Genomic DNA, 111,984 nt, shown 5'->3' with positions numbered 1-111,984 from the left:
GTCCACCTTCGGCACGTCGAAGGTCTGGCCGTAGAGGATCTCGTTTTCGAGGAAGATCACCGGGTTGGGATCGCGGATCGCGGCCTTGAGCAGGCCCTTCGCGTCGGTTGCCGAATACGGCATGATCACGCGGTGGCCGGGGACGTGGGCGTACCAGGACGCATAATCCTGGCTGTGCTGGGCGGCAACGCGGGCAGCGGCACCGTTGGGGCCACGGAACACGATCTGGCACTTGATGAAGCCGCCGGACATGTAGTGCGTCTTGGCAGCCGAGTTGATGATCTGGTCGATCGCCTGCATGGCGAAGTTGAAGGTCATGAACTCGACGATGGGCTTGAGGCCCGCGAAGGCCGCGCCGACGCCAAGGCCGGTAAAGCCGTGCTCGGTGATGGGCGTGTCGACCACGCGGCGCGCGCCGAACTCGTCCAGCAGACCCTGGCTGACCTTGTAGGCGCCCTGGTACTCGGCGACTTCTTCGCCCATCAGGAAGACGTCCTCGTCGCGGTGCATTTCTTCCAGCATCGCGTCGCGGAGCGCCTCGCGCACCGTGATCTGCGTCATCTCGGTGCCTTCGGGGAAGTCGGGCTCATCGGGCTGGTCGTCCGGCAGCCTGATGCCGGCAGGCGCGGCCGGCGGACGCGGCGCATCGGCCGACAGGCTGCCCTGCGGTCCGGGCCCGTCCTTCACGAGGCTGGTGCCGGAGACTCCGCCGGGCGCATCGGCCTTGGCGCCGGTGTCCTCAGCATCGGTCGCGGCACCCTTGGCGGGGCCACTGCTTTCGCCGATGTCGCTTTCGCTCTCGCCTTCGGCGAGCAGCACCGCGATGGGAGTGTTGACAGGGACGCCCTCGGTGCCTTCCTCGATGAGGATCTTGCCGAGCTTGCCTTCGTCGACCGCCTCGACCTCCATGGTCGCCTTGTCGGTCTCGATTTCGGCGATGATGTCGCCGGCTGCCACGTCGTCGCCCACGGCTTTAAGCCATTTTGCGAGTTTGCCCTCCTCCATGGTCGGAGAGAGCGCGGGCATCAGAATTTCGGTGGGCATATTGTTGTCTTCTTCAGTGTCCGCAGAGCGCGTCGTCGAGGATGGCGGCGTGGCCTTTGCGGACCATCACCGTACGATATCCGTCCAGAGCTCCGACGGATCGGGCTCGGGCTCGCTCTGTGCGAATTCGGCAGCGGTGTTCACTTCCTCGCGCACACGCTTGTCGATAGCCTTGATCTCGTCCTCCGCCACCTTGTGCTTGGAGAGGAGGATTTCGCGCACATGCTCGATGGGGTCGCGCTTCTGACGGAACTCGTTCACCTCGTCGCGGGTGCGGTACTTTGCCGGGTCGGACATGGAGTGACCGCGGTAGCGGTAGGTGAGCAGCTCCAGAATGTAGGGGCCCTTGCCAGTGCGGGCATGCTCAAGCGCCTTGCCCACTTCCTCGCGCACGACCTCGACGGACATGCCGTCCACCTGCGCGCCCGGAATGCCGAAGCTGGCGCCGCGCTGCGACAGGTCGGTGTTGGCGGAGGCGCGCTCGACCGAGGTGCCCATGCCGTACTTGTTGTTCTCGATCATGTAGACGACCGGGATCGACCAGAGCTTGGCCATGTTGAAGCTCTCGTAGACCTGGCCCTGGTTGGAGGCCCCGTCCCCGAAATAGGTCAGCGCCACGGCGCCATTCTCGCGGTAGCGGTTGGCAAAGCCGATGCCCGTGCCGAGAGAGACCTGCGCGCCGACGATGCCGTGTCCGCCGAAGAAATTCTTCTCGACGGAGAACATGTGCATCGAGCCGCCCTTGCCCTTGGAGTAGCCGGACGACCGCCCCGTCAGCTCGGCCATGACACCCTTGGGGTCCATGCCGGTGGCCAGCATGTGACCATGGTCGCGGTAGCCGGTGATGACCTGGTCACCCTCCTGCATCGCCATCTGCGCGCCGACGACAACGGCTTCCTGGCCGATGTACAGGTGGCAGAACCCGCCGATCAGGCCCATGCCGTAAAGCTGGCCGGCCTTCTCTTCAAACCGCCGGATGAGGAGCATGTCCTCATACGCACGGCGGTAATCGTCTGCCGAAAAACTCTTTTTGGCAGACGGCTCGGCCGCAGCGGCTTTCCCGTCCGCGTTGGCCTTGGCTTCGGCTTGCATCATTTTCCCCGCACTCAGTCGTCTCTATAGATTCTGGACACTAGCTCACCGGACCGCTCGGTAAAAGGTCATCTCTCGCGTCAATCGTGTGCACATGCCGCCGCAGCGGTCACAGCGAGATCGCAGACGGGCAGCGCGATGCGTTGCACACGGCCCTGTCGCCAGCGTGATGCCGGTCACGGTTTGCGGGTATGCCGCGGTGGATCACTTCAAAAGTCCGCTTGTCGTCACAATTTCGTCCGTACCGGCGAACGTCGGCATTTTCAGTTGGAGTGCACCTACAATGAAGAATTTCTCAAAATCCTTTGCGCCGATCAACGAAGATAACTCGATCGATTTCGTCGAGTGGACTTACAGTCCCGGTGGCAAGGACGCAGCCATGGTCGAGTGGACCTACAACCCCGGCGGCAAGGACGCGGCCATGGTCGAGTGGACTTACAACCCCGGCGACAAGGACGCGGCCATGGTCGAGTGGACCTACAAGGGCGCGGACGAACTGCCGGACCTGTTCTGACTGACTGGTGGCCGCGGCAGGCGCGGCGGCCACCTTGGCGCAGGCCGCTAGTTGTGCGCCGCCAGCACCGGCCCCGAATCACGCAGATTATGGAAGATCACCACCTCGTTCTCGAAGGCAAGGTTCAGCTTGGCGCGGGCGCGTTCGTCCAGAAGATCGGCATCGAGCGCATCGGTCCGCAGCCGGACGACGCGGGCCTCAAGGTGCTCCCGCTCCGCAATCAGGCTGGCCAGCTCCGTCTCGCGGTTCACGCGTTCATCGCTGAGGATTTCACGCGCCTCATGGCTGAACGCGCCGCGCGTGGACTGCCAGCCGAAATAAGTGGCGAGCAGCGTGAGGAGAAGCGGCAGAAGCAGGAAGCGAACGCGTGAGCGGCGGCGTTGGCGGGTGGGCATAGATCGGTCCCCGAAAAGCAGACGCCCCACCAGACACCCACGTCGTTAACGGGACGTTTCGCTTTGCAAAAAGCTTTGCCCGCTTGCCCCCTTGCCGCACTCAGGCGGGGACGAAACCGCCCGCCTCGGTGCGCATGAAAGCCTCGCCGCATGCCTTGGACAGCGTGCGCACGCGGCCAATATAGCCCTGCCGTTCCGTGACGGAGATGACGCCGCGCGCATCGAGCAGGTTGAAGATGTGCGAGGCCTTGATGCACTGGTCGTAGGCCGGCAGCACCTGAAGGTGCCGCGCCTCGGGCCCGTTGTCGCCCGCCGCCAGCAGAGCGGCGCACTCGGCCTCCGCATCCTTGAAGTGCTGAAACAGCATCTCGGTGTTGGCGTGCTCGAAATTGTGGCGCGAATATTCCTGCTCGGCCTGGAGGAAAATCTCGCCATAGGGCACGCGCGGCCCGGCGTCGCTTTCGGCAACGTAGGTGAGATCGTAGACGTTCTCGACACCCTGCACATACATGGCAAGCCGCTCCAGCCCGTAGGTGAGCTCGCCGGACACGGGGCGGCAGTCGATCCCGCACACCTGCTGAAAGTAGGTGAATTGCGAGACTTCCATGCCGTCGCACCAGCACTCCCAGCCAAGACCCCAGGCGCCGAGCGTCGGGCTCTCCCAGTCGTCCTCTACAAATCGCACGTCGTGCAGCGCAAGGTCGATGCCGATGGCTTCGAGGCTTTTCAGATAAAGCGTCTGAAGCGCGGGCGGGTTCGGCTTCAGGATCACCTGAAACTGGTAATAATGCTGGAGGCGGTTGGGGTTCTCGCCGTAGCGCCCGTCGGACGGGCGGCGGGACGGCTGCACATAGGCAGCGCGCCAGGGGCGCGGCCCCAAAGCACGCAGCGTGGTGGCGGGGTGGAACGTCCCCGCGCCCACTTCCATGTCGTAGGGCTGGAGAATCGCACAGCCCTGCCCCGCCCAGAACGACTGCAAGGCCAGAATCATCGCCTGGAACGATGAACGCGGATCGTGGGCGTCGTAGGCGGGCATGGGGTCCTCGTGCGGTGGCAGGCGGCGTGTCGGTGCCGGCGCCGTCTTCCTAGAGAAGCGTTGGGGCGCTGTACACTGCCCTAACGCTTCACCGGCACGGGCGGCAGTTCGCCCGGTGCCGGCGCGCCGCGCACCGGAACCGCGACAGAACCGTCCTCGCGCACACGCGGCGCAGCCGGCGCGCGCCCGCGCGCCACCGGCCACTCCGGCGTGATCAGGCCGGCGGAAATGACCAGCTTTGCTGCATCCTCCACCGTCATGTCGAGCATGATCACGTCCTTGCGGGGGACGAACAGCAGGAAACCGGAGGTGGGGTTGGGCGTCGTCGGCAGGAAGACCGAGATGGCGTCCACCTCATCGTCCAGCCGGTGGCTGACCTCGCCCTTGGCATCGGTGGCGATGAAGACCACCGCCCACAGCCCCTGTCTCGGATACTCCACCAGCCCTGCCTGACGGAAGGTACGGCTGCGCTCCGACAGCGCCGTCTCGAAGATCTGCTTCAGCGCGGCGTACACGTTGCGAACGAGCGGCATCCGGTTGAGGAGCGCTTCGCCAAGGCGGATGATGGTACGGCCGAGCACGTTGGCGGTGAGGAAGCCGAGCGCGGTGAGTGCCACAAGCGCCACCACAACACCGGTGCCTGGCAGCGGAAACGGCACGTAGCTTTCCGGGTTCCAGCGTGCCGGGATCCACGGCTTCACCCAGCTGTCCACCCAGTTGATGAACGAGGCGGTCAGAAGCACCGTGATCGTCAGCGGCGCCGCCACCACAATGCCGGTCAGGAAATAATTGCGGAGCCGGTTGAAGAGCCTGCGGCGGCGGCCGATCTTTGGGTTCGTCTCGTCGTCCATTGGTCTCAGATCCCGCGCGAGGCAGTTCGGCCGGGACGGGTTGCCCATCCCGCAGCCGTATCTCAGTTAAGCAAAGTCCGTGCGAGATTGCAGCGCGCTCATTCAACGGTCACCGACTTGGCGAGGTTCCGTGGCTGATCCACGTCCGTGCCGTTGAGGACGGCAGCGTGGTAGGCGAGAAGCTGCATCGGGATGGCCGAGACCATGGGCGCCGCCATGGCAGGCGCCGTCGGCATCACGATGGTTTCGGCAGAACCCTCGCCCATTTCGGCGGCACCTGCTGCATCCGTCATCACGATAATGCGTCCGCCGCGGGCCGCCACCTCCTCCATGTTGGACACGGTTTTTGCAAAGAACGCATCGTGCGGGGCGACCACAACCACGGGCACGGTGTCGTCCACCAACGCGATGGGGCCGTGCTTGAGTTCGCCGGCAGCATAGCCTTCGGCGTGGATGTAGCTCAGCTCCTTCAGCTTGAGCGCGCCTTCCAGCGCAATGCCGTAGGATGGGCCGCGGCCGATATACAAGGCTGTGGAGGCCGGCGCGATCAGCCGTGCCGTGCGCGTCAGATCCGCCTCGAGGCGGATGGCCTCGGACACCAGCCGCGGCACCTCGATGAGATCGCCGACAAGCGCCGCCGCTGCACTTTCGCTCAGCGTTCCCCGATCCATGCCGGCCTTGATGGCAACGCAGGCCAGCGTTGCGAGCTGGCAGACGAAAGCCTTGGTGGACGCAACGCCAATCTCGATCCCGGCGAGCGTCGGCAGCACGAGGTCAGCCTCCCGCGCCATGGTCGACGAGCGCACGTTGACCACCGCCGCCACCCTTTGCCCCGCCGCCTTCGCCTTGCGAAGGCTTGCCAGCGTGTCCGCCGTTTCGCCGGACTGGGAGATCACCAGCGCCAGCTCGTCCTTCGGCATCAGCTGCGAGCGGTAGCGGTATTCGGACGCCATATCGAGGTCGACCGCAATGCCGCCGAAAGCCTCGAACCAGTGCCGGGCCACCAGCCCCGCAATGTAGGCGGTGCCGCAGGCGGTAATGGAGATGCGGCTGATCTTCGAGAAATCGAGATCGATGCGATCGGGCCGCAGCGTCCCCGCCGCCACGTCAACGTAGTGGCTGATCGTGTGAGTCAGGACTTCCGGCTGCTCGTGGATTTCCTTGGCCATGAAGTGGCGGAAATTGCCCTTCTCCGCCACGGAGACTTCCATCGGAACCGGCATGGCGGGCCGCGAAACGGCAGCGCCGGTCGAATCGAAGATGTCCGCCTTGCCGGCCGAGAGAATCGCGATATCGCCGTCTTCGAGGTAGATGATGTCGTCGCAAAAGGGCGCCAGCGCGATGGCGTCGGAGCCGATCATGATGCCGTCCGGCCCGTTGCCGATGGCAAGCGGGCTTCCGCGCCGGGCCGCAGCCAGCGTTCCGGGTTGCCCCTCGAAGGCGAACGCCAGCGAGTATGCGCCCTCGAGCGCTGCCACAGTCTCCACCAGCGCGGCCTTCAGGTCGGCCTCCGTCTGGAGGTTGGCGGCGAGCAGATGCGCGATGGTCTCGGTATCGGTTTCAGACGAGAAACTGACGCCCTTGGCCGCAAGCGCGGTGCGGAGCGCGCGGAAATTCTCGATGATGCCGTTGTGGACCACCGCAACCGGGCTGGCGAGATGGGGGTGCGCGTTAGCTTCGGTCGGTGCGCCGTGGGTGGCCCAGCGGGTGTGGCCGATGCCGGTGCTGCCGCCCGGCATCGCGCCGTTCAGCACGCCTTCGAGGTTGCGCAGCTTGCCGGCGGCCCGTGCCCGCGTAAGGGTGCCGTCGGCATCCACCGTGGCAATGCCGGCCGAATCGTAGCCGCGATATTCAAGCCGCTTCAGCGCATCCAGCAGCAGTGGTGCGGCCGGTCCTCGTCCGATAATCCCAACGATGCCGCACATACTCGCCTCCACTCAACCCGAAACAGTGTGCGCATCTAACGCTCTGGCCGCGCTGGCGCACGTCACACCGCGTTACATTTGCCGCGGCTGTATGAACACCGCGTTGCCGTTTGCCAGCGTCGCTTTTTCAGCCGCGGCGGTCGCCGTCGTCCTCGGTCCGTCCCGGTGCGGGTTCGCTCGCGCGGCGGGCATTCTCAACGGCCTCTTCGCTGTCATCCACAAGCTCTGTGTACTCGGGCGAATGGTGACTGGCCTCGCGGGCGTCCTCCTCCGCGGCCAGATTGTCATCCACCACATCGGAAGACAGGTGGCTGCCGTCCTTTTCGTTGGCGGCGGTCGCCATCTGCCTTGCATCGTCGCTGTCGTCGACAAACTCCGATTCCATCTCGTCCGGCGAAATTTCGGAGGCAGCCTCGGCGTCCAGCACCGCGTAGGCGTTGTCGCTGACGGTTTCGCTGCGCTCAACCGCGCCGGAGCGGTGAGAGGCGTTGGCGGCCTCGCGCCTTTCGGTTTCGGTCATCTGGTCCGGGTCCGGGTCGTGCGCCTTGGCACCCAGAAGCTTGCGCAGGTTGTCTTCGATGAACTGTCGGATCATGGCCCCTCCTTCTTGCCGCTCTACGGCTTGCGGTCCGGCGTCCGCTTTTGCACCGGCGCCCGGTCCGCCTTGTTGACCTGACGGCCTCTTGCGATGGCGAGCGAACCCGGCGGCACGTCTTCGGTGACGACACTGCCGGAGCCCACATAGGCCCCCTCACCAATCGAAACGGGCGCCACCAACGCACTGTTTGACCCTATGAACGCATGAGCGCCGATTTCGGTGCGATGTTTGTTCACGCCATCATAATTGCACGTGATGGTACCGGCGCCGATATTGGCCCCGCCCCCCACCGACGCATCGCCGATATAGGCAAGGTGGTTGACCTTGGCGCCGGTGGCGATGGCCGCATTCTTGATCTCGACGAAATTGCCGATGTGCGCGTCAGGACCGATCATGGCGCCCGGCCGCAGCCGCGCGAACGGGCCGACGGTTGCCCCCGGCGACACGACGGCGCCCTCCAGATGGCTGAACGCCCGGATCGTGGCGCCTGCCCCCACCGAAACGCCGGGGCCGAACACCACGTTCGGCTCCACATGCACGTCCTCGTCCAGCACCGTGTCGTGGCTGAAGAACACTGTGTGCGGGGCATCCAGCGTGTTGGCCGCCATTGAAGCTGCGCGCGCCCGGTCCTGGAAAACGGCTTCGGCCGCGGCAAGCTGCGTCCGGTCGTTGACGCCGAGCACCTCGTCGAACGGGGCTTCCTCCACCACCATCACGAAATCGCGCTCACGGCCGAGTGCGATGAGATCGGTGAGGTAAAACTCGCCCTTGGCATTGTCGGACCCGATGTCGCCGAGTGCATCCAGCGCAGGGCCGACGCGGATTGCCATGATGCCGGAGTTGCAGAGCGTCACGGCCTTCTCTTCGGCGCTGGCGTCCTTTTCCTCGCGGATTGCGCTAATGCGGCCGTCATCCATCAGGATGCGGCCGTAGCCGGTGGGATCTTCGGCGCGGAAGGCGAGCACGGCGACGTCGGCCCCACCCTCCACGCGGTCCAGCATGAGCGCTATCGTTTCGGGACGGACCAACGGATTGTCGGCAAACAGGACAACGACGCCGGTGTGTGAAGGCGTGACCGCGGCACGGGCGGCGAGCACCGCGTGGGCCGTGCCGCGCTGCTCGGTCTGGACAAAGGTGGCCGGCGCGCCTTGGAGGGTTGCCGCCCAGTCACTGCCGGGGGAGACGACGAGCGCGGTGTCCGCGATGCCGGCCTTGCGCACCGCGGCAAGAACGTGGCCGACCATGGGGAGGCCGGCGACCTTGTGCATCACCTTGGGCAAGGCAGACCGCATCCGTGTGCCCTTGCCCGCCGCCAGTACGATTGCCAATGCTTGTCCGGTCAATTTCAGCCTCTGATCGCGCAGCCTGTCCAAGGCTCCGTCTCTTCACTATTGTGTGCCGGGCTGCAAGCTGCGGGACGCGGAGAAGCCCTCCGCAATTCCCGGCGCGCCGCCTCGAAACTGAGCAAGGACACCTTCCCATGCGTTCCCTGATTGTTGCCGCCTTCACGCTGCTGGCCTTGCCGGCAGCCGCGTTCGAGCCCACCGGCAACGTTGTTGCCGACGCATTCCTGCGCACGCTCGACGGATTGGCGTTCGACAACGCGGCCGCTGGCACGGTCGAGCGGCAGGGCACGGCCACCGTTCTGGACAACGTCTCCGGCGGCAGTGAAACCAAGGCACTAAAGATCGACCGGGTGACCATCGAAGGCGGCACGGTGAATGCCGACAATGCGCTGGCCGCCAGCGCCATCACCTACAACGGCCTTGCCATTTTCAATGCTGACGGCAAGCAGACGGGAAGCGTCGGTTCCGTCGCCCTTGGCGACGTGACATTGGCGCCCGAACGGGACGACGCTGCCGTGACCGACCTTCTGGGCGACTACGGCACCTTGTCCGTGCGGGACATCACGGCCACCTCGGCGAAAGACGAAACGCTGACCATCGAGCGGGTCGACGTTGCCCGCACCGGCCGCGACAAGCCCGGCCTTGCGGCTGTCACGCTGGTGATGGACGGCCTCAAATTCGACCTTTCGCTGTTCGGCGAGCCCACCGAAAGCCAGATCCGGGGCCTCGGCTACGAGGCGCTGACCCTCTACATCAAGGCCGCCGGCGCATGGTCTGCCGAAACCGGCCGCATGGTGATCGAGCCCTCCGCCATCAGTGTGGCGGACATGGGCACGCTGACGCTGGAGGGATCGGCCAACGGCCTCACCGAACAGGCGTTCAATGCGATGGAGAGCGCCACCGGCGACTTCGCGCGGCTTCTGGAGCAGATGGGCAGCATCACCGTCGACGGGCTGACGATCTCCTTCACCGACAACGGGCTCACCGACCGGCTGCTGAACGCCGTGGGCGAAACCTCCGGCGCCGACCGGGCAACCCTCATCGCGCAGGTGACCGCAGCGCTTGAAGCGCCCGTCGCCGCCCTCGGCGACCAGGGCTTTACCACCGAGGTGACCGGGGCTCTCAGCCGCTTTCTCACCGAACCTGGCACGCTGACGGTGACGTCCGCGCCAGCGCAGGAGGTTTCCGCTCTTCAGGTGATCAGCGCGGCGATGCTCAATCCGGAGATGATCCCCGGCCTCCTCTCCCTCACGGTTTCGGCCGACTAGACACCATGGCGAACCACATTGCCGCCGTTCCCGGCCTCTCGGTCGGGAACGCTGCCGACGAGGTCCGGCGCACCGGCACGACGGCGGTCGTGTTCGACCAGCCCGCCACCGCCTCCGTTGCGGTCCGCGGCGGCGCCCCCGGCACCCGCGAGACCGACCTTCTCCAGCCCGGCAACCTCAATCCGGGCGTGGACGCCATCGTCCTGTCCGGCGGCTCGGCCTTCGGGCTTGCCGCGGCTGACGGGGCACAGCGCGCCCTCGCCGAGGCAGGCCGCGGGTTTCAGGTGCGTACGTTTCGCATTCCCATCGTGCCCGCCGCCATCATCTTCGACCTGTCGGAAGGCCTTGCGGACTACGCAGCGCTGGGCGGCGCTGCGGTGCGCGCTGCCCTTGAAGGGTCGGACCGGGGTGTTGGCACGCTCGGGGCCGGAACCAATGCCAACACGGCGGGCCTCAAGGGCGGCCTCGGCTCGGCGAGCGAAACCGTGGGCGGCGCGACCGTGGGCGCCATTGTGGCGGTCAATGCCGTCGGCTCGGTGACGGCGGCAAACGGGCCATGGTTCCGGGCAGCGCCCTTTGAGCAGCAGGGCGAATTTGGCGGCCTGCATGCCCCGGCGGAGGCGGACTTTGCCAGCGTCGTTACCAAACACACCGCCAGTGCCCGCGAAAACACGGTGATTGCAATTGTCGCCACCGATGCCGCGCTGAGCGTGGCAGAGGCACACCGGCTGGCAGGCGTTGCCCACGACGGCATCGCCCTTGCCGCTTATCCGGCGCACACGCTGCTGGACGGCGATACTGTGTTTGCCGCGAGCACGGGCCGCGCGCCAGCGCCCGCCTCCCCCGCAGATTTCATTGCACTGCACGCCGCGGCAACGCGGGCGCTGGCCCGCGCCATGGCCCGCGGCGTCTATGAAGCCAGCGCCGTGCCCGGCGACCGTTTCCCCACCTGGCGCGAGCGCTACGGCTGAAATTTCATTCAGCCGCGATCAGCGCCGCCTGCTCGGCGCCGTCCGGCGCCGGGTGCCTTGCGCGGTCCAGCTGAGCCAGCAACGCATCGCGCCGTTTCATGGCAGCGGCACGGTTTTCATCCTTCACCGGCCCGAAGCCCTTGATGGCGGCCGCCACCTTCACAAGCTCGCACAGGAGCCCGTAAGGCGCCGTGCCGACGCTGCGGGCCACAAGCGCGACATCGCCGCAGACAAGATCGATCAGCGCCCGTTCGGCCCGGCGCTCGGCGCTTTTGCCGAAGGGGTCGAACGGCGTGCCGCGAAGCCCCTTCAACCGCGCCAGCACGCGCAGCACGGGGAAGATCCATGGCCCGAAGGTGCGCTTGGCGGGCCGGCCCGTCGCCGCGTCCACCCCAAAGAGCCCCGGCGGGGCAAGCAGAATCCGGATGCGCGACGGCGTTTCGAACTCCGCCTTGAGGCGCGCCCAGTAGGCCGGGTCGCCATAAAGCCGGGCAACCTCATACTCGTCCTTGTAGGCCATGGCCTTGTAGAGCGCATCCGCGGCGGTGCGTGTGAGGCGCCGTTCACCCTGCCCCGCCGCCTTGTCGGCTGCGATCAGCGGTGCCAGCGCTTTCCTGAAACGGTCGGCGTAGGCGGCATTCTGGTAGGCCACCAGCTCATCGGCCAGAAAAGCGATGCGGGCGTCCAGATCCATCGGCGCCACACCGGGGCGCTCTCCCGCCGCCTGGAGAATTGCCTGCGGATCGGCCGCCAGAATGCGCCCGGCCCGGAAGGCGGCGATGTTGGTTGTCACGGCCGCACCGTTGAGCCGGATTGCCTGAAGGATCGCGTCCTCGGACAGCGGCAGCCCGCCATGCTGGAAGGCGGCCCCCACCAGGAGCATGTTCATGAAGATCTGATCGCCGAACAGCTGCGCTGCCAAATGGGCTGCATCCACCGCTTCGGTGTGGCGCGATGCTTCGCGCAAGGTGCGGGTCATGCGCGTCTCATCGAAGGAGAGAACGCGTTTCATCACGAATTCGGCGGTGGGCTGCACCTTGGTGTTGACCACCGTGAGCGTGCGGCCGGGCGCCGTCATCGACAGCGAATCGGCATTGCAGGCCACCAGCATGTCGGACGCAATCAGCGTGTCGAGGGTGCCGATGGGGACGCGCGGCCCCTCGATGTCCATGCCGGCGGGCGCAAATCGGACGTGGCTCGTCACCGGGCCGTTTTTCTGGGCAAGGCCGGTCATGTCGAGCGTGGAGGCGGTAATGCCGTCAATATGCCCTGCCATGGCGAGGACGGCGCCCACCGTGGTGACGCCGAAGCCGCCAATTCCGGTGATGAGAACATTGTACATTGCGGTGAGCGTCGGCACCTGCGGCGCCGGCAACGCTGCGGCAAGCGCGTCGATGTCCACCCTGGCGCCGGCCGCGCGCCTCGGGTCAGCCCCCTCGATGAGCGCGAAGGACGGGCAGAAGCCCTTCACGCAGGAGGTGTCCTTGTTGCAGCTGGACTGGTTGATGGTCCGCTTGGTGCCGAATTGCGTGTCCAGCGGCTCCACCGCGATGCAGTTGGACTGCACCGAACAGTCGCCGCAATCCTCGCAGATCCGCTCGTTGATGAAGACGCGGCGCGGCGGGTCCGGCGCCTCGCCCTTCTTGCGGCGGCGGCGCTTTTCGGCAGCACACGTCTGGTCGAACACGATCACCGAGACGCCGCTCTCGGTCGCAAATTCCGCCTGCACCGCCTTCAGCGCATCGCGGTGGTGCACCGGCACGCCGCGCGGAATGTCCCCATGGCCGAACCGGTCCGGCTCCTCGGAGAGGACGGCGATCCGCGGGACGCCCTCGGCCGCGACCTGGCGCACGATGTCGCCCACGTCGAGCGGCCCGTCGTGCGCCTGCCCGCCGGTCATCGCCACCGCATCGTTGAAGAGAATGCGGTAGGTGATGGAAACGTCTGCGGCCACCGCCTGCCGGATCGCCAGAATACCGGAGTGGTAGTAGGTGCCGTCCCCCATGTTAACGAAAACGTGGGTGTCCCGGCTGAACGGCGCCTGCCCGACCCAGGTGGCCCCCTCGCCGCCCATCGCAATCTGCCCGTCGGTGGTGTTGCCGTTGATCTCCGTCATCGCATGGCAGCCGATTCCGGGAAGTGCGCGGGCCCCCTCGGGCGTCCTGGTTGACGCAGAATGGGGACAGCCGGCGCAAAAATACGCGGTGCGCTGGCCGCCCTCGGCATGGCCGGCGGCCCATGCGGCCCGCTCCATCAGGTTGCGGGACACGGCGGCCATGGCCGGATCGTCCTCAAGGCCCGGCACCACACGCAGGATCGCATGAACGAGGTCCTGCGGCTTCAACTCCAGCACGTCGGACAGGCAAGGCTCGCCCGCCGGCGTGCGCTTGCCGTAGACCGCCGGCCGCTGACCGTCCGGCAGGCTGTAGAGCGCGTCCCGGATCTGCGGCTCCATGAAGGCGCGCTTGTGCTCGACCACCAGAAGGCGCTCCTTGCCACGGGCGAAGGCGCGCAGGTTCTGCGTTTCCAGCGGCCAGGGCATGGCCACCTTGTAGACGGCAATGCCAAGGGCGCGGGCGCGCACCTCGTCGATGCCCAGAAGGTCGAACGCCTGGCGCAGGTCCCGGTAAGCCTTGCCGGTGGCAACGAAGCCGATGCGCGCGCGCTCGGTGCCGAAGACAACGCGGTCCAGCCCGTTGGCACGCACGTAGGCGCCAACCGCAGGCAGGCGAATTTCGCGCAGGAGATGCTCGGTTTCCAGCCTCGTGGCGAGAAGAAGCGGACGGTTGAGATCGTTTTCGCGGCGCGGATCGGCGCCCTCCGGCAGGGTCAGCGACAGGCGCTGCAAGTCCACGTTGACGAGGCCCGACGCGTCCATGGTGTCCGCCACGCAGATGAGACCGGTCCAGTTGCCGGCAAAGCGGGACAAAGCGAGCCCGTGCAGCCCATAGTCCAGAAAATCCTGGAGGTCGGCAGGGTTGAAGAACGGAATCTCGAAGTGTTGCAGCGCAAATTCGGATTGGGCGGCAATGACGGAGGATTTGGCGAGGAGATCGTCACCGCAAAGCGCGAGAACACCGCCGTGGCGGGCCGTGCCCGAGGCATTGGCCTGCTTCAGGACATCGCCCGCACGGTCCACGCCGGGCGCCTTGCCATACCAGAGGCCGAAGACGCCATCATAGTCGCTGCCCTTGCCGTGAAGTCCCACCTTCTGCGTGCCCCAGACGGCTGTGGCCCCCAGCTCTTCGTTCACCCCCGGTTGAAAGCGGATCCCCAGCGGATCGAGCCGGCTGGCGTTGCGCACGAACTCCTGATCGACCCCGCCCAGGGGTGAGCCGCGATAGCCCGAAACAAAGGCGCCTGTCTTCAAACCCGCTGCGATATCGAGGCGGCGACGGTCAATCGCAATTCGAATGATAGTTTGAATACCAGTTAGATAAACCTTTTCCCGATCGTTCTCGTATCTGTCATCAAGTGTAATGGGCCGCGTCACCGTAGCCTCCCCACTCTGTCCCCACTGATGCTAAAGATGTTCCCAATGCGTCGCATTTTCTATTTTATTTGGCCCAATATCCCGCATCACGCGGGCATATTCTTTTGCGGTCAGGCCATCTGATGGAAAAATCTTCTGTCGACGCCATCGACGTTCGGATTCTCCGCGCGATGCAGGTCGATGCTTCGCGCTCAGTCGCCGAAATCGGCGCCGAGGTCGGCCTCAGTCAGACGCCCTGCTGGCGGCGGATCAAGCGCCTGCGCGATTCAGGCATCATCCGGTCGGTTGTGGCGATTCTGGACAGCGAAGCGCTGGGGCTCGGCTTCAAGGCCTATGCGCTGGTGAAGTTGTCGATGCCGTCCACGCAGAACATGGAGCGATTCGATGCGTTCGTTTCGCGCTGCCCCGAGGTGGTGATGTGCGAGCGGATTACCGGCGCGGTGGATTATCTGATCAAGGTGATTTCCACCGATATCAAGGAATATGACGAATTCCTGCGCCACAAGCTTCTGGCCAGCGACCTTGTGAGCGACGTCCAGTCCCGCATTGTGGTGGCCACGGTGAAGGACACCACCGCGCTGCCGCTGCACGAAAAGTGACGCAGGCCCCCGGCCCGCGCCGCAGCTGCCGGGGCGGCTAGCGCATCTCTTTCGTCTCGACGAACTTCACGTCGGGGTATTTTTCTCGCGTGTAGTTCAGCTCCCACCCGTTGCGGGCGAGGTAGACCGGGTCGCCATCCACGTCGTCCGCCACGGTGGACTTGTTGACGTCGACGAAATTCTTCACCGCCCGCTCGTCGCCCAGCAGCCAGCGCGCGGTGGCGTAGGGCGCTGCCTCGAAATCGATCGCGACCTTGTATTCGGCGGCAACGCGGGAGGCCATCACGTCGAGCTGGAGTGCGCCGACCACGCCGACAATGTGGTCGCCGCCCATGTGGGTCCGGAACACCTGGGCCAGGCCCTCTTCCGACAGGTCTTGCAGCGCGCGGCGGAGCTGCTTGGTCTTCATCGGATCGCCGAGGCGTACGCGGCGCAGGATTTCCGGCGCAAAGCGCGGCAGGCCGGTAAAGCGGATGTCACCCTTTTCCGACAACGTGTCGCCGACCCGCAGGGCGCCGTGGTTGGGGATGCCGATGATGTCGCCGGCCCACGCTTCTTCGGCAAGCTCCCGCTCTTCGGCGAGGAAGAAGATCGGCGCGGTGACGGCGAGCGTCTTGCCGGAACCCGCCTGGTTGAGCTTCATCCCGCGTTGGAACCGGCCCGAACAGATGCGCGCGAACGCGATCCGGTCGCGGTGGTTGGGGTCCATGTTGGCCTGGACCTTGAAGATCAGCGCGCTCACTTCGTTGGTGTTGGGGTCGATCTTCTTGTCGCCGGCCGGTTGCGGCCGCGGCGGCGGTGCCCAGGCGTGAAGGCCGTCCAGAAGGTCGGCGACGCAGAAATCGCGCAGCGCCGAGCCGAACACCACGGGCGACAGGTGCCCCTCGCGGTAGTCGGCGGCGTCCACGGCGGGCATCGCGGTCTGGGCAAGTTCGGCTTGGATGCGGAATTCTTCCAGCACGGACGCCTCGACCATCTCGTCAAGCTTCGGATCATTGACGCCGGACATCTTCACCGTGCTGCCGTAGCCGGTGCCGCCGCCCTCTTTCACGCGGTGAAAATCGTTGGTGGTGAGATTGTAGACGCCGTGGAACTGGCCACCCATGCCGACCGGCCACGTCACCGGCGCAAGCTCCAGCGCCAGCTTGTCGGCAATCTCGTCCATCAGCTCGAACGGGTCGCGCCCTTCCCGGTCAACCTTGTTGATGAAGGTGATGATCGGAATGTCGCGCAGCCGGCAGACCTCGAACAGCTTGAGCGTCTGCGCTTCGATGCCCTTGGCGGCGTCCACCACCATGACGGCCGAATCGACAGCGGTCAGCGTCCGGTAGGTGTCTTCCGAGAAGTCTTCGTGGCCGGGCGTGTCGAGCAGGTTGTAGACGATGCCGTCGCGCTCGAACATCATCACCGACGACGACACCGAAATGCCGCGCTTCTTCTCAATGTCCATCCAGTCCGACCGGGTGCGGCGGCGCTCGCCGCGGGCCGCGACCTCGCCGGCAAGATGGATCGCGCCGCCGAACAGCAGGAGCTTTTCGGTCAGCGTCGTCTTGCCCGCATCGGGGTGTGAGATGATCGCGAACGTGCGCCGCCGCGCAATTTCGGGTTTCAATTGCGCTTCGGCGGGAAACGCGGAGTGGAGCGTGTTCATGGAACTGATGTAGCGGTCCCGCTGTCCGCGCGGAAGGGGCTTTGCGCAGCCTTCTCGTGCCTCGGGCGGCGTTGGGGCAACCGCTGCGGAAAAAGCACGGCGGCTTTCCCTTGCGGGGGGGCAAAGGAGCGGGCAAAAGCGCCCCCATGCTCACAATTCGCAACCTAGTCTATCGCATCGAAGGACGCACTCTGATCGAGGGCGCCGACGCCACCGTGCCGGACGGCGCGAAAGTGGGCCTTGTCGGCCGCAACGGCTGCGGCAAGACGACGCTGTTCAACCTCATATGCGGCGACCTTTCCGCCGAATCTGGCGACATCAACCTCAGCGAAGGCCAGCGCATCGGCCGCGTCACGCAGGAGGCGCCGGGCTCGGACGCAAGCCTGATCGACACCGTCCTTGCCGCCGACACCGAGCGGGCCGCGCTGCTGGCCGAGGCCGACACCGCGACCGACCCGAACCGCATCGGCGAAATCCACACCCGCCTTGCCGACATCGACGCCTATTCGGCCGAAGCGCGCGCCGCCTCGATTCTCGCCGGCCTCGGCTTTGACGATGCGGCGCAGCGGCGGCCGTGCAAGTCGTTCTCCGGCGGCTGGCGGATGCGCGTTGCGCTGGCGGCCGTCCTGTTTCTGGAGCCGGACCTCCTGCTGCTGGACGAGCCGACCAACTATCTCGACCTCGAAGGCACCGTCTGGCTGGAAAACTACCTGACGCGCTATCCCCACACCGTCATCGTCATCAGCCACGACCGCGACATGCTGGATGTGGTGGCCAAGGAGATCGTCCACGTCGACAACGGCAAGCTCGTCCCCTACCGCGGCAACTATTCCAATTTCGAGCGGCAGCGGCGGGCGCGTGCCGAGGCCGTGGCACGGCGGGCGGAAAAGCTGGCGGACGAGCGCTCGCACATGGAAGCGTTTGTCGCGCGCTTCAAAGCCAAGGCGTCCAAGGCCAAGCAGGCGCAAAGCCGCATGAAGATGCTGGAGAAGATGCCCTCGCCCGAGCCGATCCTGGACGAGCGCACGGTCCCGATCCGCATTCCGTCGCCCAAGCGCGCCCTCGCCCCGCCAATCATCCAGACCGAGCGCGTGGTGCTCGGCTACGGGGAGACCGAGGTCTTGCGCCGCGTCAACATCCGCGTCGACGAGGACGACCGGATCGCGCTTCTGGGCGCCAACGGCAACGGCAAGTCGACGCTGGCGAAGATGCTGGCGGGCAAGCTCGAGCCCATGGAAGGCTCCATGGTACGCGCCGAGCGGATGCAGATCGCGTACTTCGCGCAGCATCAGCTGGACGAGCTGAACCCCAAGGAAACCGCGGTCGACCATGTGCGCGCCCGCGTGAAATTCGACGGCGAGGCGCAGGTGCGCGGCCGCGTGGCACAGATGGGCCTTGGCACCGAGCGGATGGACACCGCCGCCAAGGATCTGTCGGGCGGCGAGCGGGCCAAGCTGCTTCTCGGCCTTGCCACCATGAACGGCGCCAACCTCCTCATCCTCGACGAGCCCACAAACCACCTCGACATCGACAGCCGCGCTGCCCTCATCGAAGCCATCAACGGCTACGAGGGCGCAGTGATTCTCATCAGCCATGATCGGCATCTGGTGGAGGCGTGCGTGGACCAGCTCTGGCTGGTGGCGGATGGCAGCGTCGGCCCCTTCGACGACGACATGGAAGCCTACAAGAGCCTCATCCTCGCCGGGGCGCGAAAATCGAAGTCCGAATCAGGTGGCGCAAAGGGGAAGGCCAGCGCGCAGGACAGGCGCCGCGAGGCCGCCGAGGCGCGCGCGGCACTGTCGCCGCTGCGCAAGCGCATTCAGGCCGCCGAGCGGGAGATGGCAAACGCCGCCAAGGAGATGAAGAAACGCGACAAGGCTCTGGAGGACCCGGCCCTTTACACCGGAGACCCGGACAAGGCGACCCGGCTTTCCACCGAGCGCGCCAAGTGGGCCGCCAAGCACGAGGCGGCCGAAGAAGCCTGGCTCGCCGCTTCCGAAGAATACGAGGCCGCCAGCGCCTCAAGTGCGGAAGACGCCTGACACCGCTCTTGCGTCAGCGGACGGGGCGATAGCCGAGCACCTGCATGAGGCGGTCCACCATCGCCGTCTGTTCACGCGAGCCGTGGACAGCCTCGATGTTGAAATAATCCCGCCGATCGTTCAGCGCCACGTAGTTGGAAAACGAACAGTCGCTGTTTTGCGGGGTGACGTGCTCGTAGACGACGTTGAGGCCGGCGCGCAGGAGCATGTCGCGAAGGTTCTGCCCCCGCCGGTCCGACTGGATGGGCCGGGTGCCGGCAATGAAGACCATGTTGTCCGCATCGGCGAGCGGACCCTTCGCCCGAAAGCCGGTGGACTTGGCAGTGCGCATGGATGCGGAAACCGCCCCGCCCCGTGTGTTGTTGTGCATCGCCAGAATATGCCGCTTGCCATCGAAAAACCCCATCACGGTCTTGGTGTAGCGCGGCGTGGCGGCGCGCATCCGGCATGGGCCGGCGTCTCCCCTGTCCCGCGCAAAATGGCGGTTCGGGTCGATGCTGCGATATTCGCGGCGCTCGCCGGTCTCGAGCGCGATCATGGCGCCGCCATAACGCGCAACAGCATAGACCGCGGCATCGAACGCTGCGCTCTCGTTGTCGTGGGGCAGATACCAGACGGGGCCGTTCTGCGATCGCGGGTTCTCGATGGCGATGAAGGTCCAGGTGATGCCGTTCTCGCTCACGGTCTCGGTTGAAACGCACAATCCGCCTGCGCGAATTGCCGCAGCGTTCCGGCTGACGTCAGGGTCCGTCACGGCGCCTGCCGGGCTGCACCCGCCCCGACCGCCGCCAAACAGCTTGCCCAGGAAAGCAAGCTGCACAGGTCGGTCCGCCTCCGTCGCGACGGCCGGTCCCACCGGGACCAGGAGCGACACCGCCACCAATATTGCGGCGGCTGACGCAACGAGCCCCCGGACGCCAATGCCCCGCGCGCCAAAGCCCCTCTTCGTCATCAGATTCTCCCATGCCGACCGCAGATGGACCGGTGCAATCGCCCAGAGGCCCCATATGGTCCCCCCACAGGCGCGCGCTACCTGCTAATGTTGCTGAAAATACGGATGGATGAATTGAGCAAGGACGACCTCGACAAGCGCCGCGACGCGCTGCGCACCCGAATCGACCAGCACGAAACGGCGGAAGCGGAGAAGGCTGCGGCCGCCACCCGCGGTTCGGCCGCCGGTTTCGCTGTGGCATTCCGCCTCTCGACCGAACTCATCGCGGCAATAATTGTCGGCGGTCTCATCGGTTACGGGCTGGATTGGCTGCTTGGAACGCTCCCCTGGCTCTTTATTCTGTTCGTCCTGCTGGGGTTTGTTGCGGGCATCCTCAACGTTTTGCGCTCTGCGGGCTTGATTCAGCCGCCGCAAGTCGGCAAGAGACCGCATGAGGGCACCGACAGGTAGCGCTCGCATTCATCGTGTGCGCTCAACGGCGCATTGAACTCCGCAGGACGAACCGCAGGATACTATGGCGACGAAAGAAGGCGGCGGCCTGGATCCCATTCACCAGTTCGAGGTGAAGTCTCTCATCGACATCAACGTCGGTGGGATGGATCTGTCATTCACCAACGTTTCGCTCTTCATGCTGGCCACCACGCTTGGTGTGATCCTGCTGATGGCGTTGCCGACCAGCCGCCGCGCGCTCGTGCCCGGCCGTTGGCAGAACGTGGCCGAAATGTGCTACGAGTTTTCCGGCAACATGCTGCGAGACTCTGCGGGCGCAGCCGGCATGCGCTTCTTCCCGCTGGTGTTCTCGCTGTTCATGTTCATCCTGATTGCCAACATGATCGGCATGTTCCCCTACTTCTACACGGTGACCAGCCAGCTGATCGTGACCGTCGTTCTGGCGATGGTCGTGTTCCTGACGGTGATCATCGCCGGCCTTCGCATGCACGGCCTGTCTTTCTTCAAGCTGTTCGTGCCCTCCGGCATCCCGATCTACATTCTGCCGCTGGTTTCGCTGATCGAGGTCATCTCGTTCCTGTCGCGGCCGGTCAGCCACTCTGTTCGTCTTTTCGCCAACATGCTCGCCGGGCACATCACGCTGAAGGTCTTCGCAGCCTTCGTGGTGTCGCTGTCTGCGCTGGGCACCGTCGGCATCATCGGCGCGATCCTGCCCCTCGGCATGACGGTAGCGATCACCGCGCTTGAATTCCTCGTTGCGGCCCTGCAGGCCTATGTCTTCGCGATCCTGACCTGCATCTACCTCAACGACGCGATCCACCCTCACCACTGACCCTGTAAGCGCATTTTACCAATCAAGCGCATCTAAGGAGCCTCCCCCCATGGAAGCAGAAGCTGCCAAGTTCATCGGTGCCGGCCTTGCGACGATCGGCCTTGCGGGCGCCGGTATCGGCGTTGGCAACCTGTTCGGTGCATTCCTTTCGGGTGCCCTGCGCAACCCGTCGGCTGCTGACGGCCAGTTCGCCCGTCTCATCTTCGGCTTCGCGGTGACGGAAGCACTCGGGATCTTCTCGCTCCTGATCGCACTCCTTCTCCTCTTCGCGGTCTAAGTCAGTCTCGCTGATGTTCGAACTTGCCCAAGCCGACACGGGAGCGTCCGACGCCGGGCATCTTACCGCCACACCTGCTCAGGCTGCGCCTGAGCACGGTGTGATCGAGGTGCCCATGCCGACAGACGCATCACAGGTCGACGTACCGCTCCACGGCGCAGGAGGCGAACAAAGCCTCTTTCCGCCGTTCGACTTCAGCGATTTCCCCTCGCATCTCTTCTGGATCGCGATCAGCTTCGGTCTCCTCTACTTCTTTGTGAACCGGCTGATCGTCCCCCAGGTGGGCGGCACGATCGAGGATCGGCGCGACCGTGTCGCGTCAGATCTTGGTGAGGCTTCGCGCCTCACCCGGGAGACGGACGAGGTCATCGCGATCTACGAGCAGGAACTCGCCGAGGCGCGACAAAAGGCCTACGCCATTGCGCAGCAGCGCCGTGACGAGATCAAGACCGAGCAGGAACGCCAGCAGGCCGAGACCGAAGACGCCCTCAACAAGCGCATTGCCGACGCCGAGGCCCAGATCGCCAAGCGCCGTGATGCGGCTCTGGCCGATGTGGATGCCATCGCAACGGACGCAGCCCGCGCCATTGTAGAGCAGCTCTCCGGCCTCACGGTCAGCGAGACCGAGGTGACCGAGGCCGTCAAACGACAGGAGGTTTCCCATGCTTGAGAGTGATACCTTCTGGGCGCTGATCGGCCTCATCATCTTCGCTGTCATCGTGGTTGCTGTTGGCGCGCCGAAAAAGATCGTTGCCCTTCTGGACAAGCGGACCGACAGGATCCGCGACGATCTTGATGAGGCACGCAAGGCCCGTGAGGAAGCGCAGGCGCTTCTGGCGGAATACCAGCGCAAGCGCCGTGATGCCGAACGCGATGCGGACGCCATCATCGAAGAGGCCCGCAAGGAAGCCAAGCGGCTGACCGAGGAAGCCAACGAGAAGCTTCGCGACATGGTCGACCGGCGCACCAAGTCGGCCGAAAACAAGATTGCCCAGGCGGAAGCCCAGGCTCTCGGCGAAGTGCGTGCCCGTGCCAGCGACCTCGCAGTCGCCGCTGCGGCTGACCTCCTCACGCGCAAGCTCGACGGAAACGCCGGCGCAAAGATGCTCGACGAATCCATCGAAACGGTCCAGCAGCGCCTGAATTAAACAGCTGCGTCCGCTTCAAGAAAGACAAGCCGCGTCCCCTGTTCATCGGGGCGCGGCTTTTTTTGTTGCGATAGCTGGCAGCGCTGGAACAACCATCAAATTTTTTCGTTCCGTTGTGCGATGATGGACAGAATGCCCATCAGCAACACGAGGACGAGAACGATGGGTCTTTTCAGCAAAGACATCCAGACGATGGACGACCTCTTCATGCACACCCTCCGCGACATCTACTACGCGGAAAAGCAGGTCAAAAAGGCGCTGCCGAAGATGGCCAAGAAGGCTGTCGATCCCGCGCTCAAAGCCGGCTTCGAGACGCACCTTGAAGAAACCAAGGGCCATATCGAGCGCCTTGACCAAGTTTTTACGCTGATGGGCGTGAAACCCAAGGGGGTCACCTGCGACGCGATCGACGGTATTCTTAAGGAAGCCGAGAGCGTGATGGCCGAAGTTTCCGACGAGCATGTGTTGGACGCCGCCATGGTGGCGGCCGCTCAGGCCGTGGAGCACTACGAGATCACCCGCTACGGCACTCTCAGCACGTGGGCCACCGAAATGGGCCGCCCCGACGTCGCCACCCTCCTGAAGCAGACGCTGGCAGAGGAAGAAGCGACCGACAAGAAGCTGTCGAAACTTGCCAAGGGCCACGTCAACCAGGCTGCCGCTGCGTAAGTTTCGAGCCGCAGGGACCGGGCTCGCGCCCTCACCTGGCTGGACCTAGCAAAAAAAAGCCGCGCCAACTTCATGTTGGCGCGGCTTTATCAATCTCTAGCGGTGGCATCGTGCCTTGCGCGAAACGCTCAGCTCTCGGCCTGCTCTTCGGCGGCGATCCGCTCGCGGTCGGCAGCGCCGCGGGCATCTTCGTCACGGTCGACAAACTCGATCACGGCAACTGCCGCATTGTCGCCGTAGCGATAGCCGGCGCGCATGATGCGGGTGTAACCGCCATTGCGCTCCTGATAGCGGGGCCCGAGCACCTTGAACAGCTTCGCGACGGCTTCCTGGTCACGGACCTTGGAGATGGCCTGGCGACGGGCGTGGAGATCGCCGCGCTTTGCCAGCGTGATGATCTTCTCGATGAACGGGCGCAGCTCTTTCGCCTTCGGCACCGTGGTGACGATCTGCTCGTGCTGGATCAGCGACGCGGACATGTTCGCAAACATCGCGAGGCGATGGCTGGAGGTCCGATTAAGCTTGCGGCCTTGTTTCTTGTGACGCATCGCGCCAACTCCTCTGTGTTTGAAATGCCGGGCGCTCCGGCGTTCGCGCTACCCTGCCCCCCGACGCGGAAGGGCGGGCTTCCGGCCAGAACGGCCGGGTGAGAAACAGCCGGGCGCAAGGCCCGGCCGCTAATCTCAATAGTGGTGGTCTTCGTACCGCTTGGCGAGCTCTTCGATGTTCTCGGGCGGCCAGTTCGGCACTTCCATGCCGAGGTGCAGGCCCATCTGCGCGAGAACTTCCTTGATCTCGTTCAGCGACTTGCGGCCGAAGTTCGGCGTGCGGAGCATTTCCGCCTCGGACTTCTGGATCAGGTCACCGATATAAACGATGTTGTCGTTCTTCAGGCAGTTGGCAGAACGGACCGAAAGCTCCAGCTCGTCGACCTTCTTGAGCAGCGCCGGGTTGAACGCAAGCTCGGGAACGTCCTCGGAAACCTCCGGCTTGGTGGGCTCCTCGAAGTTCACGAAGATCGACAGCTGATCCTGGAGGATCCGCGCTGCGTAGGCCACTGAGTCTTCCGGCGAGATCGAGCCGTCGGTCTCCACTTGAAGGGTCAGCTTGTCATAGTCCAGAACCTGACCTTCGCGGGTGTTCTCGACCTTGTAGGACACCTTCTTGACCGGCGAATAGAGGCTGTCGATCGGGATGAGGCCGATGGCAGCATCTTCCGGCCGGTTCCGGTCTGCCGGGACATAACCCTTGCCGGTGTTGACCGAGAACTCCATGCGAACGTCCGCGCCCTCGTCCAGCGTGCACAGCACGTGGTCGGGGTTGAGGATCGACACGTCGCCGACAGTCTGGATGTCGCCTGCAGTGACCTTGCCAGGACCCTGCTTGCGCAGAACCATCCGCTTGGGCCCCTCGCCGGCCATGCGGACCGCAACTTCCTTGATGTTCAGGATGATGTCGGTCACGTCCTCGCGGACGCCGGTCATGGACGAGAACTCGTGCAGGACGCCGTCGATCTGCACGGACGTGACGGCCGCGCCCTGGAGCGAAGACAGGAGCACGCGGCGAAGTGCATTGCCGAGAGTGAGGCCGAAGCCCCGCTCCAGCGGCTCCGCAACAACGCTACCGATGCGCTTGGGGTCGTAACCCGGCGTCACATCCAGCTTGTTGGGCCGAATCAGCTCTTGCCAGTTCTTCTGGTTGGTCGTCACAGGCAATGCCTCATGGTTTGCCGACGCCCGTATGGCGTGGCGGTCGCAATCATTGCGTAAAAAGACTAGACGCGGCGGCGCTTGGGCGGGCGGCAGCCGTTGTGCGGGATCGGGGTCACGTCACGGATCGAGGTGATCGTGAAACCGGCCGCCTGGAGAGCGCGGAGTGCCGATTCGCGGCCCGAACCCGGACCGGTGACCTCGACCTCGAGGGTGCGCATGCCATGCTCGGATGCCTTCTTGGCGGCATCTTCAGCGGCAACCTGCGCCGCATAGGGCGTGGATTTGCGGGAGCCCTTGAAGCCCATGGCACCGGACGAGGACCAGGAGATCGCATTCCCCTGCGCGTCGGTGATGGTGATCTTGGTGTTGTTGAAAGAGGCGTTCACGTGGGCAATGCCCGACGTGATGTTCTTTCGCTCTTTGCGCCGTACGCGCGCAGCTTCCTTCGCCATGATTGTTCCTTGTTACTTCTTCTTGCCGGCGATGGCCTTCGCGGGACCCTTGCGGGTGCGCGCGTTGGTATGCGTGCGCTGGCCGCGAACCGGCAGGCTGCGCCGGTGACGCAGGCCGCGGTAGCAACCAAGATCCATAAGCCGTTTGATGTTCATCGCGGTCTCGCGGCGCAGGTCGCCCTCGACGATATAGTCGCGATCGATGGTCTCACGCAGCTGAAGCACTTCGGCGTCGCTGAGTTCATTCACGCGGCGCTCGGCGGGAATGCTCACCTTCTCGGTGATTTCCTTGGCCATGCCCGAGCCAATGCCGTGAATGTACTGGAGCGCGATGACAACGCGCTTCCCGGTCGGAATGTTAACACCTGCGATACGAGCCACACTGCCTCCGTTACCGGCCCCGCCGCCGGCTGAATTCAAAATATCGGACCACACACGGGCGCGGCGAATAACCGCCAAAAGGTTGGAGCCGCCGCGCGGAATGCGGCAGCCGCCAACCAGTACGCATCATAGATGTGGGCCCGACCCGAAGTCGCCGCCCAGACAGGCGTACTGCGACTTCTCCAGATAGGACCGGGCTCTAGCGCAGTGCAAGGCCCGCGTCAACTTTTATTCACCAATACACGGAAAGCGCGGCTTTCCGGTGCATCCTCACCCGGTCGCGTAAAGCTGCGGGCGCGCTTCGCCAAGAATCGCTGCGATGTTCGCAGTCACCGTTTCGATGTCCTGCATCCCGTCCACCGAACGCAGCTTGCCGGTCCCGCGGTAGTGTTCGATCAGGGGTGCCGTCTGGTCGCGGTAGACCTTCAGGCGGTGGCGCAGAGCCTCCACCGTATCGTCTTCCCGGACCGCGTCCCCGCTCTCCTGACGCCGTTTTTCCACGCGGGAGGCAAGTGCCTCCTCGTCCACCTGAAGCTCGATCACCGCATCAAGCTCAAGCTGCTTTTCCGCCAGGATTGCTTCAAGCGCTTCGGCCTGCGCAACGGTGCGCGGAAAACCGTCGAGGATGAAGCCATTGCTGCAATCCGGATCGCCGATCCGCTCTGCCACGATCTGGTTCACGACGTCGTCGGGCACCAGGTCACCACGGACCATGATGTCTTTCGCCTTGAGGCCGATGGGGGTCTCGGCCTTGACGGCAGCGCGCAGCATGTCGCCGGTGGAAAGCTGCTGGATCGCATGCGCCTCCATCAGCTTCTTGGCCTGCGTTCCCTTGCCCGCTCCTGGCGGCCCAAGCAGAATCAACCTCATCTGCGTTTCCCCTTCAACTTGGACTTTTTGACAAGCCCTTCATACTGGTGCGCCAGCAGGTGTCCCTGAACCTGAGCGACCGTATCCATGGTCACACTAACGACGATGAGCAGCGATGTCCCGCCGAAATAGAACGGCACGGCCGTCGACGCGATGAGGAACTCGGGCAGCAGACAGATGATCACCAGATAGATAGCGCCCACCACGGTGATTCGCGTCAGCACATAGTCGATGTACTGGGCGGTCCGCTCTCCGGGCCTGATGCCGGGAATATAGCCGCCATGCTTTTTCAGGTTGTCGGCGGTATCGGCCGGGTTGAACACAATTGCCGTATAGAAGAAGGCAAAGAAGATGATCATCGCCGTATAGGACAGCATATACAGAGGCTGCCCGTGGCCGAACAGCGCCTGCACCGTTCCGAGGACGCCGCCACCTTCGGAACCTGCGCCAAAGCTGGTCAGTGTCGCCGGGACCAGCAGAAGCGATGAGGCGAAGATCGGAGGGATGACGCCGGCGGTGTTCAGCTTCAGCGGCAGATGCGAGCTGTCGCCCTGGAACATCTTGTTGCCCACCTGGCGGCGCGGGTACTGGATCAGCAACCGCCGCTGCGCCCGTTCGACAAAGACGATGAACGCAATCACCACCACGGCCATGATGATGACCAGGAGGATGATGGGGGTCGACAGCGCGCCCTGACGGCCAAGCTCGAGCATCCCGGCCACTGCCGACGGCAGCTCGGCAATGATGCCGGCGAAGATGATGAGCGAGATGCCGTTGCCGACACCGCGGCTGGTGATCTGCTCGCCCAGCCACATCAGGAACATGGTGCCGCCGACCAGCGTGACCACGGTGGTGAAGCGGAAGAACATGCCGGGCTCGGTCACGATCGTGCCGGCACTCTCCAGCCCGACGGAAATCCCGTAGGCCTGGACCGTTGCCAGCAGAACGGTGCCGTAGCGGGTATATTGGTTGATCTGCTTGCGGCCCTGATCGCCCTCTTTCTTCAACTGCTCCAGCCGCGGGATCACCGTGGTCAGAAGCTGGATGATGATCGAGGCCGAAATGTACGGCATGATCCCCAACGCGAAGATCGCCATGCGCCCGACGGCACCACCGGCAAACACGTTGAAGAGGCCGAGCAAGCCGGACTGCGCCTGATCAAACGCGGCGGCCAGCGCAACGGGGTCGATGCCCGGCAGGGGAACGTACGTTCCGAGCCGGTAGACCACGAGGGCGGCGAGCGTGAACCAGATGCGGTGCTTTAGCTCGGTGGCTTTGCCGAAAGCCTTGAAGTTCAGATTGGCGGCAAGTTGTTCGGCGGCTGACGCCATGGAAAACTCCGAAAATGTTCGGGACTGACTGAGCGGCAAGGCCGTTCCGCTGCCGACTGGGCAACAGCGAACGTCAACGGCTGTCCTTAACGCGTCAACTCCCCGCTGTCACGGACCGATTGTCGTTATCTGGTAACGGCGCGCCGGCGAGAGAAGGCCGCACCGGTGGGCGCGGAGCCCCTGCCCGCGCGGCCAAGCCCATAAACCCGGGGCCAGAAACGAAAACGGGCACCCTCTCGGGCGCCCGTAAACCTGTGCAGGAAAACCCCTGCGTCTATTCGGCCGGAGCCGGCGCCGGGGCCAGGATCTCGATGGACCCGCCGGCCTTCTCGACAGCGTCGATGGCGGCCTTGGAAGCACCCCAGACGGAGAGCTTCAGCGGCGTCTTCATCTCACCGTCGGACAGGACGCGAACGCCATCCTTGGCACGGCGCAGAATGCCGGCCTGCACCATCTCTGCGGCGGTGATCGTGCCATCAGCCGAAAGACGTCCAGCGTCGACGGCTTCCTGCAGGCGGCTCAGCGACACGATGTTCAGCTTCTTGGCGAACGCCTTGTTGCTGAACCCGCGCTTGGGCAGGCGCATGTGGATCGGCATCTGGCCGCCCTCATACCCCTTGATCGCCACGCCGGAGCGCGACTTCTGACCCTTGACACCACGGCCAGCGGTCTTGCCGGAGCCGGAACCGATGCCGCGTGCAACGCGCTTGCGCGACTTGACCGCGCCCGGATTGTCCCGAAGTTCAGACAGCTTCATTTGTCGTCCTCCACGATCCGCACAAGGTGGTGAACCTTGTTGATCATCCCGCGCACGGCCGGGGTATCTTCCAGCGTCCGGCGGCGGTGCATCTTGTTCAGGCCGAGACCCTTGAGGGTCTGGCGCTGCTCGTCCGGGCGGCGAAGCGCCGATCCGGTCTGTTCGATGGTGACGACCGGCTTGCCGGCGTCCTGGGCGCGCTTGGCACCTTCAGTCACGCGAATGTCAGGCATTTGCCATCTCCACCTGCTCTTCGCCCTCTGCCGAGGTCAGAACGGTTTCGGACGTGATGTCGGCATCGCGGCGGCGGGACTGAAGCTCGGACACCTTAAGGCCGCGGCGTGCAGCCACGGAGCGCGGAGAGTCCTGATCCTTCAGCGCATCGAACGTCGCGCGGATCATGTTGTAGGGGTTGGACGAGCCCAGCGACTTTGCCACGATGTCGTGGATGCCGAGGGTCTCGAACACGGCGCGCATCGGGCCGCCGGCGATGATGCCGGTACCAGCGGGCGCTGCACGCAGGAACACCTTGCCCGCGCCGTGACGGCCGGCCACGTCGTGGTGGAGGGTCCGGCCTTCGCGCAGCGGCACACGGATCAGCGTGCGCTTGGCGGACTCGGTTGCCTTGCGGATAGCTTCCGGCACTTCGCGCGCCTTGCCGTGGCCAAAGCCCACACGGCCCTTCTGGTCACCGACGACGACCAGGGCTGCAAAGCCGAAACGCCGGCCGCCCTTGACGACCTTGGCGACGCGGTTGATCGCGACCAGCTTGTCGGTAAATTCGTTGTCTTCGTCATCGCGATGATCGCGCCTGCGACCGCCGCCTCTTCTATCGTCAGCCATCTTGCTTCCTTTGACGCCGGCCGTTCGGGAAAACCCGCGTTCCAGCATGAGATTGCTTCTTCGATGCGCCCTCCCCGCATGGGAGAAGCGTCGCCCCGGTGGCTCATTCCACACGGAGGAAGGTCCGCGGCATGCCGCGGACCCTTAATTCGTCTTGCAGTGTCTGCCAGCCCCGGACGCCCGGTGCAATGGCGAGTTGCCTAGAACTCCAGACCACCTTCACGCGCGGCATCCGCCAGCGCCTTGAGACGGCCGTGATAAAGGCGGCCACCACGGTCGAAGATCACCTTCGACACGCCGGCTTCCTTGGCGCGCTCGGCAATCAGCTTGCCGATCTGCGCCGCAGCGTCGGTGTCCGCACCGGTCTTGAGATCGGAGCGGAGCGCCTTCTCGACGGTGGAGGCGGACGCAACCGTGCGGCCTGCCTCGTCGTCGATGAGCTGTGCGTAGATGTGCTTCGACGAGCGAAACACCGAAAGGCGCGGACGGCCGTTGGCAGCCGCCTTGAGAGCGCGCCGCACACGTGCGCGGCGACGGTCTGAGCGAATACGTTCCCGGCTCATTTCTTCTTGCCTTCCTTGCGAACGATCGTCTCGTCCGCATACTTCACGCCCTTGCCCTTGTACGGCTCCGGCGGCCGCCATTTACGGATCTCTGCGGCCACCTGGCCAACCCGCTGCTTGTCGATGCCGGACACCAGGATCTCGGTCGGCTTCGGACACTTGATGTCGATGCCCTCGGGGATCGCATACTTCACGTCATGCGAATAACCGAGTGCCAGCACCAGGTCCTTGCCCTGCACCGCGGCGCGATAACCGACGCCGTTGATCTGCAGTGCCTTGGTGAACCCGTCAGTCGTGCCGGTGACGAGGTTCGCGATCATCGTGCGCGAGAGGCCCCACATGGCGCGGCTCTCTTGCTCGTCGTTGATGGGATCGACCTTGATCCCGTCGTCCGTCTGGCTGATCGCCACACGCTCAGGAACGGTGAACTCTAGCTCACCCTTCGGACCCTTGACCTTGACGGTCTGCCCTTCAACGGTTGCCGTGACCCCTTTGGGGATCGGTACGGCCAGTTTGCCAATTCGGCTCATAGCTCCCCCCTTAGAAGATCTGGCAAAGCACTTCGCCGCCGACGTTTTCGTCGCGCGCCTGGTGCTCGCTCATGACGCCCTTGGACGTCGACAGGATCGAGATGCCGAGACCGTCGCGAACCCGCGGCAGCGTCGTCACCGATGAATAGACCCGGCGTCCGGGCTTGGACACGCGCTTGATCTCACGGATCACGGGCGCGTTGTCGTAGTATTTCAACTCGATCTTGATCTCGGTGCGGCCGCCTTCACCATCGGTCATTTCATAACCGCGGATGTAGCCTTCCGTCTTGAGAACATCGAGGACGTTCGCACGCAGCTTGGAGCCGGGCGTGAGAACGGTGGACCGCTTGCGCATCTGCGCGTTGCGGATGCGGGTCAGCATGTCGCCGAGAGGATCTGAAAGGTTCATCGTTGTTCCCCTTACCAGCTCGACTTCACGAGACCGGGGACCTTACCTTCGGACCCAAGCTCGCGCAGCGCGATACGGCTCATCTGCATCTTCCGGTAGTACGCCTTCGGACGACCCGTCACCTGGCAACGGTTCTTCACCCGGTTCGGCGCGGAATTGCGCGGCATGGCAGCCAGCTCGAGCTGGGCTGCAAAACGCTCTTCCATCGGAAGCTCGCGGTCCTTCGTGATGGCACGCAGTGCCTCACGCTTCGCCGCGTACTGCTCAACAAGCTCCTTGCGCTTGTTGTTGTTTTCGATCTTGCCCTTTTTGGCCATTGTTTTGCCCGAGCCCCTTAGTTCTTCGCCGAAGAGTCGCGGAAGGGGAAGTTGAACAGCTTCAACATCTCTCGCGCCTCTTCGTCGGTCTTGGCGTTGGTCGCCACAATGATATCCATGCCCCAGACCTGGTCGACACGGTCATAGATGATCTCAGGGAACACGAGGTGCTCCTTGATGCCCGTCGCGAAGTTCCCGCGGCCGTCGAACGATTTGGGGTTCAGGCCCCGGAAATCCTTCACACGCGGCAGCGCGATCGTCACGAAGCGGTCCAGAAACTCGAACATGCGTTGGCGGCGGAGGGTGACCTTCGCGCCGATCGGCATGTTTTCGCGGACCTTGAAGCCTGCGATCGAGTTCTTGGCCCGCGTCACCACCGGCTGCTGGCCGGCGATCAGGGTCAGATCCTTGACGGCGGACTGGACCTTGCGGGTGTCATTGACGGCTTCGCCGACGCCCATGTTGATGACGACCTTGTCGAGGCCGGGCACCATCATCGGGTTGGTGTACTTGAACTTTTCCATCATGCCCGGGACGACGACGTCACGGTACATCTTGGCGTAGCGCGGCTCGTAGCCTTCCGGCATGCCGTTGCCGGCAGCGGCGGTCTCGGGAGCGTCCATTACATCAGCCATCGATGACCTCCCCGGAGCGCTTGGCCACGCGCACCTTCTTGCCGTCACGAACGTCGAAACCGACGCGGGTCGGCTTGCCGTCCTTCGGGTCTGCCAGAGCGACGTTCGACAGGTCGATCGGCGCAGATTTCGAAATGATCCCGCCTTCCTGGCTCGCAGTCTGCTTCTGATGGCGCTGCACCGTGTTGATGCCAGCAACCATTGCGCGGTTGTCCTTGGGGATCACGCGCTGAACTTCACCGGTCTTGCCCTTGTCGCGGCCGGCGAGAACGACGACGCGGTCGCCCTTCTTGATTTTCGCAGCCACTTACAACACCTCCGGCGCGAGCGAAATAATCTTCATGTGGTTCGAGGCACGCAGCTCACGCGGCACTGGGCCGAAGATACGCGTGCCGATGGGCTCCTTGTTGTTGTTAACAAGAACAGCCGCATTGCCGTCGAAGCGGATGACCGAACCGTCAGCCCGCTTGATCGCCTTCGCCGTGCGCACCACAACAGCCCTGGCAACGTCGCCTTTTTTGACGCGGCCGCGCGGAGTGGCTTCCTTGACCGACACCACAATGATGTCACCCACAGAAGCGTATTTCCGCTTCGACCCGCCCAGGACCTTGATGCACATGACCCGGCGTGCACCGCTATTATCGGCGACGGCGAGGTTAGTTTGCATCTGAATCATCAGTTTTTCTCTTCGTTGGGAGACCCTTGCGGGCCGTTCCCGCTAGAGCTCCACGTTAGCCGTCACCGGCTGAAATATGGTGAGGCGCAGCGTCAAGCCGCGCCGCTCTCCGCCGGCTCGCTGCCGCTGGTCGACGCCGCTGCTGCGGCGGCCTGCGCTTCGGCATCGCTCTCGATCAGCTCGCCCGCAGGGGTGAGCTTGCCGACGACGGTCCAGTTCTTCAGCTTGGACATCGGCCGGCATTCCTCGATGCGGACCCGATCGCCGACTTCGTAGCGATTGGTCTCATCGTGGGCATGGTACTTCTTCGTGCGCCGCACCGTCTTCTTCAGAAGCGGATGCGAGAAGCGACGCTCGACGAGCACCGTGATCGACTTTTTGCCCTTGTTGGAGGTTACAAGCCCCTCAAGGTTACGCTTCGGCATTCTGCCCCTCTTTCGCGCGGCGAGAGCCGAGCACAGTCTTGATCCGCGCGATGTCGCGGCGGATGACGCGATAACGCGCCGTGTTCTCGAGCTGCCCGGTCGCCTGCTGGAAACGCAGGTTGAACTGCTCTTTCTTCAGATCGCGCAGATCGTCGACGAGTTCGTCGGACGTCTTTGCGCGTACATCTTCACCCTTCATGTGCCCTACTCCGCGATGCGCTGAACGAAGCGCGTCTTGATGGGCAGCTTTGCGCCGGCAAGCCGGAACGCTTCGCGTGCCACATCTTCCGGCACACCGTCGATCTCGAACATGATCCGGCCGGGATGCACCCGGGCGGCCCAGAACTCGACGGAGCCCTTGCCCTTACCCATACGAACTTCGGTCGGCTTCTTCGTGACCGGCACATCCGGGAAAATCCGGATCCAGACACGGCCCTGACGCTTCATGTAGCGCGTCATGGCCCGGCGAGCCGCCTCGATCTGCCGTGCGGTGACCCGCTCCGGCTCCATTGCCTTCATGCCGAAAGCGCCGAAGTTCAGGTCAGTCCCGCCCTTGGCGAGGCCATGGATCCGGCCCTTGTGCTGTTTGCGGAATTTCGTCCGCTTCGGTTGCAGCATTGCTCAGCCCTCCTCAGCCGCGATCGTCGCGGTTGCGACGGCCGGACGAACCCTGGTTCGACGCCTCAAGCGCACGACGCTCGTGTGCTGTCGGGTCGTGCTCAAGGATCTCGCCCTTGAAGATCCACACCTTGACGCCGCAGATGCCATAGGCAGTCACGGCTTCGGCGGTGCCATAGTCGATATCGGCGCGAAGCGTGTGCAGCGGCACCCGGCCCTCGCGATACCATTCGGTCCGCGCAATTTCAGCGCCGCCAAGACGGCCGCCGCAATTGATGCGGATACCGCCGGCACCCATACGCATGGCCGTCTGAACGGCACGCTTCATGGCGCGGCGGAACGCGATGCGGCGCTCCAGCTGCTGCGCGATCGAAGCTGCGACCAGCGTGGCGTCGACTTCCGGCTTGCGCACTTCAACGATGTTGATGTGCACCTCGGAGTCGGTCATCTCCGCGACCTTCTTGCGAAGGCGGTCGATGTCCGCACCCTTCTTGCCGATGACCACACCCGGACGTGCCGAGTGGATCGTGACGCGGCACTTCTTGTGCGGGCGCTCGATGACGATCTTGGACACCGCAGCCTGCTTCAGAAGCTTCATGAGCATCTTGCGGATCGCAAGGTCCTCATGAAGAAGGCGGCCATACTCGGCGCCTTCAGCGTACCAGCGGGAATCCCACGTACGGTTGATGCCGAGGCGAAGCCCGATCGGCGATACTTTCTGACCCATCAGGCGGCCTCCTCAACTTCGCGGACAACGATCGTCAGGTGCGAAAACAGCTTCGTCACCGAACCGACCTTGCCGCGGCCACGCGGGCGGAACCGGCGCATGGCCATCGCCTTGCCCACATAGGCTTCCTTGACGACAAGCGCATCGACGTCGAGATCATGGTTGTTCTCGGCGTTCGCGATTGCGCTCTCGAGCGTCTTCTTGACGTCGAGTGCAATGCGCTTGTGGCTGAAGGTCAGCTCGGCGAGCGCCTTGTCGACCTTCTTGCCGCGGATCATCGAGGCCACCAGGTTGAGCTTCTGCGGGCTCACCTTGATCATGCGGTTGACCGCACGAACTTCGGTGTCAGCGAGCACACGGGGGTGTTTCGGCTTACCCATTACTTCCTCCGTGCTTTCTTGTCCGCGCCGTGGCCGTAATAGGTCCGCGTCGGCGAGAACTCGCCGAACTTGTGACCCACCATGTCTTCCGACACGTTGACCGGGATGTGCTTCTGGCCGTTGTAGACACCAAACGTCAGGCCCACGAAGTGGGGCAGGATCGTGGAGCGACGCGACCAGATCTTGATGACCTCGTTACGGCCACCCTCTCGTGCCTTCTCGGCTTTCTTCAGAAGGTATCCATCAATGAACGGACCTTTCCAAACTGAGCGGGTCATTTACTTCTTCCGTGCGTGACGCGAGCGGACGATGTACTTGTCCGTCGACTTGTTGGAGCGGGTGCGCTTGCCCTTGGTCGGCTGGCCCCACGGAGTCACCGGGTGACGACCACCCGAGGTACGGCCCTCACCACCACCATGGGGGTGGTCGAACGGGTTCATCGCGACACCGCGAGTCTGCGGACGGATGCCCAGCCAGCGCGCGCGGCCGGCCTTACCCATATTGGTGTTCGAATTGTCAGGGTTCGACACGGCACCGATGGTGGCCATGCATGCCGACGGAACCCGGCGCTGTTCGCCCGACTGAAGGCGCAGGACGGCATAACCGCCATCACGACCGACGAGCTGGGCATAGGTCCCGGCAGAGCGTGCAATCTGCCCACCCTTCATCGGCTTCATCTCCACATTGTGGATGATGGTGCCGACGGGGATCGACGAGAGCAACATCGCATTGCCGGGCTTCACGTCAACGCGCTCGCCGGCAATGACCTGATCGCCCGCGCTGACGCGCTGCGGTGCCAGGATGTAGGCCAGCTCGCCATCGGAATACTTGATCAGCGCGATGAACGCCGAACGGTTCGGATCATATTCGATCCGTTCGATGGTACCGGAGACGTCGAACTTGCGACGCTTGAAGTCGATGATCCGGTAGGTCCGCTTGTGACCGCCACCACGATGCCGGGCCGTCTTGCGGCCGACATTGTTGCGGCCGCCGGACTTGGTCAGACCTTCCGTCAGCGTCTTGACGGGCTTGCCCTTCCAGAGGCCATCCCGCTTGACGATGACGAGCTGGCGCTGGCCAGGCGACGTCGGGTTGAATGTTTTCAATGCCATAGTCTTAAAGCCCCGTCGTCACGTCGATGGACTGACCATCCTGAAGCGTCACGATTGCGTGCTTCACGTCAGACTGGCGCCCCTTGATCCCGCGGAACTTCTTGACCTTGCCCTTGCGAACGAGCGTGTTCACGCCGGTCACCTTCACCTGAAAGAGCGCCTCGATGGCGGCCTTGATCTCAGGCTTGGTCGCGGACTTGGCGACGCGGAAAACCATCTGGTTGTTCTCGGAAGCCTCGGTCGACTTCTCGGTGATCACCGGAGAGAGAACAACGTCGTAGTGGTTGATTGCGATAGCCATCAGTTCGCCTCCGCAGTCTCGGCCGCAGCCTTGGCCGACCCGTCGAAGCGCGCGGCAATGCCGTCGAGCGCAGACTTGGTCAGAACCAGCTTGTTGCGGCGCAGGATGTCGTAAACGTTGAGACCAGCCACCGGCAGCACATCAACCATCGGAATGTTGCGTGCGGCACGTGCGAACTTCTCGTCGACCGTATTGTCGATGATCAGCGCGTTGTCGAGGCCAAGCGCCGTGAACTGCGTGCGCAGCGTCTTCGTCTTGATCTCGTCGATTGCGGCCTGGTCGAGGACGATGAGGTCGGACCCTTGCATCTTCGCCGACAGGGCCAGCTTCAGACCCAGCATGCGGACCTTCTTGGGAAGGTCGTGGCTGTGATCGCGAACCTTGGGGCCGTGCGCCTTGGAGCCGCCGCGGAACTGCGGCGCCTTCTTGTCGGAGTGACGGGCGCGGCCCGTCCCCTTCTGGCGGTACATCTTCTTGCCGGTGGCGTTGATCTCGCCGCGCGTGTTGGTGTGGTGCGTGCCTGCCTGACGGCGGGCGAGCTGCCAACGCACAACGCGGTGGAGAATGTCCGCACGCGGCTCAAGACCGAACGTTTCGTCCGGAAGCGTTACCGTACCTGCGTCATCACCGGCGAGCGTTTTGACAGAAATATCCATCACGCATCACCTTTGTTGGAGTCATCCGCCGACACATCGGTCGCCGGGGTTTCAGCCGGTGCCGCTTCGTTTGCGGGCATGTCGGCTTCGGTCGCCTTTACGTCGTCTGCCGGAGCAGAATCGGTGTTGGGCATGCGGAACGCACCGGGGGTCAGTGCCTCGGCCGGCAGCGCGCGCTTCACAGCGTCGCGAACCATGATCCACGAGTTCTTGGAGCCGGGGACGGCACCCTTGACCAGAACCAGACCGCGGTCGACGTCGACCTTGGCGATGGTGAGGTTCTGGGTGGTGACGCGGACGGAGCCCATGTGGCCCGCCATCTTCTTGCCCTTGAACACCTTGCCGGGGTCCTGGCACTGGCCGGTCGACCCGTGGCTGCGGTGAGACACCGACACGCCGTGAGACGCGCGCAGACCACCGAAGTTGTGCCGCTTCATGGCACCCGCAAAGCCCTTGCCGATGGACGTGCCGGAGACGTCCACGTACTGGCCGGGAACGAAGTGGTCGGCGGTCAGCTCCGCGCCCACATCGATCAGCGCGTCGTCGGTGACGCGGAATTCGGCAACAGCACGCTTCGGCTCGACGTTCGCCTTGGCGAAGTGGCCGCGCATGGCTCGGGAGGTGTTCTTGGCCTTGGCCTTGCCCGAGCCGAGCTGCAGCGCGACGTAACCGTCACGCGCCTTCTCGCGCTGGGAGATGACCTGGCAGTTTTCGAGCGCCAGGACGGTGACCGGCACATGCTCGCCCGCATCCGTATAGATGCGAGTCATGCCGACCTTTTTGGCGATAATTCCGGAACGCATGACGCAGACCCCTTAAAGCTTGATCTCGACGTCGACGCCGGCAGCCAGGTCGAGCTTCATCAGCGCGTCCACGGTCTGGGGCGTCGGGTCGACGATATCGAGGAGGCGCTTGTGCGTGCGAATCTCGAACTGTTCGCGGCTCTTCTTGTCGATATGCGGCGAACGGTTGACTGTGTAGCGCTCGATGCGCGTGGGCAGCGGCACGGGGCCGCGCACCTGTGCGCCGGTTCGTCGCGCGGTTTGGACGATCTCGCGCGTGGAGGAATCCAGCACGCGGTGATCGAACGCTTTGAGGCGTATGCGAATATTCTGGTTCATTCCGCTTCTTCGTTCTGACCCGCAGCCGCCGCAACTTCGCTCGCAACGGACAAAGACGCCTACCCGGCCCCCGAAGATGGCTGGCCGACAAGGCGCGTGAGTACTCATTATGGAGTGCCCTGATCTCCAGGGCGTGGGCGGTACGTAATCGAAAATCGGCGCGAATGCCACCCCCCTTCGCCCGAAAATGACGAAAAGATAACGGATGGCTGCTCTGCCAACAGTACCGGGGCGCCAGGCGGGGCGCCCGGGAACCATCATCGCAAAGTTCAGACCGTTCGCAACCCGGTCTCCGGTCTTATCGACAGCCTTGGCGCCTTGCCCAGCACCACCCTTGCAGATGATTCTGTTTGCATGGCCTTGCCCACGGCATGATTCGAATCGCCCGTCTTCTGATCGAAACCAGTTTGACCACGCGCAGATGAACGCCGCGTGACGCCAGGCCACCCGCCTCCTCCGCCAAACAACAGGCGACCCCAGCGCCCTCTCCCTGGGCATCGGCCCATAAACGCAAAAAGGGGCGCGGCATTGCTGCCGCGCCCCTCCTGGCTCCAAAGAGCGTCTGTCAGCCTAGTCGGAGATGGCCGAGACCACGCCGGCGCCGACGGTGCGGCCACCTTCGCGAATAGCGAAGCGCAGCTGCTCTTCCATCGCGATCGGCTGGATCAGCTCGACGTCGACTTCGATGTTGTCACCCGGCATCACCATCTCGGTGCCCTCGGGCAGCGTCACCACACCGGTCACGTCCGTGGTCCGGAAGTAGAACTGCGGGCGGTAGTTGGTGAAGAAAGGGGTGTGACGACCGCCCTCTTCCTTGGTGAGGATGTAAGCCGAAGCCTTGAACTTCCTGTGCGGCTTGACCGAACCCGGCTTGCACAGCACCTGGCCGCGCTCGACGTCTTCACGGCCGACACCACGCAGAAGCGCACCGATGTTGTCGCCAGCCTGGCCCTGATCGAGCAGCTTGCGGAACATCTCGACACCCGTGACGGTGGTCGCCTTCGTGTCGCGGATACCCACGATCTCGACGGTCTCACCGACCTTCACGATGCCGCGCTCGACACGGCCGGTCACAACCGTGCCGCGACCGGAGATCGAGAACACGTCCTCGATCGGCATCAGGAAAGCACCATCAACCGGACGCTCCGGCTGCGGGATGTAGGCGTCGACTTCCTTCATCAGCGCCAGCACCGCGTCGTGGCCGATCTCCTTGTTGGAGTCTTCCAGCGCCGCAAGAGCCGAACCCTTGATGATCGGGATGTCGTCGCCCGGGAAGTCGTAGGAGCTGAGCAGCTCACGCACTTCCAGCTCGACAAGCTCAAGGAGCTCCTCATCATCGACCTGGTCGGTCTTGTTGAGGAACACCACGATAGCCGGCACGCCGACCTGACGGGCGAGCAGGATGTGCTCACGGGTCTGGGGCATGGGGCCGTCGGCAGCCGACACGACCAGGATCGCGCCGTCCATCTGCGCCGCGCCGGTGATCATGTTCTTCACATAGTCGGCGTGGCCCGGGCAGTCGACGTGGGCGTAGTGACGGTTCTCGGTCTCGTACTCGACGTGGGCAGTCGAAATCGTGATGCCGCGCGCCTTCTCTTCCGGAGCCGCGTCGATCTGATCGTAGGCCTTGAACGTCGCGCCGCCGGTTTCTGCCAACACCTTCGTGATCGCCGCTGTGAGCGACGTCTTGCCATGGTCGACGTGACCGATGGTGCCGATGTTCAGGTGCGGCTTCGAACGGTTAAACTTCTCCTTCGCCATTGGCGATTCTCCACATTCGTCTTGGTCTGGCGCTGACGCTAGATCATTGATCGGGCCACCCGGACGTCCGGGCGGCGTTCGTTTATCATTGCCGGTAGCAGTTGGCGATGACTATCAGGCGTATTTTGCCTGAACTTCTTCGGCCACTGCCTGAGGCACTTGCTCATAGTGGTCGAACTGCATGGTGTACTGCGCGCGACCCTGGGTCATGGACCGCAGGTTCGACACGTAGCCGAACATGTTGGCGAGCGGCACGAACGCGTTGACCACGCTCGCGACACCGCGCGTCTCCGTGCCCTGGATCTGGCCACGGCGGGAGTTGAGGTCGCCCATCACGGTGCCGGCGAAATCGTCAGGGGTGACAACCTCGACCTTCATGATCGGCTCGAGCAGGCGCGGCTTGGCCTTCATGCAGCCTTCGCGGAACGCGGCGCGGGCCGCGATCTCGAACGCGAGGACCGAGGAGTCCACGTCGTGGAAGGCACCGTCGGTGAGCTGCACCTTGATGTCCACCATCGGGAAGCCGGCGATGGGACCGGAGGTCAGGACGGACTGAATGCCCTTCTCGACGCCCGGGATGTATTCCTTCGGCACCGCGCCGCCGACGATGGTCGATTCGAACAGGAAGCCTTCGCCGGTCTCGTTCGGCTCGATGGTGATCTTGATGCGGGCGAACTGACCCGTACCACCGGTCTGCTTCTTGTGGGTGTAATCGACGTTGGTCGACTGCGTGATGGTCTCGCGGTACGCCACCTGCGGCTGGCCGATGTTCGCTTCGACCTTGAACTCGCGCTTCATGCGATCAACCAGAATGTCGAGGTGAAGCTCGCCCATGCCGGAGATGATCGTCTGCCCGCTCTCGAAGTCGGTCTTGACGCGGAACGAAGGATCCTCGGCGGCCAGGCGGTTGAGCGCGAGGCCCATCTTTTCCTGGTCGGACTTGGTCTTCGGCTCGATGGCGATGTCGATCACCGGCTCGGGGAACTCCATCCGCTCCAGGATAACCGGCGCGTTGGGATCGCACAGCGTGTCGCCCGTGGTGGTCTCTTTCAGACCGGCCAGCGCCACGATGTCACCGGCGTAGGCGACCTTGATCTCTTCACGGGAGTTGGAGTGCATCTGCAGCATGCGGCCGACGCGCTCACGCTTTTCCTTCACCGTGTTCAGAACGCCGGTGCCCTGGTCGAGCTGACCGGAGTAGATGCGGCAGAAGGTGAGCGTGCCAACGAACGGGTCGTTCATCACCTTGAAGGCGAGCATCGCAAGCGGTGCTTCGTCGGACGGGTGACGCTTCACCAGCTCTTCGGTCTTCACGTCGATGCCCTTGATGGACTCAACGTCGATCGGGGACGGCAGGTAGTCGACGACGGCGTCGAGCAGCGGCTGCACGCCCTTGTTCTTGAACGCGGAGCCCGTGAGGATCGGCGTGAAGGCGTTGTCGATGGTCCCCTTGCGGATCATCGCCTTCAGCTGCTCTTCGGTCGGCTCGGTGCCGTCGAGGTAGGCTTCCATCGCCGCCTCGTCCATGTCGACAGCCATCTCGACCAGCTTCTCGCGGTACTCGAGAGCCTGGTCCTTCAGGTCGTCGGGGATGTCCATGTAGTCGAAGCTCGCACCCAGCGACTCGTCGTGCCAGATGATCGCCTGCATCTTCACGAGGTCGATGCAGCCCTTGAAGTCGTTCTCGGCGCCGATCGGCAGCTGAAGAATGATCGGCTTGGCACCAAGGCGCTCGACGATCATCTCGACGCAACGGAAGAAGTCGGCGCCGATCTTGTCCATCTTGTTGACGAAGATCATCCGCGGGACCGAGTACTTGTCGGCCTGGCGCCAGACGGTCTCGGTCTGGGGCTCGACGCCGGCGTTGGCGTCCAGAAGAGCGATGGCACCGTCGAGCACGCGGAGCGAACGCTCGACTTCAATGGTGAAGTCCACGTGGCCCGGCGTGTCGATGATGTTGAGGCGCTTGTCCTGCCAGAAACAGGTCGTCGCGGCGGACGTGATCGTAATGCCGCGCTCCTGCTCCTGCTCCATCCAGTCCATGGTGGCGGCGCCGTCGTGGACTTCACCGATCTTGTGGCTGCGGCCGGTGTAGTACAGAATGCGCTCGGTCGTCGTCGTCTTCCCGGCATCAATGTGAGCCATGATGCCGAAGTTGCGATAGTCTTCAATCTTGTGGGTGCGTGACATGAGCGTGCGTCCGAGCGTTCGTGACTAAATTTACGTGTGGCCGCAGAATTACCAGCGGTAGTGCGAGAAGGCCCGGTTGGCTTCAGCCATCTTGTGGGTGTCTTCACGCTTCTTCACGGCGGTGCCGCGGTTGTTGGCCGCGTCCATCAGCTCACCCGAGAGGCGGTCGACCATGGTCTTCTCGTTGCGCTTGCGCGCGGCGATGATCAGCCAGCGGATGGCCAGTGCCTGGCGACGCTCGGGCCGAACCTCTACGGGCACCTGGTAGGTGGCACCACCGACGCGGCGCGAACGCACTTCGACGGACGGCGACACGTTGGACAGCGCGTCGTGGAACAGCTGGACCGGGTCGGTGCGGCTCTTCGCCTGACAGATGTCGAGCGCGCCATAGACGATCTTCTCGGCGGCGGACTTCTTGCCGTCGTACATGATCGCATTCATGAACTTGGACAGGATTACGTCGCCGAACTTCGGGTCCGGCAGGACTTCCCGCTTCTCAGCGCTGTGACGACGGCTCATCTAACGTTCCCAATACTGATTTTGTGGTCGCCCCTACATCAGAGGCGCCGCGCTTTCCACCATCAGTGATCGCCGGGCGATCACCTTCAACATTTGATAACCGCCATGGGACAACCGGTGCTGTCATGGCGGTCTCCCGACCGTCCGCGCAAGAGTGCCGGAAGGCCGCAATCGCCGCGGACATGCCGCGGCGATCTGAACTTACTTCGGACGCTTGGCGCCGTACTTGGAGCGGCGCTGCTTGCGGTTCTTGACGCCCTGCGTATCGAGCACACCGCGAAGGATGTGATAGCGAACGCCCGGAAGGTCCTTCACGCGGCCGCCGCGGATCATCACCACGGAGTGCTCCTGGAGGTTGTGCCCCTCACCCGGAATGTAGCCAATGACCTCGAAGCCGTTCGTAAGCCGAACCTTGGCCACCTTACGAAGTGCCGAGTTCGGCTTCTTCGGCGTCGTCGTGTAGACGCGGGTGCAAACGCCGCGCTTCTGCGGGTTCGCCTCCATCGCCGGCACCTTGTTGCGCTTAACCGGCGCGACCCGAGGCTTACGGATCAACTGGTTGATCGTTGGCATTAAACCTTCCCATACGCGGGCGTCGCCGCCCATCTCAGTCGCGGGCAAGCCCGCTGATCTCATTTTCGGGCATTGCTGCCCGGACAAAAGCGGGTCATCCCGCGGGCTGACCCATGGGGCCAACAAGTAAAAGCGCCGCTTCGGCCCGCCCATTTGAGGGACGAGGAGCCGGTGCGGACGACAGAGTTAGCGCGGCAAAGCGCCGAACGAAACTCGAACCGGAGTACCGATGCGGGATGCTGGGCGCGCCACAAGCGCCGCACGCGGCAGCCTTCGCTTCGGTTGCGCTGACATAGCGATCTCCCCTGCTAGCGTCAACCCTTCCGCGCAATTGTCCCGTCTCTGAATGCGGCTTCTTGGCGCCGAAGAACCAAAGACCGGCGGCCGCATGTTGGAGAACGGCTTTCCAGGGCGTATTGACGGCATCAGTCCATCCTGAACAACCGTCAGTCGAACCCCTATGCCTCTCAGCGATATTTTCAAGATTGCGATGGCCGCCCCGGCGATTCTGACGTCTGAAAAATCATTCAGAAAAAATGCCGTGATCGGGTCTGAACGGTTGAACGCCCTCGGGCTGCACAGGCGCCGTGTCGCGTTTGCGCACGCAATGTCGGCGCGGCGGCGGGCTGCGTTGGCACCCCGTATTGATCCGGCGGAGCGCGCGGCGTTCGATCGCGACGGCTACGTGATTCGCCGCAACGCGCTGCCGCCGGAGCTTTTGGACGCCGTTCGCAACGAAATTGCGACTGTGCCGCGCCCGGTCTGGCAGATGCGTCAGGGGCAGACGGTCAACAGGGTGATCCCCCTGCCGCCCCGCAACGACGGGAGCGCCATCGCGGCACTTGCCCGCTGGGCGCGGTCACCGTCGGTGCGCGATCTCGTGGGCTACGCCGCCGGGCGTTCGGGCCACATCGTTACGAGCTTGCAGACCGTGGCCGTCGACCCCGCCGCGGGTGACGCCGACCCGCAGGCCGATCTCCACGCCGACACGTTCCACCCGACGGCAAAATTCTGGCTGTTCCTCAACAAGGTCGGCCCGGAAGACGGCCCGTTCTCGTATGTTCCGGGATCGCACATATTGACGCCGGAGCGTCTCGCCTGGGAGCATGAAGAGGCTCGGAACGCGGCAACCAAAGGCAACAGGCACCACGCGGCCGGCTCCTTCCGCCTCCCCGAATCAGAATTGTCGGCGCTGGGGTACGGACCGCTTCAGATGTTCCCGGTCGAGGGCAACACTCTGGTCGTGGCGGACACCTACGGGTTTCACAAGCGCACGCCATCACAGGTGTCGACGATTCGAACTTCCCTTTACGGCGTCTTGCGGCGCAACCCCTTCGTGCCCTGGAACGGCCTCGACGCGCTCGACCTGCCTGTCTTGCGCCATCGCACCATGCGCACGCACCTTGCGATGGAAGACCGCCGTGCCAAGACCGGCAAACCCATCGTCTACGAGAACGCCGGCGTTATTCTGGCCGAAACGCCGCCGAAGCCGCCGGGGATCTGACCCTGTCAGTCTGACGGGTCGGCAGCGAACCGGAGCCCGGCATCCGCGTACTTGTGCGGCCTACCGCGGTTCCACTGCCATTTGCGGTAGGCAAGACGCCATTCGAGGGCGCGCGGGTGGACGAACGGCAGTTCCGACACGTCACCCCCATTCCACGGCGTGAACGGGTTGCGGCGGAGCATCGCGTGCAATTCGGTGCGGACCGTCGGTTTGCTGGTCGGTGTGCGGGCGTGGAACCCGTAGGTGTCCGCCACAACCAGCGTGTTCCCCTTCACCGGGAGCGACATCAGCTTACCGTAGCCAAGGCTTGCCAGGAGATCCTCGCGCATCCGGAAGGACCCCGCGGAATGGTGGCCGTCACCGGCAGCGGTCGCGACGACCGACTGCTCGTGCTCCCATTCCAGCCGCTCCGGCGTCAGGCGATGGGAGCCGGGCACGTAGGAGAACGGACCCTCGTCCAGGGCGACATCGTGCATGAACAGCCAGAATTTCGCCGTGGGGTGGAAAGTGTCGGCGTGCAGGGTGTTCTGCGGGTCGGGCGAATCGGGGTCCGGGTTGTTGGCGATCGTCTGGATCACAGGGTTGTAGCCCCCGGTCCGGCCGGCCACGTAGCCGATCAGCGCCCTGATTTCCGGCGAGCGCAGGAAGCGGCGTGCCTCTGCCGCAGCGCTCGTATCGCCCCCGCGAGCCGGCAGCGGCATGATCCGCGTGATCGCATGGCCCTGCCGCATCTCCCAGGCCGCACGCTTCACGGTTTGGAGTTCTGCGGTAAGCCGGGCGAACAGATCCTCGGGCAGCGCGTTCTCGCGCACCACGAACCCGCATTCCTCGAACTGCGCGCGTTCTTCGGGACGGAGCATCGGCGCCAGAGCGGCGCGCCGCCGTTCGGAGGCCCGGTGCGCCGCTGCGACGCGCCAGCGGTGGAGGCCCGCCCTGTTCAGCCTCGCAGAGCCAAGAACCGGGTTCCTGCCGAAATTCTTGTCAGCGGAAAGGACCGACGCGGCCGCAATCGGCAGTTGGACAATCTCTTGAACTTTCATGACACTCGATACCGCTGCGTAGTGGACTGCGGGGAAGGCACGACACCGCCGTCAGTTTCCGTCAGGCCGTGGCCGGAAAACGGACGAGCTCCCCTTCATCGGTAAAAAAATAGGCGGAATCAGCCCCTGGGGCAAACACTTGCTGATCATGTTCCAGCACATCACCCACCCGGAGCGACCAATCTGCGCGCCGGCCCCCTCACCCGTCAGTTTGCCCTGAGGCATGAGCACTATCGTCAGCTCACCGAACCGGACTGGCGGCCACCGCAGCGAACCGACCATTCTGAAACCTGGCATCGTCGGTGTTGGAACAGCGGCCCGCCGAAGTTGGCAATATCGACGTCGCCGTCCGAACACATGCCCTTTATTGAATAATCCAACCACATTGACAGACTGTCCTGCCCCAAGCCCCTGACAACAATCATCGAGGGCAAAGCGCAACTCGGTCAGCGGGCAAAAAAATGGCCGACCGTCAGAAACGGTCGGCCATTTGATCTGTCTGGCATCTTCTGCCTGGCGGCGGTTTACTCGCCCGGCTGGGCTTCTTGCTCGCGCAGGTCAGCCAGCATGGCTGCGCTTTCTGTGGCTTGTGCCGCGTCGCGGTTGGCCTCCTCGATCAGATCGTCGCGCTTGGCCGCAACTTCGCGGATCCGGCTGATCATGCCGCCCGTGCCGGCCGGAATGAGACGGCCGACGATGACGTTCTCCTTGAGGCCTTCCAGCTGGTCGGCCTTGCCGGACACCGAAGCCTCGGTGAGGACACGCGTGGTCTCCTGGAACGACGCCGCGGAGATGAACGAGCGGGTCTGCAGCGACGCCTTGGTGATGCCCAGAAGGACAGGCACGCCGGTCGCCGGCTTCTTGCCGTCGGCCTTCAGGTCGTCGTTCAGCTCCTGCAGCTCCAGACGGTCGAGCTGCTCGTTGTTGAGCAGATCCGAATCACCCGGATCGTTGATCTCCACTTTCTGCAGCATCTGACGCACGATCACTTCGATGTGCTTGTCGTTGATGCCCACACCCTGGAGCCGGTAGACGCCCTGGATCTCGTTGACGAGGTAGGCCGCCAGAGCCTCCACGCCGTGGATCGCCAGAATGTCGTGCGGCGCGGGGTTGCCGTCGAGGATGTAGTCGCCCTTCTCGATGGGGTCGCCATCCTGCAGGTGAATGTGCTTGCCCTTGGGGACCATGTACTCGATCGGCTCGAGGCCGGAGTCCGCCGGCGGGTCGATGATGATCCGCCGCTTGTTCTTGAAGTCCTTGCCGAAGCGGATGGTGCCATCCATCTCGGCGATGACCGCGTTGTCCTTCGGACGACGCGCCTCGAACAGCTCGGCAACACGCGGCAGACCGCCGGTGATGTCACGCGTCTTGGCGCTTTCCAGCGGAATACGGGCCAGCACGTCACCGGCATGGACCTTGGCACCGGTGTCGACCGAAAGCACGGTGTCGACCGAGAGCAGGTAACGCGCATCACCGCCGCGCGGCAGCTTGAGCAGCTCGCCGTCCTTGCCCTTCACCACCACCGCAGGCCGCAGCGAGGAGCCGCGGGTGTGGGTCCGCCAGTCGGTGACCACGCGCTTGGTGATGCCGGTCGCCTCGTCGGCGGCTTCCAGCACGGAGATGCCCTCGACGAGATCCTCGAAGTCGATGACGCCGTTCACCTCGGTCAGGATCGGGCGGGTGTAGGGGTCCCACTCCGCAATCCGCATGCCGCGGCTGATGCTGTCGCCATCGTCGAGGTGCAGCTTCGCGCCGTAGGGCACCTTGTAGGTGGCGCGCTCGGAACCGTCGGTGTCGATGATCGCGATCTGGACGTTGCGGCCCATGACCATGAGGTTCTTGTCGGAGTCGCGCACCAGGTTGCGGTTGCGCACCTCCACCTTGCCCTCGTGGGAGGACTCGATGAACGACGAGTCGACCACCTGCGCCGTACCGCCGACGTGGAAGGTACGCATGGTGAGCTGCGTGCCCGGCTCACCGATGGACTGCGCGGCAATGACGCCAACCGCTTCGCCCATGTTGACCGGCGTGCCGCGGGCAAGGTCGCGGCCGTAGCAGGAGCCGCAGACGCCGTTGCGCGTCTCGCAGGTGAGCACCGAGCGGATCTTCAGCGACTGGAGCTTGGCCGCCTCGATGACCTCGATGTCCTTCTCGTCGAGCAGCGTCCCCTTCTTGGCGATCACTTCGCCGGTCACGGGGTCTTTCACGTCCTCTGCCGCGGTACGGCCCAGAACGCGGCTGCCCAGCGTGGCGATGACCTGACCGGCGTCTACGATCGGCTCCATGGTGATGCCGCGCTTGGAGCCGCAATCGACCTCGGAGATGATCGCGTCCTGCGCGACGTCGACCAGACGGCGCGTGAGGTAACCGGAGTTGGCGGTCTTGAGCGCGGTGTCGGCAAGGCCCTTACGCGCACCGTGGGTGGAGTTGAAGTACTCCAGCACGGTGAGACCCTCTTTGAAGTTCGAGGTAATCGGCGTCTCGATGATCTCGCCCGACGGCTTTGCCATCAGGCCGCGCATGGCGGCGAGCTGACGCATCTGGGTGGGCGAGCCACGTGCACCGGAGTGGCTCATCATGTAGACCGAGTTCATCTGCTTGGTGCGGCCCGTGTCCGGGTCCTTCTCCACCGCGGAGATGCGCTCCATCATGGCCGCGGCAACGCGGTCGGTGCACTTGGCCCAGGCGTCGATGACCTTGTTGTACTTCTCGCCCTGGGTGATCAGGCCTTCATTGTACTGCTGCTCGTATTCCTTCGCGAGCTCGGCGGTCTCGTTGACCACGTCGTACTTGCTGTCCGGAATGACCATGTCGTCCTTGCCGAACGAGATGCCGGCCTTGAACGCGTTGGTGAAGCCGAGCGTCATCACCCGGTCGCAGAACATCACCGTCTCTTTCTGGCCGGTGCCGCGGTACACGGCATCGATCACCTTGGAGACGTTCTTCTTGGTCATCAGCTGGTTGACGACCTCGAACGGCACCTTCGGCGAACGGGGCAGAAGGTCGCCGATGAGGGCGCGGCCCGGCGTCGTCTCATGCAGCTGGATGAGATCGTTGCCGTCCTCGTCCTTGGTCTTGTAGCGGACCTTCACCTTGGAGTGGACGGTGACGATCTTGTTGTCGATGGCGTGCTGCAGCTCGGCGATGGAGCCGAAGGTCATCCCCTCGCCCGGCTCACCTTCCGCCATGATCGAGAGGTAGTAGAGACCCAGAACGATGTCCTGCGACGGCACGATGATCGGCTGACCATTGGCCGGATGCAGGATGTTGTTGGTCGACATCATCAGGACGCGCGCTTCCAGCTGGGCCTCGAGACTCAGCGGAACGTGGACGGCCATCTGGTCGCCGTCGAAGTCGGCGTTGAAGGCGGTGCAGACCAGCGGGTGCAGCTGGATCGCCTTGCCCTCGATCAGCTTGGGCTCGAACGCCTGGATGCCGAGACGGTGGAGCGTCGGCGCGCGGTTCAAAAGCACGGGGTGCTCGCGGATCACCTCGTCGAGGATATCCCAGACCTCGGGCTTTTCCTTCTCGACGAGCTTTTTCGCCTGCTTGACGGTGGACGAATAACCCTTGGCGTCGAGCCGCGAGTAGATGAACGGCTTGAACAGCTCGAGCGCCATCTTCTTCGGCAGGCCGCATTGGTGAAGCTTCAGCTCCGGACCCACCACGATGACCGAACGGCCCGAATAGTCGACGCGCTTGCCGAGGAGGTTCTGGCGGAAGCGGCCCTGCTTGCCCTTCAGCATGTCCGACAGCGACTTCAGCGGGCGCTTGTTGGCACCCGTGATGACGCGGCCGCGACGGCCATTGTCGAACAGGGCGTCGACCGACTCCTGCAGCATCCGCTTTTCGTTGCGGATGATGATGTCCGGCGCACGAAGCTCGATGAGGCGCTTCAGGCGGTTGTTGCGGTTGATGACGCGGCGGTAAAGGTCGTTGAGGTCGGACGTGGCGAAGCGGCCGCCGTCCAGCGGGACGAGCGGGCGCAGGTCCGGCGGGATCACCGGAATGACCTGCATGATCATCCATTCCGGCTTGTTGCCGGACTCAAGGAAGCCGTCGACGATCTTGAGGCGCTTGGCGAGCTTCTTCGGCTTCAGCTCGGTGGTGGCCTCGGCGATCTCCTTGCGCAGGGTCTCGCGCTCCCGCTCCAGATCGAGCTGAAGGAGGAGTTCGCGGATCGCCTCGGCGCCGATCAGCGCGGTGAAGCTCTCGCCGTGGGTGTCCTGCAGGTCGAGGAACTCGTCCTCGGACAGGAGCTGGCGCGCCTTGATGTCCGTCACCATGCCGGGGTCAGTCACAATGTAGGACTCGAAGTAGAGGACGCGCTCGAGGTCCTTCAGCGTCATGTCGAGCAGAAGGCCGATGCGGGACGGCAGCGACTTCAGGAACCAGATGTGCGCGACCGGAGCGGCAAGCTCGATGTGGCCCATCCGCTCGCGCCGGACGCGCGACAGGGTGACTTCCACGCCGCACTTTTCGCAGATGACGCCCTTGAACTTCATCCGCTTGTACTTGCCGCACAGGCACTCATAGTCCTTGATCGGACCGAAGATGCGCGCGCAGAACAGGCCGTCCCGCTCGGGCTTGAACGTGCGGTAGTTGATGGTCTCAGGCTTCTTGATCTCACCGAACGACCAGGACCGGATCTTCTCGGGGCTCGCGATGGAGATCCGGATCCGATCGAACGTCTGGGTAGGCGCCTGATTGTTGAACAGGTTCATCACTTCCTGCTTCATGACCGCTCTCCTTCTCCCCCGCGGGGCGTCAACCATTCTGCGCATCCGCCACGACGCGCGTCTGGTATCAAAATCAGATTCAGGACAGACGTGCTGCCTGGATGGTTTGTCGTGCGCCCTACTGGCCGGCCAGTGTGCGCAGAATTATTCACGTCAGAGCCGCACCTTGCGGCAGGCCGGGGGCGTCGCCCCGAAGCGACCCCCGCGGGGATCGCAAACCGCGGAGACGGGATCGCACAACGAAAAAATCGCCCGAGCGTGGGATCGAAAAATCCCGCACGCGGACGTCCTTCGCAGCGCAAGGCCACGGAACAAGCCGACCCGATCCTCGTCATGAGTTTCGCCAAGCTGTTCATCTATGCCGTTCGCCGCCAAAGCGCAATACCGGAAGCCCTCTCAGCGCCCGAGCCATGCGCCAAGGCGGCCGACGAGCTCGGATTGCACCGGGAGGCGAGAAGGCTTCGGAAACGCGATGTCCTCGTCGCCCTCGAAACGCCAACCGAAATCGGCGATTTCGCACCTGTACATGTCCGCGACACGCTCGCGCGCGGAATCGTCGTAAAAGTCCGCGTATGCGATTGCCCGGTTGCGGGATTGACGATGAATTTCGGGTAGATTTTCGACGGGCAAGCGGAGTTTGTCGGCAATGCGCTCAACATCTTCAGAGAGCCGATGAAATCGGATGTAATCATCCATCGCCGGTCGATCTTTGATGTAGTATATATCACGGTCGCGTAATTTTCTGACGTCATCTCGTCCGAGCCAAGCTCGAAATATCTCAATCTGTTTACTGACAGTCTTCTCCCGAACCGCAGGCCGGGCGAAATAGAACGCGGATACAGTTTTGTCCCACGGGTTGCGGATGGTGCAGAACTTGAAAAAGCGCGACCACACGTCGGCGCCGACCATCCGGCGGATATCGCGCGCCTGCATGTGGTCAAAATAGGTCGCTTTCTCTTTGAAGGCCTGGCTGCGAGCGCCGATGATGCCGTCGCGCGTTACGCATTGCGCGGTGGCAAAGCTGTCGCGGGTGCCGGACACCGCAGCGTCCGGCGACCTCACGAACGGCTCGAAGGCGAGCTCCACGGCGGAACCTGCCGTCTTCCGCGTCTTCACGAAAATGAATTCGTGACGATAGGAAACCAGCATTGCCGCCGCAGCCCCCTGCCTATTCGGCTGCGAGCTTGCGCGCGTCGATGTCGTTGTTGATCACGATGTCCTTTTCGACATCGGTCAGTTCGACATTGAGGCCCAGCGACCGGATTTCCTTCACCAGAACGTTGAAGCTCTCCGGAATGCCGGCCTCGAAGGTATCGTCGCCGCGCACGATGGACTCGTAGACCTTGGTGCGGCCGGCAACGTCGTCCGACTTCACCGTCAGCATTTCCTGCAAGGTGTAAGCGGCACCGTAGGCTTCGAGGGCCCACACCTCCATCTCTCCGAAGCGCTGACCGCCGAACTGCGCCTTGCCGCCCAGCGGCTGCTGGGTGACCAGCGAGTACGGGCCGATGGAGCGCGCGTGGATCTTGTCGTCCACAAGGTGGTGCAGCTTCAGCATGTAGATGTAGCCGACCGTGACCGGACGGTCGAACTGCTCGCCGGAACGCCCGTCGAACAGGGTGGACTGACCGCTGGCGTCGAGGCCTGCCTTCTTGAGCAGCTCCACGATGTCAGGCTCACGCGCACCGTCGAAGACCGGCGTTGCGATCGGCACACCGCGGTGCAGCTGTTCGCCAAGACGCATCACCGAATCGTCGTCGTATTCGGCGATCGGCTCGGTTGTGCCGCCGTCGTAAATGTCGAGCATGGTGGCACGCAGCTCTGCCGTCTCGCCCGACTCGCGGGCAAGGCGGGCCAGCTCGCCGATCTTCTTGCCCAGACCCGCACAGGCCCAGCCAAGGTGGGTCTCCAGGATCTGCCCGACGTTCATGCGCGACGGCACGCCCAGCGGGTTCAAGACGATATCGACGTGGGTGCCGTCTTCCAGGAACGGCATGTCCTCGACCGGGACGATCTTGGACACGACGCCCTTGTTGCCGTGGCGGCCGGCCATCTTGTCGCCGGGCTGGATCTTGCGCTTCACCGCGACGAAGACCTTGACCATCTTCATCACGCCGGGCGGCAGCTCATCGCCGCGCTGGAGCTTCTCGACCTTGTCCATGAAGCGCTCTTCAAAGCGCTTGCGGGACTGGTCGTACTGCTCGCGCATCGCCTCGATGTCGCTCATCAGCTGCTCGTCGGCAGCGGCGAACAGCCACCACTGGGAGCGCGGCGTGTCGTCCAGCACTTCGGCCGTGATGGTCGAGTCCTTCTTGAAGCCCTTGGGGCCGGAAACTGCCGGCTGGCCGTCAAGAAGCTCGCGAAGGCGCGCGAACGTGTTGCGGTCGAGGATCGCCTGCTCGTCGTCGCGGTCCTTGGCGAGACGCTCGATTTCCTCGCGCTCGATCGCCTGGGCGCGCTCGTCCTTCTCGATGCCGTGGCGGTTGAAGACACGGACTTCCACGATGGTGCCGGTCACGCCGGGGGGCACGCGCAAGGAGGTGTCGCGCACGTCGGACGCCTTTTCGCCGAAGATGGCGCGCAGGAGCTTTTCCTCCGGCGTCATCGGGCTTTCACCCTTCGGCGTGATCTTGCCGACCAGAATGTCGCCCGCCTGCACTTCCGCGCCGATGTAGGCAATGCCTGCCTCGTCGAGGTTGCGCAGCGCTTCTTCCGACACGTTCGGAATATCGCGGGTGATTTCCTCCGGCCCGAGCTTGGTGTCGCGGGCGGCGACTTCGAATTCCTCGATGTGGATCGAGGTGAAGACGTCGTCCGACACGATGCGCTCGGAAAGCAGGATCGAGTCTTCGAAGTTGTAGCCGTTCCACGGCATGAACGCGACGAGCACGTTGCGGCCGAGCGCCAGGTCGCCAAGTTCGGTCGACGGACCGTCGGCGATGATCTCGCCCTTCTTGACCGTGTCACCGACCGAGACCAGCGGGCGCTGGTTGACGGTGGTGTTCTGGTTGGAGCGCTGGAACTTCATCAGCTGGTAGATGTCGACGCCCGACTTGGTGGGGTCGATCTCTTCCGTGGCGCGGATGACGATACGGGTGGCGTCCACCTGGTCGACGATACCGGCACGCTTTGCGCCGATGGCAGCGCCGGAATCGCGCGCAACGGTGGCTTCCATGCCGGTGCCGACGAACGGGGCTTCGGCACGCACCAGAGGCACGGCCTGCCGCTGCATGTTGGAGCCCATGAGCGCGCGGTTGGCGTCATCGTTCTCCAGGAACGGAATGAGCGCCGCCGCAACGGACACCAGCTGCTTGGGGCTCACGTCCATGTAGTCGATGCGCTCGATCGGCATCATCGACACGTCGCCGGAATGACGGGCAACGGTCAGCTCTTCGGCAAAGCGATTGCTTTCCAGAAGCGGCGCGTTGGCCTGTGCGACGGTGAATTTCTGCTCTTCCATGGCGGAGAGGTAGACCACGTCATCGGTCACCTGCCCGTCGATCACCTTGCGGTAAGGCGCTTCGATGAAGCCGTACTTGTTCACCCGTGCAAACGTGGCAAGCGAGTTGATCAGGCCGATGTTCGGGCCTTCCGGCGTCTCGATCGGACAGATGCGGCCATAGTGCGTGGTGTGCACGTCGCGCACTTCAAAGCCGGCACGCTCGCGCGTCAGACCACCCGGGCCAAGCGCCGAAAGGCGACGCTTGTGGGTGACTTCCGACAGCGGGTTCGTCTGGTCCATGAACTGCGACAGCTGCGAGGAGCCGAAGAATTCGCGCACGGCGGCGGCGGCAGGCTTTGCGTTGATGAGATCCTGCGGCATCACCGTTTCGATCTCGACGGACGACATGCGCTCCTTGATGGCGCGTTCCATGCGCAGGAGACCCAGGCGGTACTGGTTCTCCATCAGCTCACCGACAGAACGCACGCGGCGGTTGCCGAGGTTGTCGATGTCGTCGATCTCGCCCTTGCCGTCGCGCAGGTTAATCAGCGTCTGGATCACGGCCATGATGTCCTCCTTACGCAGCGTGCGCTGCGTATCGGGGGCATCGAGGTCGAGGCGCATGTTCATCTTCACGCGGCCGACGGCGGACAGGTCGTAACGCTCCGGATCGAAGAACAGCGAGGCGAACATGGCCTCCGCGGTCTCGATGGTGGGCGGCTCGCCGGGGCGCATGACGCGATAGATGTCGAACAGGGCGGATTCGCGCGAATCGTTCTTGTCCGCCGACAGCGTGTTGCGGATGTAGGCGCCCTTGGTCACATGGTCGATGTCGAGCACGGTCAGCTCGATCAGGCCCGTGTCCAGCAGACGCGCCAGAAGCTTGTCGTCGATCTCTTCGCCAGCTTCGGCGTAGATCTCGCCGGTCTCGAAGTTGACGATGTCGTCACCGAGATAGCGGCCGAGGACTTCGTCGTCGTTGACCTTGAGCGCCTTGACGCCCTTTTCAGCCAGCTGCTTCACCGTCCGGGCGGTGATCTTGCGGCCTTCTTCGATCACGAGCTCGCCGCTGTCGGCGTCGATGAGATCGGAATGCGCCTTCAGGCCCTTCATCCGTTCGGCATCGAACGGCATGCGCCAGCCATCGCCCTCGCGGGAGTAGGTGATGCGGTCGTAGAAGGTGTGCAGGATCTCTTCGGGGGCAAGACCGAGTGCCATCATCAGCGAGGTGACGGGGATCTTGCGGCGGCGGTCGATGCGGGCGTGAACGATGTCCTTGGCGTCGAACTCGATGTCGAGCCAGGAGCCGCGGTAGGGGATGATGCGGCCAGCGAACAGAAGCTTGCCCGAGGAGTGGGTCTTGCCCTTGTCATGGTCGAAGAAGACGCCGGGCGAACGGTGCATCTGGGAGACGATGACGCGCTCGGTGCCGTTGATGATGAAGGTGCCGTTGTCCGTCATCAGGGGCATGTCGCCCATGTAGACGTCCTGCTCCTTGAATTCCTTCGGGCTCTTGGCGCCCGTATCCTCGTCGACGTCGAACACGACGAGGCGAAGCTTGACCTTGAGGGGCGCAGCGAAGGTGATGTCGCGCTGACGGCACTCGTCAACGTCGAACTTCGGCGCCTCGAACTCGTAGTCCACGAACTCCAGCATGGCGGTGCCGGCGAAATCGGAAATTGGGAAGACCGAGCGGAATACGCCCTCCATCCCCTCGTCGCCTCGCCCGTCGTGCGGCTTGTCGACCAGAAGAAACTGGTCATACGATGCCTTCTGCACCTCGATCAGATTCGGCATCTCCGCCACTTCGCGGATTGAGCCGAAGAACTTCCTGACCTGTTTACGTCCGCTGAACGCCTGAGTCATATCGTGTTCTTGCCCCTTCTTCGCGCGGATTGTCCGCGCGCGTGACGCGCCGCTGCCCCTAACGACGCGAAAGGCCGACGCCCCGTGAGGCGTCGGCTAGACTTGTCCGGCGGTGTTGCCACCGGGTGAGCCGGAACGGCTCGGCGCGGCCCGCGCAATGAGGCGCAGGCTGCTGGCAAGCGTCGCTTACTTAAGCGAAACCTTGGCGCCGGCTTCTTCCAGCTTCTTCTTGATCGTCTCGGCTTCTTCCTTGGAAGCGCCTTCCTTGACGGGCTTCGGAGCGCCTTCGACGAGGTCCTTGGCTTCCTTCAGGCCGAGACCCGTGATGCCGCGGACTTCCTTAATGACGTTGATCTTCTTGTCACCAGCGGACTCGAGAACGACGTCAAATTCGGTCTTCTCTTCAGCGGCCGCAGCGGCATCGCCGCCACCAGCTGCCGGCATTGCCATCATGGCAGGAGCAGCCGCAGCAGCGGACACGCCCCAACCTTCTTCGAGCTGCTTCACGAGCTCGGACACTTCGAGGACCGTCAGCTTGGACAGTTCTTCGTACAGGCTTTCGAGATTTGCCATTTTCTATTCCAGTTTAACAGTTAGGTTGTCGGTTCAGTGTGTGCCAGTCCCGAGGGATCTCAGGCCGCCTGTTCCAGTTTCGCCTTCTGCGCTTGAAGGACACCGAGGAGGTTCTGACCCGGCGCGTTAAGCTGGCGTGCCAGCTTCTCGCCCGGCTGGTTGAGAACGCGCGCCAGGTTCGACGCGGGCTGCAGCATGCAACCCAGAAGCTTCGAACGCATCTCTTCGATGGGCGGCATCGAGGCAAGCGCCTTGACACCGCTCTCGTCCATCGCCGACGCGCCCAGGAGGCCGCCGATGATGATGAGCTTCTCGTTCTTCTTCGCGTACTCGGTCAGTGCCTTCGGCGCCGCAACGGGATCTTCCCCGTAAGCGATGCCGACCGGTCCGACGAACATCGGCGCAGCCGCTGTCCGGTCGGTATTGTCCAACGCAATCTTGGCGAGCCTGTTCTTGATGACCTTGAACTTGGCACCAGCCGCTTTGGTCTGGCGACGAAGTTCAGTCATCTGGGCGACGGTAAGACCCGCGTACTGGGTCACGACCACGGAGCCCGCATTGGCAAACACTTCATCGAGGAAGGTTACCATTTCGCGCTTTTCGGCTCTGTCCACCGTTCTCTCCAAGACAAGGATGGGGTCATCCCCCATCCGGCTCACTATGCCCCCCGGCTCCTTCACCGGCGGACGGTTCAAAACACCCGTCCCGTGGGCGAGAACGTCTCCGTTCCGACCCCCGTCTATGCAGGGCGATTAAGTGCCACCGTCGCGGCACACCTGCAGTCTCGGACAGGCTGCCCCCGCTGGCCGAAGCCTTAGGGAGCGACCCGCGCCCGGCCCAAAGGACCGGACGAAGCTCTGTTCGCGGCACCGAAGCACCGCGAAAATTCTGGCGCGCTAGCCGAATGCGCCTTCGACGCCCTTGATCACCAGGATGGTGACCACGGCGACAGCCGCAGCAAGCAGCATCCGTTGCCAGCGCGAGGCCCCCACGACCCTTAGGCCGCCGGCACCGTGGAGAGATCGACCTTGAGGCCCGGACCCATGGTCGAGCTCATGGCGGCCTTCTTCATGTAGGTGCCCTTGGAACCGGCAGGCTTTGCACGGTTCACGGCATCCCACATGGCCCGCACGTTCTCGACCAGCTTGTCCTCGTCGAACGAGACCTTGCCGACCGGGGCATGCACGATGCCGCCCTTCTCGACGCGGAACTCGACAGCGCCGCCCTTGGCGTCCTTGACGGCCTTGGCGACATCCGGCGTCACCGTGCCGACCTTGGGGTTCGGCATCAGGCCGCGCGGGCCGAGCACCTTACCGAGGCGACCCACCAGCGGCATCATGTCGGGCGTTGCGATGCACCGCTCGAAATCGATCTTGCCGGACTGGACTTCAGCCACCAGCTCCTCGGCACCGACGATGTCGGCACCGGCCTCGCGGGCTTCGTCGGCCTTGTCGCCACGGGCGAACACGGCAACCTTGACGTCCTTGCCCGTGCCGTTCGGCAGGATACAGACGCCGCGGACCATCTGGTCAGCGTGGCGCGGATCGACGCCGAGGTTGAAGGCGATCTCGACGGTCTCGTCGAACTTCACCTTGGAACGCTCCTTGATGAACTTCACGGCGTCATCGAGGGTGTAGTTCTTGTTGCGGTCCAGACCCTCGCGGGCGGCCTTCAGGCGTTTTGCTTCGGACATCAGTCAACAACCTCCAGGCCCATGGACCGCGCGGAGCCTTCGACCATCTTCATGGCCTGCTCGACGCTGTCGGCGTTGAGATCCTTCATCTTGGCTTCGGCAATCTCGCGCACCTTGTCGCGGCCGACCGTGCCGGCGGATTCCTTGCCGGGGGTCTTGGAGCCGGACTTCAGGCCCGTCGCCTTCTTCAGGAAGAAGGTCACCGGCGGAGTCTTGATCTCGAAGGTGAAGGACTTGTCGGTGTAATAGGTGATCACCGTCGGGCACGGAGCGCCCTTTTCCAGATCCTGGGTCTTGGAATTGAATTCCTTGGTGAACATGATGATGTTCAGCCCGCGCTGACCCAGCGCCGGCCCGATGGGGGGCGACGGAGTCGCCACACCAGCAGGCACTTGCAGCTTGATAAAGCCTGCAACCTTCTTTGCCACGTAGATCCTTTCCGGGCACGAAGCCCTGGCCAAAGTTCGGGCCGAATGCCCGTTTGCGGTTTCGGTTCAGGGGTTGGCCGCCCCCTCGCCTCCCGCACCACCGCCGCGCCCCGGAGTTCCGGCGCACGGCAATCTCTCATCCGTCAGGTCGATCGTGCCGCCTCAGGCGCCGACCTTCTCAACCTGCGCGTATTCCAGCTCCACGTTGGTGGGCCGGCCGAAGATCGACACCGCCACCTTCACGCGGGCGCGCTCGTCGTCGACCTCTTCGACCAGGCCGTTGAAGCTCGCGAACGGGCCGTCGGAGACGCGGACCTGCTCGCCAACCTCGAACGTGACCGTTGGGCGCGGACGCTCCACACCCTCGGTGACCTGGGTCAGGATGCGCTCGGCCTCACGGTCGGGGATCGGCTGCGGGCGCTGCGTTGCCCCCAGAAAGCCGGTCACCTTCGGCGTATTCTTGATGAGGTGGAACACCTCGTCGGTCAGCGCGCATTTCACCAGGACGTAACCCGGATAGACGTTGCGCTCGGTATCGATGCGGCGACCGCGACGGACCTCCGACATCTTTTCCTTCGGCACCAACACGTCGTCGAACATGTCGGTGAGGTTGCGCATCTCCGCCTCGGCGACGATCGCGTCACGCACCTTGTTCTCGAAGTTCGTGTAGGCGTGGACGATGTACCAGCGCTTGTTCATTCTTGCCTCGATGGTCCCTGCGATGATCCGTGGAGCGGCAGCCAGAGAAAGCCGCGCTTAGCCCAGGATCAGACCGACTCCGAGACCCAAAAGTCGATCCACCAGGAAGAAGAAGATCGCGGCAAACGCACACATCATGAAGACCATGATGGTCGTGATGATCGTTTCCCGCCGGGTCGGCCAGACAACCTTGCGGGTCTCCTGACGGACTTCCTGGATGAACTGAAACGGATTTGTCGTCACTGGGACCCCATACCCTTCAGACAAGCGAAGCCCTGCGATAAAACCATCGCAAGGCAAAATGCTTCATCTGACTTGAACGATCTCGGGCGCACTGACCCTGTTGCGCCGATGTCAAGATCGGTAGCTAACAATCGCGACCGGTTTCTGCAAGCAAAAATTTTGGATAGCCGTGGAACCATCAACACCCGGCACCGGCAACATTGTTTCGGGAGTGCTGGGGGCTGTGGCAGGGGCGGAGGGACTCGAACCCCCGGCCTACGGTTTTGGAGACCGCCGCTCTACCAACTGAGCTACACCCCTACGGCCCCGTTGCAATAGAGCCTGCCGCGCCGGGCTGCAACCCTTTCCGGCAACTTCCGGAATCGCCTTTGCACAGGCCATTCCGTTCAATTCCTGAACGAAATGATTGCATTTAGAGCAATTAATTCAATCAGTGATGCTTCCTCGACGGCGCCGGACCCGTTATACGGGATAAACCCTGCCATTTGTTGCTCGGAGGCCGCGCGTGTCTGACCAGACCGTTAACGAGGTCATCGTCCTTGTCGCTGATGTTACGGCGAGCGTCGAACTCTACGAACGGCTGGGCAACACCGAAGCGTTCGCCACCATCGCAGCCATGCTCGACCGCCTTCGCGCCGCTGCGGAAGGCGCCGGCGGCCGGTTCGTCCAGTCCCGCGGCGACGACGTGCTTTGCGTGTTCGACGAGGCGGACCATGGCGCGGCAGCAGCAGCCGCCATGCTGGAAGCAGCGTCCACCAGCAGCGTCGCATTGCATGTCGCGCTTCATGCCGGCGAGGCCATCACGGCACGCGAATCGATCTTCGGTGACTGCATCAACGTCACCTACAGGCTTGCCGCCATCGCCAACACCAACGAGGCGCTCGCGTCGACATCGGTGGTGGAGCGCCTGACGGATAAGTGGCGCACCAGCTTCCGGCCGCTTCGCTCATTTCATTTCAAGGGGAAGGCCGAGCCGATCGAGGTCTATGCCTACGATTCGCTCGGCTCGCAGTGGATGACCCAGTTGCCTGGCCATCTCCTGTCGCCAAAGCCGAAAATGGCCGTGAGGCTCAGCCTCACCTATGGCGGCACCACCTGGGAGGTGGGGGAAGCGGAAAGTCTGTCCGTCGGCCGGTCGGACGAGGTCGACATCGTCGTTGCATGCCAGTGGGTCTCGCGCCGCCATGCCCTTATCCACGTGCGCGACGGGGTGGCCATGCTGACGGACCGGTCGTCCTATGGCAGCTTTGTTTCGGCTGATGGCAACGTCGAGGTGCGCGTGCGGCGGACCAGCCTGCCGCTGTCCGGCAGCGGCGTCATCGGTCTCGGGTGCAGCGTGCAGGAACCGGAGAGCGAGCGGCTGGAGTACGCCGTTGCGCGGGCTGGTGTCGGGGTCACCTCCCCCGCCTGAACGGCCCACGAAACTGTTTTTCAAAAATATGAAACATCTTTCCGCCGGTCTGCGTTTGACGATCATCGGCCATCTGCGTGCGCAGGCGCCGGAGAAAACATCAAAGCGACGGAGTGACGGAATGGACTTGAATGGCGTGGGTTGGCTGACAGCCATCATCGTGGGCGCACTGGCAGGCTGGATTGCCGAAAAACTGATGAAGTCCGACATGGGCCTCTTCGCCAACATCATCCTCGGCATCATCGGCGCTGCGGCCCTGAACTTCGTCCTTGCGCTGCTCGATATTCAGATCGGCTATGGCTGGATTGCCTTCCTCATCGCAGGCGTGATCGGTGCATGCGCGCTGATCGGGATCACGCGGGCCGTCCGCGGCCGGTAACCGGCACACCTGTTTTTTCGGGAAAAGCTGGAGCGGGTGAAGGGAATCGAACCCTCGTCGTCAGCTTGGAAGGCTGCTGCTCTACCATTGAGCTACACCCGCGCCTCATGACCAGATACAAGCCTCCGCCGGATACGTCCAGCGGGGGCTTTGTTTTTGCCCGGCCTCAGTCTTCGATCAGGTTGAGGTCGATGGGTTCATCCGCCGCTGTTTGGCGGAAGGGACGGCGCGGCGGAAGCGGAAACCAGCCTGCCGGCCGTTGGATCACGCCCATTTCGTCCTGCGCATACTCGGCTTCGTCGAACCCGGCCGGCGGCGCAACGTCGGACGTCACCGAGCAATTCTTCAGCCAGACATCGTAAACCGGGTGCTCGACGGCGTTCAGGCCAGGACTTGCGGCAAACATCCAGCCGGTGAAGATCCGGCGGATCTTCGAGTCCAGCGTGATCTCGTCCACTTCCGCGAACACCATAGTGTTCGGCTCTTCGGTGGGCGGCTGGGTCTGACAGGTGCGCGGCGTCACGCGCAACGCCCCGAACTGCACCGTCTCGTTGACATAGACATCGAACGAGATGATCCGCCCGGTCACCTTGTCGAGCCCGGAAAATGTGGCGACCGGGTTCTCGATCGGCTCGGCGGCGGCGGCCGTCGCAGCGAACGCCAGCGCGAGGATGAGGCCTGTGCGCGCCATCATTTCTTGTGCGCGATGAAGCGAAGCCGCACGTAATCTGCGGTCCACTCGCCCTTGTGGTCCCGCAGCGACGGCGACAGCAGCGCTTCCAGCTCGTGCAATACCCGCTCCGCCCGTGAGCCAGCGGCTCGGAAGAACGGCGCGCGGAACGTCTCGATCCAGCCGGTAAGACCGCTTGGCAGCGGCGTTGGGCGCGGAAGGAGCGCTGCGCGTTCGACCACAAAGCCACCCTCTTCGAGCATTTCGGAATATTGATCCGGCGTCGGAAAGAACCACGGGTCGGCGAGCTTGTCGTCGATGCCGTAGCGGTCCGCAAGCGCCCGGAGCGCCGTCACGATTGCGGCCACGTTCCCGTGCCCGCCAAATTCCGCCACAAAGCGTCCGCCGGGTTTCAGCGCGCGGTGAACGCCAGCAATCACCGCGTCAGCATCGGTGATCCAGTGCAGCGCCGCATTGGAGAACACGGCATCGAATTCGCGGTCAAACGTCAGCGCTTCGCCGCGCATCACCTCGGCATCGACGCCGAGGGCCCGCGTGTTCGCGACAAAGTCTTCGGCGGGGTCGATGCCCAGAACCGATGCGCCCGCATCGGCGATCTGCCTTGTCAGAACGCCATCGCCACAGCCAAGGTCCAAGATCCGCTCACCCGGCTGCGGTGCCAGAAGCTCAAGCACGTTTGCGCCCAGATCACTGACGAAACGTGCATTTTTCGAATAAGTGGCGGTCGACCACTTCTGCTCGGTCGCGACTTGCATCGAAACTCCAACTGTCACCGGCCCGGCACTCGAACCCTGCCGGCTTCATTAACGAACTTATTGGGCGGGGTCCAACCGATCGATGGCGGCATGGATCTTTTCGAGGCGGGCGGCCGTATCGTCACGTTTTCCGCGCTGCTCCGCGATGGTGTCGGCGTCGGCCTTCTCCATGAAGCGCGGGTTGGACAGACGCCCGTCAATCTTGCCTAGCTCTTTCTCGAGGCGCGCCGCTTCCTTGGCAAGACGCGCACGCTCTGCGGCCAGATCGACAATCCCTTCCAGCGGGATACAGGCAACCACGTCGCCAACCACTGCCTGCGCCGCATTGGGCGGTGCGAACCCTGCGGTCTCCACGGCAGACGCACGCGCCAGCCGCTTGATCGCCTCTTCATGCCGGCCCAGCCACGCATCGTGACTGGCCGTGCCGCCAACCACCACAATCGGTGCCTCAAGGGCCGCGGGCACGTTGCTCTCCGCCCGCACGGAACGAACAGTCGCAATGAGGTCGACCACGAAGTTGACCTCCCCTGCCGCGCCCTCGTCCTCGAAGCTTGCGATGGGCCACGGGGCATGGGCCAGAAGCCGGTCGCGCTTGAGGCCGGCATTCTCGGCGGTCAACGCCCAGAGCTCCTCGGTGAGGAACGGCATGAACGGGTGGAGCAGCTTGAGGATCTGATCGATTACCGCAGCAGTGGCCTGGCGCGTCTCGGTCTTGGCTGGCCCGTCCGGCCCTGTCAGGACCGGCTTCACCAGCTCCAGATACCAATCGCAGAAGGTGTTCCAGGTGAACCGGTAGACGGACGCCGCCGCATCGTTGAAGCGATAGGCCTCGATGGCGCCGCGCACCTCAGTTTCCGTCCGGCTGGCCTCTGTCAGGATCCAGCGCACCAGCGTCGTTTCAGCCTTGTCTGGCTCAAAGCCTTCGACGAGCTTGCACTCGTTCATCTGCGCAAAACGGGTCGCGTTCCAGAGCTTGGTGGCAAAGTTGCGGTAGCCCTGAACGCGCGCCTTCGCAATTTTCACGTCGCGGCCCTGCGCTGCCATTGCGGCGAGCGTAAAGCGCAGCGCGTCGGCACCGAACTCGTCGGCAAGTTCGAGCGGGTCGATCACGTTGCCCTTCGACTTCGACATCTTTGCGCCCTTCTCGTCACGGACGAGGGCGTGGATGTAGACCGTGTCGAACGGGACCTGGTTGAGGAAGTGCATGCCCATCATCATCATCCGGGCGACCCAGAAGAAGATGATGTCAAAGCCCGTGGAGAGGACGCTGGTGGGATAATATTTGCGCAGTTCGGGCGTGCGATCGGGCCAGCCGAGCGTCGAGAACGGCCACAGCGCGGACGAGAACCATGTGTCGAGCACATCCTCGTCACGGTAAATCACCGTCGCGCCGTCGTCGCCTCGCTCCCAGGCTGCCAGTGCTTCGTCGCGCTCGGCAAACACGATGTCGCCGCCATAGTGCACTTCCGCGCTCGAGCGCACCTCCGCCTCGGAGCGCTCCACGAAGATCTTGCCGTCGGGGCCGTACCAAGCGGGGATCTGGTGGCCCCACCACAACTGACGTGACACGCACCACGGCTGAATGTTCTCCATCCAGTCATAATAGGTCTTGGTCCAGTTTTCGGGGACGAACTTGGTCCGCCCGTCGCGGACGGCGGCAAGGGCAGGCTCCGCCAGACGCTTGGCGTTCACATACCACTGGTCGGTCAGGAACGGCTCGACGGCCACGCCGCTGCGATCCCCGTAAGGCACCTGATGGACGTTTGCTTCCACCATCTGGAGGTAGCCGCCCTCCTCCATCGCCGCCTTGACCCATTTGCGGGCGGCATAGCGGTCCGTGCCTTCCAAGGCTTCGATCAGCGCGGCAAGGGTCGTCGCATCGAGCCCCTCCAGAAACTCGGCGTTTCCGTCGATCCGGATGGCAGCGTCGGCGTCCAGAATGTTGATGAGCGAGAGCTTGTGGCGCTTGCCGACCTCAAAGTCATTGAAATCGTGCGCAGGCGTGATCTTCACCGCGCCCGATCCCTTCTCCGGATCGGAATAGTAATCGGCAACAATGGGAATGCGGCGCCCCACCAACGGCAGGATCACGTCCTTGCCGACCAGCGCGCGATAGCGCTCGTCGTCCGGATGGACTGCAACGGCGGTGTCACCCAGCATCGTCTCGGGCCGCGTGGTCGCGACGACGATGAAGGTGGAGGGGTCTTCTGGGTCGAATGTGGCGTCAGCCAGCGGATACCGGAAGTGGACCAGCTCGCCCTTGATCTCGCGCGATTCGACCTCGAGGTCGGAAATTGCGGTGCGCAGGCCCGGGTCCCAGTTCACCAGCCGCTTGTCGCGGTAGATCAGCCCCTGCTTGTGCAGCCGCACGAAGACGGCGAGCACCGCTTCGGACAGGCCTTCGTCCATGGTGAACCGCTCGCGCGACCAGTCGCACGAGGCCCCCAGCCGATCGAGCTGTGTCTTGATCGCCCCGCCGGATTCGGCCTTCCACTGCCAGACACGCTCCAGGAACGCCTCACGCCCCATCTCCCGCCGGCTGGGTTCACCGGCGGCTGCAAGCTGGCGTTCCACCACCATTTGCGTTGCAATACCCGCATGGTCGGTGCCCGGCTGCCAGAGCACGTCGAGCCCTTTCATCCGGTGATAGCGGATCAGAATGTCCTGGAGGGTGTTGTTGAGCGCATGCCCGATGTGAAGCGAGCCCGTCACGTTGGGCGGCGGGATCACAATACAATAGGTCTCGGCATCTCGCGCGGCGCCGGCACCCGCCTTGAAGGCGTCAGCACCTTCCCAGACGTCGCGGATCCGCGGCTCAATGTCAGAAGCGTCGTAAGTCTTGTCAAACATCATGCACACCCTTGGACCGGTGTGCCTAAGGCGCCTTTGCCTCTGTCGTCAATCGCAAGCGGCGGCGATCGCGCCCGTCAACTGAGGGGCTCCCACGTGCCGTCGCTGCTGCGACACAGCGTGGCCCGCCCGCGCAGGCGTTCGCGATCCACCTCTGCAACATGCACAATGTCACGGCACGTGCGGCTGTTGACCGAATGGATGGGGCCCGGCGTCACGGCGCCCTTGGCTCGGCCACCCTCCCAGGGCACGGCAACGCCGCCGCGTTCGGCACCAAGCGCAGTCGTCTGTGCACTGAAAGCTGCCACCTGCGCATCGTCGTTGAGGACAGAGAAAAGCCCCACAGGCAATGGCCGGGGCAGCATCGGCCCGTTGGTGGCGACCTGGGGTCCGCTGTTCCCGCCAAAAAGGCTCAGGCCGCCGCAGCCCGAGAGCATCACTGCCACAGCCAAGATCGTGACGAGTTCTCTGGCCAATCCGGGCTCCCATTCTCACAAGGTCGGAACAGTCCACCCGTCAGACCTGCCGCTTAAGGACGGTCACACGGCGACAGACCCGGACAAACGTAACCGCTGGAGCTGCAAGTTCAACCGCGCGGCAGCGTGATCACGACCTTGAGCCCCCCCAGTGGGGAGCTTTCCAGGTCAAGCGTTCCGCCATAAAGTTCAACAAGTTCCGACACGATCGAAAGGCCAAGCCCGCTCCCCGGCTTCGATTGATCCAGCCGCTGCCCGCGCGCCATGGCGCGGCGCCTCTGCTCCACGGTCAAACCCGGTCCGTCATCTTCAATCGTCACGCGCATCATGTTGGCCCGGCCCATCAGCGTGGTCTTCGCCGGGACCACCGCAATCAAAACGCGCTCCTTGGCCCACTTCAGCCCGTTGTCGACCAGGTTGCCGACAATCTCCTCAAAATCCTGACGCTCACCAGCAAATTTCAGCGGTTCCGAAATTTCCAGAGAAACGTCGATCCCCCTGCGTTCACCAAGTCGTGACATGGCGCGATACAATCGCTCCAGCGCACTTTCCACATCCGTCGACGCGCCGATCATGCGCTCCTTTGCCGCCATCTGCGCCCGTTCCAGATAGTAGCGCAGCTGCCGCTGCATGATCTGCGTCTGTTCGCGCACCGAGCGGGCAAGCGGGGTCGTGTCACTCGCGGCATCGTTCATCATCACGCTGAGCGGGGTCTTCAGCGCATGGGCAAGGTTGCCAACATGGCGCCGCGCGCGCTCAAGCGTCGCGCGGTTCGTGTCGATCAGCGTGTTCAGGGCTTCGGCCATAGGCGCGATCTCGCGGGGATATTCCGTGCCGACACGGGCTGCGGCCCCATCCTGCACCGCTTCGATTTCACGGCGCAACGAATGCAACGGCCGCAGACTGACGCGCCACTGAATGAAGGTGATCGCCACGAGGATCGCCGCGAAGATACCCAAAAAGATCGCGAGCCGGGCTGCAAAAACGGCAGTATCTTCGGCGATGCTGGACGAGTCTCCGCTCACCATCGCAAGCAGCCACTGCCCGTCTTCAATGGCAATCTTCTGCGCCACTGCGCGCAGCGGTTCGCTGGTCGGCCCGGTCACGTACCCTTGGTAGACTGCGCCCGGTGCAAGCGTCCGCATCGCTTCTGGGATGACCACCACGTCACCAGCCAAACTATCGGACGCCATCAGAATAGTCTGCTTATCCACGTCCAGTACCGTCCAGTACCAGCCTGAAAGCGGCAGCATGAAACGGGGGTCGCCCAGGGTCGGCATCGCCTGCTGGATCGTTCCGGTGTTGGGGTCGGCAAGCTGTCCGATCAGGATCGAGAGATAGACGTTAAGTGTCTCATCGAACCGCTCCTCCACGGTCTCGCGGAACGCGGTCGAAAGAACGACTCCCGTCGCAATCAGCGCAATCACGCTCCACACAAGCGACGTCAGAAGAAGGCGCGCCGAAAGAGATTTAAGCATTCTGTGGCGGCGTGATCCGGTAACCCAGTCCGCGAACTGTCTCGATCACATCGGTTTGGAGCTTCTTTCGAAGGCGGCCGACAAAGACCTCGATCGTATTGGAATCGCGGTCAAAATCCTGATCGTAAAGGTGTTCCGTCAGCTCGGTCCGCGACACGATGCGCCCTTGGTGAAGCATCAGGTATGCAAGCACACGATATTCATGGGAGGTCAGCTTGACGGGTTGCTCATCCACCGTCACCCGGCTTGCCCGCGCGTCCAGATGCACCGGGCCGCACCGGAAATCATTGCTCGCCACGCCGGCGGACCGACGGATCAGCGCACGAACCCGGGCCAGCACCTCTTCCATATGGAACGGCTTGGAGACGTAATCGTCCGCACCGGCATCGATGCCGGCAACCTTGTCGCTCCAGCGGTCACGCGCCGTCAGCACCAGGACAGGCATTGTCCGCTTGGCATCCCGCCAGCGTTCCAGCACGGAGATCCCGTCAAGCTCCGGCAGGCCGAGATCGAGGATAACCGCATCGTAGGGCTCGGTATCACCGAGGAAGTGCCCCTCCTCCCCGTCAAAGGCGGTGTCGACAACAAAGTCGGCCTTTTTCAGCGCTTCGCAGAGCTGTCGGTTCAAATCGCGGTCGTCTTCCACAACGAGCAGACGCATCGTTCTTCCTTCTTCAGCGGATCTTGCGGCCGCTGCGGGCGTCCAGCACTTGTGCCAGCACCCGCCCGTTAAGCCGCAGGGTCGTCACTTGCCACACCAACCCACCGGCCGTCTGGCACAATTGCAAACGCAACACCTTCCCGCTGATCTTCCGGCGCACCTCGGCAGGGCGAATCGCCTTGCCGGAGCTGATCGCCTCTCGCTGGTCATGACGGTTCAGGCACGCAGCCTGCGCGCCCGCAGGCGCCGACAGCGCCGACAGCGCCGCAGGCCAAGCCAGAAGCATGAACACCAGAATAAGGCCAAGCGTTTTCCTCATGCCGCCGAAATACTTTTAGGGCCGTGAATTCGGCATGAACGCAGGCGGTCATTTCTGATTTGTTGCAGAACGGTCACTCAATTGCGCAGGACCAGATTGCTTGCACAACGCGGACCAGGCCGCGTTGTGCTCTCGGACCTCTCGCTGGGTCGCACCGCTGTCGGTCGCCGACCAGCCGATCGGCTCAAACGCAGCGCAGGACACGTCAATCCCGCCGGAACCCGTCGTCTGGCAAGCCGCCATCAGCGGCAGAAGCATTCCCATGGCGAACGGTCCGGCGCGCATCGAGCGCCTCTTGGATCCTGGCATTGCGCGTCTCCTGATTCTGAAGTTCAACCTCGGCAAGACGGCGCACGATGCGCTCCTTGCACACGGCCCGCTCGACCAGGCGTCCTGCGGGGTATGCCGCAACGGCCGACAGCGCTGCGCCGACCACGCCGGCAATCAGCCCGCGCCAGCCAACAGCTGCGACGAGTTGAAGAAGGATGGTCAAAGCCCGTCCTCCCGCGCCGGCCCTTCGGCACGACGCAGCGCAAACCGCCACAACAGAACCCCGCCAATCGCCGCCACAACCAAGAAAGCCATGACCAGCCCGAAAACGGTGCCGTCGTTGAGGGACTGAACATCCCGCCCGATCTGCACGCCGGTCTGCGCAAGGGCACCGGCAGTCACCACTGCACCGGCACCGGCAATCGGGCTTGCGGCAGCGGCTGCTGTCTTGCGCCGGGCGGTCCGCTCCTTGCGGTCCGACACCGCCGTGCTGAGCGCCGCCAGCATCGCCGGGTCCGCAGCACCATCGGCAGTCAGGCTACGCCGAGCCTCGAACCGCATCACCGCATCGCGCGTCCGAGCGCCAAAATCGCCGTCTGTTTCGAGGCCGTAGCCGAGAACATTGAGATCGCGCTGCAGCGCCTCCACATCCTTGCCGCGAGATCCGTGCCGCAGGACCCGAACACCCAGCGGCAGATCGCTTTGGTGCGCACCGGCTTCCAGAGGCGGCATTGCGCCGGGAGGCCAGCGAATCCCGTCCGGCAGGATCGAGGCGCTCCGAAACACCGAGCGTCGCACCTCATTGCTGACGTTGCCGTTGACGACAGTCACGGTTCCGTTCGCGTTCACCGTCTCCACAATGCCCACATGCCCGTAAAGCGGGTTCGAGCCTCGCGGAAACACCACGATGGCACCACGAACCGGCTTTTCAAGCCGTGTGCCATACCGCGTGAAGGAGCGGGCAAGCGCGGAGCGCGTCGAGGGATAACCGCTGTTGACGAGCGCACCGTTTACGGCGACGGCGCACCACGCGTCCTCGTCATTGGTCCACCAGCCGATCCCCGACTGCTGGCCCCACTCCACAATCAGTGGGTTGTGTTTTGGCCCTGCAATTTCCCGCAAGCCCAGGTGGTTTGACAAATACTCAAGCCACGGCGCACGCTCAGACATGACGCACTCCTAAGTTCATGAATGGGAATGATTGAACCGGCGGCAGTGCCGTCCGGCGGTCGTGCAGCAGGTCAGTCCTGCTCGTTCTCGTCGCACGCTTCCAGCGCGTCGAGGCGCACGCAAAGCTCCTGAACAGCCTTCACCAGCGGCGCCAGAAGCTCCTCGTAGCCAAGAGACTTTACGTCGTTGCCACCATTGATCGCGTGGTCCTGATAGCCACCGAAGTCGCAGCCGGTTGCGCCGATCAGCGTTTCCACGTCCTGCGCCAGAAAGCCGTGGTGGTAGCGCAGCCGTGCCATGCTTCCCGGCGCCGGGGCCTCCCAGTCACCCTCTGCATCAGCCGGGCGCAGATAATCCTCCCGGTAGTCCCAGCGGAAATCCACCGGCCGCAACGCACGCACGAATTCGAGGCCCAGAACCGTGTCGCGCACATCGGTCTTGTCGCGGGCATCCGAGCGGTTCTGAACGGCACCGTAGGCGTATGTGGTGGTGGCCGAATTGCCCAGCTGAACCTGGTTGGACCCCTGCACGGTCGCATTGAAACCCAGCGCGGTGGCGTTGGTGAGGCTGCCGGAGATGTTGGAAAACGTGGTGCGACCGACCGCCGTGTTGTTGCCCCCGCCGGATATGAACTCACCAGCCTTAAAGCCGACGAGCGTCGACCCGCTCTCGGTCGTCATGGTCGAGCCAGCGCGTGAGCCGCAAAACACGTTGCCCGTCCCGCTCGTCGATGACAGACCGGCGCTCTGTCCGATTGCAATATTGCCGTTGCCGGATGTCATGGATGAAAACGCACCTCGCCCGATCGCCAGGTTGTTCGATCCGCTTGTGACCGACGACAGCGCGAATTCTCCCAGGGACACCGACGAGAGCTCGTCGGATGCGCCGCGCCCCAAGGCAAGCCCGCCCGAGAACTCAAGCCGATTGCCGTAAAGCGACCCCGTCCCGTCCGCCGAGATAACCTTGAGGGACTTGCCGGCACCCAGCGTGAAGAAGCGCGCATTGCCGGCCGAGTTATCGACCCGGATAGCCGCGTTACTCCCCGCGCCATCGAGCCTCAGTTCGCCACCTTCTGAGCCGGAATCCACCGGGCCGACCGCAAGGACGGTGTCCAGCCTCAGGGCATTCCCGTCGTGGTTGGGCCCATATGTCCCGAGGGTCCTCAGGGCGGGAAAATCGAGCGCCCACCCGTTCGAGTCGTTGCCGAAGACCGAATGGTGGCCATCAGTCTGCACCCAGATGAATCGGCCCGACCCGGTGCTCGGCCCGTTCACCGTATTGCCAAATGCCGTCAGCTGCCCGTCAGCAGCCTGCCGGATGCACGCCGCGGTGGCGCGCGTCACCGTCGGGTTGAGACTGAAACTCACATTGGAAACCGTGAGCTTGCCTGCAGCCACCAGGAAGCCCTCGGCGGTGGCACTTGCCCCCATGAGCGCACGTCCGTTCTGGATCAGGCAGCTCGCCTCCAGCCCGGCCACATGCACCATCGGCACGTTGGAGATCGTATTGGTCGAAAAGCGAAAGTCGGAAATCGCGAGCGAGCCGCCCGTCTGGAAGATGAACTTGTCGTTGGCAACGTCCGTCGAAGCGTAGAGACCGGAAATCGTGATCTGGCCATCCTGCATCTCGATGCTGGAGTAGCGCCCGTCGAGTGCCAATCCGTTAACCGTGCCGAACGGCGCCTTCGTCCCGGTTTTCTCAAACAGGATCCGCGAGCGGAACGGCGTGCAGTTGGTCATCTTCAGGTCGTCGCATTCACCAATGCGAAAGCCGTAGGTCGCCCCGTCGCTGTAGATCCCGTACAAAACCGCGGAACCTGCAAAATCATACGGCCACACGCGGCAGTTGCGCAGCTCCACGGTGTCGAGCGACCCGGCAACCTTGAAACCGATGTTGAAAGACCCGCACTCGACGTCGTCGAAAATCGCGCCGCCGCAGTTTCCGTCGGCCAGCACACCGTTGTAGGCGCGCTGAAAGCGGAGCCTGGCGAGGCGCACCCGCGTCCGGTCAACGAGGTTCACCGCCGCCGGATACTGGATCAGCGTTGCGCGAGACGATGCGCTCGACTGGTCGAAATCGATCGTAAAGTCTTCGAGCGACGTGAAAGAATGCGACAGCTTGATCACACCCGCCGCATTCATCCGGAACTGGTTGTCGACCTTGATCACGGCCTTGCCGCGACCGGCCCCGAACACACGCTGGTAGATGGCTCCGGACGTAAGCTGGTCGGTCACATAATATGTGCCGGTATCGAGATAGACGTTGCGGCCAGAGGTGAACGCGCGGATCAGCGCCCCGGTGTCGTTCGTTGCGCCATTGCCGGCAGCGCCAGCCTGCTTGGCCGTCACGGTATCGCCCAGGAGAGACCAGAAACCCGCGCTGGCGTTGCCGAACCCAAGCCCGTCCGCCGGCAGCGATCCAACGCGGAAGTAGCGCGCACCACCACCGTCATTCTCGGCGCTGTAGCCGCGCACCTCGATATGGTTCACCGCCGCCGGGATCGAGGCTGCCGCAGCGTCGGCCCGCGTGGCGAAGCTGAGAAGAAGCGCGTCGCTGCCGCCAATTGCCGGCAGCTGCGAGAAATCGACCCGCGCATCCGCCGCACCAACAGCAAATGCTTCGGTGAAGGTGTTGCCGTCGTCCGAGACCTTCAGCGAAAAATCATCCGAGCCGAGCAGGCCGAATTCCGCACGCCCCGAGTAGCCGCGCTGGAAAATGTGCGCCGCTGTGCCGGCAACGCCGGTCTTGTTCACGTAGACCCGCACATTGCCCGTCGGGTTGCCCGTGGTGCCATCCGGGGCAAACTGCACACCCTCCGAAAACACCTGAAGGCGCTTGCTGGTGTCCGCCGTCCCGTTCACGCCGAAGATCGACGCCGTCTGCGCTGCGCCAACTGCGGTAAAGATCTCCCAGCTGGTACCGTTGAACAGGATAAGCGCCTGTTCGGAGCGGGAGAATGCCAGCCAGCCTTCCCGCGGCTCGAAGAAGACCCACGCACCGTCCTGATACGCGGCGACGTTGAATTCCTGGCCCGCCCACGCGCCGGAAGCCGGGGCCGCCACAACATGGCGCTCCCCCTCCTGCGGCGACACCGGCGGTGCAGTTTGGTCGCGGTCCTCAACGGTGAGCTGAACCACCGAGTCGATGCGACGGAACGCATCATTCACCGTCACATGCTTCTGCGCCTGACCGCCCGCAACATAGGGCAATTCCAGATTAAGGCTGTTCGACATTCACCGTCACCTCCGTGGGCACGCCGGGGCCGAAGCCAGGCGCGATCTGGGTCACGCGCACCGTCACAACGGTTTGCGCAACGCCAAAGTCGGCCAGCTGATTTGCCAGCGAATACAAATAGATGGGTTTGGTTGTCTCCGCCGAGCGGACGACAACGCCCTGGTCGAGAATCTCGACGAGGTAGATCTCTGCACTTTCGCCGAGCGGGACTGTCGTCCGGTTCGGCCATTCGTTTCCGTCAATGCGCGTGCGCCTGATCCACGAGATATCCATGGCAGCGTTCGCGGTTCGGCGGCGCGCCTTCACATGCACAGGCGCATAGGGCGTGATCGCCCGGCCGGTCGGCGTGAAATTGAAGGTCGTCGTGTTGGTCCCGCCAACCCCTTCGACAAGGGGTCCGACGCGGTATGTCTGCGGCTGCCCGACGTGGGCCGACAGAACCGGCAGGACTGACAGTGTGTCGTCCAGCACCACAACGGGCGCGCCAACAGGCAGCCCCGCAACGGTTGCATCCTCGGTACCAAGACCGCCGCGCAACAACGTCGACAGACGATAGGTGCGCTCGCCAATCAAATCCGCCCGGCGGAACTGAACAACCTCCCAGACGCCGTTGGCGGCCCGAACCGCCAGCGTGTTGGCGCCGTCCAGCACGTTCCGCCTCGACTCGGTCTCCAGCAGCGTATTGAACATCAAAACATCGAGCGTACCGCCATAGTCCCATCGGCTCGTGGGTCCATCGTCGATCCCGCCGATCACCTGACCCATGGAGGCCGGGCGCGTCACGGTGGTCTCCAGAATGAAGCCGTTGTCGTCATCCAGCCGCCAGACGCCGACATTGCCCGGCCATGGCCGGGCATAGGCGCCAATCCAGGCGCGCTGATCGCGCACCACGTCGCCAATCAACGGCAGGTTCACACCCACCGCAAAGGGTGGCGACTTGGTCACAAAGGAGATGGACGGCGTCAGCGCGCCCGGTGTCGGGGTCGGCGCCAGGGCAACCCGATCGATGGTGCGGCCGGTCACCTCCCGGTGGCCGACATCCTCCACCTCTTCCACAATCACGTCACGGTCCCGCCCGTCATGGCGCACCGTCACGATGTCGCCGGGCAGCATCGCAATGGCGCTCGGCGGCAACGCAAACCGCAGCGTCGTCCGCCGCGCCCAGCGCGCGCTGAGCGCAAGCTGGGCAAGTTCCGTGGCCAGCCCATCGTTCAGACTGGCAGAAACCGAGATCACCTCGATCTGCCGCGTCGAAGCCTCGAGCGGCCGGTAGCGCGCGTTCGCCACCTGAAACGATCGGCCGCTGTCGAAATAGCGAAGCCGCTCTTCAACCGGCAGCCCCGCGGCCTCATCCCGCACCTCTGTCAGAAGAGGCCGCTCCGCAGAAAGCTCGACAAGGTCGTCCACTTCGATCAGAGCGCCTGACGGCCGGTCCAGTCCCACGAAGCGGATGCCCGTCCCGGTGTCGGCGCCAACGATCGAGGTGGCTGCGGTGATGTCCTCAATCGCGTCGCGCAAACTTTGCGGCCGCGCGATCAGATAGCCGTCCAGCACCGTGTTCACCGCGGAAATATCGGGCGCCGGCACCCCCCAGTCCGCAAACAGCGCGGCGAGAAGGTCGGCAACCGGCGCGGCACCGAGCCGGCCCGTCAACCAGTGGCCGCGCTCCCAGTTCTCGCCATCGGTCCAAACATCGCTCCGGTGCGGAAAGACCGGCCAGGGCCGCGCATCCCAGGTCCACACATGAACCGTACCGGGGTCGATCATCCGTCCGGCGTAAACACCCGACACCGGATTGAACAAATCGATATCGCTCGACACCGCCGGATCGAACGCACCCAGCATTGCCTTCAGATAGGCCCGCTGCATCGCGTCATCACGCCGGCCCGTGGAGAAATAAGGCAGCCGCGATTCGGAGCTCTTGGGGTCGTAGAACACGTTCGGCTGGTTGGCCCCGAACGAGACCGCCGGACAGCCCACCTCGGTGAACCAGATCGGCTTGGACTGCGGCACCCACGAAGTGGGCTGCGCAACCGGAACACCACCGACACGGTCATAGTGCTGGTTTGACCACCAGCCCTTCACATCCTTGTAACGGTAGAGCCAGTCTCCGGTGATGGGCGTGCGAACCTGCGCTGCGCGCGCCGCATCATCGGCATAATACCAGTCGTACCCCTCTCCGCCCACAATGTTGCCGGTCAGGTAGGCGTCGTCGTGGGGGGTGTCAGCCAGCGCCTCGTCAAGATGCGGTCCGGTCCGCCAGTCCGAAAGCGGCCAGTAATTGTCGATCCCGATGAAATCGACGTTGGCGTTGCTCCAGAGCGGATCCAGATGAAACGACACGGTGCCCGCATCCGGCTGATGGCCAAAATACTCCGACCAGTCCGCCGCATACGAAATGCGCACAGCGCCGCCGACAATGCCGCGCACGTCATCAACCAGCGCGGAAAGTGCGTCCACAAACGGATAGCCACTTGCGCCCCGAACGGTCGTCAGCCCGCGCAACTCCGAACCGACGAGAAACGCATCGACGCCCCCGGCCAGAGCCACCAGATTGGCGTAGTGCAGCACCATGCGCCGGAGCGACCATTCGGCCGGCCCGCCATAAACAATTTTCCCGCCCGAGGTCGAATAATCACCTGGCGCGGCGGACCCCACCAGTGCCGCAATGTCCGCCGTCGCCGCAGCAGTCCCGTCCGGCGAGCCAGTCTCACCCGGTGCCGGTGAAACGGTGATCCGCCCCCGCCAGGGATGCGTGGCCTGCTCCGCACCGCCATAGGGATCGGCAAGCCCGTTGCCTGCGGGCACATCCATCAGAATGAACGGATAGAACACCACCTTCAGCCCGCGCGCCTTCAGCGCCGCAATCGCATTCAGCACCGCGCTGTCGGACGGTGTTCCGCCGTAAGATGGCCGGCCCTCGCTATCGAGGCTCACCAGCTTCGCGGTCGCCCGCGTCTCGCCGGCAACGGCCCAGGGCGTGTCCGTATCGCGCTCGGTCGCCTCCACGCAGGGCTGAATGGTGCAATCGGAGGCGCGCAGGTCATCGCCGAACCACGACACCACCAGCGCCACCCGCTCCAGGTTCGGACAGAGCGCCTGCAATTCATCCAGCGATGCCTCGAAGTCGGACACCGCAGTTCCCACGTGGCGGTTGTCAGCGGTCCGCTCACCTGGCGCCAGAACCCGCTTCACCTCACCCGGCTCATAGCCAAACTCGGTCGCGCCGGGGATGATGGTGACAGCCCGAACCGTGCTCTCCAGCGCACCGATGGGTCGAACCACCTCGAAGGTCAGCTGCGGAATGCGGTTGCCGAACGGACCCACGGGCAGATGCGCGAACACCACATAGGCGGTGTTGCGATAGGCCGGCGCCTCATCCTCTATTCCCGCAATTACGTCGTCGGGGTCCTGATCCGGCCGGCCGGTGTGCACCTCCATCGCAACCTGCGTGAGGTCCAGCTCATCGCCATCGGCCCAGACACGCCCGATGCGCGCAATGGGCCCCTCGCAAAGCGCAACCGCAAAGCTGACGGTGTAGCTGTACTCGCGCACGGACGGCCCGCCGCCCTTCCCGCTCGACTGCGTGGCCGAATGCTCCACAAAGTCGGTTGCCCAGATCAGCGTCCCCGCAACCCGCATCCGCCCGTAGATCCGGGGCAACGGGTTTCCCTCGGTGGCGGTCTGGACCGAAAGATCGTCGAGCTGCCCCACCGAGCGGGTGTCGTTGTCACCCAGCAGCCGCTGGTCGATATAATTGCCGGCGAGCGCGCCGGCAGCCTGGCCCACAAATGCGCCGACCGGGCCGAACATGCCGCCCACGGCCTGCCCGGCCGCCTGCAAAACTAGCGTCGCCATCAGTCGCTCACCCCCGGAAAATCGAAGATCCCCGCCAGACGGCGCCGCCAGGGCGCGCCCAGCGCGCCCTCCACCACGCGGCCAACCGAATCGTAGGCATGGACAAAGCGCCCCTCGCCCACTGCAATGCCCACGTGCTTGGCTGGCACGTCCGCCTTCCAGCGGAACACCAGCAGCGCGCCTGCACGCACCGTCTCAACCGGCACGAAGTGGCGGTTGGCGGCCTCAAGCAGCGTCTCCGCGCCGTGGCTTTCCGCCCAGTCGCGGCTGTAAGGCGGCGCCAGCTCCGGCTCCGCCCCAAGACACTCGCGCCAGACACCGCGGACCATCCCGAGGCAGTCGCACCCGATGCCGCGGGCGGACGCCTGATGGTGGTAGGGCGTCCCGACCCAGCCACGCGCAGCGGCAACAATGTCAGTGCGTCTCATGACCCGCTCCGCGGATAGGAGAACGCGCGGTCATTGCCCGGCAGATGCGGAAAGCCCTGAAAGTTCAGCCCGTTCTGAAACTTCGCGCGGCACGTGTCGAAGCGCTTGTCGCAGCCGGGCGTCAACGTCAGCACATCGCCGGCCGCAAGGCCGGGCAGCGTCTCGCGCAGGGTGATCACCCTCCCCAGCGCATCCACCGTGTGCCCGACAACCAACCGCTTTGCGCCGGTCGCAGAGCCGCTTGTCACAACCGCAAGGCCACCGGCAAAGTAGCCGGCCCCCCGGTTCGAGATCCCCGTCACGCGGACCCCGGCTCCGTCGGCCGAATGCACCGTCGCATTCTCTTCCAGAGCACCGAGGTCCACACCGCACCGCGCATCGCCGAGGTCAGCGTCGCATCCCGTCGCAATCACCCGGCCGCGCACCGTTTCCAACGCCTGCATCGGCCCGCGCACTTCAGCGCCAAACGCGCCATCCGCTCGCGTAACCTCACCAAGCGTCCCGGTGCGCACCACGGTGCGCTCGGAAACATCGGCCCAGTTGACCAGCCACAGCGTCACCGTGGCGCCATCAAAGCGCCCGTCCTGCAAGTCGCCGGCATCGAGCGACGCGGCGGACAGTGCGCCGGAAATTTCGAGCCCGCCGACACCGAGCCCCGCCTTCGTCACATCGCCGGAGGCTTCCAGCCCATCCATCGCCGAAAACACCACACCCTCAAACGTCAGCGCCCGGTCGTGATCGGTGAAGCCGAACGAGACGCCGTCCGTCCGCGTGAGCCGCCAGCAGCGGCAGGTGCTGGTCACACCCGACGCCAGATGGGCCGCAAGACCCGGATCAAGCGTCCTCATGGCACAATCTCCACCATCGGAATGGACGGGATCTCACCGGCCAGAAAGCGCGAAAGGTTCACCTCCAGCCGGTCGGTATCGAAACGCACCGGCACGTCGAACTCGAACCCTGCCCGCACCGCAGCCCCCAGCGGCGGCACCGCTCCAGGCAAAAACGAGATCACGCCATCCGCGACGGTGAAGTCGCCATTCAGGACCCGCGTCAGCCCATCCACCTCAACCACCAGCGTGTTCAGCTGCGGCATTGCGATTGGCCGCTCGTAGGGCGCAAAAACGTCGCCATAGGTCTTGATCAGCGCAAATTCGGTGCGCACCCCGTCCCCGACGCCAAGGAGTTGGTCGGTCGCCGCAACGCTCTCGCGTGGCAGGCAGCTCTTGTGGTCGAGCGGATCGGTGAAGCGGAAGCCGTAGAGCCGTCCGCGCCGTTCCTCGAAGAACCGCACCACCGTCTGCAAATCATCCGCATTGCGCACACCGGTGCCGGCATCGAACCGGCGCCGGCTCATCGCCCAGCGCTGGTTGCGCTCCTCGCGGCCAGACCCCAGCGTGATGATCTCTGTGCGGCGCTCAGGACCGCCGGTGGAGCCGAACGCAACACCCAGCGGAAAGCGCACATCATGAAAACCGCTCATGGATCAAAGCCCCCGGCGGCCGCGGCCCACGGCGCGGGCCAGCATGGCTGTCATCTGCGCTTCGGAGCGCCGGAAGCTCTCGGCATCGGGCGTGGTCACGTTGATGGTCACGCGCGGGCCGCTGCCCTGGCCCTCCATCGCCACCCCAAGGCGCCCGTCCGTTCCGCGCGCCAGCGGCAGGATCGCCTCGCGCCCCGCCTCGCCCATCAGCCCGGTGCGCCCGCCGCCGAGCCCGAACGCGGTCGGCGCGCCAATCACGCCCCCCTCGGCAAACGGGACGACCTTGGTGCCCGCGCCAGACAGGGCACCAACCGCCGCACCAGCCAGCTTGCCGCCCACCGCATTCAACCCGTTCGAAACAAGGTTGGTGAGCGGGCGCAAACCTGTCGTCAGCGCACGGTTGGACAGGGAGAGGGCCGCGGAACGCAAAACCTCATTAAGGCCGCGGCCCTCAATCACAGCATCCTTCAGCCCCGCGCGCAGAACGCGGCTGAAGCTGGAGGCCGAAACCGTAAGCGTGTCGGCGATCTCCGCCGCAATCACCGCGCTGTCGCGCAGCGCATCATCTTCAGCCATCGGGAAAGGCCTCCATAAGGCGTGCCAGATCGTGCCGCCGCGTCGCGTGAGACGACGGCGCCGGGCCAAGCACGGCTTCAATTTCAGGAAGGGTCAGCGCCCAGAAATCCCGTGGCGCGAAGCCCCGTTCGCCAATGAACAGGGCCATCAGGTCACGCCAGGGAAACGGCTGCGGCGTATCCGCAGCCGTCTTGGTCAAGAAGGGTCGGATGTCTCCGGCTCGGCCGTCCCGAACGTCACCGTCAGGAGGTCGGTCACAATTGCGGCAAACCCCGCCGCACCGCCGTCGGCGGTCATGCGCGCCACCTGGTCGTCGTCGACGCTGTTGCCAGCACCGCGCAGGCCCGCACCGATGATCCGCACCGCGTCACGCGCCGAAAGCGTGCCCGCGGTAAAGCGCTCCACCAGCGCCGTCATGTCGTCCACCTGGAACGCGCGCTCCAGCTCCGCCAGTGCGCCAAGCGTCAGGCAGAGCGTCCAGCCCCGCCCATCCAGAATGGCGCTCACTTCGCCTCTGTACCGGTTTGCCATGAATGCGCCCTCAGCTTGCTGCAAAGGCGAGCTGACCGGCGGACTCCAACGCGATGTCGTAGACGACTTCCTCGTTGTAGTTGCCGCCATACTCCAGCGCCGTCACCTGGAACGGGCCAGAGATGGTGCCGAAGTCCGGCACCACAATCTGCCAGTCCCGCACCGTCCCGGAAAAGAAGATCGCCCGCACCGTCCCGTCCGACGAGGCATCCTTGAAGATGCCCGCGCCCGAAACGTTGGCGCGCTTCACGCCGGCCCCGTCCAAAAGCTCACGCCACTGCCCGGCGGAAGACTGGTCGGTCACATCCACCGCCTCCGCGCCGAAGGAGATGCGCTTGGTGCGCAATCCCGCCACGGTCACAAACGATCCGCCACCGCTCTCGTCGACCTTCAGAAGAAGGTCCTTGCCCATTTGCGCAGCCATCGCGCCCTCCTCAGTCGGTTTCCGTCAACGCCACAAAGCGCAACCGCGCGCGATACGCGTGCTGGTCGCGGCCTTCGGCCAAAATCGTGTCGCGCAGACGCAGGCCCACAAGCCGGCCTTCAGAAAGAACGAGCCCTCCCGTCAGCAGCGCCTCCACCCTTGCAGCAATGTCCGACGCCTCGCGCCGCCCCGGCGCGCGCGAATGCACCACCACCTCGAAGCGGTGCTCCCGCGTCGGCACCGCATCGGCATCGAGGATCGTCGTCCGCCCCTCGCCAAAACTCACGAAAGGAAAGGACGCGGCACGGGGCGGATGATCGTAGACACCGCCGTCCGCCAGAATTGCAGACAGCGCCGCATCCCCTGTCAGGGCCTCGTACACAGCGCGGATCAGCACATCGCGTGGATCGCTCATGGCTGCTCCTCCTCGCACCAGCAGTCCAGAAAGCGGCGGACCGGGTCAGCGTCTTCCACCGACAGGACACGGTAGAGCCTGTCCCCATCGGCAAAGCGCATGTCGCCGGTCACATCCCCCCGCCAGCGGATGGTGATGCGGTGGGTGACAAGCCCCACCTCGCGGCCGTTCACAACGTCCTCGCGGCGGCGGCGGGGCGTCACGGCGGCAAACACCGTGTCCAGTGTCGCCCAGGTCCGCACCATGCCGCCGCGCCCGTCGGCCACGTCGCTCGCCGCCTCCAGCGTGAGACGGCGACGAAGCTCTCCCACCGTCACCATCAGGCGACCCTCGGCGCCCGGTAAGGCGCCAGCAGAGAGGCGACCGCGTGGGCCACCGGCCCCGCCACCGCACCCGCCGCTGCGGCCTCCCGCTGCTCGAACCAGTAGGCCACCAGCATCAGAACGGCCTGCTTCATCGGTGCCGGAACTTCCGCCGGGTCGAAGTGGCCACAGGTCATGTCCACCTCGATGCCGTTCATTGCCCGCGAACCCCAGAACCGCCCGGCCCCAAGCCGCAGCCGCCCCGGCACCGAGTTGGTGTCGAGCTGGTACTCATCGCCGGACACGACGGAGGCCGAACCGTCGGCGCCATAAACCGTCACCGCGTTCACAAACAGGACAGGCCCCGGCGCAAGGCGGATCACCCCGCCGGACGGCACCGCGTCGCGCACGATGCGCCAACCCTGCGCCATCATCGCGCGGCCGGTGCGGTTCTCCACCTCGGCCCGCGCGGCGGCAATCAGCGCGTCTACGCGCGCATCTTCCGCGGTGCCGTCAATGCGCGCGTGCGCCTTCGCCTCGTCGCGCGTCACAGGCTCTTCCTGCGGCGCGCTCACCAGGATCGCTACCATCGTTCCACCCAATTGTTCGAAAGCCGCACGAAGCGCGAAAGAAAAAAGGGCCGGCTCGAAAGCCGGCCCCAAAGGCTCGCCTCAGGCGGCGAACTTCAGGAACTTGATCGCGTCGAAGTCCTGCACGCCGCCGCCCACACGCTTGGTGGTGTAGAACAGCACGTAGGGCTTGGAGGAGTACGGATCGCGCAGGATCTGGATGCCCTGGCGGTCGACCACCAAATAGCCCCGCTTGAAGTCGCCGAAGGCGATCGAGAGGCTGCCCGAGGCGATCTCCGGCATGTCCTCGGATTCCACCACCGCGAAGTTGTAGATTGAGGACTTGGCACCCGGAATGGACGGCGGCGCCCAGATATACTGGCCGTTGTCGTCCTTCATCTTGCGCACGGCCGCCTGCGTCGCACGCGACATGACGAAGTGCGCATTCTGCCGGTAGCCGGCCTTCAGCGTGTAGATGAGGTCGACGAGGCCGTCCGCCGGGTCGCTGGCGGCAAAGCCACCGGCCACACCGGTGTTGACGAAGCCGAGCGAACCCCAGGTCCAGGCGCTTTCGGCAACCGTGGTGTACTGGGTAAAGCCCTTCGGCTGGCCGATGCCGGTGCCGACGACGAACGCCTTGCTCTCCTGCTCGGCAAACGCGGTCTCGATCTCGTCGGCAAGCCACTGGTCGATGTTGACTGCGGTGTCGTCGAGGAGGGCCGACGTTGCGGCCGGCATGGCGTAAAGCTCCATGGTGTCGAACTGAAGCTCGGAGAGCGTCGGCTCGGTGGTCATGGTGCGGGCGTCGGTGTCGGCGACCCAGCCGGTCTGCGGACCGGCGCTGGTCACGGGCTTCTTGAAGGTCGAGCTCGACACCTGGCGCTGGCCGGCAATCGCGCGGATCGGCGACAGCGAGGTCAGGCGGCGCATCACCTCGGCTTCGATCTCCACCGGCACGGTGAAGCCCGCATCACCGGAGGTCGAAACCGCCTTGCGCTCAATGCTGCGAAGGCCAGCCTCGTTGCCGCCGCGCACATAACCGTCGAACGCGCTCTTGTGCTCGCTGGCGCCGATGATTGGCGAGCCGGAGAGCGCCGGGCGGGCCGACTTCAGCACCATGTCGTCCATCCGGCGCTGGTTGGCGTCGAGCGCCGCTTCGATGCGGGCCAGCTTGTCGGTGGTGAGAACGTCCACGGAGGACTTCTTTTCCACCTCGGCAAGACGCTCCTCGTTGGTGGCCTTGAAGGCCTCGAAGGCGCCCTGCATGTCGTCCATTGCCCGCGCCAGATCGGCCTTCGTTTCGGGCGCACCCATCGAAATATCCATATTCACCTCGTTTGACGAAGAAAGGCCGTTGTCCGACGCATCCGGGCCAGAAGCCCCACGTCCACGGCAGTTACGGGATTGTCCCGTGCGAAACGTGCAACATCCGCCGCACGCGCTCTCGCCTCGGGAAGCATCGGGTTCGACACCACGGACACTTCCCAGAGGTCGATTTCCGTCAGCCGGCGCACCCGCGCCCGCCGATCCTCATCGGCCGCAACCGTGCGAAAGCCGATCGAAAGTCCGTCGAGCTGGCCGCCGCGCATCCTCAGCGCGGCGTCCGCAGCGTCCGGCGTGCCGCCAAGGCGCCCCTCGACCCAAAGGCCCACAGCGTCTTCCTCCAGCACCGTCCAGGTGCCGATGGGCCGCTTGGGGTCATGCTCCAAATACATGCCGACGCCATCGGCCCCGCGCCCCGCCAGCGTGTGCGCAAACGCGCCCCGCTCGACGATGTCGCCCGACAGGTCGCACCTGCCAAACAGCGAGGCGTACCCGCAGAAGCGCCCGTCGGCGTCAATGCTGGCGAGCGGGGCGGCGTACTTGCGCTCCGGCGCGATCAAAGCGCCCGCCTCCTGGCAAAGCTCACCACCCGCGGCATGTCGCGAATGCGGTGCTCCACCACGGCGCGCCGCAACCTGGCGGCGAATTCCTCGAAGGTTGCCTCATGGGCAACCGGCTCAACCGTCGTCAGACGGATCACAGGCGTCATCGCCCGCTTCCAGAAAACAGCCATCAATCCTGCCCGAACAATGAGTTGATCTTGGCGATGGCACTGACAAAGTCGCTGAATCGCCGGTTGGACCGGGCCAGCTCCCGCATCGTCCAGACCAGCAGTCCGGAGCTCGCGGTGGCCCACATAAAAAGAGCGAGGTGCGCAAGGTCACCGCGCTCCACCACGCTTTGCGTCAGCGGATCCATCAGCGCGTGGCAGCCGCCTGCGGGCCGCCCTCCGCACCAGTTCCTTCCGCCGCGGTTTCTTCCGCGCCATACCCCACGGCTTCCCGCTTTTCCGCACGCGTCAGGAAGTCGGCGGACGCAACCCGGTCCCAGAGCGACTCGCGCTCGGTGGAAAGCGCGTCGATCTGATCGGCATCAAAGGCAAGGCGCAGCTCCTCCGGCCAGGCTTCCCCCAGCCAGTTGCCGAGAGACTGTGCGGTCCGGTTCACCAGCGGCAGCACCGTCTGGCGCCAGAACGCCCGGTTCGCCTCGCGGTAGTTGGCGTAGGTGTTGTCCCCCGGAATGCCGAGCAGCATCGGCGGGACACCAAAGGCCAGTGCAATCTCGCGCGCGGCCTGGTTCTTGGCCTCGATGAAGTCCATGTCCCGCGGGCTCATGGCCATCGTCTTCCAGTCGAGCCCGCCCTCCAGAAGCAGCGGACGGCCCGCGTTGCGCGCCCCGCTATAGCCATCCTCCAGCTCGGCCTTCAGCCGGTCGAACTGGTCATCGGTCAGGTTCCCCTCGCCGGTATAGACCAGCGCGCCGGACGGCCGCGCCGCGTTGTCGAGCAACGCCTTGCTCCACGCGCCAGAGGCGTTGTGAATATCAAGGCTCGTCTGCGCCGCCTCGATGGGCGCAAACCCGTAGTGGTCATCGAGCGGATGGAACATCGTTAGGTGCAGGATTGGCGGCACCGCCCCCTCCTGCACGAACTCCACCGTCCGCCCTCCGGCCCGGTAGACGAAGCCGGACGGCCAGCCATCCGCGCCCGGCACCACCCGCATCCGGTCCGGCCGCAGCGCAAACATCTCGCGCGGCCGGCCCTCGATGGCGACCACCTCGATGTAGGCGTTGCCGGCCACCATCAGGTGCCCGTAAACGGTCTCCATCAGCGTTGCGCCCGACTGTGCCGGGTTCGGGCGCATCAGCAGGTCGAGCAGCGGGTGCGTCTCAACCTCCCGCGCCCCGTCGTAAAGCAGCCACGGCGCCGAGGCCGCGGCCTCCGCAATCATCCGCACCGCGCGGAACACGATGGGGTTCTTGGCAAACCCTTCCCGTGCGAGGGACGCGTAGTCCCGCGGCGTCCAGGCCGGGCGGCCGAGCGTCTCCACCTGCATCAGGCGGCCCACCCGCGAGGCCTTCTCTTCGCGTTTCCCGAAAATGCCCATCGCGATCCTTCCCGCCAGCGAACCGGCCAACAAAAAAGGGCCCCAGAAGGGCCCCGAAACGTCCGTCGAAAGTCTGTCGTTCAGCCAAAGCGCCTCACCCTTGGCGCCTGGCCGGAGCGGTCCAGCATCAGGCTGGCGATCGCCCACACCAGCGCGTCGATCCGGTCCGGCGAGACGCCCTCGCTGGTCCCGCCCGGCACGAAATTGCACATCTGGTCTTCAAGCTCGGGCATCACGCCCACGTGCTTCACGCGGCCCTGCGCATACAGCAGCGCCACCGGCTCGGCCCGTGTCCACTTGCCCCGGCTGGCACGCACCGCCGTCACCGGCACGCCGGCATCCTGCTCGCGCACCACGGTGGCCACCATCTCGCCGCCCTGGTTCACCTCCGCAATCAACGCGTCGGCCTCCAGCGTGTGATAGAGCGACACGGCACGAGACGCCCAGGCCTCCGGGCTTGCCCGCGCCAGTGTGCGGTCTGCCAGCACATAGGCCGTTCCGTCGGCGCCAAGCCCCGCTGCCACAATTCCGCATGCGGCGGATTTTGCGCCGCTGGTCGCCGGTGGATCCACAGCCACAACAATGCGTTCCAGCGCCGGCGCCTCGGCGACCCGCGAAAGCTCGATCCGCCCGCGCTCCCACAGCGCGTCGTCCCGGTCCTCCACAATGTCGCCATTCAGCTCCTGCCGGCCGAGCCGGGTGCCCTGATACTTGTCCACCACCATGTCCAGAAAACCCGGCGCCAGATTTGCCGCGTTCTCGTGGGTGCTCATCCGCGTCACTATGGTGGACGAGGCCGCAATCAGGTTTTTCAGCAGTGGTACCGGGCGCGGCGTTGTCGTCACGACCTGCCGGGGCCGCGTCCCCAGCCGCAGGCCGAATTGCAGCATGTCCCATACGGCCTGCCCATCGGGCCACTTGGCCAGCTCATCGCTCCATGCCGCGCCAAATTGCGGCCCTCGCAAGCTCTCCGGGTCCGCTGCGGAAAACAACTGCGCCACCGCACCGTTCGGCCACTCCAGCCGCCGCCGCGAGGGTTGAAAATTCGGCCGGTCACACCGCCGCCCGACGGAGAGGAGGCCGGAAACGCCCTCCACCATAACTTCGCGCGCATCCGCCAGCGTTTCGCCGACCAGCGCGATCCGACCCACGGCCGCCTCACCGCCTGCGCCATGCCCGGTTGCCAGCGTGTGCACCCACTCGGCGCCAGCGCGGGTCTTGCCGGCACCCCGGCCGCCCAGCATGACCCACGTCACCCAGCGCCCCCTGGGCGCAAGCTGCTGCACCCGTGCCCAGAGCGGCCAGTCCGCCAGCAGCGCCTCGGCCAGATCCGCCGGCAACGACGCGACAAATGCCGCCAGCTGGCCGCGGCGTGCGCAAGCCACCAGAGCGCGCTTGAGGTTGGGTGCCGTGGTCGAGCGCTTGCGCGGCCCCGTCAAGACGCCCCGTCCGGCACGTCGCCGTGGCTCTCGGCGCTGCCATCGTCCGGAGCCATCCGAAGCGCTGCCAGCCGCTCGGCAAGCTCGGTGCGGACCGCATCGAGATCCATCGCCTTGCCGCCACCCGGCTCCGAAAGCCGCCGCTCCACCCCAAGCAGCGTCTCCAGCGTCTTGGCAAGGCCGCTCAGGACCCGTGTGTCATCCAGAATCTTCGCGCCGTCGGCAGCCTCCACCCGCGCCTCGATATCGTCCAGCTGCTTTCCAAAAGCGTTGAAAAGCCGCGTCACCAGCCGGGCGCGCCCGGCCTCCTCAGAGCCCAAATCAACCATGGACACTCCACTCAATCGAGCCCGCAAAACCTGAAGCATCGCCGCCAGCCCGCAGCCGGAGAGCTGCCGGTGCCGCCACCCAAGGCGGCTGCGCCCCAATGCAAATGGCACAAAAAAACGGCCCGGCGTTTGCGACCGAAACCGGCAACAACCCCGAACCGCTCACGGTCCATCCGGACCGTCAAACCCGTGCGAAGAAACCGTGGCGCCACCCCTGCGCCCATTTCTCCGACTGTGCACAATCTATACGCCGACAGCGTTGCGCTGTCAACCTATGATTTTAGTTTTCTTCCACCGGCTCGCCCGGCCACATCGCAACGAAGTGCTCATACTCTTCCAGCGTGATGCCATCCTCAGACACTGTGCGCCCCTTCACCGAAACGCCGGCCTCATGCACAGTCTCCGCAGAGCCGGACACGAGGGGGTGCCACCACGAAAGCGCCCTCCCCTCCGCCACCTTCCGGTAGGCGCAACTGTCGGGCAGCCACACGATCTCGCGCACCGTTGCCGGCGTCAGCGTCACGCAGTCCGGCACAACGGCCGCCCTGTTTTCGTAATTACGGCAACGGCATGTGTCCGAGTTCAGCAGCGTACACGCCACCGTCGTGAACACGATCTCCCCCGTGTCCCAGTCTTCCAGCTTGTTGAGGCAGCAGCGACCACAGCCGTCGCAAAGCGATTCCCACTCTGCCGGCGACATGTCTTCAAGCGCCTTGGTCGTCCAGAACGGATCAGACATATTCGCCCCGCTCCAGAAATGACCGCCCGGCCCGGTCTTCCACACTCACCAGCCACAAGTCGCGGTCGAACGCGGCTTCCTTGTCCATCCGCTCGGTCACTTCCCAGCCGGGAACGCTGTTGAGAACGCGCTCGAACACGCGCCCGTCCCCGCCGGGGGCCGGCGCCCAGAGGTCGGTTCCAAGCCCGTGGAGAATCTCGATGAAGATTGCGCCCGCGCTGGCGTCGCCCTTGCGCGACAGCGCCACAAATGCGCCGCGGCTGCTGCAGCGGCGCAAATATCCTGCAATCCAGAAATACGCCTTCAGTCGAGGCGCGGGGTCGTCATCAAACAAGGCAGCCATGACGCCTATCTGGCGTCATTGGCTGGCAGCAGCAAGCGCAGTCAGCACCGCAGGCGTCATTCCGGAGCCAGCCATCCCCTGACTTTCGGCAAACCGCGCGAGAGCGGACTGCGTGTTCGGCCCCATCACCCCGTCTACGGTCAGCGGTCCATAGCCAACGCGGTTGAGAGCGGCCTGGATCTCTGCGGCCGTCCGCACCGGCGGGATCGCCTCCAACGACGCAGCGGTGATCGAGATCGCTTCCGAGCCGCCGGTCAGTGCCGCGATCTGGTCGTCCGCCGCGCCGCCACCGTCGGCGCCCTCGCCGAGCGCAGCCAGAGCGCCGACGCTCGGCTTGCCCGTCATCGTAAGCCCGCGCGATGCCTCGAACTGTCCGATGGCCGACGCAGTGCGCTCATCAAGGATCCCGTCCACGGCGCCATCATAAAGGCCCATGTCCGCCAGACCCGCCTGAAACTGCTCCACCAGCGGGTCGGGCCCGGCCGAATCGTCCTCGGCCTGCCGCACAGGCGCGTGGGCGCCCAGCAGCCGCGCTTGCGCGCCGGCATCACCGCCTTGTGACCAGAGCGGCGCCGGGTGGCGGCTGTCCTGATCCCACAAGGCGTTCGCGCCAATCAGAAGCACGCCAACCACCGCGACACCCGAACCAAGGGTGCGCACGGGCTTGCGTGCAATCCGCCGGCGAACCCGGCGCGCAGTGCGCGCCACCGTCGCCGCCCAGTTTTCAACCGGAAGTTCTTCGAGCCAGACTGAAATACTCACGACACTCGCCTCCACGTCCTCGGCAAGACTTTTGTGCGTGAGCAATGAAAATGACGTTAAACTGATTGCAACAAATCCTTTGGTGTTGCAGTGCAGCCACGCCGTTGCAATTTGAACGAATCAATCCGCCTTTCCTTTAACTTACCAAGGCTAGAGTCTCGGCAGACGCAAGGTCAATCGAGGCTAACTCCATGAAAACGCTATTTAAACTGGTGCTCGTGGTAATTGCGGTCGCCTTTGCGATTTCCGTGCTGCGGCCGGAGACCCCCGTGGGCGAATTCGTGTCCGCGGCAGTCGAGGACGCGGCCAGCTTCTGCGACCGCCGCCCCCAGGCCTGCCAGCAAGGTGCCGAAATTGCCTACACCACCGGCGATCTGGTCAGCGAAGCCCTGCGTTCCATCCTGAACGACGGCACCGAAGGCCAGAGCGAGCTTCCCCTCACCGGCGAAGACAAACGCCTCGCACCGGCCACCGCGTCACAGCAACAACCGGCCATTGCAGCGCACGGAAACCTTCCGCGCCCTTGACAATTGCGCCCGGCAGCGCGAACCGAACTTCATGACAACCGCCGCGCTGCCCGAAAAAGCCTTTCCCGTTTCCTGGGATCAATTCCACCGCGATTGCCGCGCACTTGCCTGGCGCCTTTCAGGCGTCGGCCCGTTCGAGGCCATCGTCTGCATCACCCGCGGCGGCCTCGTGCCGTCGGCGATCGTCGCGCGGGAACTCGACCTGCGCCTGATCGACACTGTCTGCGTCGTCTCTTATGGCGAGTTCAAGCAGCTGGACGAACTGAGCGTCGTCAAGAAGATCGACCAGGCCCTCATCGACATGCCGGACAAGTCGAAGATCCTGATCGTCGACGACCTGGTCGATACCGGCAAGACAGCAATGCTCGTCCGTCAGATGCTCCCCGGCGCCCATCTCGCCACGGTCTACGCCAAGCCGTCGGGCCGCCCCCAGGTGGACACGTTCGTCACCGAAGTCAGCCAGGATACGTGGATCTACTTCCCGTGGGATCTCGGCTATTCGTTCCAGCCGCCGATCCGCGGCACGAACTGAAGCATCCGCAGATCGGCTGAACGGCACCGCCGCAACGGTGCCGTTGCTATTTTTCGGCGGCGGGCTCGGCAGCGGCCTCCGGCGCAACTGCCGCATCGTCACCGCTTTTCTTGCGCCGCCGGCGTCCCTTCTTGCCAGCAACCGAGCCGGGTGCCGGATTGACGGGTCGCGCGCAGTCGATGGTGCGCAGACTGCGACCGTCGAACGCGATGGCAATGTCACCGTCCTTCAGCTGCAGCGCCTTGTCGCCGAATACAACTTTCCGCCAACCGTTCAGCGCCGGCGTGTCCTCGCCCGAAACGATCGCCTCCAGGTCGTCCACCGTGGCCAGAACCTTGGGGGCAACCCCTTCGGCTTCGGCGCACAGCTTCAAAAGCACCTTCATCAGGTCCACTGCCGCATTGGCGCCCTCGATGCTCTGCTTGCGCTTGGGCAGTGAAGGCAGCGTGCCGGACGGACGGGCCAGAACCTCGTTCACGGCATCCAGAACCATCGCACCCAGTCGCGACCGCTCGAACCCCTTGGACACAGCACGCAGTTTGCCGAGCGCTTCTGGCGTGCGCGGCCGCTGCAACCCGATCTCGTAGATCACGTCGTCCTTCAGCACCCGGTTGCGCGGTACATCGCGGCTGCGGGCCTCGCGCTCGCGCAGCGCCGCAATCTCCTGCAGCACGGCAAGCTCCACCGGCTGCCGCGCGCGCGATTTCAACCGCCGCCAGGCATCCTCCGGCTTCAGATCGTAGGTGTCGGGAGACGCCAGCATTGCCATCTCTTCGGCCACCCACTCGTGCCGCCCCCGCGCCTCAAGCGTATCGCGCAAGTGGACGTACACGTCCCGAAGGTGGGTCACATCGGCCAGCGCATAGGTCAGCTGCGCCTCGCTGAGCGGCCGCTCGGCCCAGTTGGTGAAGCGGGACGACTTGTCCACGGTCGCACCCGTCACCCGCTGCACGATCTGGTCGTAGGCAATGCTATCGCCGAACCCGCACACCATCGCCGCCACCTGGGTGTCGAAGATCGGCGTCGGCACGGAGCCGGACAGGTGGTGGAAGATCTCGATGTCCTGCCGTGCGGCGTGGAACACCTTCAGCACACGCTCGTCTGCCAATAATGCAAACAGCGGCTCCAGCGAGATGCCGTCCGCCAGCGGATCGATGACCGCCGCGTCCTCGGTCGACGCGACCTGAACCAGGCACAGCTTGGGCCAGAACGTCGTCTCGCGCATGAACTCGGTGTCCACGGTGACGAACGGGGCGGTACGCAAACGCTCGCACAAGGCGGCGAGCGTGTCTGTATCGGTGATGACGTCCATTGATCAGACCGGCGGTTTCTCGGGAGGCGGAAACACGTCGGCATCCTCCATCGGCTGTGAGGGGAAGCCGGCGATCGAACCGATCTGCTCCCGGTCTCTTGTAATCTCCACGGGGCTCAGCGCGAACGCCGTCAACAGCTCCGAAATCGAGCGCAACGCATGCATGTGGATCCGCTCATAGCCATGGGAGGCATCCACACCAAACGTCACCAGCGCGGTGCGAACATCGAACCCCGCCTGAAGCGCCGCAGCGCTATCTGAACGATAGTACCGGAACACATCCTTCTGATAGCGGATCTCGTTGACCTCGCACAACTTCACAAGCTTGTGCGTGAGATGAAAATCGAACGGGCCGGACTGGTCGGCCATCGCCACCGTCACGCCGAACTCGGAGCTTGCCTGCCCCGGCGCGCTGGTGCCGTTGTCAATGGCCACCAGCGAGGCAATGTCGTCGGTCAGAACGGACGCGCCGCCAATGCCGACCTCTTCGGCAATGGAGAAGATCACCACCAGATCCACCGGCAGTTCCGCCTTGGAGCGGATCAGCGCTTCCATGGTCGCAAACAGGATCGCAACGCCTGCCTTGTCGTCCAGATGGCGCGAGACGATGAAGTCGTTGTCCATGAACTCCGGCTGCGGGTCGATTGCCACCAGATCGCCGATGGCGAAGCCATGCTTGGTCAGGTCGCCCTCGTTGAACACCGGCGCATCCACGCGCAGCTCGACGTTGTTCCACCCCACCGGCTGATTATCGATCTCGTCATTGAAGACGTGGCCGCTCGCCTTCAGCGGCAGGATCGTGCCCCGGTATGCGCCACTGTCGGTGAACACCGTGGCGCGTGCGCCCTCGGCAAAGCGGGCCGACCAGGTGCCCACCGGCACCAGTTCCAGCCGCCCGTTGCCCTTCAGCATCTTCACCTGGGCACCGATGGTGTCGAGATGGGCAATCAGCGCCCGCGCGCCCAGAGGGGTCGCGCCCGGGATGCGCGCCCGGATCGCACCGCGCCGCGTGATCTCGATCTCGACGCCGAGGCGCCGCAGTTCGGCCGCTGCGGCGCGGACGATGGTGTCGGTATAACCCGTTGGCGACGCGATGGACAAAAGCTCGGCCAACGTGTCCTTCAGATAAACGGTGTCGATCGTCAGGCGGGACACGGGGCCTCGGAATCGTTGGGTTTCTTGCGGGCTGCCTGCCGCGCAGCATGCGGCACGGAAAGCGGGAAAAGAAGGTCGATGAAGCGTTCCGCCGTCGGTTGCGGCTCGTGGTTGGCAAGCCCCGGACGCTCGTTTGCCTCAATGAAATGGTACGCGCCGGTGCGATGGGAAGGCACCATCAAATCGACGCCGACCACAGGAATATCAATGGATCGCGAAACGCGCACCGCTGCTTCGACCAGCGTTGGATGCACATGGTCGGTCACATCGTGGATCGTGCCGCCGGTGTGAAGGTTCGCGGTGCGGCGCACCGGCACCTCGCGGCCATCCTCCACGACACTGTCATAGGTGAGGCCCTCGGCGCGCAGGCATCGCTCGGTCTCCCCGTCCATGGGAATGGAGGATTCGCCCCCCGTTGCCGAAGCCCGGCGGCGGCTCTGCTTCTCGATCAGCTCGCGCGCGGTCGACTTGCCGTCGCCATAGACGCGCGCAGCCTTGCGCACCGCTGCTGCCACCAGCCGGTGGTCAATCACCACCAGGCGCAGGTCGTCCCCTTCGACGAACTCTTCCACCAGCACACGCTCGCATACCTCGCGGGCATGGCGGAAGGCGGCGTCCAGATCGTCCTCGGCCGTCAGCCCGACCGAAATGCCGCGCCCCTGCTCGCCGCGCGCCGGCTTCACCACCACCTGGCTGTGGCGTTCCAGCATGGCGCGGATATCGTCGGCGTTCGCCGCTTCGACCTCATCGGGCACCGCCACACCCGCCGCGTCGACCACATTGCGCGAGACCGCCTTGTCGTCGCAGATCGACATGGCGACGGCGCTGGTCAGCTCGGAGAGCGATTCCCGGCAGCGGATGGAGCGGCCGCCGTAAGTCAGCCTGAAATAACCGTTGGCCGCGTCGATCAGCTCGATGTCGATGCCGCGTCGCCGCGCCTCGTTCACGATGATGAGGGCGTACGGGTTGAGATCGGTTTCCACCACCGGGCCGGCGAAAAGCCGTTCGTTGATGGGGTTCTTGCGCTTCAGCGTATAGATCTGCTCACGCCGGAAGCCGAGCTTCTCGTAGAGCTGGATCGCAAGGTCGTTGTCGTGCAGGACCGAAAGGTCGAGCGATGCCACGCCGCGCGCCATCAGCACCTCGGCAAGGCGGCGCACCAGCGCTTCACCCACACCGGAGTGGCGCGTTTGCGGATCCACGGCGAGACACCACAACGAGCTGCCGTGGTGCGGATCGCCGAAGGCGCGCGCATGGTCGATGCCCGTGACGGTACCGATGATCGTCCCCGTTTTGTCATCCTCGGCCACAAGATACGTGAACGCCCTAGAGTCACGCTTGCGCCAGAAAAAGTCCGGCCGCACGGGCACCATCCCGCGCGAAGCGTAGATCTTGTTCAGCGCCTCGGCATCTTCAAGGTTGGTCAGCCGGCGCACCGTAAAGCCCTGACGGGCCTTTCGCGCGGGGGTGTACGTCGACAGGTCCAGCCGGAACGCATGGCTGGGGTCGAGAAACATCTCCAGCGGCGCTGCAGACAGCATCACATGCGGCTCGGACACATAAAAAGCGATGTCCCGGCGGCCGGGCCCCTCGCGGCGCATCGCTTCTGCAAGCGCCTCGGGGCTCGGATAGGTGTTGGCGAAATGCAGCGTACCCCAGCCGCAGTCCAGCCCCACGTTGGTCGCGCCCGTGCCGGCGCCAGGATTCTCCATCGCCCAGGATCGCTCCCTGTTGCGCCGAAGCCTGTCGGCAAGCGCATGTGAACTCTTGTTCATCGGTGCCCCTCAGACTTCGTGCGTCTGCAGCCACATCTCAAGCAACGCAACTTGCCAAAGTTCCGATCCGCGAAGCGGTGTGATGTGTGCCGGCGGATCGGCAAACAGCTTGTCGAGATAGCCCTGCTGGAACAGCCCGCGCGACCTTGCCGCCTCGGATCCCAGCACATCCTGAACCATATCCAGAACCGGCCCCGAAATATACTTTAGCGCCGGAACCGGGAAGTAGCCCTTCTTGCGGTCGATCACCTCGTTCGGCACCAGAAGCCGCGCCACATCCTTCAGCACGCCCTTCCCGCCCTGTGCAAGCTTGTGCCGGGGTGGAATTCGCGCCGCCAGCTCGCAAAGCTCATGGTCCAGGAACGGCACGCGCGCCTCAAGCCCCCACGCCATGGTCATCGCATCCACGCGCTTCACCGGGTCATCCACCAGCATCACCGTGCTGTCGAGGCGCAGCGCCTTGTCCACGGGATCATCCGCCCCGGCCTTGGCAAAGTGCGCTTCCACAAAAGCCCGCGCCGCGTCGTGATCGGCCTGGTAGGCCGGCGCCACCTCTTCGAGCATCCGCGTGTGCGGGCGGTCGAAGAAGGCGCCCGAGTAGGCTGCCAGCGGATCGTTTGCAGACGCCATCGGCGGATACCAGTGATAGCCGCCAAAGACCTCGTCCGCCCCCTGCCCCGACTGGACGACCTTGATCTGCTTGGCCACCTCGCGTGACAGCAGAAAGAAGCCGACATTGTCGTAGGACACCATCGGCTCCGGCATCGCCGCCACCGTCGCAGGCATCGATTCAATCATCTCGGATGACGGAATGAAGATCTTGTGATGGTCCGTCTTGAAGTGATCGGCAATCAGGTCGGAATATTGGTACTCGTTGCCCACTTCCCCATGGGCATCTTCAAACCCGATGGAGAAGGTTTTCAGATCCTTCTGCCCGGCCTGCGCCAGAAGCGCGACAATCACCGAGGAATCCACACCGCCGGAAAGCAGCACGCCCACCGGAACGTCAGCCACCATGCGCCGGTCCACCGCAATGCGCAGTGCTTCCAGCACCCGGTCGCGCCATTCGTCGGCGGAGGTCTTCTCGTCATCGGCCGTGCGCGCGTAGTCGATGTCCCAGTAGATCTCTTCGCGGCTGCTGCCATCCTGGTCGATTACGCGCACGGTTGCCGGCGGCAGCTTGCGGATGCCGTTGACGATCGTGCGGGGCGGCGGCACCACGGCGTGAAAGCTCATATAATGGTTGAGCGCGACCGGATCGATCGAGGTATCCACGTCGCCCGCCGCCAGCAACGCCTGCAACGATGAGGCAAAGCGCAGCCGTTTGCCGGCCTCTGCAATATAAAGCGGCTTGATGCCGAAACGGTCGCGCGCCATCACGACACGGCCCGTGTCCCGCTCGTGGATGACAAAGGCAAACATGCCGTGGAAGTGCTTCACGCAGTCGGGGCCGAAGGCATGATATGCCTTCAGGATCACCTCGGTATCGCCCGACGAGAAGAACCGATAGCCCTTCTCTTGCAGCATCTTGCGCAACTGCGGGTAGTTGTAGATGCAGCCGTTGAAGACGATGGACAGGCCAAGGTCAGGGTCTGTCATCGGCTGTGAGGATCGCACCGAAAGGTCGATGATGGTCAGGCGGCGGTGACCGAACGCGACCCGGTCGCGCGCCAGAATGCCAGCCCCGTCGGGCCCGCGGGGCGCCATCGCGTCCGCCATCTTCGCGACCGCCGGCACAGAAGCTGTCTGATCGTCGAACCGTATCTCGCCGCAAATTCCGCACATGCTGAACAACACTCCCGTTTCATCGGTTGATATGCGACTGGAGCGTTCATTGAAAGTGCCGGACGCCCAGCGTGTTGCGCCCGGCCCATGCACGATTGCCGCCAGGCCCCGCGCGCGCTACCAAACGCCAACGGTGCCCGAAAGGCCCGGCGGGCGTGATGGAATGGTAGACATACCGGACTTAAAATCCGGAGGCGGAAGCCGTGCGGGTTCGAGTCCCGCCGCCCGTACCACACCCCGGATGGAGGCAGATCGCGCCCCCTTCACGGCAACGGTTCGGGCGGCAGGCTGAATTATTCCGCTGCTGCGGCCTGCTGTGTTCCGCCGTCCAGCACGTCGACAATTTCCGGGACGTGCATCACGTCGACGTATTTGTGGTGAAGGTCGAAGAGGTTCACCTTGTGGATCAACTCGTGCCGGTCGAACGTCGCCTCTTCGGCAAGGGTGACGTGGAAGCCGTTGGAGTAGGCGTCGACGCAACTGGCGCGCACGCAGCCGCTGGTGCTCTCGCCACACACAATCAGGCTCTTCACCCCCAGGAAGTTGAGGTGCGACACAATCGGTGTGCCCTGAAAGATGCTGGCCCGCTGCTTGGTGATCATCACGTCCTCGGGCTGCGGCTCGAACGCCTCGTAGATGCCGAAATCCTCGTCCTTGAAGCCGGCATTCTTCCGCTTGGTGGAGCCGACCCCCATCGGCCGGTTCATCGGGCGCCGGTCCTGCGTGCACCAGAACACCGGCAATCCGGCCCGGCGTGCCGCCGCAATCAGTGTCAGCGTCGGCTCGATGGCCGCGTGCGCATACATCCCGCAGGTGTTCGGAAACTCGTCCTGGATCTCAACCGGCGGCTTTGCCCCGCCCTTGTAGACGATGTTGTACAGGTCGATGCACAGGAGCGCAGGGGCAGGACCGATGAACGTCTCCCGCTCGTAGGGCGCATAGATCTGCAACAGATCGTCGGGTGCGATGTCTTTCCACGCATGATCTTCAAAGGCACTCATGGCAGTCTCCATGGTTCAATGTCCGAGCGTTGCGCTCAGGGAAAACTCTCGAACGATGAGAGCAGCGAGTAGTCCGGCCAGCGGCGGCAGGAAGAAGCTCGACGCCATGCGCAGCGCCACAAAGCGCCACCCCATCACGGGCGCCTCGTAGGCCAGCACACGGTGCATTGCGAAAACGGACCAGCCGGCAAGAAGAGCCACCATCTGTCCGGTCCCCGCCCCCGCGTCCCAGATGAAGAGGGCAAGCGGGAAGGACGCCATTGGCCCCCCCGGCAGGATGCCCCCCAGCAGCGACGCCAGAACAATCCCCGCCAGACCGGAGTCTCGGCCGAGGATCGTCGCGATGGCGGCCGTCGGCACCACCTGACTGAGAAAGGAGGCCACCAGCAGTGCCAGCGGCAAGCGGATCGCCAACGCCTTGCCCTGCTTGAGCGCAAAGCCACCGGCCGCCGCCACGCCCTCCCCGCCCTTGCGCTGGTAGACGATCATCGCGAGCAGGCAGACAAACGCCCACATGGTCAGTGAAATTGCGATCATGCCGAAGGAGGCTCCTTCAGCCGCAGCGCGGTGTGGGCCACCAGCCAGCGCGCCGAAAGCCCGGCAAGGATCGGCAGCGGCAGGCTCACCGCAAAGCGCAGCGCGGAAAACTCCGCCCCCATGAACGGCAGTTCCCAGATCAGGAGCCGGTGGATGCCGATCAGCGCCCAGGCCACGATGTAGCTGATCAGCGCTCCGGCATCGGCGCCCGACGTCCACAGCGCATAAACCAGCGGAAACGACGTGAACGGCCCGCCGGGCGTGACCATGCCCGCGCCAGCGGCCACCATCAGACCCTTGAAGCCCGACTGGGCGCCAAGGAGTGCCGCCGTCCGCTCGCGGCTCACAAGCTGCTGCACGAGCCCGCCAATCAGCAGTCCCGCACCCAGCTGCGGCAGGATCATCAGGAGGAGTTCCCCCCCATCGGCGAGCGCGGCCACCACCGCATCCCCGCCCCCGTACCAGAAGCAGGCGGCCCCCGAAGCGACCGCCAACGCCAGAAACACAAGATTGACGCGGGACATCACATGCCCCGCAGCAATTGTTGGCTCATCCGGCGGCGGCCGGAGACTTGGGCGCGGTCGCCGCAAACAACCCGTCCGGCAGGTTGTCGATATAGGCGAGCACGTCCGGGCTTGGCAGAACGTCTGCGTACTTGGCGTTCATGTCGCATAGGTTGATCGCATGGCTGGCCTCCGAACGGTCGAAACACCCGTCCTCTACCACCGCCACCCGGTAATTCATCGAGAACGCATCAATCACCGTCGCCCGCACACAGCCCGACGTGGTGGTGCCTGTCGCCAGCACGCTGTCGCAGCCCAGAAGCTGCAGATAGCTTTGCAGCGGCGTGCCGAAGAAGCCCGAAGGCTTCTGCTTCAGAACCACAATGTCCTCTGGCGCCGGCGCAATCTCGTCCATGATCGCATTGCCGTCCCGGTTGGTTGGCTTGACGCCGGCGCTGGAAACCGATTCGTCCGTTCGGTTGTTCTTCCAGCCCCAGCTTGCAATGTCCCAGCCGTCCGGACGGACGACGCCGGTGGTATAGATCACCGGCACGCCCTTGGTGCGGCACGCGGCAATCAGCTGCTGGAGCACGGGAAGCGCCTTGTAGGCGTCCTCCCCGCACGAGTTGGGCCATTGCTTGATGCTCTCCAGGATCGGCTCCGGCTCCTCGCCGCAGAACGCATAGTTCACGTCGATCACCAGCAGCGCCGGCCGCTCGCCAAACCCGCCCAGCGCACCGAACCCGCTCTTGGCGAAGACCTCACGGTCCCGCGGCGTCAGAAATTCGTCCCAAACGCGCGCCATGTTCTATTCCGCCGCCATCTTGGACATCCCGGCACCCGACGGCAGGTCGAACATCCCCTGCGACAGCGTCGCGAGATATTTCTGCACCTCCTCCGATGGCAGGACGTTGGCGTACTTGGCGTTCATGTCGCAAAGGTTGATGGCGTGGCTGGCCTGCGAGCGGTCGAAGCAGCCGTCCTCCACCACCGTCACGCGGAAATTCTGCGAGAACGCATCCAGCACCGTGGCGCGGACACAGCCCGACGTGGTGGTCCCCACCACAATCACGCTGTCGCAACCCAGAAGCTGCAGATAGCTTTGCAGCGGCGTGCCGAAAAAGCCCGACGGCTTCTGCTTCGTCACCACCAGATCGCGCGGGCCGGGCGCAATCTCGTCCACAATGGCGTTGCCGTCGCGGCCGTCCGTGGCAACCTTGGGCGCTTCCTTGCCGCGGTTGTTCTTCCACAGCCAAGAGCCGCCATCCCAGTTGTCCGGGCGGCGGATGCCGGTGGTGTAGATCACCGGAATCCCCTTGCCGCGGCAGGTCTCGATCAGGCCCTCCACCACCGGCATCGCCTCCCAGGCGTCCTCGCCGCAGGAGTTGCGCCACTTCTTGATGCTCTCGACGATCGGTTCGGGTTCCTCGCCGCAAAATGCATAGTTAATGTCGATGACGAGAAGCGCGGGGCGCTCACCCCAGGCCCCCAGCGCACCATAACCGGCGGCCGCAAAGACCTCCTTGTCACGCTCGGTCAGAAACTTGTCCCAGATACGTTCGCTCATGAGGAACCTCCTGCGGGTTTGGCGGGCCTGATGGCCACGAAGATTGAAAAGACGACGGCGAACACGGCCAGCAGCACCGCATTCACCAGGAGCGCGCCGGCATGGGTCACCAGCGCAAGGTCGACCAGCGCTCCGAGGGATAGCGGGCCGAGCAGGTAGCCGAAGTCGCCGGCAAAGCGCATCACGCCCATGGCGGGCCCGATCATCTCTTCCGGCGCCACGTCCACGGCAAAAGCGGCCACGGCAGGGCCGCCGAGACCGGTGGAGACCCCCATCGCCGCCATCGCCAGCCAGAACGCCAGTTCCGAGCCCGACAGCGCGATCACCGCAACCGAAGCTGCCGCAGCGAGCGTCGACAGGACGATCACGAGCGGCCGCGGCAGCGTGTCGACTATGGTGCCGGCAATGGGGAGCACCGCCAGATTGGCGAGCGCCGAGACGGTGATCGCCAGCCCGATGTCGCCGGGGCTCATCGCGAACCGCTCGGTGGCCAGAAGCGGGATCATCTGCCACTGCCCTGCAGTCCGCGTCATGAAGATGCCGAAGTTGATGAGGAGGACGCAGGCAAACGGCGCAATCAGCAAGAGCGCCAACAGCTTGCCCGAAGGTCCGTGGTGCCCGCCCTTCTTGCCGATCTCCGGCGGATGGATGGTGACGGCGACCAGGATTGCGGTGACCCCGCCCACAGCCGCACTCGCCAGAAACGGGCCGCTGAGGCCGAAGAGATCCGCCACGATCCCGCCCGTTACCGGCCCCATCGCCGCCCCGGCCAGAAGCGCGCCCTGAAACAGCGCCATGATCCGCCCGCGCACATGCCGGTCTCCCACCGACGCGCAGTAGACGGTGGCCGCCGTCATGTAGATGCCGGAGCCGACGCCCTGCAGCGCGCGGCCGGCCAGCAGCATCTCGTAGCTCACCGCAAACGCGCCGAGCAGAGAGGCCGATCCCGCTATCGCCGGCCCCAGCCACAGCATGGTGGACAAGCCGAAGCGCTGTGAGGCATGGCCTGCCGGAATGTCGGCGAGCAGCCTCCCTGCGGCAAAGACGGTGATCATCAGCCCGATCGCCCACTCCGCCACGCCAAAGTCGGAGGCATAGATCGCCATCACCGGCGTCAGCATGCCGAACATCATCATGTGCGCGGCAACCGTTGCCATGATCAGCGGCAGGCCGGGCGCGGCCTGAAAGGTTGCGCGGTAGGACCGCGGCACGGGTGCAGCAGCGCCCAGGGCCGGTGGTGTCACGTGTTTTGTCCCGAGCGTTTCAGCCGCGGGTCGAGATTGTCGCGCAGCGCGTCGCCCAGCATGTTGATCGACAGGACCGTCAGGAAGATCGCGAGGCCCGGAAACAGCGCCATCCACCACGATGTGGAAATATAGGTCCGCCCGTCCGCCAGCATCGAACCCCATGTCGGGATCGAAGGCGGCACGCCGAGACCGAGGAACGACAGCGCCGCCTCAGCAATGATCGAGGTCGCCATCGCAAACGTGCCGATCACCAGCGCCGCCTGCACGATGTTGGGCAGGACGTGCCTCAGGATGATCCGCTTGCGGCTGGCGCCAATGGCGCGGGCGGCATGGATGAAGTCCCGTTCCTTCACGCTCATGGTGTTGGCGCGGGCAACGCGGCAGTAGGGGATCCACCGCTGGATCGCCAGCGCCAGGATCAGAACCCCCAGCCCCTGCCCCAGAAACGCCAGAATGGCGATGGCCAGAAGCAGCGGCGGAAAGGCCCAGAACACTTCGAGGAATTTCTGGATGCCGAAGTCGATCCAGCCGCCGAAATAGCCGGAGATCAGCCCCAGCGCCATGCCGACCAGCCCCGACACAACCACCACCACCAGCGCGATCAGCAGCGAGATTCGCGCGCCGTAGATCACGCGGCTGAGAATGTCGCGGCCGACATGGTCGGTGCCCAGAAAATGCGGCCCGGTAAAATATTGCGGCGGCGTCAGCGCTGCCATCAGGTCCTGGCCGTTGGGGTCGAACGGCACCACGAAGGGCGCAAACAGCGCGGCCACCACAAAGAAGGCCAGGATCACGCCGGCCACGATCACCTTCATGGTCAGCCAGGGACGCAGCGCCTTGTGAATGGCCGCAAACCGCGCACCGGTGCGCGCGATGACGGCGTCAGCGGGCAAGCTGGATGCGCGGGTCGGTGAGGGCATAAAGAAGATCCACAACAAGGTTCACGACAATGAAAAGCGTGGTGTAGACGAGCACCACGCCGGTGATCAGCGGGTAGTCCCGTGCGCCGAGGCCGGAGAGCAGCAGCTGGCCGATGCCGGGCCAGGAGAACACCGTCTCCACAATGATCGAGCCCGACAGGAGCGCGCCGAACTCCAAGCCGACGATGGTGATGACGGTCACCATCGCGTTGCGCAGCGCGTGCCGCCAAAGGATGGTGCTCCCCGACAGGCCCTTGGCCCGCGCCGTCATGATGTAGTCCTCGCTCATCACTTCCAGGATCGACGAGCGGGTGATGCGCATCAAAATCCCGGTCATGTTGATGCCCAGAACGAAGGCCGGCATGATCACGTAGAGAAACGCATCCCACGCCGCCGCAAACTGCCCCTGAATGAGGCTGTCGAAGACGCGAAAGCCGGTGATCGGCTCCACCTCGATGCCCCAGGTGTGCCGGCCCGATGACGGGAGCAGGTTGAGTTCTCCCGAAACCAGCAGGATCAGCATGATGGCGAGCCAGAAATTCGGCATCGAGATGCCGAAGAAGCCGCCCAAGGAACCCAGGTTGTCGATCCACGAATTGGGCCGCGCGCCCGCCGCCAGCCCCAGCGGCACGCCAATCAGCAGCGCAAAGACGGTGGCAAAGAACGCCAGCTCCAGCGTGGCCGGAAAGCGCTCCTTGATGAGGTCCGTCACCGGCATCGCGTAGCGAAAGCTTTCGCCGAAATCGAGCGTCAGCGCGGACGCCAGAAAATTGCCGTACTGGACGATGACAGGCTGATCGAGGCCCCACCGGGCCCGCGCCTCGGCGACATCGGCTGCCGTCGCCTCATCGTTGATCAGAATGTCCGCCGGGTCGCCGGGTGCTGCCTGCAGCAGCATGAACACCAGCATGGAAATCAGCAGGATCACGGGGATCGTGCCAACAGCGCGGCGCAGGATATAGCCGACCATCACGTCCGCCTTCGCTCATTGGAGGTCACAAGATGGTGGCCGGGGGCGTGTGCCGCCCCCGGCCCGAACGTCATTTCATGTGAATTTCCCAGCCGAAGATTGAAGCATCCGGCAGCGGCTCGTACGCGATTGCCTTGGAGATCCCCCAGGCCATCTGGTGGCGCCACATGAAGTGGGCCGGCGCTTCCTCGGTGATCGCCGCCATGGCTTCACCCAGGACCTCCATGCGCGCCTCGGGGTCGAAGGTCTGGCGCTCCTGCTTGAGGAGTGTGTCGACCTTCTCGCTGGAGAAGCCGATCCGCGGCGACGCCCCGGTCTCGAAATATTGCGAGAGGGCGGCGGACGGGTCCACCACGCTGCCCCGGCCCATGTAGTAGAACGGCACGCCGCCCTTCTGCACGTTGGACCACAAGGTGCCCCATTCCGGCGTCTTGAAGTTCACCTTGAAGCCGACCGCTTCCAGCATCGGCACCAGCGCTTCGGAGACTTGCTTGTCAGCAATGTAGCGGGCGACCGGGGTCTGGTACTCGATCTCCACGCCATCGGCGTATCCGGCTTCGGCCAGCAGCGCCTTCGCCTTTTCGGGGTCGTATTCGTAGCCCATCTTGTTGTCGGGATCGTACCCCACCTGCCCCGGCCCCACGGGTCCGTCGAGCACGCTGGCCTGGCCTTGCAGAATGGCTTTCACAATGGCCGGCCGGTTGATGGCATAGGCCACCGCCTGGCGCACCCTCTTGTCATCCCACGGCTTGAACTCGGGGTTCATCGCCAGGAACATCAGCTCCACGCTGTCCACCCATGCCACATCGGCGTTCGGCGCCTGCTCGATCCGCGGCACCAGCTGCGGCGGAATGAACTGCGCGATCTGCACTTCGCCGTTCAGGAGCGCCGTCACCCGCTGCTCGGGCTCTTTCATGATCTTGAAGATGATCTCGTCCGGGTTGTCCTCGCTGACGAGTTCGTTCCCCGGCACCTTCTCGATGACCATGTAGTTGTCGACCACAAGCTCCTTCAGCTTGTAGGGCCCGAAGCCGACCGGATGCTCGCGGTCCGCAGCCTCCCGCCCGAACTCGTCGAACACGTCCTTCGAAGAGATGATGAAATTGGCAAGGTAGAAGGGCAGCGTCGCCACCGGCTCGGTGGTGGTGATCTCGAAGGTGCGGTCATCCACCGCCACAATGTCCTCGATGTAGCGGGCGTTGTGGCTCTGACGGGTTTGCGGATCGTTGCGGATGCGATCGACCGAATGGAGGATGTCGGCCGTGGTCACCGGCGTCCCGTTCTGGAACATGAGGTCGTCCTTCAGGGTGAAGGACCACACCAGCGGATTGGAATCGTCCTTCAGCCCCCAGTCCTTCAGCGCGATCGAATAATGCGATGCGGTGTCGAAGTCGTAGTGGAACAGGCACCCGTAGACCTGGCACCAGGCCGCATACATCAGCGATACGCTGTCGGCGTGCGGATTGTGGCTGGCGATGGTCTCGGTGACGGCGACGGTAACGCGGGTCTGAGCCTTCGCGTCCGGCGTTGCGGCCATGGCCGCCAACCCTCCAAGCGTCAGGGCAGCCACCCACCGCCGCGTCTGCTTCGTGGACGATGCAAGGTGCATTTTGCGCACTCCCTCGGTTTTCGCGGCCGCAAAAGCGCCGCATCAGCCTGAGACAATTGCCGCCCGGCACACCCTGAGTGTCGCTTTCACGCCGTGGCTCACCCCGGAGCCATGCCAGCCGGCAAGATCAGACCGGTCATTGCAACCGCAGTGCCACAGATTTCGCCGCGCCAGCCGCTCGATGGCGGCCTTGATCCAAATATTCCTCAAAAATCAGCATCTTATTCGCGCCTGTCACAACGTCGAATGCGATTGATAAAAACTATGAAACGACTTCATAAGAAGGGCTTATACCGCGCGTCTTCCCTGATAAATCATGCCTGATCGCTACTTTGCAGCACTGTTGGCACAATGATTGCGACGCGGATGGATGCCCGCTGGCTCTGCACAGGGAAGTTCCATGAATGTAGCCCCGCGTCCTGACGAGATCGCCGACGCCCCCCTGCTCGACATCAACGACCTCACCACCGTCTTCCCCACCATCGACGGGGATGTGACGGCGGTGCGCAATGTTTCCTTCAGCGTCAGCCGAGGCGAAATGGTGGCCGTGGTGGGCGAATCGGGGTCCGGCAAGTCGGTCACCGCCCGCTCCATCCTGCGGTTGGTCGACTATATGGGCGGCGAACTGCGCGGCGGTGCCATCACCCTTGCCGGCGACAATGGCCCGATGGACCTTGCCACCCTGGACGAGGCGGCCATCCGCAAGATCCGCGGCAACCGGATCTCCATGGTCTTTCAGGAGCCGATGACATCGCTCAATCCGGTGCTCACCATCGAGCGCCAGATCACCGAGGCCATCCGCCTGCACCAGAGTGTCGACGCACGACGCGCCCGCGCCATAGCCCTCGACATGCTCAAGCTGGTGCGCATGCCGGAGGCGGAGAAGCGCCTCTCCCAGTTTCCGCACGAACTGTCCGGCGGGATGCGCCAGCGCGTGATGATCGCCATGGCGCTCGCCTGCCGCCCCTCGCTGCTCATCGCGGACGAGCCCACCACCGCGCTCGACGTCACCATCCAGGCGCAGATCCTGGAGCTGGTTAAGACGCTGCGCCACGAAATCGGCATGGCGGTCATCTTCATCACCCACGACATGGGCGTCGTGGCCGAAATTGCCGACCGCGTGGTGGTCATGTACCAGGGCGAAAAGGTGGAGGAAGGCACGGCCGAAGCCATCTTTGCCGCGCCACAACACGCCTACACCAAGGCCCTCCTGTCAGCCATTCCCCGCCTCGGCGCCATGGCGGACAAGGCGGACCCCGAACCGTTCGATGTGATTGCCTATGGCGACGAGGCGCCCCCCGCGCCGGCCCGCGTGCGGCCCACGCACACAAATGAGGCACGGCGCACGGTGCTGGAGGTCCACAACCTCGTCAAACGCTTCCCCGTGCGCGCCGGCATGTTCAAGCGCACCGTTGGCCACGTTCACGCCGTCGAGGGTGTGGATCTGACGCTGAAGGAGGGCGAAACCCTCGCCATCGTCGGCGAATCCGGATGCGGCAAGTCCACCGTCGCCCGCACGGTGATGAAGCTTTACGACCCCACCAGCGGCGACATCATCATCGACGGGCGGAACGTCACCGACCTCCCCACCCAACTGATGCTCCCGGTCCGCCGCACCATCCAGATGGTGTTCCAGGACCCCTACGCCTCGCTCAACCCCCGCATGACGGTTGGCGATGCCGTCGGCGAGCCGCTCATCGTCCACGATGTGCCGGAGGCGCGCGACAAGGCGGCGCGCACCGCGCTGATTGCGGCGCAGCTGGAGCGCGTCGGCCTGCCGGCAGACGCCATGCGCCGCTACCCGCACGAGTTTTCCGGCGGCCAGCGCCAGCGCATCTGCATTGCCCGCGCTCTTGTGCTCAACCCGAAGATCATCATTGCCGACGAAGCCGTCTCCGCGCTCGACGTTTCGATCCAGGCGCAGATCGTGAACCTGATGATGGATCTTCAGGCCGAACGCGGCATCTCCTACCTGTTCATCTCACACGACATGGCGGTGGTGGAGCGCATCAGCCACCGCGTTGCGGTGATGTATCTGGGCGAAATCGTCGAGATCGGCCCCCGCCAGGCGGTGTTCGCAAACCCCGCCCACCCCTATACGCAAAAGCTCCTGTCAGCCGTGCCCGTGGCGGATCCCACCGCGAGGCGGGAGCGGGTGCTTGATCAGTCGGAAATTCCAAGCCCGATGCGGCCGGTCGGCTTCGTCCCCGAAAAGCGGCCGATGAAGAAGGTCGGCCGCGATCATTTCGTGATGGCCTGATCCGGCCGCCTAACCGCCGATAGCAATCCTGGAATCGAGGTTGACCAGCTTGGCCAGCTGCTTCAGTCGCCGGCGGGGCCGTTCGCCATCCAGCGTATCCAGCTCTTCGGGCAGGACGAGCACCAGCGAACCGTCCACCACCTTCACGTGGGTGCGCGGCAGAATCCCGGCAACGCCGGGCGCCAGCACGTAAGCCACCTTGAACGCCTGAGCGAGGAATTTTGCCCGCTGCGCCAGCCGCTTGGGGCAAAGGCCCTCGGCCGGGGGCCTTGCCGCGCCATCCGCCAGCCCGCCATAGCGGTCGTGCAGCGTTGCCGCCAGATAGCCGCGCCCCGCATGGTCGATCCCGTAAAGCGCAACGTTGGAGATGATCGCAATCGCCTGATCGCCCCGGTAATCGGGGTGGGCGCGCCAGCCGATGTCGGACATCAGACAGGCCGCCGTGCGCAGGCGCCGCTCCTCCTCGCTCTCGCGAATGCCGACTGCCTCGAACAGCTCTGCGGTCCAACCGATCAGCTCTGCACAGTTTGCCGGCGAGCGTGCCCGCAGGATCGCCAGCTCCTCGCTGGCAAGGATCAGCGGATCGCGCGTCTTCTCCTCGTCGGTCAGGCCGCTGTAGATCAGCCCCTCGCGCACGCCGAGCGCAGAGGCGACGATCGCTTCCGGCTTGCCACGCCGGATGATCTCGCGCAGCACCACCGCACCCCACGGAACCAGCGGCCGCCGCCCCTTTGAAACGACGCTGGTGCCATCCATCTTGTCCAGCCCGTCGGAGATGATGAGGTCGCAGAACGCCTCCAGCTTGTCCGCCGGCACCGAATAATGGTGCATCACCGAAACCGGATAGGACGTCTGCGCCATGTGGAGCCGAACGAGCGAGCGCCACGTGCCGCCCACGGCGTAAAAATTGCGACCGGCAAGCAGCGGCAGCTGGCGGGAGGCGGCCAGCTCCTTGGCCACCAGATCGGCACCCTTGGCAAGCGAGTCCTTCGCGTCGCCCTTCAGCCGCAAGGTGCCGAGCGGAAAACTCTCGCCCATGCCCAGCCTGTCGTCTCCGGCGTCGATCAGCTCGAGCGAGCCGCCGCCAAGGTCCCCCACCACGCCGTCGGGCTGCCAGAAACCGCACAGGACGCCGTTGGCGGCCATCTCGGCCTCTTCCCGCCCATCGAGCACGCGGACCGGAACCCCCGCAGCCGCCTCGATCTGCGCCATGAACTCCGCGCCATTGGCCGCAACGCGCGCCGCTGCCGTTGCCAGAATGGTCAGCGCGTTGGCATCGGCCGAACGCGCCACCGTCATGAACCGGCGAATGGCAGAGAGCGTGCGCGACATGGCATCGTCGGACAATCGGCCCGCGTCCGCCAGATCCGCGCCAAGCCCCGCCAGCACCTTTTCGTTGAACAGCACTGCCGGCGCGCGCGAGGCCCGCTCGTACAGCACAAGCCGGATTGAGTTGGAGCCGACGTCGATCACGCCGACAGCGCCGTCGCCAATTCGCCGACCGACGTCAATCTCGGTCGCTTCACGCCATTGCGGGTCGCTCATCAATCGAACGCAAACGCTTTGGACTCGCGCTTCTTCTGCACGTGTCCCCGGCCCGATAGCGACGGGTTGGTCATGAAGTATTCGTGGGCGTTCACCATATCGTCCTCGCCTGCTTCTATCCTGACATGGCCGCCATCCGGCAACACGAGCCAACTTTGCTGGTTATCCCTGAGCGATACGCCCATTATCTGATCAAGTATCTGCTCGTGCACAGTTTCATTGTCGATCGGCACCAGAGTTTCCACCCGCCTGTCGAGATTTCGCGGCATCAGATCAGCCGAACCGATGTAGACCACAGCCTCGCGCGACGGCAGCGCCGCCCCGTTGCCGAAGCAGAAGATGCGGCTGTGTTCCAGAAACCGCCCGACGATGGATTTGACCCGGATATTGTCCGAAAGCCCGGGCACGCCGGGCCGCAGGCAGCAGATGCCGCGCACCACGAGGTCGATCTCGACGCCCGCTCTCGACGCATCGTAAAGCGCATCGATGATCTTCACATCCACCAGCGAGTTCATCTTCATCCAGATCCCGCCGGGCCGGCCAGCCCGCACATGCGCAATCTCCGCGTCAATATGATCCAGGATCCGCTTGCGCAGCGTCAGCGGCGACACCGCAAGCCGGTTCAGCTCCGCGGGCTCGGCATAGCCGGTTATGAAGTTGAACACCCGCGCCACGTCCTGCGCGATCACCGGGTCGGCGGTGAAGAAGGACAGGTCGGTGTAAATCTTGGCGGTGATCGGGTGGTAGTTGCCCGTGCCGATGTGCACGTAGGTGGCAAGCTGCCCGCCTTCGCGCCGCACCACCATCTGCAGTTTGGCGTGGGTCTTCAGCTCCAGGAACCCGTAGACCACCTGCACCCCGGCGCGCTCCAGGTCGCGCGCCCACCTGATGTTGGCCTCCTCGTCGAAGCGCGCCTTGATCTCGATGAGTGCGGTGACGGACTTGCCGGCATCTGCTGCTGCAATGAGCGCCGCCACGATGGGGCTGTCGTTTGACGTGCGGTAGAGCGTCTGCTTGATGGCGACGACGTCGGGGTCAGCGGCGGCCTGTGCCACGAACTGGGCCACAACGTCGAACGATTCGTACGGGTGATGGACCACCATGTCCTTTTCGCGGATGGCCGCAAAGCAGTCGCCGCCCTGCTGCAGCACACGCTCCGGAAAGCGCGGCGTGTAGGGCGCGAACTTCAATTCCGGCCGCTCCAGCGAGACCAGTTGCGACAGGTCCTTCAGCGCCAGCGTCCCCTCGATCACCATGATCCCGCTTTCGCCGACCCCCAGCGCGCCGGCCACGAAGGTGCGAAGCTCGTCGGGCGTCGACGCCTCGATTTCGAGGCGCACCACCGAACCGCGCCGCCGCCGCTTCAGCGCGCTTTCGAAGGTGCGCACGAGATCTTCCGCCTCTTCCTCGATTTCGAGGTCGCTGTCGCGGATCACGCGGAAGGCGCCGGTCGCCAGCACGTCATGCGCCGGGAACAGCCGGTCCAGATGCAGGCGGATGGCGTTGCCAAGCGCGATGAAGCGCGTAATCGGTCCCCCGCCTTCAAGACGGATGAAGCGCTGCACCTGCGCCGGGATGCGCACCAGCGCGATGCGCTTTTCGCCGTCCGGTGCCTTCAGCTGCAGCACCAGCGAAAAGCCGAGGTTGGGAATGAACGGGAACGGGTGCGCCGGGTCGATGGCAAGCGGCGTCAGCACAGGAAACACCTGGCTGAGGAAGGTGTTTTCGAGGCTGTCCAGCTCGGCATCGCCCAGCGTGCCGGGTTCGGCAATCTCGATGCCGACCGCCGCCAGCTCCCCACGCAGGGCAAGAAGCTGCTCCTGCTGCTTGGCCTGAAGGCCCTTCACACGCTCGTCGATCCGCGCCAGTTGCTCGCCGGGACCGCGCCCGTCGTCGCTGCGCGTGTCCACCCTGGCGCGCTGCTGCGCAATCAGGCCGGCAACGCGGACCATCAGAAATTCATCAAGATTGTTGGCGGAAATCGAGAGGAAACGCAGCCGCTCCAGAAGCGGGTGGTGCGGATTCGCCGCCTCCTCCAGAACCCGTTCGTTGAAGGAGAGCCAGGAAAGCTCGCGGTTGATGAAACGCTCGGGACTGGTGCGCAGCCCCTCATTCGCTTCGGTCGAATGCGCGGACGCATCGGTCTTCACGGAATCGGCGGCCATTGCCTTCAGAATCCCTCTCTCGGCGGCGGTCGTCCGGGCCTATGGCACACTCTCATCCGCAGCGGAACCGCCAGCCGACTGCAAAAGCCTCGCTGCCAGCGGCCGGGTCAGCCCGCGCTTTTCCGCAAGCCCTTTCTTGTCCAGCGCATCCACCCAGTGCATCGCATCGTGAAGCGTCCGCTCCATCCGCGCCATCAGGAAATCGAGGACGGCACTTTCCGCCGGCAACTGGCGGCGCTGGAACGCATCGATCATGACCCGGCGGATCAGCGCATCGTCCGGCGGCTCAAGCGCCACCTCCGGGAAGGCGCGCAGGCGGGAGTCGAGATCGCGCAAGCCCCCCACCGGGCGGCGCGAGGCCGTCAGCAGCATCGTCCCGCCCGCATTGCGCACCGCATTGATGAGGTGGAACAGCGCCCGGTCTGCCGCAACGTCCGCATCGTCCACCACTACGGTGGCCTCGGCCAGCGTCAGCGCATCGTCGGCGCATAGTGCCGCGCCATTCACCACGGCAACGTCGGCAGTTTCAGCAAAGCGGCGGGCGAGATGGCTCTTGCCGGACCCGTCCGGCCCCGTCACCAGAACGATGGGGTTGGGCCAGCTCGGCCACTTCGACAGCAGCGAATACGCGGCCTCGTTGGACTGCGACACCACCGTGTGCGGCGGCGCATCCACCATGCCGAGATCCAGCACAAGCTGTTCCATCAAACTCTCCGCTCACCGCCGGGGCGCGACCAGCTGACCATAGAGCGCGCTGCCAAGGCGTGCGCATCGCATTGCGGTGACACCCGCTTTACCCACCTCAACACGGGATCGCCTGTGGACAGCGCTTCCAAAGCGCGCCCCAAACTGGCAAGGGAGTGACAATCCGCAGGAACAATTATGTCTCAAGATCCCCTCAAGGCCTACGCCGAGGCCGGTGTCGACGTTGCCGCCGGTGACAGGCTTGTCGATCGCATCACGCCCGCCGCCGCGGCCACCCAGCGCGCCGGCGCCCTGCCCGCCCTCGGCGGCTTCGGCGCTGCGTTCGACCTTGGTGCAGCCGGGCACGAAGGCTCGCTCCTCATTGCGTCAACGGACGGGGTCGGCACCAAGCTGCGCCTTGCCACCGACCTTGGCCGCCATGAGGGCATCGGCATCGACCTTGTGGCCATGTGCGTCAACGACATTCTCGCACAGGGCGCCGAACCGCTCTTCTTCCTCGACTATTACGCCACCGGCGCGCTGGACGTTGCCGCCGCGGCCACCGTGGTCGAGAGCATAGCCGCCGGCTGCAAGGACGCCGGCTGCGCCCTCATCGGCGGCGAAACGGCGGAAATGCCCGGCCATTATGCCAAGGGCGATTACGATCTTGCCGGCTTCTCCGTCGGCGCCGTCAAACGGGACGAAGTCCTCCCCCGCGACACTCTGGCGGAGGGCGACGTTCTGATCGGCCTGGCGTCCAGCGGCGCCCACTCCAACGGTTATTCCCTCATCCGCAAGCTGGCCGCCGACAACGGATGGGATATGGCCGCGCCCTTCGAGGGCGGAACGCTCGGCGAAGCGCTCCTTGCGCCCACCCGCATCTATGTTCGCCCGGTGCTGGCGGCGCTCAAGTCCCACGGCGCATCCATCAAGGCCGTTGCGCACATCACCGGCGGCGGCCTCACCGGCAATATCCCCCGCATCCTGCCGGACGGGCTTGCCGCAAAAATCGATCGCCGCGCCCTTCCCGCCAACCCCGTCATGGCGTTCCTGCAAAAGAGCGCCAGCCTGTCGGATGCAACCATGGAAGCCACGTTCAACTGCGGCGTCGGCCTCGTGATTGCCGTGGCAGAGGCGGACGCTGCCGCCATTGCGCTGACCTTGCAGGACGAGGGCGAGTGGCCTGCCATCATCGGCACGCTGATTGGGTGCGAGGACGGGGCAGAGCGTTGCCAGATCGGATGATGAAGACACCCATCGCCGTGCTCTTTTCGGGTCGCGGCAGCAATCTCAAATCGCTGATCGACGCCTGTGCCGCGCCGGACTTTCCGGCC

General features: G+C 64.4%; 117 protein-coding genes, 3 tRNA genes and 1 pseudogene (2 of these 121 cut by a window edge). 20 read left to right on the top strand and 101 right to left on the bottom strand.

Features of this window, described 5'->3' with window-relative positions; all coding sequences use genetic code 11:
- Window positions 1-1,044: the 5' portion of a pyruvate dehydrogenase complex E1 component subunit beta gene (locus RDV64_RS17105; protein ID WP_309196172.1), read on the bottom strand. Its footprint begins 423 nt before the window's first position; only the first 1,044 of its 1,467 coding nucleotides appear in the window; its start codon is at window positions 1,042-1,044; the stop codon falls past the left edge of the window.
- A gap of 66 nt (window positions 1,045-1,110) precedes the next feature.
- Entirely contained in the window at window positions 1,111-2,136 is a 1,026-nt protein-coding gene (gene pdhA, locus RDV64_RS17100) for a pyruvate dehydrogenase (acetyl-transferring) E1 component subunit alpha (RefSeq protein WP_309199538.1), read from the bottom strand.
- 283 nt (window positions 2,137-2,419) lie between these two features.
- Here pdhA and RDV64_RS17095 point away from each other — a divergent pair, with 283 nt between their 5' ends.
- On the top strand, window positions 2,420-2,650 hold the full coding sequence (locus tag RDV64_RS17095; protein ID WP_309196171.1) for a hypothetical protein: 231 nt from the start codon (window positions 2,420-2,422) through the stop codon (window positions 2,648-2,650).
- 47 nt (window positions 2,651-2,697) lie between these two features.
- On the opposite strand, the gene RDV64_RS17090 is transcribed toward RDV64_RS17095, so the two are convergent.
- The 6 genes from RDV64_RS17090 to glmU form a co-directional block, all read right to left on the bottom strand.
- Complete coding sequence (locus RDV64_RS17090) at window positions 2,698-3,045, bottom strand: septum formation initiator family protein (protein ID WP_309196170.1); 348 nt, start codon at window positions 3,043-3,045, stop codon at window positions 2,698-2,700.
- 100 nt (window positions 3,046-3,145) lie between these two features.
- Window positions 3,146-4,081, bottom strand: a complete 936-nt coding sequence (locus RDV64_RS17085; protein ID WP_309196169.1) for a glycine--tRNA ligase subunit alpha — start codon at window positions 4,079-4,081, stop codon at window positions 3,146-3,148.
- Between the two features lie 80 nt (window positions 4,082-4,161).
- A complete protein-coding gene (locus RDV64_RS17080) occupies window positions 4,162-4,932 on the bottom strand; it encodes a DUF502 domain-containing protein (RefSeq protein ID WP_309196168.1) in 771 nt (256 codons plus the stop codon).
- Window positions 4,933-5,030: 98 nt separating this feature from the next.
- Window positions 5,031-6,857, bottom strand: coding sequence for a glutamine--fructose-6-phosphate transaminase (isomerizing) (gene glmS, locus RDV64_RS17075; protein WP_309196167.1), 1,827 nt, complete (start codon window positions 6,855-6,857; stop codon window positions 5,031-5,033).
- Between the two features lie 127 nt (window positions 6,858-6,984).
- The gene (locus RDV64_RS17070; protein WP_309196166.1) at window positions 6,985-7,452 is read right to left on the bottom strand and encodes a hypothetical protein; all 468 of its coding nucleotides are present in this window, start codon (window positions 7,450-7,452) and stop codon (window positions 6,985-6,987) included.
- Between the two features lie 20 nt (window positions 7,453-7,472).
- Window positions 7,473-8,783, bottom strand: coding sequence for a bifunctional UDP-N-acetylglucosamine diphosphorylase/glucosamine-1-phosphate N-acetyltransferase GlmU (glmU, locus tag RDV64_RS17065; RefSeq protein WP_309196165.1), 1,311 nt, complete (start codon window positions 8,781-8,783; stop codon window positions 7,473-7,475).
- A 152-nt stretch (window positions 8,784-8,935) separates the two neighbouring features.
- Between glmU and RDV64_RS17060 the strand changes: the two genes are divergently transcribed.
- A complete protein-coding gene (locus RDV64_RS17060; RefSeq protein ID WP_309196164.1) occupies window positions 8,936-10,069 on the top strand; it encodes a hypothetical protein in 1,134 nt (377 codons plus the stop codon).
- A 5-nt stretch (window positions 10,070-10,074) separates the two neighbouring features.
- Window positions 10,075-11,040, top strand: coding sequence for a P1 family peptidase (locus tag RDV64_RS17055; RefSeq protein ID WP_309196163.1), 966 nt, complete (start codon window positions 10,075-10,077; stop codon window positions 11,038-11,040).
- 4 nt (window positions 11,041-11,044) lie between these two features.
- Here the strand turns inward: RDV64_RS17055 and RDV64_RS17050 are convergent, their stop codons facing one another.
- The gene (locus RDV64_RS17050; RefSeq protein ID WP_309196162.1) at window positions 11,045-14,533 is read right to left on the bottom strand and encodes an indolepyruvate ferredoxin oxidoreductase family protein; all 3,489 of its coding nucleotides are present in this window, start codon (window positions 14,531-14,533) and stop codon (window positions 11,045-11,047) included.
- 122 nt (window positions 14,534-14,655) lie between these two features.
- Here RDV64_RS17050 and RDV64_RS17045 point away from each other — a divergent pair, with 122 nt between their 5' ends.
- Window positions 14,656-15,132 (top strand): Lrp/AsnC family transcriptional regulator, encoded by a 477-nt coding sequence (locus RDV64_RS17045; RefSeq protein WP_309196161.1) that lies wholly within the window; start codon window positions 14,656-14,658, stop codon window positions 15,130-15,132.
- A 37-nt stretch (window positions 15,133-15,169) separates the two neighbouring features.
- On the opposite strand, the gene RDV64_RS17040 is transcribed toward RDV64_RS17045, so the two are convergent.
- Window positions 15,170-16,783, bottom strand: a complete 1,614-nt coding sequence (locus RDV64_RS17040; RefSeq protein ID WP_309196160.1) for a peptide chain release factor 3 — start codon at window positions 16,781-16,783, stop codon at window positions 15,170-15,172.
- Window positions 16,784-16,929: 146 nt separating this feature from the next.
- On the opposite strand from RDV64_RS17040, the gene RDV64_RS17035 reads away from it, so the two are divergent.
- Window positions 16,930-18,825: an ABC-F family ATP-binding cassette domain-containing protein gene (locus RDV64_RS17035; protein ID WP_309196159.1), complete on the top strand. Its 1,896-nt coding sequence runs from the start codon at window positions 16,930-16,932 to the stop codon at window positions 18,823-18,825.
- A gap of 13 nt (window positions 18,826-18,838) precedes the next feature.
- Here the strand turns inward: RDV64_RS17035 and RDV64_RS17030 are convergent, their stop codons facing one another.
- Entirely contained in the window at window positions 18,839-19,777 is a 939-nt protein-coding gene (locus RDV64_RS17030) for a hypothetical protein (RefSeq protein WP_309196158.1), read from the bottom strand.
- A 114-nt stretch (window positions 19,778-19,891) separates the two neighbouring features.
- Between RDV64_RS17030 and RDV64_RS17025 the strand changes: the two genes are divergently transcribed.
- The 6 genes from RDV64_RS17025 to RDV64_RS17000 all read left to right on the top strand — a co-directional run bounded on the left by RDV64_RS17025 (window position 19,892) and on the right by RDV64_RS17000 (window position 23,153).
- Entirely contained in the window at window positions 19,892-20,227 is a 336-nt protein-coding gene (locus RDV64_RS17025; protein WP_309196157.1) for an AtpZ/AtpI family protein, read from the top strand.
- A gap of 64 nt (window positions 20,228-20,291) precedes the next feature.
- Complete coding sequence (locus RDV64_RS17020; protein ID WP_309196156.1) at window positions 20,292-21,059, top strand: F0F1 ATP synthase subunit A; 768 nt, start codon at window positions 20,292-20,294, stop codon at window positions 21,057-21,059.
- A gap of 49 nt (window positions 21,060-21,108) precedes the next feature.
- Window positions 21,109-21,336: a F0F1 ATP synthase subunit C gene (locus tag RDV64_RS17015; protein WP_309196155.1), complete on the top strand. Its 228-nt coding sequence runs from the start codon at window positions 21,109-21,111 to the stop codon at window positions 21,334-21,336.
- A gap of 115 nt (window positions 21,337-21,451) precedes the next feature.
- Window positions 21,452-22,006 carry a F0F1 ATP synthase subunit B gene (locus RDV64_RS17010; RefSeq protein ID WP_309196154.1) on the top strand — a complete coding sequence of 185 codons (555 nt, stop codon included), beginning with the start codon at window positions 21,452-21,454 and terminating at the stop codon, window positions 22,004-22,006.
- Window positions 21,999-22,484: an ATP F0F1 synthase subunit B gene (locus RDV64_RS17005; protein ID WP_309196153.1), complete on the top strand. Its 486-nt coding sequence runs from the start codon at window positions 21,999-22,001 to the stop codon at window positions 22,482-22,484. The genes RDV64_RS17010 and RDV64_RS17005 overlap by 8 nt, the downstream gene beginning before the upstream one ends.
- Window positions 22,485-22,646: 162 nt before the next feature.
- On the top strand, window positions 22,647-23,153 hold the full coding sequence (locus tag RDV64_RS17000; RefSeq protein ID WP_309196152.1) for a ferritin-like domain-containing protein: 507 nt from the start codon (window positions 22,647-22,649) through the stop codon (window positions 23,151-23,153).
- Between the two features lie 128 nt (window positions 23,154-23,281).
- Here the strand turns inward: RDV64_RS17000 and rplQ are convergent, their stop codons facing one another.
- The 31 genes and pseudogenes from rplQ to rpsL all read right to left on the bottom strand — a co-directional run bounded on the left by rplQ (window position 23,282) and on the right by rpsL (window position 43,012).
- Entirely contained in the window at window positions 23,282-23,701 is a 420-nt protein-coding gene (rplQ, locus tag RDV64_RS16995; RefSeq protein WP_309196151.1) for a 50S ribosomal protein L17, read from the bottom strand.
- A 135-nt stretch (window positions 23,702-23,836) separates the two neighbouring features.
- Window positions 23,837-24,862 carry a DNA-directed RNA polymerase subunit alpha gene (locus tag RDV64_RS16990; RefSeq protein WP_375143760.1) on the bottom strand — a complete coding sequence of 342 codons (1,026 nt, stop codon included), beginning with the start codon at window positions 24,860-24,862 and terminating at the stop codon, window positions 23,837-23,839.
- Between the two features lie 65 nt (window positions 24,863-24,927).
- A complete protein-coding gene (gene rpsK, locus RDV64_RS16985) occupies window positions 24,928-25,317 on the bottom strand; it encodes a 30S ribosomal protein S11 (RefSeq protein WP_309196149.1) in 390 nt (129 codons plus the stop codon).
- A 12-nt stretch (window positions 25,318-25,329) separates the two neighbouring features.
- Window positions 25,330-25,698 carry a 30S ribosomal protein S13 gene (gene rpsM / locus RDV64_RS16980; RefSeq protein WP_309199537.1) on the bottom strand — a complete coding sequence of 123 codons (369 nt, stop codon included), beginning with the start codon at window positions 25,696-25,698 and terminating at the stop codon, window positions 25,330-25,332.
- Window positions 25,699-25,968: 270 nt separating this feature from the next.
- Window positions 25,969-26,568 carry an adenylate kinase gene (locus RDV64_RS16975; protein WP_309196148.1) on the bottom strand — a complete coding sequence of 200 codons (600 nt, stop codon included), beginning with the start codon at window positions 26,566-26,568 and terminating at the stop codon, window positions 25,969-25,971.
- The gene (gene secY / locus RDV64_RS16970; protein ID WP_309196147.1) at window positions 26,565-27,899 is read right to left on the bottom strand and encodes a preprotein translocase subunit SecY; all 1,335 of its coding nucleotides are present in this window, start codon (window positions 27,897-27,899) and stop codon (window positions 26,565-26,567) included. The genes RDV64_RS16975 and secY overlap by 4 nt, the downstream gene beginning before the upstream one ends.
- A gap of 274 nt (window positions 27,900-28,173) precedes the next feature.
- On the bottom strand, window positions 28,174-28,656 hold the full coding sequence (rplO, locus tag RDV64_RS16965; protein ID WP_309196146.1) for a 50S ribosomal protein L15: 483 nt from the start codon (window positions 28,654-28,656) through the stop codon (window positions 28,174-28,176).
- The gene (rpmD, locus tag RDV64_RS16960; RefSeq protein WP_309196145.1) at window positions 28,653-28,889 is read right to left on the bottom strand and encodes a 50S ribosomal protein L30; all 237 of its coding nucleotides are present in this window, start codon (window positions 28,887-28,889) and stop codon (window positions 28,653-28,655) included. Before rpmD ends, rplO begins: the two co-directional genes overlap by 4 nt.
- Complete coding sequence (rpsE, locus tag RDV64_RS16955; protein WP_309196144.1) at window positions 28,882-29,499, bottom strand: 30S ribosomal protein S5; 618 nt, start codon at window positions 29,497-29,499, stop codon at window positions 28,882-28,884. The genes rpmD and rpsE overlap by 8 nt, the downstream gene beginning before the upstream one ends.
- Before the next feature lie 200 nt (window positions 29,500-29,699).
- Window positions 29,700-30,062 (bottom strand): 50S ribosomal protein L18, encoded by a 363-nt coding sequence (gene rplR / locus RDV64_RS16950; RefSeq protein WP_309196143.1) that lies wholly within the window; start codon window positions 30,060-30,062, stop codon window positions 29,700-29,702.
- Window positions 30,059-30,592 (bottom strand): 50S ribosomal protein L6, encoded by a 534-nt coding sequence (gene rplF / locus RDV64_RS16945; protein ID WP_309196142.1) that lies wholly within the window; start codon window positions 30,590-30,592, stop codon window positions 30,059-30,061. The genes rplR and rplF overlap by 4 nt, the downstream gene beginning before the upstream one ends.
- Window positions 30,593-30,602: 10 nt before the next feature.
- Window positions 30,603-31,001 carry a 30S ribosomal protein S8 gene (gene rpsH, locus RDV64_RS16940; protein WP_309196141.1) on the bottom strand — a complete coding sequence of 133 codons (399 nt, stop codon included), beginning with the start codon at window positions 30,999-31,001 and terminating at the stop codon, window positions 30,603-30,605.
- A gap of 11 nt (window positions 31,002-31,012) precedes the next feature.
- The gene (rpsN, locus tag RDV64_RS16935) at window positions 31,013-31,318 is read right to left on the bottom strand and encodes a 30S ribosomal protein S14 (protein WP_309196140.1); all 306 of its coding nucleotides are present in this window, start codon (window positions 31,316-31,318) and stop codon (window positions 31,013-31,015) included.
- Window positions 31,319-31,335: 17 nt separating this feature from the next.
- On the bottom strand, window positions 31,336-31,905 hold the full coding sequence (gene rplE / locus RDV64_RS16930) for a 50S ribosomal protein L5 (protein WP_309199536.1): 570 nt from the start codon (window positions 31,903-31,905) through the stop codon (window positions 31,336-31,338).
- A 40-nt stretch (window positions 31,906-31,945) separates the two neighbouring features.
- Entirely contained in the window at window positions 31,946-32,260 is a 315-nt protein-coding gene (rplX, locus tag RDV64_RS16925) for a 50S ribosomal protein L24 (RefSeq protein WP_309196139.1), read from the bottom strand.
- Window positions 32,261-32,629: a 50S ribosomal protein L14 gene (rplN, locus tag RDV64_RS16920; protein WP_309196138.1), complete on the bottom strand. Its 369-nt coding sequence runs from the start codon at window positions 32,627-32,629 to the stop codon at window positions 32,261-32,263.
- A gap of 203 nt (window positions 32,630-32,832) precedes the next feature.
- Window positions 32,833-33,054 (bottom strand): annotated as a pseudogene (rpsQ, locus tag RDV64_RS16915) (30S ribosomal protein S17); the annotation flags it as partial.
- Complete coding sequence (gene rpmC / locus RDV64_RS16910; RefSeq protein ID WP_309196137.1) at window positions 33,041-33,253, bottom strand: 50S ribosomal protein L29; 213 nt, start codon at window positions 33,251-33,253, stop codon at window positions 33,041-33,043. The gene rpmC and the pseudogene rpsQ, both read right to left, overlap by 14 nt.
- A 5-nt stretch (window positions 33,254-33,258) precedes the next feature.
- Window positions 33,259-33,672, bottom strand: a complete 414-nt coding sequence (gene rplP / locus RDV64_RS16905) for a 50S ribosomal protein L16 (RefSeq protein WP_309196136.1) — start codon at window positions 33,670-33,672, stop codon at window positions 33,259-33,261.
- 13 nt (window positions 33,673-33,685) lie between these two features.
- Entirely contained in the window at window positions 33,686-34,399 is a 714-nt protein-coding gene (gene rpsC / locus RDV64_RS16900; RefSeq protein WP_309196135.1) for a 30S ribosomal protein S3, read from the bottom strand.
- Complete coding sequence (gene rplV / locus RDV64_RS16895; protein ID WP_309196134.1) at window positions 34,399-34,779, bottom strand: 50S ribosomal protein L22; 381 nt, start codon at window positions 34,777-34,779, stop codon at window positions 34,399-34,401. Before rplV ends, rpsC begins: the two co-directional genes overlap by 1 nt.
- Window positions 34,779-35,057 carry a 30S ribosomal protein S19 gene (rpsS, locus tag RDV64_RS16890; RefSeq protein ID WP_309196133.1) on the bottom strand — a complete coding sequence of 93 codons (279 nt, stop codon included), beginning with the start codon at window positions 35,055-35,057 and terminating at the stop codon, window positions 34,779-34,781. The genes rplV and rpsS overlap by 1 nt, the downstream gene beginning before the upstream one ends.
- Window positions 35,058-35,891, bottom strand: coding sequence for a 50S ribosomal protein L2 (gene rplB, locus RDV64_RS16885; RefSeq protein WP_309196132.1), 834 nt, complete (start codon window positions 35,889-35,891; stop codon window positions 35,058-35,060).
- 4 nt (window positions 35,892-35,895) lie between these two features.
- On the bottom strand, window positions 35,896-36,192 hold the full coding sequence (locus tag RDV64_RS16880) for a 50S ribosomal protein L23 (protein WP_309196131.1): 297 nt from the start codon (window positions 36,190-36,192) through the stop codon (window positions 35,896-35,898).
- The gene (rplD, locus tag RDV64_RS16875; protein ID WP_309196130.1) at window positions 36,192-36,848 is read right to left on the bottom strand and encodes a 50S ribosomal protein L4; all 657 of its coding nucleotides are present in this window, start codon (window positions 36,846-36,848) and stop codon (window positions 36,192-36,194) included. The genes RDV64_RS16880 and rplD overlap by 1 nt, the downstream gene beginning before the upstream one ends.
- Complete coding sequence (gene rplC / locus RDV64_RS16870; RefSeq protein WP_309196129.1) at window positions 36,848-37,651, bottom strand: 50S ribosomal protein L3; 804 nt, start codon at window positions 37,649-37,651, stop codon at window positions 36,848-36,850. The genes rplD and rplC overlap by 1 nt, the downstream gene beginning before the upstream one ends.
- Before the next feature lie 12 nt (window positions 37,652-37,663).
- A complete protein-coding gene (rpsJ, locus tag RDV64_RS16865) occupies window positions 37,664-37,969 on the bottom strand; it encodes a 30S ribosomal protein S10 (RefSeq protein ID WP_075219904.1) in 306 nt (101 codons plus the stop codon).
- A gap of 570 nt (window positions 37,970-38,539) precedes the next feature.
- A complete protein-coding gene (tuf, locus tag RDV64_RS16860; RefSeq protein ID WP_309196128.1) occupies window positions 38,540-39,730 on the bottom strand; it encodes an elongation factor Tu in 1,191 nt (396 codons plus the stop codon).
- A gap of 114 nt (window positions 39,731-39,844) precedes the next feature.
- The gene (fusA, locus tag RDV64_RS16855; protein WP_309196127.1) at window positions 39,845-41,920 is read right to left on the bottom strand and encodes an elongation factor G; all 2,076 of its coding nucleotides are present in this window, start codon (window positions 41,918-41,920) and stop codon (window positions 39,845-39,847) included.
- A gap of 48 nt (window positions 41,921-41,968) precedes the next feature.
- Entirely contained in the window at window positions 41,969-42,439 is a 471-nt protein-coding gene (gene rpsG, locus RDV64_RS16850) for a 30S ribosomal protein S7 (protein WP_309196126.1), read from the bottom strand.
- 201 nt (window positions 42,440-42,640) lie between these two features.
- Complete coding sequence (gene rpsL / locus RDV64_RS16845; protein WP_235709593.1) at window positions 42,641-43,012, bottom strand: 30S ribosomal protein S12; 372 nt, start codon at window positions 43,010-43,012, stop codon at window positions 42,641-42,643.
- Window positions 43,013-43,643: 631 nt separating this feature from the next.
- Here rpsL and RDV64_RS16840 point away from each other — a divergent pair.
- Window positions 43,644-44,516, top strand: a complete 873-nt coding sequence (locus RDV64_RS16840; RefSeq protein WP_309196125.1) for a phytanoyl-CoA dioxygenase family protein — start codon at window positions 43,644-43,646, stop codon at window positions 44,514-44,516.
- Between the two features lie 5 nt (window positions 44,517-44,521).
- Here RDV64_RS16840 and RDV64_RS16835 read toward each other — a convergent pair whose 3' ends face one another.
- The 11 genes from RDV64_RS16835 to RDV64_RS16785 all read right to left on the bottom strand — a co-directional run bounded on the left by RDV64_RS16835 (window position 44,522) and on the right by RDV64_RS16785 (window position 59,539).
- On the bottom strand, window positions 44,522-45,556 hold the full coding sequence (locus RDV64_RS16835; protein WP_309196124.1) for a phytanoyl-CoA dioxygenase family protein: 1,035 nt from the start codon (window positions 45,554-45,556) through the stop codon (window positions 44,522-44,524).
- Between the two features lie 524 nt (window positions 45,557-46,080).
- Window positions 46,081-50,295 (bottom strand): DNA-directed RNA polymerase subunit beta', encoded by a 4,215-nt coding sequence (gene rpoC / locus RDV64_RS16830; protein WP_309196123.1) that lies wholly within the window; start codon window positions 50,293-50,295, stop codon window positions 46,081-46,083.
- A 396-nt stretch (window positions 50,296-50,691) separates the two neighbouring features.
- On the bottom strand, window positions 50,692-51,444 hold the full coding sequence (locus RDV64_RS16825) for a hypothetical protein (protein ID WP_309196122.1): 753 nt from the start codon (window positions 51,442-51,444) through the stop codon (window positions 50,692-50,694).
- 19 nt (window positions 51,445-51,463) lie between these two features.
- Window positions 51,464-55,603: a DNA-directed RNA polymerase subunit beta gene (gene rpoB / locus RDV64_RS16820; protein WP_309196121.1), complete on the bottom strand. Its 4,140-nt coding sequence runs from the start codon at window positions 55,601-55,603 to the stop codon at window positions 51,464-51,466.
- Between the two features lie 186 nt (window positions 55,604-55,789).
- Window positions 55,790-56,176, bottom strand: a complete 387-nt coding sequence (rplL, locus tag RDV64_RS16815; RefSeq protein WP_309196120.1) for a 50S ribosomal protein L7/L12 — start codon at window positions 56,174-56,176, stop codon at window positions 55,790-55,792.
- A 59-nt stretch (window positions 56,177-56,235) separates the two neighbouring features.
- A complete protein-coding gene (gene rplJ, locus RDV64_RS16810) occupies window positions 56,236-56,790 on the bottom strand; it encodes a 50S ribosomal protein L10 (RefSeq protein WP_309196119.1) in 555 nt (184 codons plus the stop codon).
- Window positions 56,791-57,173: 383 nt separating this feature from the next.
- A complete protein-coding gene (gene rplA, locus RDV64_RS16805; RefSeq protein WP_309199535.1) occupies window positions 57,174-57,872 on the bottom strand; it encodes a 50S ribosomal protein L1 in 699 nt (232 codons plus the stop codon).
- Window positions 57,869-58,297, bottom strand: coding sequence for a 50S ribosomal protein L11 (gene rplK, locus RDV64_RS16800; RefSeq protein WP_309196118.1), 429 nt, complete (start codon window positions 58,295-58,297; stop codon window positions 57,869-57,871). Before rplK ends, rplA begins: the two co-directional genes overlap by 4 nt.
- A 162-nt stretch (window positions 58,298-58,459) precedes the next feature.
- Complete coding sequence (gene nusG, locus RDV64_RS16795; RefSeq protein WP_309196117.1) at window positions 58,460-58,996, bottom strand: transcription termination/antitermination protein NusG; 537 nt, start codon at window positions 58,994-58,996, stop codon at window positions 58,460-58,462.
- Between the two features lie 57 nt (window positions 58,997-59,053).
- A complete protein-coding gene (gene secE / locus RDV64_RS16790; RefSeq protein WP_309196116.1) occupies window positions 59,054-59,239 on the bottom strand; it encodes a preprotein translocase subunit SecE in 186 nt (61 codons plus the stop codon).
- Between the two features lie 224 nt (window positions 59,240-59,463).
- Window positions 59,464-59,539 (bottom strand) — tRNA-Trp (locus tag RDV64_RS16785).
- Window positions 59,540-59,744: 205 nt separating this feature from the next.
- Between RDV64_RS16785 and RDV64_RS16780 the strand changes: the two genes are divergently transcribed.
- Entirely contained in the window at window positions 59,745-60,650 is a 906-nt protein-coding gene (locus RDV64_RS16780; protein ID WP_309196115.1) for an FHA domain-containing protein, read from the top strand.
- Window positions 60,651-60,771: 121 nt separating this feature from the next.
- Window positions 60,772-61,029: a GlsB/YeaQ/YmgE family stress response membrane protein gene (locus RDV64_RS16775; RefSeq protein WP_309196114.1), complete on the top strand. Its 258-nt coding sequence runs from the start codon at window positions 60,772-60,774 to the stop codon at window positions 61,027-61,029.
- Between the two features lie 28 nt (window positions 61,030-61,057).
- Here the strand turns inward: RDV64_RS16775 and RDV64_RS16770 are convergent.
- The 32 genes from RDV64_RS16770 to RDV64_RS16615 all read right to left on the bottom strand — a co-directional run bounded on the left by RDV64_RS16770 (window position 61,058) and on the right by RDV64_RS16615 (window position 88,556).
- Window positions 61,058-61,131: transfer RNA gene (locus RDV64_RS16770), tRNA-Gly, on the bottom strand.
- A 64-nt stretch (window positions 61,132-61,195) separates the two neighbouring features.
- Complete coding sequence (locus RDV64_RS16765) at window positions 61,196-61,723, bottom strand: DUF2155 domain-containing protein (protein WP_309196113.1); 528 nt, start codon at window positions 61,721-61,723, stop codon at window positions 61,196-61,198.
- Window positions 61,720-62,475, bottom strand: coding sequence for a methyltransferase domain-containing protein (locus RDV64_RS16760; protein WP_309196112.1), 756 nt, complete (start codon window positions 62,473-62,475; stop codon window positions 61,720-61,722). Before RDV64_RS16760 ends, RDV64_RS16765 begins: the two co-directional genes overlap by 4 nt.
- Window positions 62,476-62,532: 57 nt before the next feature.
- Window positions 62,533-65,325: a valine--tRNA ligase gene (locus RDV64_RS16755; protein WP_309199534.1), complete on the bottom strand. Its 2,793-nt coding sequence runs from the start codon at window positions 65,323-65,325 to the stop codon at window positions 62,533-62,535.
- Between the two features lie 77 nt (window positions 65,326-65,402).
- Complete coding sequence (locus RDV64_RS16750; RefSeq protein WP_309196111.1) at window positions 65,403-65,801, bottom strand: hypothetical protein; 399 nt, start codon at window positions 65,799-65,801, stop codon at window positions 65,403-65,405.
- 110 nt (window positions 65,802-65,911) lie between these two features.
- Entirely contained in the window at window positions 65,912-67,228 is a 1,317-nt protein-coding gene (locus tag RDV64_RS16745; protein ID WP_309196110.1) for an ATP-binding protein, read from the bottom strand.
- Window positions 67,229-67,271: 43 nt separating this feature from the next.
- The gene (locus tag RDV64_RS16740; RefSeq protein ID WP_309196109.1) at window positions 67,272-67,940 is read right to left on the bottom strand and encodes a response regulator transcription factor; all 669 of its coding nucleotides are present in this window, start codon (window positions 67,938-67,940) and stop codon (window positions 67,272-67,274) included.
- A gap of 13 nt (window positions 67,941-67,953) precedes the next feature.
- Window positions 67,954-68,259: a hypothetical protein gene (locus RDV64_RS16735; protein WP_309196108.1), complete on the bottom strand. Its 306-nt coding sequence runs from the start codon at window positions 68,257-68,259 to the stop codon at window positions 67,954-67,956.
- A gap of 205 nt (window positions 68,260-68,464) precedes the next feature.
- A complete protein-coding gene (locus RDV64_RS16730; RefSeq protein ID WP_309196106.1) occupies window positions 68,465-68,752 on the bottom strand; it encodes a hypothetical protein in 288 nt (95 codons plus the stop codon).
- Window positions 68,749-69,699, bottom strand: coding sequence for a TIGR02594 family protein (locus RDV64_RS16725; RefSeq protein WP_309196105.1), 951 nt, complete (start codon window positions 69,697-69,699; stop codon window positions 68,749-68,751). The genes RDV64_RS16730 and RDV64_RS16725 overlap by 4 nt, the downstream gene beginning before the upstream one ends.
- 71 nt (window positions 69,700-69,770) lie before the next feature.
- Window positions 69,771-72,932 carry a DUF2793 domain-containing protein gene (locus RDV64_RS16720; protein ID WP_309196104.1) on the bottom strand — a complete coding sequence of 1,054 codons (3,162 nt, stop codon included), beginning with the start codon at window positions 72,930-72,932 and terminating at the stop codon, window positions 69,771-69,773.
- Window positions 72,916-76,791, bottom strand: a complete 3,876-nt coding sequence (locus RDV64_RS16715) for a glycoside hydrolase TIM-barrel-like domain-containing protein (protein WP_309196102.1) — start codon at window positions 76,789-76,791, stop codon at window positions 72,916-72,918. The genes RDV64_RS16720 and RDV64_RS16715 overlap by 17 nt, the downstream gene beginning before the upstream one ends.
- On the bottom strand, window positions 76,791-77,219 hold the full coding sequence (locus RDV64_RS16710; protein WP_309196100.1) for an NlpC/P60 family protein: 429 nt from the start codon (window positions 77,217-77,219) through the stop codon (window positions 76,791-76,793). The genes RDV64_RS16715 and RDV64_RS16710 overlap by 1 nt, the downstream gene beginning before the upstream one ends.
- Entirely contained in the window at window positions 77,216-78,067 is an 852-nt protein-coding gene (locus RDV64_RS16705) for a DUF2163 domain-containing protein (protein WP_309196098.1), read from the bottom strand. The genes RDV64_RS16710 and RDV64_RS16705 overlap by 4 nt, the downstream gene beginning before the upstream one ends.
- Entirely contained in the window at window positions 78,064-78,699 is a 636-nt protein-coding gene (locus RDV64_RS16700; RefSeq protein ID WP_309196097.1) for a DUF2460 domain-containing protein, read from the bottom strand. Before RDV64_RS16700 ends, RDV64_RS16705 begins: the two co-directional genes overlap by 4 nt.
- Before the next feature lie 3 nt (window positions 78,700-78,702).
- Entirely contained in the window at window positions 78,703-79,275 is a 573-nt protein-coding gene (locus RDV64_RS16695) for a phage tail tape measure protein (protein ID WP_309196096.1), read from the bottom strand.
- Window positions 79,268-79,474, bottom strand: a complete 207-nt coding sequence (locus RDV64_RS16690) for a phage tail assembly chaperone (protein WP_309196095.1) — start codon at window positions 79,472-79,474, stop codon at window positions 79,268-79,270. Before RDV64_RS16690 ends, RDV64_RS16695 begins: the two co-directional genes overlap by 8 nt.
- Entirely contained in the window at window positions 79,471-79,806 is a 336-nt protein-coding gene (locus tag RDV64_RS16685; RefSeq protein ID WP_309196094.1) for a gene transfer agent family protein, read from the bottom strand. The genes RDV64_RS16690 and RDV64_RS16685 overlap by 4 nt, the downstream gene beginning before the upstream one ends.
- A 10-nt stretch (window positions 79,807-79,816) precedes the next feature.
- Window positions 79,817-80,230, bottom strand: a complete 414-nt coding sequence (locus RDV64_RS16680) for a phage major tail protein, TP901-1 family (RefSeq protein ID WP_309196093.1) — start codon at window positions 80,228-80,230, stop codon at window positions 79,817-79,819.
- 10 nt (window positions 80,231-80,240) lie between these two features.
- A complete protein-coding gene (locus RDV64_RS16675) occupies window positions 80,241-80,645 on the bottom strand; it encodes a DUF3168 domain-containing protein (protein ID WP_309196092.1) in 405 nt (134 codons plus the stop codon).
- The gene (locus tag RDV64_RS16670) at window positions 80,642-80,965 is read right to left on the bottom strand and encodes a phage head closure protein (RefSeq protein WP_309196091.1); all 324 of its coding nucleotides are present in this window, start codon (window positions 80,963-80,965) and stop codon (window positions 80,642-80,644) included. The genes RDV64_RS16675 and RDV64_RS16670 overlap by 4 nt, the downstream gene beginning before the upstream one ends.
- Complete coding sequence (locus RDV64_RS16665; protein WP_309196090.1) at window positions 80,965-81,537, bottom strand: head-tail connector protein; 573 nt, start codon at window positions 81,535-81,537, stop codon at window positions 80,965-80,967. The genes RDV64_RS16670 and RDV64_RS16665 overlap by 1 nt, the downstream gene beginning before the upstream one ends.
- Window positions 81,538-81,618: 81 nt before the next feature.
- Window positions 81,619-82,842: a phage major capsid protein gene (locus RDV64_RS16660; RefSeq protein WP_309196087.1), complete on the bottom strand. Its 1,224-nt coding sequence runs from the start codon at window positions 82,840-82,842 to the stop codon at window positions 81,619-81,621.
- Between the two features lie 2 nt (window positions 82,843-82,844).
- Window positions 82,845-83,399, bottom strand: coding sequence for an HK97 family phage prohead protease (locus RDV64_RS16655; RefSeq protein ID WP_309196085.1), 555 nt, complete (start codon window positions 83,397-83,399; stop codon window positions 82,845-82,847).
- Window positions 83,396-83,548, bottom strand: a complete 153-nt coding sequence (locus RDV64_RS16650) for a hypothetical protein (RefSeq protein WP_309196083.1) — start codon at window positions 83,546-83,548, stop codon at window positions 83,396-83,398. The genes RDV64_RS16655 and RDV64_RS16650 overlap by 4 nt, the downstream gene beginning before the upstream one ends.
- A gap of 23 nt (window positions 83,549-83,571) precedes the next feature.
- Window positions 83,572-83,757, bottom strand: coding sequence for a hypothetical protein (locus RDV64_RS16645; RefSeq protein ID WP_309196082.1), 186 nt, complete (start codon window positions 83,755-83,757; stop codon window positions 83,572-83,574).
- Window positions 83,757-84,944 carry a phage portal protein gene (locus RDV64_RS16640; protein WP_309196081.1) on the bottom strand — a complete coding sequence of 396 codons (1,188 nt, stop codon included), beginning with the start codon at window positions 84,942-84,944 and terminating at the stop codon, window positions 83,757-83,759. The genes RDV64_RS16645 and RDV64_RS16640 overlap by 1 nt, the downstream gene beginning before the upstream one ends.
- 80 nt (window positions 84,945-85,024) lie before the next feature.
- Window positions 85,025-86,332 (bottom strand): DNA-packaging protein, encoded by a 1,308-nt coding sequence (locus RDV64_RS16635; protein WP_375143838.1) that lies wholly within the window; start codon window positions 86,330-86,332, stop codon window positions 85,025-85,027.
- 47 nt (window positions 86,333-86,379) lie between these two features.
- Window positions 86,380-86,712 (bottom strand): hypothetical protein, encoded by a 333-nt coding sequence (locus RDV64_RS16630; protein WP_309196080.1) that lies wholly within the window; start codon window positions 86,710-86,712, stop codon window positions 86,380-86,382.
- A gap of 280 nt (window positions 86,713-86,992) precedes the next feature.
- A complete protein-coding gene (locus tag RDV64_RS16625) occupies window positions 86,993-87,451 on the bottom strand; it encodes a YcgN family cysteine cluster protein (protein WP_309196078.1) in 459 nt (152 codons plus the stop codon).
- Window positions 87,444-87,794, bottom strand: a complete 351-nt coding sequence (locus RDV64_RS16620; protein WP_309196075.1) for a DUF1491 family protein — start codon at window positions 87,792-87,794, stop codon at window positions 87,444-87,446. Before RDV64_RS16620 ends, RDV64_RS16625 begins: the two co-directional genes overlap by 8 nt.
- Window positions 87,795-87,809: 15 nt before the next feature.
- Window positions 87,810-88,556: a peptidoglycan-binding domain-containing protein gene (locus RDV64_RS16615; RefSeq protein ID WP_309196072.1), complete on the bottom strand. Its 747-nt coding sequence runs from the start codon at window positions 88,554-88,556 to the stop codon at window positions 87,810-87,812.
- A gap of 191 nt (window positions 88,557-88,747) precedes the next feature.
- Between RDV64_RS16615 and RDV64_RS16610 the strand changes: the two genes are divergently transcribed.
- The gene (locus RDV64_RS16610) at window positions 88,748-89,083 is read left to right on the top strand and encodes a DUF5330 domain-containing protein (protein WP_309196070.1); all 336 of its coding nucleotides are present in this window, start codon (window positions 88,748-88,750) and stop codon (window positions 89,081-89,083) included.
- A 31-nt stretch (window positions 89,084-89,114) separates the two neighbouring features.
- Window positions 89,115-89,615, top strand: coding sequence for a xanthine phosphoribosyltransferase (gene gpt, locus RDV64_RS16605; protein WP_309196069.1), 501 nt, complete (start codon window positions 89,115-89,117; stop codon window positions 89,613-89,615).
- A 46-nt stretch (window positions 89,616-89,661) separates the two neighbouring features.
- Here the strand turns inward: gpt and rnd are convergent, their stop codons facing one another.
- Genes rnd through RDV64_RS16585 form a run of 4 tightly spaced genes read right to left on the bottom strand, consistent with a single transcriptional unit; the run spans window position 89,662 to window position 95,642 of the window.
- Window positions 89,662-90,927 (bottom strand): ribonuclease D, encoded by a 1,266-nt coding sequence (rnd, locus tag RDV64_RS16600; RefSeq protein ID WP_309196066.1) that lies wholly within the window; start codon window positions 90,925-90,927, stop codon window positions 89,662-89,664.
- A 3-nt stretch (window positions 90,928-90,930) separates the two neighbouring features.
- Window positions 90,931-92,082, bottom strand: coding sequence for an osmoprotectant NAGGN system M42 family peptidase (locus tag RDV64_RS16595; protein ID WP_309196063.1), 1,152 nt, complete (start codon window positions 92,080-92,082; stop codon window positions 90,931-90,933).
- On the bottom strand, window positions 92,070-93,857 hold the full coding sequence (gene ngg, locus RDV64_RS16590; RefSeq protein ID WP_375143759.1) for an N-acetylglutaminylglutamine synthetase: 1,788 nt from the start codon (window positions 93,855-93,857) through the stop codon (window positions 92,070-92,072). Before ngg ends, RDV64_RS16595 begins: the two co-directional genes overlap by 13 nt.
- Window positions 93,858-93,866: 9 nt before the next feature.
- On the bottom strand, window positions 93,867-95,642 hold the full coding sequence (locus tag RDV64_RS16585) for an N-acetylglutaminylglutamine amidotransferase (protein ID WP_309196060.1): 1,776 nt from the start codon (window positions 95,640-95,642) through the stop codon (window positions 93,867-93,869).
- Window positions 95,643-95,791: 149 nt separating this feature from the next.
- On the opposite strand from RDV64_RS16585, the gene RDV64_RS16580 reads away from it, so the two are divergent.
- Window positions 95,792-95,875 (top strand) — tRNA-Leu (locus RDV64_RS16580).
- A 60-nt stretch (window positions 95,876-95,935) separates the two neighbouring features.
- On the opposite strand, the gene RDV64_RS16575 is transcribed toward RDV64_RS16580, so the two are convergent.
- The 9 genes from RDV64_RS16575 to RDV64_RS16535 all read right to left on the bottom strand — a co-directional run bounded on the left by RDV64_RS16575 (window position 95,936) and on the right by RDV64_RS16535 (window position 103,996).
- Window positions 95,936-96,643, bottom strand: coding sequence for an isochorismatase family protein (locus tag RDV64_RS16575; RefSeq protein ID WP_309196058.1), 708 nt, complete (start codon window positions 96,641-96,643; stop codon window positions 95,936-95,938).
- A 15-nt stretch (window positions 96,644-96,658) separates the two neighbouring features.
- Window positions 96,659-97,180 (bottom strand): permease, encoded by a 522-nt coding sequence (locus RDV64_RS16570; RefSeq protein ID WP_309196056.1) that lies wholly within the window; start codon window positions 97,178-97,180, stop codon window positions 96,659-96,661.
- Complete coding sequence (locus RDV64_RS16565; RefSeq protein WP_309196053.1) at window positions 97,177-97,704, bottom strand: permease; 528 nt, start codon at window positions 97,702-97,704, stop codon at window positions 97,177-97,179. Before RDV64_RS16565 ends, RDV64_RS16570 begins: the two co-directional genes overlap by 4 nt.
- A 25-nt stretch (window positions 97,705-97,729) precedes the next feature.
- Window positions 97,730-98,488 carry an isochorismatase family protein gene (locus RDV64_RS16560; protein ID WP_309196051.1) on the bottom strand — a complete coding sequence of 253 codons (759 nt, stop codon included), beginning with the start codon at window positions 98,486-98,488 and terminating at the stop codon, window positions 97,730-97,732.
- Between the two features lie 3 nt (window positions 98,489-98,491).
- Window positions 98,492-99,250 carry an isochorismatase family protein gene (locus RDV64_RS16555; protein ID WP_309196049.1) on the bottom strand — a complete coding sequence of 253 codons (759 nt, stop codon included), beginning with the start codon at window positions 99,248-99,250 and terminating at the stop codon, window positions 98,492-98,494.
- Window positions 99,247-100,494, bottom strand: a complete 1,248-nt coding sequence (locus RDV64_RS16550; RefSeq protein WP_309196046.1) for an MFS transporter — start codon at window positions 100,492-100,494, stop codon at window positions 99,247-99,249. The genes RDV64_RS16555 and RDV64_RS16550 overlap by 4 nt, the downstream gene beginning before the upstream one ends.
- The gene (locus RDV64_RS16545; RefSeq protein WP_309196044.1) at window positions 100,491-101,417 is read right to left on the bottom strand and encodes an ABC transporter permease; all 927 of its coding nucleotides are present in this window, start codon (window positions 101,415-101,417) and stop codon (window positions 100,491-100,493) included. Before RDV64_RS16545 ends, RDV64_RS16550 begins: the two co-directional genes overlap by 4 nt.
- Window positions 101,380-102,387 carry an ABC transporter permease gene (locus RDV64_RS16540; protein WP_309199531.1) on the bottom strand — a complete coding sequence of 336 codons (1,008 nt, stop codon included), beginning with the start codon at window positions 102,385-102,387 and terminating at the stop codon, window positions 101,380-101,382. Before RDV64_RS16540 ends, RDV64_RS16545 begins: the two co-directional genes overlap by 38 nt.
- A gap of 70 nt (window positions 102,388-102,457) precedes the next feature.
- Window positions 102,458-103,996 (bottom strand): ABC transporter substrate-binding protein, encoded by a 1,539-nt coding sequence (locus RDV64_RS16535; protein WP_309196042.1) that lies wholly within the window; start codon window positions 103,994-103,996, stop codon window positions 102,458-102,460.
- Window positions 103,997-104,396: 400 nt separating this feature from the next.
- On the opposite strand from RDV64_RS16535, the gene RDV64_RS16530 reads away from it, so the two are divergent.
- Window positions 104,397-106,256, top strand: coding sequence for an ABC transporter ATP-binding protein (locus RDV64_RS16530; RefSeq protein WP_309196040.1), 1,860 nt, complete (start codon window positions 104,397-104,399; stop codon window positions 106,254-106,256).
- Between the two features lie 9 nt (window positions 106,257-106,265).
- Here RDV64_RS16530 and RDV64_RS16525 read toward each other — a convergent pair whose 3' ends face one another.
- The 3 genes from RDV64_RS16525 to RDV64_RS16515 are packed head-to-tail and all read right to left on the bottom strand — an operon-like array spanning window position 106,266 to window position 110,671.
- Window positions 106,266-107,801, bottom strand: a complete 1,536-nt coding sequence (locus RDV64_RS16525; RefSeq protein WP_309196038.1) for a Ppx/GppA phosphatase family protein — start codon at window positions 107,799-107,801, stop codon at window positions 106,266-106,268.
- The gene (locus tag RDV64_RS16520) at window positions 107,801-109,966 is read right to left on the bottom strand and encodes an RNA degradosome polyphosphate kinase (protein ID WP_309196036.1); all 2,166 of its coding nucleotides are present in this window, start codon (window positions 109,964-109,966) and stop codon (window positions 107,801-107,803) included. Before RDV64_RS16520 ends, RDV64_RS16525 begins: the two co-directional genes overlap by 1 nt.
- Before the next feature lie 39 nt (window positions 109,967-110,005).
- Window positions 110,006-110,671 (bottom strand): hypothetical protein, encoded by a 666-nt coding sequence (locus tag RDV64_RS16515; protein ID WP_309196034.1) that lies wholly within the window; start codon window positions 110,669-110,671, stop codon window positions 110,006-110,008.
- Between the two features lie 177 nt (window positions 110,672-110,848).
- On the opposite strand from RDV64_RS16515, the gene purM reads away from it, so the two are divergent.
- On the top strand, window positions 110,849-111,895 hold the full coding sequence (gene purM / locus RDV64_RS16510) for a phosphoribosylformylglycinamidine cyclo-ligase (RefSeq protein WP_309196033.1): 1,047 nt from the start codon (window positions 110,849-110,851) through the stop codon (window positions 111,893-111,895).
- Window positions 111,892-111,984 carry the 5' portion of a phosphoribosylglycinamide formyltransferase gene (gene purN, locus RDV64_RS16505; protein WP_309196032.1) on the top strand. The gene runs 537 nt beyond the window's last position, so the window shows 93 of its 630 coding nt (coding positions 1-93); the start codon lies at window positions 111,892-111,894; the stop codon falls past the right edge of the window. The genes purM and purN overlap by 4 nt, the downstream gene beginning before the upstream one ends.

Origin of the sequence: Acuticoccus sp. MNP-M23 (assembly GCF_031195445.1) — a bacterium.
Taxonomy (GTDB): domain Bacteria; phylum Pseudomonadota; class Alphaproteobacteria; order Rhizobiales; family Amorphaceae; genus Acuticoccus.
Note: the sequence above shows the minus strand (reverse complement) of the source record. Positions and strands in the feature narration are given on the sequence as shown.

Bases quoted from the DNA above. Each gene is read 5' to 3' on its own strand.
- pdhA (WP_309199538.1), bottom strand. From the start codon at position 2,136: ATGCAAGCCGAAGCCAAGGCCAACGCGGACGGGAAAGCCGCTGCGGCC.
- RDV64_RS17095 (WP_309196171.1), top strand. From the start codon at position 2,420: ATGAAGAATTTCTCAAAATCCTTTGCGCCGATCAACGAAGATAACTCG.
- RDV64_RS17090 (WP_309196170.1), bottom strand. From the start codon at position 3,045: ATGCCCACCCGCCAACGCCGCCGCTCACGCGTTCGCTTCCTGCTTCTG.
- RDV64_RS17085 (WP_309196169.1), bottom strand. From the start codon at position 4,081: ATGCCCGCCTACGACGCCCACGATCCGCGTTCATCGTTCCAGGCGATG.
- RDV64_RS17080 (WP_309196168.1), bottom strand. From the start codon at position 4,932: ATGGACGACGAGACGAACCCAAAGATCGGCCGCCGCCGCAGGCTCTTC.
- glmS (WP_309196167.1), bottom strand. From the start codon at position 6,857: ATGTGCGGCATCGTTGGGATTATCGGACGAGGACCGGCCGCACCACTG.
- RDV64_RS17070 (WP_309196166.1), bottom strand. From the start codon at position 7,452: ATGATCCGACAGTTCATCGAAGACAACCTGCGCAAGCTTCTGGGTGCC.
- RDV64_RS17060 (WP_309196164.1), top strand. From the start codon at position 8,936: ATGCGTTCCCTGATTGTTGCCGCCTTCACGCTGCTGGCCTTGCCGGCA.
- RDV64_RS17055 (WP_309196163.1), top strand. From the start codon at position 10,075: ATGGCGAACCACATTGCCGCCGTTCCCGGCCTCTCGGTCGGGAACGCT.
- RDV64_RS17045 (WP_309196161.1), top strand. From the start codon at position 14,656: ATGGAAAAATCTTCTGTCGACGCCATCGACGTTCGGATTCTCCGCGCG.
- RDV64_RS17040 (WP_309196160.1), bottom strand. From the start codon at position 16,783: ATGAACACGCTCCACTCCGCGTTTCCCGCCGAAGCGCAATTGAAACCC.
- RDV64_RS17035 (WP_309196159.1), top strand. From the start codon at position 16,930: ATGCTCACAATTCGCAACCTAGTCTATCGCATCGAAGGACGCACTCTG.
- RDV64_RS17030 (WP_309196158.1), bottom strand. From the start codon at position 19,777: ATGACGAAGAGGGGCTTTGGCGCGCGGGGCATTGGCGTCCGGGGGCTC.
- RDV64_RS17020 (WP_309196156.1), top strand. From the start codon at position 20,292: ATGGCGACGAAAGAAGGCGGCGGCCTGGATCCCATTCACCAGTTCGAG.
- RDV64_RS17015 (WP_309196155.1), top strand. From the start codon at position 21,109: ATGGAAGCAGAAGCTGCCAAGTTCATCGGTGCCGGCCTTGCGACGATC.
- RDV64_RS17010 (WP_309196154.1), top strand. From the start codon at position 21,452: ATGCCGACAGACGCATCACAGGTCGACGTACCGCTCCACGGCGCAGGA.
- RDV64_RS17005 (WP_309196153.1), top strand. From the start codon at position 21,999: ATGCTTGAGAGTGATACCTTCTGGGCGCTGATCGGCCTCATCATCTTC.
- RDV64_RS17000 (WP_309196152.1), top strand. From the start codon at position 22,647: ATGGGTCTTTTCAGCAAAGACATCCAGACGATGGACGACCTCTTCATG.
- rplQ (WP_309196151.1), bottom strand. From the start codon at position 23,701: ATGCGTCACAAGAAACAAGGCCGCAAGCTTAATCGGACCTCCAGCCAT.
- rpsK (WP_309196149.1), bottom strand. From the start codon at position 25,317: ATGGCGAAGGAAGCTGCGCGCGTACGGCGCAAAGAGCGAAAGAACATC.
- RDV64_RS16975 (WP_309196148.1), bottom strand. From the start codon at position 26,568: ATGAGGTTGATTCTGCTTGGGCCGCCAGGAGCGGGCAAGGGAACGCAG.
- secY (WP_309196147.1), bottom strand. From the start codon at position 27,899: ATGGCGTCAGCCGCCGAACAACTTGCCGCCAATCTGAACTTCAAGGCT.
- rplO (WP_309196146.1), bottom strand. From the start codon at position 28,656: ATGAAGCTGTCTGAACTTCGGGACAATCCGGGCGCGGTCAAGTCGCGC.
- rpmD (WP_309196145.1), bottom strand. From the start codon at position 28,889: ATGCCTGACATTCGCGTGACTGAAGGTGCCAAGCGCGCCCAGGACGCC.
- rpsE (WP_309196144.1), bottom strand. From the start codon at position 29,499: ATGGCTGACGATAGAAGAGGCGGCGGTCGCAGGCGCGATCATCGCGAT.
- rplR (WP_309196143.1), bottom strand. From the start codon at position 30,062: ATGAGCCGGGAACGTATTCGCTCAGACCGTCGCCGCGCACGTGTGCGG.
- rplF (WP_309196142.1), bottom strand. From the start codon at position 30,592: ATGAGCCGAATTGGCAAACTGGCCGTACCGATCCCCAAAGGGGTCACG.
- rpsH (WP_309196141.1), bottom strand. From the start codon at position 31,001: ATGAACCTTTCAGATCCTCTCGGCGACATGCTGACCCGCATCCGCAAC.
- rpsN (WP_309196140.1), bottom strand. From the start codon at position 31,318: ATGGCCAAAAAGGGCAAGATCGAAAACAACAACAAGCGCAAGGAGCTT.
- rplE (WP_309199536.1), bottom strand. From the start codon at position 31,905: ATGCCGGAAGGCTACGAGCCGCGCTACGCCAAGATGTACCGTGACGTC.
- rplN (WP_309196138.1), bottom strand. From the start codon at position 32,629: ATGATTCAGATGCAAACTAACCTCGCCGTCGCCGATAATAGCGGTGCA.
- rpmC (WP_309196137.1), bottom strand. From the start codon at position 33,253: ATGAAGGGTGAAGATGTACGCGCAAAGACGTCCGACGAACTCGTCGAC.
- rplP (WP_309196136.1), bottom strand. From the start codon at position 33,672: ATGCTGCAACCGAAGCGGACGAAATTCCGCAAACAGCACAAGGGCCGG.
- rpsC (WP_309196135.1), bottom strand. From the start codon at position 34,399: ATGGGTCAGAAAGTATCGCCGATCGGGCTTCGCCTCGGCATCAACCGT.
- rplV (WP_309196134.1), bottom strand. From the start codon at position 34,779: ATGGGTAAGCCGAAACACCCCCGTGTGCTCGCTGACACCGAAGTTCGT.
- rpsS (WP_309196133.1), bottom strand. From the start codon at position 35,057: ATGACCCGCTCAGTTTGGAAAGGTCCGTTCATTGATGGATACCTTCTG.
- rplB (WP_309196132.1), bottom strand. From the start codon at position 35,891: ATGGCATTGAAAACATTCAACCCGACGTCGCCTGGCCAGCGCCAGCTC.
- RDV64_RS16880 (WP_309196131.1), bottom strand. From the start codon at position 36,192: ATGGCTATCGCAATCAACCACTACGACGTTGTTCTCTCTCCGGTGATC.
- rplD (WP_309196130.1), bottom strand. From the start codon at position 36,848: ATGGATATTTCTGTCAAAACGCTCGCCGGTGATGACGCAGGTACGGTA.
- rplC (WP_309196129.1), bottom strand. From the start codon at position 37,651: ATGCGTTCCGGAATTATCGCCAAAAAGGTCGGCATGACTCGCATCTAT.
- rpsJ (WP_075219904.1), bottom strand. From the start codon at position 37,969: ATGAACCAGAATATTCGCATACGCCTCAAAGCGTTCGATCACCGCGTG.
- tuf (WP_309196128.1), bottom strand. From the start codon at position 39,730: ATGGCGAAGGAGAAGTTTAACCGTTCGAAGCCGCACCTGAACATCGGC.
- fusA (WP_309196127.1), bottom strand. From the start codon at position 41,920: ATGTCACGCACCCACAAGATTGAAGACTATCGCAACTTCGGCATCATG.
- rpsG (WP_309196126.1), bottom strand. From the start codon at position 42,439: ATGAGCCGTCGTCACAGCGCTGAGAAGCGGGAAGTCCTGCCGGACCCG.
- rpsL (WP_235709593.1), bottom strand. From the start codon at position 43,012: ATGCCAACGATCAACCAGTTGATCCGTAAGCCTCGGGTCGCGCCGGTT.
- RDV64_RS16835 (WP_309196124.1), bottom strand. From the start codon at position 45,556: ATGAAAGTTCAAGAGATTGTCCAACTGCCGATTGCGGCCGCGTCGGTC.
- rpoC (WP_309196123.1), bottom strand. From the start codon at position 50,295: ATGAAGCAGGAAGTGATGAACCTGTTCAACAATCAGGCGCCTACCCAG.
- RDV64_RS16825 (WP_309196122.1), bottom strand. From the start codon at position 51,444: ATGCTGGTTTCCTATCGTCACGAATTCATTTTCGTGAAGACGCGGAAG.
- rpoB (WP_309196121.1), bottom strand. From the start codon at position 55,603: ATGACTCAGGCGTTCAGCGGACGTAAACAGGTCAGGAAGTTCTTCGGC.
- rplL (WP_309196120.1), bottom strand. From the start codon at position 56,176: ATGGCAAATCTCGAAAGCCTGTACGAAGAACTGTCCAAGCTGACGGTC.
- nusG (WP_309196117.1), bottom strand. From the start codon at position 58,996: ATGAACAAGCGCTGGTACATCGTCCACGCCTACACGAACTTCGAGAAC.
- RDV64_RS16775 (WP_309196114.1), top strand. From the start codon at position 60,772: ATGGACTTGAATGGCGTGGGTTGGCTGACAGCCATCATCGTGGGCGCA.
- RDV64_RS16765 (WP_309196113.1), bottom strand. From the start codon at position 61,723: ATGATGGCGCGCACAGGCCTCATCCTCGCGCTGGCGTTCGCTGCGACG.
- RDV64_RS16760 (WP_309196112.1), bottom strand. From the start codon at position 62,475: ATGCAAGTCGCGACCGAGCAGAAGTGGTCGACCGCCACTTATTCGAAA.
- RDV64_RS16755 (WP_309199534.1), bottom strand. From the start codon at position 65,325: ATGTTTGACAAGACTTACGACGCTTCTGACATTGAGCCGCGGATCCGC.
- RDV64_RS16740 (WP_309196109.1), bottom strand. From the start codon at position 67,940: ATGCGTCTGCTCGTTGTGGAAGACGACCGCGATTTGAACCGACAGCTC.
- RDV64_RS16735 (WP_309196108.1), bottom strand. From the start codon at position 68,259: ATGAGGAAAACGCTTGGCCTTATTCTGGTGTTCATGCTTCTGGCTTGG.
- RDV64_RS16725 (WP_309196105.1), bottom strand. From the start codon at position 69,699: ATGTCTGAGCGTGCGCCGTGGCTTGAGTATTTGTCAAACCACCTGGGC.
- RDV64_RS16720 (WP_309196104.1), bottom strand. From the start codon at position 72,932: ATGTCGAACAGCCTTAATCTGGAATTGCCCTATGTTGCGGGCGGTCAG.
- RDV64_RS16715 (WP_309196102.1), bottom strand. From the start codon at position 76,791: ATGGCGACGCTAGTTTTGCAGGCGGCCGGGCAGGCCGTGGGCGGCATG.
- RDV64_RS16710 (WP_309196100.1), bottom strand. From the start codon at position 77,219: ATGAGACGCACTGACATTGTTGCCGCTGCGCGTGGCTGGGTCGGGACG.
- RDV64_RS16705 (WP_309196098.1), bottom strand. From the start codon at position 78,067: ATGAGGACGCTTGATCCGGGTCTTGCGGCCCATCTGGCGTCGGGTGTG.
- RDV64_RS16700 (WP_309196097.1), bottom strand. From the start codon at position 78,699: ATGAGCGGTTTTCATGATGTGCGCTTTCCGCTGGGTGTTGCGTTCGGC.
- RDV64_RS16695 (WP_309196096.1), bottom strand. From the start codon at position 79,275: ATGGCTGAAGATGATGCGCTGCGCGACAGCGCGGTGATTGCGGCGGAG.
- RDV64_RS16685 (WP_309196094.1), bottom strand. From the start codon at position 79,806: ATGGCAAACCGGTACAGAGGCGAAGTGAGCGCCATTCTGGATGGGCGG.
- RDV64_RS16680 (WP_309196093.1), bottom strand. From the start codon at position 80,230: ATGGCTGCGCAAATGGGCAAGGACCTTCTTCTGAAGGTCGACGAGAGC.
- RDV64_RS16675 (WP_309196092.1), bottom strand. From the start codon at position 80,645: ATGAGCGATCCACGCGATGTGCTGATCCGCGCTGTGTACGAGGCCCTG.
- RDV64_RS16670 (WP_309196091.1), bottom strand. From the start codon at position 80,965: ATGGTGACGGTGGGAGAGCTTCGTCGCCGTCTCACGCTGGAGGCGGCG.
- RDV64_RS16665 (WP_309196090.1), bottom strand. From the start codon at position 81,537: ATGGTAGCGATCCTGGTGAGCGCGCCGCAGGAAGAGCCTGTGACGCGC.
- RDV64_RS16660 (WP_309196087.1), bottom strand. From the start codon at position 82,842: ATGGATATTTCGATGGGTGCGCCCGAAACGAAGGCCGATCTGGCGCGG.
- RDV64_RS16650 (WP_309196083.1), bottom strand. From the start codon at position 83,548: ATGACGCCTGTGATCCGTCTGACGACGGTTGAGCCGGTTGCCCATGAG.
- RDV64_RS16645 (WP_309196082.1), bottom strand. From the start codon at position 83,757: ATGGATCCGCTGACGCAAAGCGTGGTGGAGCGCGGTGACCTTGCGCAC.
- RDV64_RS16640 (WP_309196081.1), bottom strand. From the start codon at position 84,944: ATGGGCATTTTCGGGAAACGCGAAGAGAAGGCCTCGCGGGTGGGCCGC.
- RDV64_RS16630 (WP_309196080.1), bottom strand. From the start codon at position 86,712: ATGGTTGATTTGGGCTCTGAGGAGGCCGGGCGCGCCCGGCTGGTGACG.
- RDV64_RS16625 (WP_309196078.1), bottom strand. From the start codon at position 87,451: ATGTCTGATCCGTTCTGGACGACCAAGGCGCTTGAAGACATGTCGCCG.
- RDV64_RS16620 (WP_309196075.1), bottom strand. From the start codon at position 87,794: ATGGCTGCCTTGTTTGATGACGACCCCGCGCCTCGACTGAAGGCGTAT.
- RDV64_RS16610 (WP_309196070.1), top strand. From the start codon at position 88,748: ATGAAAACGCTATTTAAACTGGTGCTCGTGGTAATTGCGGTCGCCTTT.
- gpt (WP_309196069.1), top strand. From the start codon at position 89,115: ATGACAACCGCCGCGCTGCCCGAAAAAGCCTTTCCCGTTTCCTGGGAT.
- rnd (WP_309196066.1), bottom strand. From the start codon at position 90,927: ATGGACGTCATCACCGATACAGACACGCTCGCCGCCTTGTGCGAGCGT.
- ngg (WP_375143759.1), bottom strand. From the start codon at position 93,857: ATGAACAAGAGTTCACATGCGCTTGCCGACAGGCTTCGGCGCAACAGG.
- RDV64_RS16585 (WP_309196060.1), bottom strand. From the start codon at position 95,642: ATGTGCGGAATTTGCGGCGAGATACGGTTCGACGATCAGACAGCTTCT.
- RDV64_RS16575 (WP_309196058.1), bottom strand. From the start codon at position 96,643: ATGAGTGCCTTTGAAGATCATGCGTGGAAAGACATCGCACCCGACGAT.
- RDV64_RS16570 (WP_309196056.1), bottom strand. From the start codon at position 97,180: ATGATCGCAATTTCACTGACCATGTGGGCGTTTGTCTGCCTGCTCGCG.
- RDV64_RS16565 (WP_309196053.1), bottom strand. From the start codon at position 97,704: ATGTCCCGCGTCAATCTTGTGTTTCTGGCGTTGGCGGTCGCTTCGGGG.
- RDV64_RS16560 (WP_309196051.1), bottom strand. From the start codon at position 98,488: ATGGCGCGCGTTTGGGACGAATTTCTGACGCCGCGGGACCGTGAGGTC.
- RDV64_RS16555 (WP_309196049.1), bottom strand. From the start codon at position 99,250: ATGAGCGAACGTATCTGGGACAAGTTTCTGACCGAGCGTGACAAGGAG.
- RDV64_RS16545 (WP_309196044.1), bottom strand. From the start codon at position 101,417: ATGCCCTCACCGACCCGCGCATCCAGCTTGCCCGCTGACGCCGTCATC.
- RDV64_RS16540 (WP_309199531.1), bottom strand. From the start codon at position 102,387: ATGGTCGGCTATATCCTGCGCCGCGCTGTTGGCACGATCCCCGTGATC.
- RDV64_RS16535 (WP_309196042.1), bottom strand. From the start codon at position 103,996: ATGCACCTTGCATCGTCCACGAAGCAGACGCGGCGGTGGGTGGCTGCC.
- RDV64_RS16530 (WP_309196040.1), top strand. From the start codon at position 104,397: ATGAATGTAGCCCCGCGTCCTGACGAGATCGCCGACGCCCCCCTGCTC.
- RDV64_RS16525 (WP_309196038.1), bottom strand. From the start codon at position 107,801: ATGAGCGACCCGCAATGGCGTGAAGCGACCGAGATTGACGTCGGTCGG.
- RDV64_RS16520 (WP_309196036.1), bottom strand. From the start codon at position 109,966: ATGGCCGCCGATTCCGTGAAGACCGATGCGTCCGCGCATTCGACCGAA.
- RDV64_RS16515 (WP_309196034.1), bottom strand. From the start codon at position 110,671: ATGGAACAGCTTGTGCTGGATCTCGGCATGGTGGATGCGCCGCCGCAC.
- purM (WP_309196033.1), top strand. From the start codon at position 110,849: ATGTCTCAAGATCCCCTCAAGGCCTACGCCGAGGCCGGTGTCGACGTT.